Below are 115343 nucleotides of genomic sequence, written 5' to 3'. Positions count from 1 at the left end.
GTGCGTGCTCAATTGATTTCGCGTCTCCAGTCAGGAATTCCTCTTCCAACTCTCGCTGGTTTTCTGCCATGTTTTTCGCCAGCTCACGCACTTGCTCATCACTGAGACTGGAAAGCAGGTTCACCGCGCCAGGTGTTATTTGGTGCATCAAGGGCTGGAGAAGCGAAAGGAGCTGGTTTTGATGACTACTTATTTCCGCCGGGCCTGGCTTGCCTTCTGCCAATTCACTCTGGAGGTTGTGTAACCATGCCTGATAGCGCGGGAGTTCGGTGCTACAGTGCCATTGTTTCAGTTCTTCAATGTCGGCATTCAACTGCCGCTTTTGGGGCTTTGTGAGGGTGATGAAATCCTCAACCCACCACACAATGCCCCAGTCAGCGTAACGATAGGCAAGCCGGGTTGAGCTGCACCCTGTGATGACAAGAATTGTGGCCAAAAGAACTGCTGCCGTTCGAACGTTGCTAACTCTAGACTGATCCATAGGGTGCCTTGCTCGGTATGAGCCTATCGATAAAAGGTTGCAAGCTCATTATAATCTCGCGCTTATGCCTTGACAGTCTACGGTATCCGAAGGCTTTTAGATGTGGCCATTCGAAGACCTTTAATTTAATCAGGAGTGCCCATGAGCCGAATTAAACCCGCCCGCCTGCGCCAGTTGGTATTTGGGTTTTATATGTCGGGAATGATGTCTTTGTTGATGTCTGGAGTGATTACATTTATCAACACAGGTATGGATAGCGCATTTATGTATCGCTGGATGCCGGCTTTTCTGGTGGCATGGGCAGTTGCCTTCCCGCTGGTAACCTTTATTGCACCGGTTGCGGTGAAACTCACTGAAATGACGCTGGGGCGACCCGGCAATGAGAATGAGCACACATCTGTAAACTGAAATGTAAAATTCCGTAATCTGTTTTTATTGCCCTCCCGTAGGTTGTTTTACGTGCATGTGAGTTACTGAACTTGTGCATGTTTAAACTACTTGATCCTGGTTTTTAACTTTGGAATAGAGGGCAAGAGGCAATGAAAACAAAAGTTGCACTGACGATGGCCTTGGCTGCCAGCGCGATGCTGGTGGGCTGCAGTGATAATGACAATGACTCTGTAACACAACAACCTACCTCAAAAGTCAGGGCGGTGCATGCGGTTTCCGATGCGCCGGCGGTGAACGTACTTGTGGACGGGAGCCCGGCTATTTCCGGCGCTGAATTCAAACAGGCGGCTGTGATTTCTCCAACGTTGGGAACCTATGCTCTGGCAGTCGAGGCTATCCTCCCTGGCGGCTCCACGACAACAGTTATTGATCCTACCGACGTTACGCTTGAGGATGGCTTCGATTACGACGTAATCGCAGTTGGTGAAGTTGGCAATATTGACGCGTTAATCTTGGCGGATGATGGTTCTCGCACCGATGCCAATGCAGTTCGTTTGCGCGTTGCCCACCTTTCGCCGGCAGCTCAGGCAGCAGCTGCGGGACCCGTTGACGTGTATGTAACTGCTTTCGGTGCTGAACTTCCTCCTGAAGCCAACTTCAGTTTTTCTTTCAAAGAGAGCATTGGACCACTGGAGTTGCCGGCAAATGATTACCAGATTCGTGTGACCCCCGCGGGTTCAGGCACTGTTGTCTTTGATAGTGGCAAAGTGTCTTTGCAGGCAGGCACCAATCTATTGATTGGCGCTGTTGATAACACCGGCGCCAATGGTGACGCCAGCCCGATTAGCCTCGTTGTGTTGAACGGTGGTGATGTCGCAGAAATCTACGACACAGACCAGGCAGCCGGTGTGCGCGTTGTTCATGCTTCCTCTGATGCGCCAAACGTTGACGTGTATGTTGATGGACAATCAACTCCATTGGCAGACATTGCATTTGGCAGTGTTGCTCCGTTCGCCTTCCTGGATGGTTATGCTGCCTTGCCAGCCGGGGATGCTCGCATTCAGGTTGCGGCCGCTGGAACTGGCCTCGGTGGTGGGCTGGTCGTGATTGATGAGACGCTGCCACTTGTTAATGGTCAGGGCTACACGGCGCTGGCAGTTGGTCAACTGGCTGGTATTGAGGCTCTGGTAGTTGAAGATCAGGTGCGCAGCATTGCGACCCAGGCTTCTTTGAGAATCATTCATGCTTCTACTCAGGCAGGTAACGTCGATATTTACCTGGTACCCGGGACTCAGAGCGGCATTGGTAACTTTGCCCCAGCTCTGTCAAACGTGCCCTTCAAGGCCGTGACAGATTATCTTGCCGTGGCAGACGGAACTTACAACGTCTACATTACTCCGACCGGCACGGGTACCGTGGCGATTAGTGCTGAGGGCGTCGAGTTGAATGCGGGCGATGTTTACACGGCGGTTGCCCGGGATGCCGATCCTGGGGAGCAGGCTCCACTCAACAACCAGCTCGGACTGATCCTGTTTGATAATTTTGTGGTGCCACAACCCTGATAGGGCGCGCCGCAGTTTCAGCAAAAGCCAAGGCCCCGGATCTCCGGGGTCTTTTTTACTGAATAGTGGTTGCAGACGTTTCGGGAGAGGCTTGTGATAGAGCCGTACCAACAGGCGGCCGGTAATGCAGAGAGTAAAGAATCCGGTCAAGAACGGCTTGGCCATTCCAGGCCGGATCATTATTCACCATGCCCACAACAGCCCAGGTTGTATTGTTCTCATCCCGTGTAAAGCCAGCAATGGACCTCACGTTTTCCAGATAGCCGGTTTTAATGCGGCCTTCGCCATCCATGCCAGTATTACGAAGGCGGCGAGCCATGGTTCCGTCCATAGCAATAATCGGCATGGAGGCCATAAGGTCTGAAGAGTAGGGGCTGTTCCAAGCGTGCTGGAGAATTTTGGCGCCTTGTCTGGCAGTAATTCTGCCATGGCGAGTAAGCCCTGCACCGTTATCGATTACCATTCCGGTGGTATCTATGCCCTTCTTTCCCAGCCAGTCATAAATAACGCGAATGCCGGCAACCCGGTCGTCGTTTTCACTATCCAGCCGGTTTTGAGCGCCTATGGTCAGCAGCAGTTGCCGAGCCATCACGTTGCTGCTCCACTTATTGATGTCCCGCACCATGGTAACCAGATCTGGCGATGTGGTTTTCATAACCAGCCGCGCAGTTTCCGGAGTTAGCCCTGTCTGGCTTCCGCCAGTTACGATGATGCCCATTTCCGAAAAGAGGCTGCGGATCATCGAAGCACTGTATTGCTCATGGGGAAGCAACGACAGATAAGTTGTGGTGCGACATCCTTGTGGCAGTTCTCCCGTTACCCGCACAGTTACCTTTCCGCCTGCCTGGGCCATCGGTTCCCAATCGAAACTGCGACGTGATGGGCAGGGCCCTTCGGCTACTGCTGTTACCCTGTTGTCGATAACAACTTCGCCAAGAGCGGGTGTGCTCCAGGCTTGAGTGCCACGCTCGTCAGCCCGAATCTGGAAGTGTATTAGGTTGAGGTTGGTCAGGTAAGCAGAAGGCTCAACCAAAAACGGCGCGTGCGGGTTGTCACCATTATCTATAAAGGCAGGGAAGCCGCCGTCAATTTTAAAATAGCTGCCATCCAATATCAGGTTGCCATCAATGCGGTTAATCCCCATATCGCGGAGTTCCCGCAGGGCTGTCCAGAGTCGTTCAAAGGTGAGTTTGGGATCACCTCCAAAGCGCACGTAGAGATTGCCCGCGAGAGTATCGCCAACCATCTGCCCGTCAGTCAGAAAATCCGTATCCCAGTGGTGCGTGGGGCCAAGGATCTCCAGGGCAGCGTAGGTTGTGATCACCTTCATGATAGAGCCCGGGCTCATGGGCACGTCGGCGTTAATGTTTTGATCAAGCCCGGGGCCGTTCAAGGGAATTGCGGCCATGCTCAGGGCTTCGTCACTGTTGAGGGATTTCATGGCGAAATCCCTCATCTGGCTGGCCCACAGACGGTTGTCGCTGTAGTTGGCATCGCCACTGTCGGCAGCCAGTGCTGATGGCAGGTTTGCCAAGACTGGAGTCAAAGCAAGCGCCACGGCCAGAACCAAGGCAGGGCGCTTTGGCCGGCGAGTGGCTGTTCCTGCGCTGTTTGTTTGCGGCATACCCAAAATCATCCTAATGGCCACGCGATAAAATGTGCGGAGAGGTTCGCTGATTAAACAATAGCCCATCTTTGGTAAATGTACTATGCAGAAAACCTCTACATGACGTTAAAAAATGCCAGTAGACAGCTTGTTTGTATTGGGGTTTGTCACAGGGTGTAAGTTGCGTTGCGGCCAATATCCGGTGGTATTGTTGGCCAATGAAAAAACGGGATATCTGATGATAATAACGGTGCTTTCAACAAAAGGATTCAATTATGGCTAATGTGCTGACTCACCATGCAAGGGTGCTGGGTTCCGTGGGTACCTCCTCGCTGACAGCCTGGCGTGGGTGCCTCGTAGTAAAAGCGGTACCTCAGCCCGAGCAGCCCCTGATACTTTACGACATGGAGGGATGCCCATACTGCCGGCGAGTTCGCGAAGCACTGACAGCCCTCAATCTTGATGTGGAAATTCGGCCTTGTCCCAAAGGTGGCCGCGTATTCCGCAAGCATGCAGAAGCGACCGGTGGGAAGCAGCAGTTCCCTTTGCTGGTTGACGAGAACACCGGTGCTGTAATGTATGAATCGGAAGCCATCATCGAGTACCTGTTTCGGCAATATGCTGGTTGTAAGGTTCCCGGCTACTACCGTGAACGAGTCTGGCAGCCGATTCTGGGGTCGATGGCGTCTGTTGCCAGCGCCATGCGAGGCCTGCGTGCCAGTGCAGGAAACCAGCCGGAGCAACCGCTGCATTTGTGGAGTTTTGAGGGCAGTCCCTTCTCCCGGCTGGTGCGAGAGAAGTTGTGTGAGCTGGAAGTTCCCTACACTCTGCATAATCTCGGCAAAGAGCACTGGACGGAAATAGGTCCGGCAGCACAGCGAATCAAGCCAGGGCCATACACACCAATTCCGGGTGGTAAGAGAGATGCCTTTTTCAAGGCTCACGGCCGGGTACAGGTACCTTACCTTGAAGATCCGAATACCGGGGAAGGGCTGTTTGAATCTGCTCGCATACTGGCCTATCTGCAAACGCAGTATGGATAGCAGCTCCAGTGGGGATCTCTGTACGGCAACTCTGTTTCATGGGCTGTAAGGCAGGTATTATAATCATCCATTAATGTGCTCATGAAACGATTGTCAGGATGCCTATGTATACCGGCCAGTGCCTGTGTGGTGATGTTACGTTTGAATACGACGGCCCTTTGGGGCCGCTGTCCCTGTGCCATTGCAGTCAATGCCGGCGGGCCCATGGCAGTGCGTTTTCGGCCAGCTCCCCGCTACAGAAAGTGCGCTTCCAGTTTTTGTCCGGAGAAGCACAACTCACTGAATACGAGTCACGTCCCGGAAAATATCGGGCGTTTTGCAGCCGATGTGGCAGCCATTTGTACAGTCGCGTAGATGCAATTCCGGGCATTCTTCGACTTCGAGTGGGCGCTATCAATGAACCCATAGAAAAGGGGCGGGTGCAGCATGTCTACACAGGCTCGAAGTCGGGTTGGTTTGAAATTACCGATGCGCTGCCCCAGTTTGAGAAAACCGAACGCACCGGCGACCCTCACTGAGCAGGCACCACCCGGTAGACTTTCCCTTTTGACGAATCTGTCAGTAACCAAAGACTGCCATCTGGCCCTGCTCGAACGTCGCGAATACGTTCGTTCAGGCTGGTGAGCAAATCTTCTTCCTCCATTACTTGCCCATTTTCGATTTCCAGTCGTACCAGTTTGCGCAGCTTGAGTGCGCCTACGAACAGGCTACCTTGCCATTGGGGGAATTCAGAGCCGGTGTAAAACGCCATGCCTGAGGGCGCAATGGATGGGTCCCAGTAGTGCAGGGGCTGAGCCATGCCTTCTTTTTCAGTATGTAAGGTTATCGGAAGCCCGGAGTAGCCAATGCCATAGGTGATTTCAGGCCAGCCGTAATTGGTGCCGGAGCTCAGAATGTTTATTTCATCGCCACCGCGCGGGCCGTGCTCGTGAGTCCAGAGCTCTCCGGTCTCAGGATGCAGGGTCATGCCCTGAATATTGCGGTTTCCCCAGGTGAAAAAAGTATCATTTATGCTTGGGTCATCAAGCCCCGGGTTGCCGGGAGCCGGTTCGCCATTCAGTGTAATGCGATGAACGCCGCCGGCATCGTCCCGGGTGTCCTGAGCGCGATCCATCTCACCGCGGTCACCAACGGATATGTAGAGGTAGCCGGATGCGTCGAATGCCATGCGCCCACCAAAGTGGCGGGACGTACTGGAGCGAGGGAGCGCTTCGAAGATGGTGCTGACATCTTTCAGGCGCTCTCCTTCAAAAATCCCGCGGGCTACGCGAGTAGTCATTCCCTGGCTGGAGCGATGTGCATAGCTGAGGAAGAGTGTTTTGTTGTCTGCAAACTCCGGGTGCGGAACCACATCTAGCAATCCGCCCTGGCCAGACACAGCGAGTGATGGAAGCCCCTCAATGGCTTGGGGCAGAAGCCTTCCGCTCTTGATGACTCGCAGGCGGCCCGCTCTCTCCGTAACAAGCATGGATCCATCGGGGAGAAAGGCCAGGCTCCAAGGGTGTTCGAGCCCACCAGCAACGGTTTCCAGGCTGAAGCGCGTGTTATGGCTGCTAAATGTCTGGGCTGCTATAGCGAAGGGGATGCTTAGAAGTAGCATGCCGCTCAACGGCATCAAGAATTGAATAAGGCGCATGAGTCGTCCTTTAAGTATTGCAAATGATAATCAATATCATTAATATATTTTTGTGCTTGTTCATACAACACAAATAATCTTCACAGAATCTGTTTACACCATAAGCACAGGGAGATACAGCCATGACGGCAGAACAGGAAATGATGGAAGGGCTAAAATTGCGGCGGGTGCTGGCCTTTTTGCGGCGTTAGTTGTTATCGGGCTTGCGGTTGCGCTGTAACCAGCTGTCCAGTTTGTCAGCGAACTCTTTTCGGTCAGTCTGATTGAATGGTGCCGCACCCCCGGTAACCTGTCCGGCATTACGCATCTCTTCCATGAAGTTCCGCATAGCCAGGCGCTGGCGGATGTTTTCCTTGGTGAAGGCCTGGCCTCTTGGGTTAAACACATCCGCACCCTTCTCAATAGCTTCAGCCGCTAACGGGATGTCCTGGGTAATCACCAGGTCACCAGCGCTGAGCTGATCCATAATCTCGTTATCCGCCACATCGAAACCCTGCATTACCTGCCTGGCTTTGATGTAAGGGCTGGGCGGCAGGTTGATCATATGGTTGGCAATAAATGTTGTCTGAACCTGCCAGCGGGTGGCCGCGCGGCAGAGTATTTCCCGAATGGGTACGGGGCAGGCGTCGGCGTCGACCCAGATTGCCATGGCGTATTCCTTTAAGCGGTTTTTTAGCGGTTGAATGATGAAGGGGAGTTTACCTGTTGTGGCAACAGGTGTGGAAGTGGGCGCCAATTTACACCGCCAGAACAGAAACGTTCCAGGTGGTATAATCCCTGTAAATTCAACTAACAGGAAAATCCAATGTCTCAACTTCCTCCTTGCCCCCAGTGTGCTTCTGAATACACCTATGAAGATGGCATTCAGTTCGTTTGCCCCGAGTGCGCCCATGAGTGGACAGAGGCCGAATCGGCAGCTGCAGCAGAAGGTAAAGTAGTACGTGATGCTCACGGTAATGAACTTCAGGATGGTGACGCGGTGACCGTCATCAAGGATCTGAAGGTTAAGGGGTCCAGCTCAGTCGTAAAAGTGGGCACCAAGGTGAAGAGTATTCGTCTTGTTGAAGGGGATCACGATATCGATTGTAAAATTGATGGTATTGGCGCCATGAAGCTGAAATCCGAGTTTGTCAAGAAAGCTTGATACCTGAAGCCGGGTTTAATCTCGCTCGCTGCGACCATTCGACGCACCTTAATTCTTGCGTCGGGTTGAGCTGAAAGCAACACTGTGGACATTGTTACCTTCACTTCTGACATTAGTCATTTTCAGATCAATAGTAGCGACGCGAGATTTCATGAAAAAACTAAACATTTTGCTGTTTGCCATTAGCGCATCTCTTACCTCGGTTTTTGCCAGTGTTGCCATGGCCCATGAATATTCTGTGGGAGATATTGAAATAGGACATCCATGGAGCCGGCCAACGCCGCCGGGCACGCCTATGGGTGTGGGTTATCTGGTTATTAAAAATCACAGTGATAAGACTGTGACCTTGGTTGGTGCAACTACACCCAAAGCTGAACATGTTTCAATTCATGAAACAGTCATGGTGGATGGTGTTATGCGTATGCAGTCGGTTAAGGGGGGGCTGGCCATCTCAGCAGGTGGTGTAGTAGAACTCAAGCCCCTCAGCTATCACCTGATGCTGGAAAAGCTGGCGGAGCCTATCAAGGAAGGGGAGAGCATTCCTCTGACGCTGGAATTTGAAGGCGCAGAAGCAGTTAATGTAGAGCTAAGTGTGCAGTCGCTCGACGCTGACACTAAAGAGGTGGAAATGGATCATTCAGGGCACGGAATGGAGCATTGAGCCTTTTCCCGCGAGAACCCCGGTGGCGTTTCCTGCAAATAGCAGATGCAGTAGAAGCGCCACCGGTGCCAATTCTATTTGCTGCGCGCTTACGAGCAGCCACCGCAGCAAACGCCCGGATCCCCGTGCTTGCCTTTCTTTTCTGTGTTTTTCTCTGTGCTTTCGGCTGCGTTAGCAGTTTGTTGAACGGCACCGTCTGTGGGTTGATCTGCGCTCGCTTTGGCGCCTTCGTTTGAGCTGGTCACTTCTTTAAATAGTTGTGTCATTTGATGTTTCCTGCTGGGTGAACAATAAGATTCATTTTGTATGGATGTTATGGCGAGTTTGCGAAAGTGTCAATGCATGTTTTTACGGAGGCAGCCTGCTGAAGAGGCTGCTTAGACGCACATCCAAAAAACTGAGTGGGGATTCATTTATGTGCTAAAGTCATGGGCTACAAGGTCATAGCCAGGCTCAAAGCTTTGAGTGCGCTTGCTGCAGCTTTAACGGCAAAATCTGGGGCCGGACAGATTGTTTAATAGTTAGGGATTTTGCAGTTTATGGCTGACCACAGTGGTGCTGTCACGTCCGCATCGCGGCGTGAGCGAGGGGTGAAGTTCTGGCGAGTTACACGCCGGGTATGTCAGCTTGCCGCGACCATCGATATATCTTTTTTCTTCCTGTTTCTTTTTCTCGGGTCACCTATCCTGGCGTGGATAAACGTTGCCAGCGTGGCTATGTATACGGCTGCGTATTATGCGATCAATCGCAGGCAGAACCGCCTTGCGATTGCGCTTATCTGGTCAGAGGTCATTATCCACTCCGCACTTGGAACCCTGATGATCGGATGGGAGAGTGGCTTTCACTACTATTTGCTAATGTTTATCCCTACCGTGTGTATCAGCTCGGTGCGCCCGGGTACTATTATTTCCTTGATAGTCGTGTTGTGGGGTTACTACATAGGGCTCGATATTCTTATGTGGTTCATGGAGCCCTTCCAGCCAATACCTTCAGGCGCTTTGCTCGGCGTTCACTTGTTCAATCTTAGTGTTGTATTTGCGATGTTTGCTTACCTGTCATTCTTTTATATGAGGATGGTGGTTTCAGCACAGCGCAAACTCCAGAGGCTGGCCACGGTTGATTCGCTAACTGGGCTTTTAAATCGTCGCCATGGAAGCGACCTGGCTGAAAATGAAATCGCACGCTTTCGCAGGGTGGGGCACCCTGTCGCATTCATGCTGCTTGATGTGGATCACTTCAAGTCATTCAACGATCAGTTTGGCCATGGGACGGGTGACGCGATTCTGACTGAAATCGGGCGGTTAATCCCGGCACAGCTGAGAGTCCAGGATATTGCTGCACGCTGGGGAGGCGAGGAATTTCTGGTTATTCTTCCGGATACCAAAATTGAAAGTGCACTGGCTAGTGCCGAGAGGATCAGAGTTGCACTCCGCAGTAATGACTGGAAGCAGGCTACAGGTGAGTCGATTGATGTAACTATCAGCGTTGGTGTGAGCGAGGTCTGTGCAAATGACGATCTGGCATCTGTGATAAGCCGTGCAGATCGGGCGTTATATCGCGGCAAGGCTGGAGGACGAAATCGTGTAGAGCAGGAGGGAGAGCTGCAGCGGTAAAAAAATTCGGGCAACAAAAAAGGCAGCCGAAGCCGCCTTTTTTTAACGCTGACTGTTAATTAAACAGCAACAACGTTCTCAGCCTGAGGACCTTTCTGGCCCTGAGTCACGGTGAAGTCAACTTGCTGGCCTTCAGCCAGAGTCTTGAAGCCGCCGCCCTGAATAGCGCTGTAGTGAACAAATACGTCGGGGCCGCCTTCACGAGTGATAAAGCCAAAACCTTTTGCTTCGTTGAAAAACTTAACAGTACCGGTAACAGTAGACATAATATAATCCTGATTTCAATCTTTTAAAGTGCCGCCAGATCATCATTTTGATGGCTGGTCAGCGGTATGCGGAAACAAACAACGGGCGTGATCAAAAACAGGACGTACAACTACTGGAATGCGTCATATTGATGAAGTGCTTTGCTAAATCTTTCCAACGAGGGCCACTGTACCTGCTGGTCGATGAAAAGCAAAGGACTTTCTTGTACGCATAAACCCGACATTTTCAGCAACATGAGGTATGTTTGCCTCAGCAATTTGAAATATCAATCAATTAACAAAGGAGTTTCCGCCTTGTCTGAGCTATCTACCTACGAAAGTTTTTCTGTCAGTGTCGAAAACAAGATTGCCCATGTGCAGTTCAGTCGCCCCGAAGCACTGAACTCCATGAACAAGGCCTTTTGGCTTGAGCTGCCCAAGTGCATGCAGGACATCGAAGCGAACACTGATGCCCGGGTAATTGTAGTGTCGTCCACGGGGAAGCACTTTTCAGCCGGCATGGATCTTGGTGTTTTTACAGACTCCAAGGCAGTGCCTATGAGCGGTGATCCTGGCCGAATGGCAGAGAATCTGCGCCGGGTTGTTATGCAGCTTCAGGATACTCTCACGTCGCTGGAAAATGTTCGTTTACCAGTGCTTGCCGCTATTCATGGAGGCTGTATCGGTGGTGCTCTGGATTTGGTATGTGCGGCAGATAGCCGTTACTGCACGGAAGATGCATATTTCACTATCAAGGAAACCGAACTGGGGATGACCGCCGATGTGGGCACTCTGCAGCGGTTGCCCAAATTGATGCCGGAAGGCGTTGTGCGTGAACTGGCCTACACCGGTCGCAAGTTTACCGCGCAGGAAGCCAAAGGGCTGGGGTTTGTGAATGCTGTTTTCACTGATCAGGAAGCACTGATTGCAGGCGTTATGGATATTGCTTCTCAAATTGCGGCTAATTCACCGCTGGCGGTTACCGGCTGTAAAGAAATGCTGAACTACAGCCGTGACCATACGGTCGCTGATAGCCTGAAGTACATGGCAACCTGGCAGGCAGGAATGTTCAGACCCACCGATATGATGAAAACCTTCCAGGCTAAGGCCCAGAAGCAGGCGCCACAATACGATGACCTGTTCCCGGTGAAGGGGCTTTTTGAAAAGTAATCGGCGGTGACGAAACACAATCGCGCGAAAGTTTCTCCTGTTTCCGCCCTGATGTTTCAGGGTGGGATAGGGGTTGCTGGGTTGTTGGTGATTCTGGTCGCCGATATCCCGATTCAGACGTTTGGTACCGGGATTCTGCCAAGCGTATTTTATGGAGTACTGGGTGCGCTTTGCACCTACGGCGCATTGTTGCTGGTCAGTCAGATTCCAGGTCTGTTCCCGGGCAATTTCGAACGCCAAATGCACGGCTTGCACCGGTTTGCGTCAGGGTATTCATGGTTCGTTCTGTTTCTGCTTTCGGTGTTTGCCGGGGTGGGGGAGGAACTCTTGTTCAGGGGAGCCTTGCAAGGCTGGCTCGCCACAAGCGCAGGCGCTATACCTGCCGTGCTGATAGCGTCAGTACTCTTTGGCCTGGTCCACTACATATCCTTCACTTACTTTATTGTGGCTACCGTCCTTGGGCTGGTTTTGGGCCTGGCTTATGCGATGACGGACAGCATCCTTTTGGTTATGATCTGGCACGGCGTTTACGACATGGTAGCGCTGTTCTGTCTGCTTCGGTTTCCTGAGTGGTTTGGCATAAGCCTGCACTCGAGAGATTAAGAGCGTGCCGCTTTCAATGCTGCCGTCAGCCGCTCGATAACACCCCCGCTATGACGCCAGAAGTGCCAGTACAAGGTTACTTCCAGTGATTGACCGGGAGCAATACTGATAAGGCGCCCTGCCTCGATGTCAGGCTTTGCCTGAATCTCCGGAATCATGCCGTAACCCATGCCTGCCAGAGCCAGTTTCACAAAACCTTCTGAAGACGGGCATAAATGATAGGGGAAGGCGCCATGGTAGCCACTCTGAGCCAAAAACCGATGCTGTAGCTGATCGTTTGGCCCGAATACAATTGCCGGTGCTGATTGAAGGCTCTGCTCATTAAAGCCCTGACTGAAATGCTGTGCTTTATATGAAGGTGTTGCCAGAGGCAGATAGGACATTTTGCCAAGCGGAACGCAGCGAGCCCCGGGTACGGGTTGTGAATTGCTGCACAGGCATGCGACCACATCACCTTCACGCATGCGGCGCAGTGCTATGTCCTGATCTTCAATGACCATATCCAGCAACAATGCTTCGCCCCGACAGAATTCGCCGATGGCGCTGGCCCACCAGGTTGCGAGGCTGTCAGCATTCAGGGCGATGCGTAATCGAGCTGTCGGTTCGGGAAGCGATGGAAGGGATTTTGCCAGATCCCTTTCAAGTAGTTGAACCTGCTGAACGTGATTTAGCAGCCGCTGCCCGGCAGGCGTGGCTCTTGGAACAGGGCTGCGTAATAGAACCGGTTGTCCGATCCGGATCTCCAGAGTTCGGATGCGCTGTGAAATAGCGGACTGGCTCAGGCCAAGCACGACACCTGCCCGTTCAAAACCGCCTGTTTCGATAACTGTTGCGAGGGCATCCAGTAATTTGTAATCGATCATAAGAGAAATTAATGCAGCATTATGAATATGAATTTCAAGTATACGGAGAAGCGGCTATTCTTGCGGCATAAAATTTGGAGTGAAAACCTGTGGTTGAAAGTTATCTTACGGGCTTAATAGTCGGTGGCGGGCTTATTGTTGCGATCGGTGCACAGAATGCCTATGTGCTAAGTCAGGCTATCCGGCGAGAGCACCATTGGTGGGCGGCCGGTGTGTGCATGACCGCAGATATCACCCTTTTCACCCTTGGTATGTTCGGAGTTAGTGCTGCCTTAATGGCCATGCCTCAGGCGCTGGAGGTTCTGCGCTGGTTTGGCGTGGTTTTTCTTGGCTGGCTTGCGGTACAAGCCTTTGTTCGCGCCAGTCGGGGCAGGGCAACGCTTGAGGCCAGAGAGGTTTCGCGCCGAAGTGTGAAAGGCGTGTTGCTCACCACCCTGGCGGTTACCCTGCTTAACCCTCATGTATATCTTGATACTTTACTGTTAGTGCCCGCAGTGGGTGCCCAGCAGCCAAGCGCAGCCGCTTTTTTAGCGGGCGCCAGCAGTGCGTCTGTTCTTTGGTTCGGCTTGTTGGCTTGGGGTGGGTCAGCAATGGCGCCTGTCCTCTCTCGCCCACTGGTTTGGCGAGTTATTGATGGCGTTATTGGTGTGATGATGGCTGCCATTGCTCTTCAACTGGCTCTCAATGGCAGCCTGGAGCCATAATCAGGAAGTCCTAGTCAAACCGCCGAGCGCCTGAGAAGCGATCTTTCCAGTAATACCCATTCAGATTCGACATGATGACGCCGGACGACGTTGATGCATGGATGAAGCGGTTATCGCCCATATAAATGCCAGCGTGCTGGTCTTTCCCCGCGATTCTGAAGAACACGATATCACCAGGTTCAACGTCTCCCGGATGAACGACATCGCCATAGCTCAGCATTTTCGAGGTTGTGCGCGGCAGGGTTTGCCCCAAACTCTCACGATAGGCCGTTGTTATAAAACCTGAACAGTCGAACCCTTGCGCAGTGGTGCCGCCGTATTGATACGGCGCTCCCTGGTAGCGTTCGAAGGCTTGCCACAGCTTTTCAGCTTTCGCATTACCCGGTATGAACTCGGGTGATGAGTATTGTGCTGAAGCATTGCCGGATTGCAGAGCCTGGTTGCTGGCGCAACCACCAAGAAACAGGGAGGAAAGAAAAATAATAAAGCCAAACCTGAAAACCTGAGACATACAAATACCTGAGCAATCGTTCTTTGAACCTACTTTATTACCGAACTGCAGTTATGTCAGGTTACGGTTTGCACGATTTGGTATCCTTGCGGCATGTTGAAACTATCAAATGCTGTCGAAATTGCTGAATGGGAAATTGAGATTACCCAGATTCGGTCTCAGGGTCCCGGTGGGCAGAATGTAAATAAAGTGGCTTCGGCGGTGCACCTGCGCTTTGATGTGCCGAACTCTGCACTGCCGCCGTTTTACAAGGAGCGCCTCATGGCGCTGCAGGACCAGCGCATCAGCAAGGAAGGTGTGATCATTATTAAAGCCCAGTCGTTTCGTACACTGGAGCTGAATAAGGAAGATGCGCTTGAGCGCCTGAAAGAGCTGATTCAGGAGGCAGTCAAGGTACAGAAAGTGCGCCGTGCTACCCGGCCATCCAAATCTGCCCAGCGCAAACGAGTGGATAAAAAAACTCAAAAAGGCAAAACCAAAGCACTGCGCGGCAAGGTTCAGGTGTGAGTCATCTCTGATTCGCGGTTGACGGCTTCAATCTTCTTGATAAAGGCCTCTACGTCTGCAAAGGCCTCTTCAGCCTCTGGTAGCACGGGTGTAAAAATCTGCCATACGTGAACCATGTCCGACCAGGTGTGCAGTTCCACCTGTGAGCCTGCAGCGTTTGCTTTGGCGGCGTATCGCCGGGCGTTGTCCAGTAGCATCTCGGACGTACTGGCCTGGATCAGTATAGGGGGCAAATCAGCAAGATTACCCAGCAGGGGTGATGCAACAGGACTGGTTGGTGAAATACGGAAAGCCGCCAGTGTTGCCCACCAGATAACCGGCTTTGGAATCTTCGACAGACCGCCAAAAACAGGCCCCAGCATAGGATCTGTAGAGATATTGTTACGGTTGCTCGGTGCTGAAAGAGTGAGATCTGTGGACGGTGAAAACGCCACGGCGCCGTTTGCCTGGCGCAGGCCGCTGTCACGAATCCAGGCCAGCAGGCCAAGTGTATGGCTGCCACCCGCAGAGTCTCCCGCCACCAGAATGAATGATGCCTCCCCAGCACCCTCCGGGCCGTTATCGACCAGCCAGGTGTAGGCTTCACGACAATCACGCACACCATCCATAAAACGATGCTCTGGCATCAGGCGGTAATCCACGGCAAAGACGGCTGCATTGGCTATGTGGGACAGCCGATTGGTAATGGCCCTGTGGCTTCGGGAGCTCCCGGCTGCCCATGCACCGCCATGGATGTAGAGAATGCGCCTGCGGGTATCACAACCCGGCGCGATCACCCATTCGCCGCGAGGGTTATCGCATCGCCGAAATTCTGATGTAAGTTCAAGGCCATCACTCAGGCTGTCCAGATGTTTACGAAGTGCCATGAGTCTTGCTTTGCCGCGAAGCCCGATACCAGCTCTGCGCATCTCCTTCAATCGCTCCAAAACATTCTGGTTCTCTGCACTGGGGCTTGTTGCCCTTACTGAATAGGTTTCCTTGTCCAGGTGGGAAAGGTCCTCTATGCGGAAAAGAAGAAAGGTCAGTGCAACAATAAACAGAACGACAGTGGCGATAATCCAGAACATGAGTAGCCCGTATCCTGAGAGTTGGCCCGGATGGGCCGGGCACACTATGCTTTGAGTATAAAGCATCGCAGATTTTTGCGGTTGATGCCCCCAAATTTCACAGAAGGAGAAGGGCGATGCAAATAGCCTATCGTGCCAAGGACATCACAGAAGCGCATATCGTTGCCGGGTTACTGAACGCCAGCGGCATTAAAACCCATGTGGGCGGGCTTTATCTGCAGGGTGCAATGGGTGAGATTGGTGCAGCGGGTTTTAGCAATGTGCATGTAGATGATGAGGATCTTTATCCGGCCCGGCAGGTGATTGCAGAGTATGAAGCAAATGGTCAGGCCGTTCCTGCCACGGAAACCGTTGAGGGTAAGCCGGACTCTTATGCCCGCTGGTTTTTGCTGACAATGGCTGTCCTGGCATTGATTTGGTTAAATCTTCGCTGATGCAGCCGCCATTTCGTGCTTGGCGATCATCGCTTAACACTGCGCTGCCGTGGCTTTCCGGCTTTGGGGCGCTTTGACGACACAGGTTTTTTTCCTGCAGAGGGCCTTGTGTTCGAAGGCCCGGTTTTTTTTCTGCCTGTATTGCTATCCCGCTGGCCAGTTTTTGGCCCGGGTGCAGGCGGGCGCGGGGAACCCTTGGGTTTGCCAGTCGCCTTTTTCCTGGCGGCGGGCTTGGCTGGCGCGCCATCAGACGAAGAATCCCGTATGGCATCGTATAGGCCCGACAGTTCTTTCTCTGTAAGATCCCGCCACTGACCCACTGCCAACCCCTTGAGATTGACGTTCATAATACGAACACGTTCAAGCCGGGTTACTTCAAACCCGAAATGTTCACTCATTCTTCGAATCTGCCGGTTCAGCCCCTGCACCAGTATGATGCGAAATACAAAACGGCTTTCTTGAACCACTTTGCACTTTTTGGTCATAGTGCCGAGGATGGGTACACCTCCGGACATGCCTTTTATGAACGCCGCGGTGATGGGTTTATCAACGGTGACTACATACTCTTTTTCGTGATTGTTGCCGGCGCGGAGGATTTTGTTAACCAGATCCCCGTTGCTGGTCATGAAAATCAGCCCCTGTGAATCTTTGTCGAGGCGTCCGATTGGAAAAATGCGCGTACTGTGACCAACAAAGCGCTGGATGTTGTGTTTTTCCGCATCATCGGTTGTGCTGACGATCCCCACCGGCTTATTGAGAGCGATGAATACCAGATCTTCTTCCGCCCGAGGCTCAATCACCTGGCCATTAACTCTTACCGTGTCGCCGGGTGATACTTGGTCGCCCACGCTGGCGCGCTTGCCATTGATGTAGACATTGCCCTGTTCAATGTAACGATCCGCTTCCCGGCGTGAACACATGCCGCTTTCGCTGATGTATTTATTAAGGCGCGTGGAATGATTGCTGGTCATTTATTGTCCGGTTGTGAGGCTGAGACGGGGCATCATAGCAGGCGGCTGGCTGTCTCGCAGCCCACCGGTTGGCGCTTTATAGTTCAGTCTGTCATTATTTTTACACGTATTTATCAGCCCTGAGGGCGTAGGCATCAATGAATCATACCCAGTATTTTCTCTTGCCGTGGGCAGTGCGCCTGCGAAAAGCTTTCGCAGGTCTGGTTCTGCTGCTTGCTCTTCCAGCCTCCGCGCAGACGATTCACCTGGTAACGGAGGAATGGCCTGGATTGATTGATGATACTCCACAGGGGCCAAGCGGTGTGCTCTGGGACATATCGAGGGATGTGCTTGAAAGCATGGGATATGATGTAAAGCTGGATTTCGTTCCCTGGAAACGGGCTCAGCGCCTGGTATCAGAAAATTCGCGTGACGGTATTATTGGTATAGGCATAACGGATGAGCGGGAGAAAATCTTTCGTTTTCCGGAAGAAGCTCTTCTGGTTAGTGAAACGGCGGTATACACGCTGAAGGAAAGAGGTTTTGAGTATGAGGGTCTGGATTCCCTGAGAGGTATGAATGTTGGTGTGTCTCCCGGCTATGTTTATTCATCTGAAGTCAGGGCCGCCACTCATTTTGAGCAAGTGGATATGCCAACTATTGAGTCTGGGCTCAAGATGCTTTTGCTAGGACGTATTGATGCAATGCTGGCAAATCGGAATGTTGTTCGGGGGCAGGGGGAGCGACTGGGCATTACGCATCAGATCAGGGCGTCGGAGAAGCCCGTCAGTGGAGGGCCGGTTTACCTGGTTTTCAGTCCGGGAACATCATCAGAGTTTCTGGAGGCATTTTCTCAATCACTGAAACGCTATAAGAACTCCGGGGCATACGCAGTTGATGGCCTCCGGTAAACCGGAGGCCATTTTTTCAGTGCCCGTATATCCGCATGGATGTGTTCTGGATTGCGAGGTTGTCCAGAGCAACTGAACCTATCGAGGTGCCGCCTACGAGCACCTGCCCGATGGTTATGTCAGCCTCAAAGGTATTCAGATCAATTGCCAAAGCTGAACTGCCGTTGGCCCGTGCACCGTTGTAGATATCCAAATCCACTTTCGCGCCAAGACGGGTGATAAGCGGGTTGTTTGGATCGAAATCAGCGCCGGTCACGCGCATATCACGAATGCCAAGAGCCAGAAACGGGATATCGACATCCAGGTCGTCTATGGCAAACATGGTTTGCACGTTCATCTTGTCGGTTGCTGTGTCGATGCGAATTCTCAGCTCCGTCAGGATGCCGTCCATGGCAAAGTTGTTGGCCAGCAGGGTGGAATCAGTGTGTCCCTGTAGTGACCATTCGCCAGTGGTTACAGAGAAATCGATCGGCGCAGCAACCAATGGGAATACGTTGATGAGCGCGTCACCATCATCTGCAATGTCAATTTCTACCTTGATGTTGTCAATCAGGGTGCTGGACTGGCCAAACAACAGATTCCGGATTCCGGGATCTGTAAATTCAGCAAACATGTCTGTGCGATCAGCACCGCCAATGAAAATGTCTTTTACGGACAGTGAGCCTTCATCCGTATAGCGGAACTCTCCAATATTGACCTGGGTTTCCAGCTCAATGGTGACACCGGCCTGGCCGGTGATGTTACCCATGTGGGTGTCTTCAAGGGGCTTTAATTCCGCGTGCGCCGCGAGCGACAGACTTGAAATTGCCAGCACCAGTACTGATTTCTTCAGGCTTTTCATAATTATTCCTTTTTTGCTTTTGTTATGTAGGTCAGCCGGTTTTTATGCCGGCTGACCTGTTGGGGCTTTGTTCAATCAGCCCTCTTTTCCTTACAGTTCCGGAGTCAACGTCAAGACGATGGTGTTGCCGGAACCAGTCAGGAACTGGTTAAGAACGCTTGTCAGAAGACCACAGTTTTCCAGTGGTGGCAGGTCATAAACGCCGCTTACTTCACCGCCAGTTGCAGGCGAGAAGTTAGAGCCATCTTTGGACGTCAAGGTGATATCCACAGGCTGGATTGACTGGCACTGATCGCCGCCACCAACTTTGATGGGAAGGCCGAACAGTTTGAGTTGAACCTTGGGCACCTTGATAAACAGGTGGGAGTTGGCGGTCAGCTTGCCGTTTACCAGGCTGCCAGTGGTCATTTCAGACTGCTGGAACTCTACGTTGGCTGTCGCTTTCAGGCGACTGAACAGAAGTTTGATTGAGAAGTGACCAACAGTGGGGTCAACGTTAAGATCGGCTTCGAAGGTACCGCTAGCCAATTCCAGAAGTGTTGCGATGCTGCCGGTCAAAGGCAGGCTGCTGTCTGAGGATTTAATGTAGGTAGAACCTGCAAGGCTCAATAACAGCTCGAGTTCATTCGTAGGTGCTTCATAGCCTTCAGCGGTCAGGGCCACTGAGACCTCCGCGTTTTCAGGATCGCTGGAAGAAATCACCAGCTGTGCATTGCGCACGCCTGCGGAAGCGGCTGTGAAGCCAACATCGATGGCGCAGGTCTGTGCAGGTGCGACCGTGGTGCAGTTATTGGTCTGCAGGAACTCGCTAGCGTCTTGGCCTGCAACGTTGATGCTGTTGATAAGGAGGGTGTCGGTGCCGTTGTTGGAGATGGTGACCTGAGCAGATTTGCTCTGGCCCAGCTGAATCCGGCCAAGATCTACAGAACCGGGTGTTACAGCAATTTCAGGAACCGGTGCAAGAACACTGCGGCCAGTCAGTGCAACGTCGACAGAACTGTTGTCCGCGTCGGTTGAGTTAATGGTCAGAGTTGCACTCTGTGGGCCTTCGCCGTCTGGAATATAGGTAACGTTTACGTTACAGCTTGCACCGGCTGCGATGGTATTACAGCTGTTGCTTTGCATGAATGCACTGGCGTTTGTACCAGCAATCGAGATGCTGTTGATGCCCAGTGCGGCATTACCAGTATTGCTCAGTGTAACGGTTTCATCTTTTGTAAGACCCGCCTGCACGTTGCCAAAGGCTACGTCGGTGCGATTTACGGCAAGGCGTGGTGTTTCGACAGTGTCATTTTCCACGGTCACTGTTTGCAGCAGGTTGTCCTGACCTGCCAGCAGGGTACAGTTTGTTGTGATTTCGCCAATTGGAGCCGGTGCAATGTCACCGCTGGCGGTGCGAGCCACCAGATTCAGCGTGAGGCCGCCAACGCGGATTTCCGCGTTACCAACGTCCTGGTCGGTAAAGGTGAATTCCGGAGCTTGGCCATTGGCCGGAACAGTGAATGGGCCGGATGCTGACGGGATGGGGCTTGGGGGAATTGTCAGAGTGACAGTTTGCTCGACCGTGCGACCAGCGGTAATAATCTGATTGGTATTTACCGCTGTGCCTTCAACGGTTTCTGAACCAACCAGTTTGAGACCGGTGCGGGAATCTTCGTTTACCAGTGTCATTGCCGTTACCGCAAAGGCGGGCAAAGGAGTGCCCACGACTGCGTTTGTTGGAATATCGGCGGTGATTTCGGCACTGATGGGCTGTTCGCCTATGAGTGGAAATGGGCAGCTGAATTGGAGATTTGTGGAGACCGGGGCAGCGATAGCGCTCCCGGCGCCGGACATTAATGCCGCAGCCGCCAGGGCGGGTGCAAGCACGCGACCGCGGGGGATGGAGTTCCTGAGTTTCATGAGTTCGTCCTCTGTAAAGCATCGTTGTTATAGGAGGGCGCGCAGACTGCACCGACTAAGGACTGCTCGATCGGACATGCAAAATACCCTTTTGCCACGCGTTTAAACGCAAGTGTGCCCGAGCATTAGGCCTTTGAAGGTGGCCAGGGGTCATTGCCGTTCCCGGCATGGTCTTTGTTCAAAGCGGAGAGAAGGTGCGGAGAATGTTGAAACCGTGACCGGCTTCAAATTGCTCCGGTCACGTCTTTTTTGTCAGGGGTCAGGTTGTTTTACGGGATTGTTTTCGCACGTCGCCGGGAGTCTTGCCAGTCCAGGCGCGGTAGGCCTTGGTAAAACTTGCCTGATCGCTGAACCCGAGTTTTTCGGCAATGGATTCCAATGGCACATTGGTGTCGTTCAGATAAAGAGTTGCGAAGTTTTCACGAATTTCATTTCTGACTTCACGAAATGACGTACCTGCACTGGCAAGATGTTGGCGCAAGGTGCGAGTGCTGATATCCAGGCGCCGGGCAATGTTTGCGGTGGTGCAGGATCGGCCTGGCTGGCTCATAACCATGTCTCGAACCTGCATCAGTGTTTCATCAGCCAGCCCGGCTTTTTCTTTTTTGGCGTTGCGACTGCGAGCAAGCAGAAACCTCAGGCTGACAGTGTCCTTTTGGGTAGGCTGTCCCTTCAGCGCCATGGAAATCTGGTTATATGGCGCATCAAAGTGGAACTCGCAGTCTGGCGCGAGTGATTGCCATGAGCTGGTGTCGCGGTTAGAGGAAAAAGCAAACTGGAAATTGAAATGATCGCAGACTTCTGCAGATACGCGATGAATGCTGCCCATGTACATTTTCGTGACGCAGGGAGCCAGCTCACCAAGCCCCCAGGTATCGAGCAGTCGGATGTGGAAGGTTGATCCGGTAGAGTGCAGCTCCATGTCCATAAGTGGGAGCCCTACCCGGAGATATTGCACGATCATACTGATGAGCTGCCGGGGGTTGTCTTGGCCAAGCACTGCAAAGCCCAGCAGACCATGGCTTGGTAGATCCAACTGTTGCCCAAACTGGAAAGCCGCCCGTTCATCGTTCATCAGCCAGTCGGCTTTTTGCAGTGCTGACGTTATCTGCTGCATGCTTATGCTTGCGTCCGGATCATTGAGCATGGAGTCGGTTATGCTGGTGTCGCTGAGAAGGACCGCCCGCTTTACCCCTCGTCGCTCCATGAATTCCATGAAACGACGAGCATAGCGTGCAGAAATCAGTGGCACCTGAAGAGCCATACTATTTGAAATGTCCATATTCCTGTCCCTGGGGCGAGCATAGCCCTTAACATCGTCATGATTTACGATTGTTATTAGTTTCGAAAATCCGTTACTGCAGGGTTTCCTTGGCTGGCAGTATAGGCGTGCGGCGCTGGCGGTATTTTGGGGGTCTGTCACGAAATGGCCATCATGGCCGGAAATGACAATGAAACATTTGTCAGGTTTGAGCTTACTGAGTTGGGGTGCATTTGCAGAAAATGACGGTGGTATCCGAGGGAAATTCGAAAGTCAGTCCGGGCGTAAATGCTACATGCACGGTTTGTGAGAAGGCCTTGTTGGCGCGGTTCAGGGTTGTGGCGGGCAAGGAATATCTGCGTTGTCCATATTGCAAGGCAACCCTTATGGCCCAGGTAAACTGGCTTACGCCGGAAGAAGAGCGTGCCGTTTATAACCTTCACAACAACGATCCGGATGACACAGGGTACCGGTCTTTTCTTGAAAAACTTGCCCTGCCCATGCTTGCTTGCATCCAGCCAGGGGCTTGCGGTTTGGATTTCGGCTGTGGTCCGGGCCCTGCGCTTGCAGAAATGATGCGGGAGGCGGGTATGGGTGTGGAGCTCTACGATCCATTTTTCTACCCAGCCGAATCAGCCCTCAGCCGTCAGTATGATTTCATTACCTGCACAGAGGTTGTGGAGCATTTACATTACCCCGCCAAGGTGTTCAGCCAACTGAATGGATTGTTAAAGCCTGGGGGCTGGTTGGGCATAATGACCTGCTTTCAGACCAGTGATGACCAATTTGACCGGTGGCATTATCGGAGGGACCCCACGCACGTTGTATTCTATCGGGAAGCCACCTTAAACGTTATTGCTCAGCGTATGGGGTGGGCTATGACGGTGCCGTGCAAGGATGTGGCGCTATTCTATAAACCGCTATAGATACCGGGGGCACCTTGCCCCCGGTGGGTTTTCTGTTTTTAAAGCCATGTAAGCCCCACGCTGATGATCACGCCCGTGATGACCAGTAACATCAGGCAATATCCCATGATGTCTTTCGCCTTGAGCCCGAAAATTGCCAGTACAGGCAGAGCCCGGAAGGGTTGCAGGAGGTTGGTCCAGGCATCGCCCCAGGCATCCGCCGGAGGGAACAAAAAATGTTCACCAGACCGGCGCTGATTTGGCCTTCAAACACCATGGCAGCTCTGTTGAGAATGCTGTATCTCCTTGTTATTGTGGATTTTGATATGCACCAGCTTAGATGGAGGCCAGATAAAAACCAAACCTGATGGCATAAGCAGAAGGCATAGGGAGACATTCGGTAACGAAGGTGCCGGGCAGAGAGGTTGATTTAAAAAGTAGACAGCCCGGTGGCTTCCATCAAGCGGTAGCGCCAGTAGCGTAGGCGGGAGTTATCAGCCCAGCGCTCATAGGGCAGACTAAGTACCGGATCACTACCTGGGCCCGATTGCCACTGAGTTTCAAAGAAGCCAGCGGCTTTCGTAGCCACTTCCGAATCTGCTGGTACGGCTACCCAGGCATTGGTTTCCAGGTTTAGGTCATCAAGATTGCGCCGGGTAAAGTTGGCGGAACCCAGAAGAAGTTCGGTGGAGCCTGCCAAGGGGCGGAGCATTAACAATTTGCTGTGACACTGCTCCCCAAAGGTGTTGCACCAGCGCACAGGGATGCCGGCTTTGTGAAGTTCCAGGGCAACCTGGCGGTTCGGTATGCCACTCTTCTGATGGCCGAATGCTTCGTTATTGGCATCGAGAAGCACCCGCACCTGTACACCACGATCATGCGCGTCAAGCAGGGCAGTGACTACTCCGCGATGCGAGAGGTAGAAGAAGGCGAGGTCCAGGCGGCTGCCGCTTTGGGCCTTGGCGATCATTTCGAGCGCGGTATCCCGAATGGCCGATTCTGTTTTGATTGCAACGGAGCCAGTCGCACTATCAGCCGACTCAGCCGTCGATAGTTGTGAACTTGTCCGGCTAATCAGTGCGTCCAGTACTGGGTTGTACTGAGATGCCATGGCCAGAACCGCCTGCTCACTTTTCAGAACATCAGCAACCGCAGGGCCAGTAAAGCTAATGGCAATGTTGCTGTGCCGGCTACTGCCATCATGAGGGTTGGCAGATGTTATCAGGGCGCGTAGCTTATCCCCTTCATCAGTAACCAGAACCTTGCGGTGGTTTGCTTTGAAGTTGGGCAAGGCAAGGTAGCTGCGAACAGTAACTGGCTGTGTGCCCAAGGCATTTGGCAGCCAGCCACCTTCAGAGTTGTTGCCAAACCACTGACAGCAGACCCGCCAGATGGCAGACCATGCTGGATTGCTGTCGCGAAGCGGGCGCAAGTTGGTTTCTGTTACGGAAATGCCAGCCTGCCGAAGCGCCTGAAACCAGGGTGACTCTGAGCCACCGTAAAGGGTGTTCAGGGGGTCAGAGATAACAATAATCTCCAGCTCCGGCAGTTTTGTCTTCCGGTTGATCAGGGCATGGGTTAGCTGCTCGGAAAGGTGACGGTGCTCCACGCCTTCAGGACTGCTGCTGTTGAAAAGAAACATGTCGACCAGAATGAAGGACTGGGCCTGGCCGATGAGGCGCAGGATTTCGTCGAATATTTCGTGGTCGCGGGTTTCTGAGCCATTGTTGTGATGATTGGTCGAATCCTTTAGCAGGATTGCGTCATTGAGAGGGTGTGTGTCGCCATTATGGCTGATACCGGGAGGCAGGGGTTTGTAAGAATGAAACAAACCCACACCCACCAGTGTCAGAACTACGAATGCGAGCAATACCTTCAATGCCATAAGCAGCCCGGTGCAGATTTAACCTGCGTGGTTGTGTTTTACCAATCTAGAGAAGCGCTCCAGCAGCCCAGAGGCTTCCGGTGCATCTTCAACCGAGTTAATCATGGCTTGTGGGTCAAGCCCTTCCTGCTCCAAAGCGGGCGCTTGAACGGTGAGGTAGGCTTTCATCACAGCGCTGGAAAACTCCGGATGAAACTGCACGCCCCAGGCGCGCTCGCCAAACCGAAAAGCCTGATGCGGCTCAAACTCATTGCGGCCCAGTAAAACAGCGCCTGGGGGCAGGCTCAGTACCGACTGCATGTGAGTGAGTTGTGCACTGAATACTCTTGGCATGTCGCGGAACAGAGGATCATCCTGGGCGCTGGCAAGCAGTTCGACCCTTCTGGTTCCACTTTCGCGGCCTTCTGGGTGGTAGCCTACTTCACCGCCCAGGGCATGGGCGAGTAGCTGGTGCCCGTAGCATACGCCGAGCATGGGGATGTTCATATCAACCACCCGTAACACCCATTGAGCAGCTCGTTCGCTCCAGGGTTCGCGATCGCTGACCATGGCGGGAGAGCCTGTTACTACAACACCATCCCAGTCGGCTGGATCGCTCGGTAGCTCATCAGCCTGAGCATTAAATACGGTAACGTCAAGATCAGGCGATAACCCGCGCAGGAACCATTGCTCAAAGTCACCGAACTGTTCTTCGATGGATGGGTAGGTGCTACCGGTTTTGAGAATGGCCACTCGTGGCTTTGGCTGGCTCACTGTTCTGGCAATTCTGCGTTGTGGAATATGTTTTGCACGTCATCCAGTTCGTTCAGCATGTCGCAAAACTTCTCGAACAACGGGATATCATCGCCTTCCACTGGTGTGGTGGTTTTAGGCAGGAACTGAATTTCGTCAACTTCAAAGTCGATATCGGCAAAGGCTTCTGTCAGCGCCTGGCGAGCTTTGGCGTATTCCGTGTTTGGTGTGAATACTGTGATCTGGCCTTCTTCGTTTTCAATGTCGGTAACGTCGACATCGGCTTCCATCAGCGCCTCGAGCACGGCGTCTTCGTCTTCACCTTTGAAAACGAAAATGGCGCAGTGATCGAACATGTGAGCGACGGTGCCGGGCGTACCGATCTTGCATTTGGTTTTGGTGAAGGCCAGTCGAACATCACCAAAAGTGCGGTTCGGGTTGTCGGTCAGGCAGTCAACGATGACCATGCAGTTGCCAGGGCCGTAGCCTTCATAGCGAGCGGTTGAGTAGTCTTCGCCTGCGCCGCCCTTGGCTTTATCAATCGCCTTTTCAATAACATGGGAAGGAACCTGATCTTTCTTCGCGCGCTCAATCAGCCCTCGCAGAGACAGGTTGGCCTGGGGGTCTATACCGCCAGACTTGGCCGACATGTAAATTTCGCGCCCGTACTTGCTATACACCTTGGTTTTGGCCGCCGCCGTTTTGGCCATGGATTCTTTGCGGTTTTGATAGGCTCTGCCCATTTTTTGCGCTGCCTCATACTTGCTGGGGAAAAGGTGGGATTTTACGCAAGAATAGCAGTTTGGGACAGGTCTATTTGACGGACCTGTCCCTCAGGTTACCCGTTTGGCGCTTAGATGTAGTCAACAGGGGCACGATAGTTGTCCTGCACCATCAGGTCGATACCACATTCAACATTGCTTACCCAGGTCAGGAAGCGGTCAATCATCGCAGGCCCTTCGAAGCGCTTTCCATGCTGAGGTACGATCATTTCAACGTCCATATCCCGGATCATATTGGCCCAAAGTCGGCAGACCTTGTTTGAAGCAATATAGCGCCGATGGAATCCCATCATGTGAGGAATATGTTGGTCGAAATCCTTTACGGGCAGATGGTCATCGTCTGCGCCCATGGACGCTCCGAGATCGCCTGAAAACAGAATTTTCGAGACGGGATCATAAAACTGCAGGTTCCCTACCGAGTGCATGAAGTGGGCTGGCAGGCACTGCAGGTAGGAATCCCCGAACCTTACGTTGGCGCCCGAATCCGGAATGCTGACAATGCGATCATAAACGCTTCCGCTCAGCTGGTTGGTGACATAGCTGGACACCAGGTGAGGGAGGAACCTTGCCCACAGTTTGGATGTCACAATTTTCGCATTGGTATGGACTATCCAGCGGTCGATGGCGCCAATTATGTCTGGGTCCTGGTGAGATGCGAACACAAAATCCATGTCCTTTATGTTCATAAACTTGGAGGCCGCGACCGCAAGGGGTGTGTAGGTAAGGTCGCCGCCCGGATCAATCAGGGCCTCGTGTTTGCCATCGACTAGCAGGAACTGATTGGACTGGACACCTTCTCCGGTGACCAGGGAATCAAACATCAGGCACTTATGATGCCCGTTATCGAACAGGACAATCGGCTCGTTCGCCATCTTGATCTCCGCAGTAAAGGAAGGCCGGCTATATCGCCGGATATTGCAAGTTGCGCGGAGAGTACAAAATTGATGGATAACAACAATTGCCTCAGGTCAATTATCTGATATCCATCAAGTAACGATTTGTTTCGCTTGAATAAAGCGGCTCAGGCCAGCCTTGGTACCTTCTTCATGCCGCGGCGTATGGCATTCTCCAGACCAGCGCTAAGCAGTTTGCCTGTGTAGGGAACGCGGTCTTCAAAGGTAATCCGGTAGCGCACGCGGGTGTAACCTTCCGGCGTATCCTCAAAGCGAATCCGGCCCAGGTGATTGCGAATCGGGCTCATGCTGGTGATTGTGTATTCAATCAGTATGTCCGGTTCGAAGCTGGTGACGGTTTCTTCCAGGCCAAAAGGGCCAATGCCAACCTTACGCACAGAACCCAAGCCGTTAGGGTCGGCCTGGCCGCTGTTTTTGATGCGCTTTACGGGTGCGCCCAGTAGCTTTCCGAAGCTTTGGTGGTCGGCAAACAGGGCAAACACCCTGCTGCGGGGTACATTGAAGGTTTCATCAATTTCAAATGTATGCGTAGCCATTTCGTGTGCTCTTTATTGTGTCTTTGTTCCGAAGACTAGCGGTTTCGTTACTCCAACAAAAGTCGTAGATGGCGGCAAGGCAGTAACTGGCCTGTTGTGCCGTGCCAATTCATTGTTAGTGCCTTGGTGTATGCCTGTAGTCTCTGGGCGATTGCCCCATTACTTTCTTGAACAGTCGGGAGAAATAATAAGCGTCGTCATAGCCCAGGCGATGGCTTATTTCGGCAAAACTCAGGTTTGTGGTGTCCAGCATCTGGCAGGCGCGTTCTACCTTGAGGTGCAAAAAGTGCTGAATGGGAGAGGTTCCGGTCTGCTCTTTGTAGCGAGTGGCGAAGTGCGTGGGAGATAGCCCGGCAAGATCCGCTAGTTGCTCCAGGGTGATGCGCTTGTCCAGATGCTCGTGCATATAGTTGTTGATGGTATCCAGTTCGCTTTTTCGTTCATGGCTTGTTTCATCGATGCTGATGGGGATTGCAGCAAGCAGTTGCCTTAGTCGATTGGCAGCATGAATCAGCCCCTGTGCACGGAAGCCAGTCTGCCGAACGGAGAGCAAGCCATTAAAATCCACTAAGAGCCTGGGTTGGCGCCCCAGATGACGGACAGGTGTTGAATCATCAAACCCCATGTACTTATGGAACTCGTTTGACAGCGGCCCGGTGTAGTGAACCCAGTGGATCGTCCAGGGATTATCCGGATCTGTTGTGTAGCGATGGCTGGCGCCCGCAGGCAGCAAGAGAAGGTCTCCTGCCTCCAGTGTGTAGGGCACACCTTTTACGTTCAGGAATGCCCGGCCATCGGTACAGTAAATCAAAAGATTGTCGCGGTGATTCTCCCGGTGCATGTGGTGTCCCGTGGCTCGGCGGTAATGGCCGAAGGCCAACGGGTAGAGATCACGCGTAAGTGGGTGCTCAGACAAAAGACTGATAATAGAGGCAGGCACCACATAGCGAATGCTGTCTTTGGGCACTGGCCACTGGGAGGTTTGAATCATGATTGTTACTGCTGCTCACCATCTTGTAATCGAAAGATAGTCCATCAAGGTCGAAATTTAGTCAATCACCAAGTGCTGATGGGCGTGCTAAGGTCTATCCATACATAGCCAAAGTGATCCTGATTTTGGCCAGCCTCTCGCACAACAACAAACAGGGATACCGACATGAAAAACGTTCCACTGTACCTTGCTGGTGAATTTGTTCAGAGCCAGACCAACGAATGGATTGATGTGACCAATCCGGCCAATAACGAAGTGATCGCCCGGGTTCCATGCGCAACCGATGCTGAAATGCGTAAGGCAATCGATACGGCTGGCGAGATGTTCAAAACCTGGAAAGAGGTTCCGGTCTCTGAGCGTGCCCGCGTGATGATGCGTTACCAGGCTCTGCTGAAAGAACATCACGACGAAATTGCAGAAATTCTTTCTCAGGAAACCGGTAAAACCTTCGATGATGCCAAAGGTGATGTGTGGCGCGGTATTGAAGTGGTTGAGCATGCGGCCAACATCCCTTCCATGATGATGGGTGAGACGGTTGAAAACGTAGCGCGTACAGTCGATACCCACTCCTGGATCCAGCCACTGGGTGTTTGTGCAGGTATTACGCCGTTCAACTTTCCAGCGATGATCCCACTTTGGATGTTCCCCCTCGCTATCGCCTGCGGCAACACATTTATTCTCAAGCCTTCCGAGCAGGATCCGCTGACTCCGATGCGACTTGCTGAGCTGTTTGAAGAGGCTGGTGCCCCCAAGGGCGTGTTGCAGGTTGTTCATGGCGGCAAGGAACAGGTGGATGTTCTGCTTACTGACCCTGCCATTAAAGCCATATCGTTTGTGGGCTCTGTGCCTGTGGGCCGTTATATCTACGAAACCGGTACCCGCCACATGAAGCGCGTTCAGAGCTTTGCTGGCGCCAAAAATCACATGGTGATCATGCCGGATGCTGATAAACAGCAGGTAATCAATGCTCTGGTTGGCGCCTCTGTAGGTGCAGCTGGTCAGCGTTGCATGGCTATCTCCGTGGCCGTGTTTGTGGGTGAAGCCCAATCCTGGATTCCTGAATTGAAAGAAGCCATGGCGAAGATTCGCCCGGGTGCCTGGAACGACTCCGGTGCCAGCTATGGACCAGTCATTTCCCCCAAGGCGAAAGAGCGTGTTGAAGCACTTATTGCCACGGGTGAGGCCCAGGGTGCGAACCTGCTTCTGGATGGTCGTGGCTGCACTGTAGACGGACTGCCCGATGGCAACTGGGTTGGCCCTACACTGTTTACCGGCGTGACCACCGAAATGGACATCTACAACGAAGAAATCTTCGGCCCTGTGTTGGCCTGCATGGAAGAGGACAGCCTGGAAGACGCCATCGAGCTGATTAACAAGAGCCCATACGGTAATGGTGTATCGATCTTTACTGCCTCCGGCGGCGCGGCCCGTAAGTTTCAGCATGAAATTGAAGTGGGGCAGGTGGGTGTAAATATTCCCATTCCTGTGCCCCTGCCGTTCTTCTCATTCACCGGCTGGAAAGGCTCTTTCTACGGTGATCAGCACGCATACGGCAAGCAGGCCATTCGCTTCTACACTGAGACTAAAACGGTTACCTCCCGTTGGTTCTCCAGTGAGGCAACATCATCTGAGGCGAACTTCTCTATCCAGCTGCGTTAACTGTTTTGAAGGTGGGTTGGTTTGGGTCGGAACGTGTTTCCGGCCCCTTTTTTTATCCCGAGTGAACAAGCACACTTGAGCCAGGTTAATCTGGAGAACGTGCAGAACGCGCAGAACTTGGAGAGAAACGATGAATTTTAACCTCACTGAAGACCAGTTGGCGTTCCGCGAGGCCGCTCGAGCCTTTGCTGAAAAAGCCATGGCACCCCACGCAGCCAAGTGGGATGACGAGCATATTTTCCCGGTAAGCGTTCTGAAAGAAGCTGGCGAAATGGGCTTTATGGGCATTTATACCCCGGAGGCGCTTGGCGGCATGGGCCTTTCCCGGCTGGATACCTCTGTGATTGTTGAAGAACTGGCCTCTGCCTGCCCTTCAACGGCTGCATTTATCACGATTCATAATATGGCGACCTGGATGGTTGCGAGCTTCGCGCCCGATGACCTTAAACAGGAATTGGTGCCGAAACTGGCCAGCGGGGAGCTGCTGGCATCTTACTGCCTGACGGAACCCGGTGCGGGTTCTGACGCGGCCAGTTTGCGCACTAAAGCTGTGCGAGATGGCGATGATTATGTGATCAATGGCAGCAAGATGTTTATCTCCGGTGCCGGTGAGACGGACATTCTTGTGTTGATGGCGCGCACGGGTGCGGCAGATTCAGGCGCCAAGGGTATTTCCACCTTTGTGATCCCGGCCAACGCGGAAGGTATCACCTACGGCAAGAACGAAGAGAAAATGGGCTGGCACAGCCAGCCAACTCGTACCGTTAACCTTGAAAATGTACGTGTTCCGGTCACCAATCGTGTGGGTGAAGAAGGCGACGGGTTCGCCATTGCCATGAAGGGCCTTGATGGTGGGCGCCTTAACATTGCCACTTGTTCTTTGGGTGGTGCCCAAGCTGCGCTGGTGAGAGCCCGCAACTATATGCACGAACGGCAACAGTTCGGAAAGCCTTTGGCCGCTTTCCAGGCGTTGCAATTCAAACTGGCAGATATGGCAACCAATCTGGTGGCAGCCCGGCAGATGGTTCGTCTTGGTGCCTATAAACTGGATACCGGCGATTCTGAAGCTACATTGCACTGCGCCATGGCGAAGCGTTTCGCAACTGATGCCTGCTTTGAAGTGGTGAATGATGCACTGCAGTTGCACGGAGGCTACGGTTATATACGGGAGTACCCTCTGGAGCGCTTCCTGCGCGACCTGCGTGTGCACCAGATTCTGGAAGGTACCAACGAAATTATGCGTCTGATTATTGCCCGTCGCTTGTTGGATGACGGTGTGGCCGAGGCCATTCAATAAATCGCAAAAATAACAGGAGAAGGATGATGAGCGATCTGATTCAGCTCGAGAAACGCGAACACATTGCAATACTGACCATCAACAATCCACCGGCCAATACCTGGACAGTGGATTCTTTGGCTGCGCTGACAAACATCGTCCGTGAGCTTAATGAGGACAAGAATATTTTTGCATTGGTTCTGACCGGGCAAGGCGAGAAGTTTTTCTCCGCCGGTGCTGACCTGAAAACCTTTGCCGATGGCGATAAGGCCCGTGCCAATGAAATGGCTCAGCTCTTTGGTGAGGCATTTGCGGTATTGACCGCGTTCCGTGGTGTATCCATCGCTGCGATTAACGGCTACGCCATGGGCGGCGGGCTTGAGTGCGCCCTAGCCTGCGATATCCGTATTGCCGAAGAGCATGCGCAGATGGCTTTGCCAGAAGCGACGGTTGGCTTGCTGCCCTGTGCTGGCGGAACCCAGAACCTGCCCTGGATTGTGGGCGAAGGCTGGGCCAAGCGCATGATTCTGTGTGGCGAGAGAGTGAAGGCCGACAAGGCTTTGCAGATCGGCCTGGTTGAGGAAGTGGTCCCCAGTGGCAAAGGCCTGGAAAAGGCCCTGGAATTGGCTGAAATGGCCTGCAAGCAGAGCCCGTCTTCCGTTGCCCGCTGCAAAACGCTGGTGATGAGCTCCCGCGATGGCCGCAGCCATTCCGACAGCTGGCGCATGGAGCGTGAACTTTTTGTTGAGCTGTTTTCCACCGAAGACCAGAAAGAAGGCGTGAATGCCTTCCTGGAAAAACGTAAGCCGGGATGGAAAAACCGCTAAAAGCCTTTTAATCCCTGAGGCATAGGGTTCAAGGAATTGTTATGAGTCATCAACAATCTGTAGAAAGTAACCAGCCGGTTGTCTTTGAAGAGCGGAAGGCCGCCGACGGCGCAGTAATTGCTGTGGCCAGGCTGAATACGCCAAAAGCGCTGAACGCACTGTCTCTTGAGATGATCCGGATGCTGACGCCTCAGCTCAAAAGCTGGGCTGAGGACGATCGCGTTCGCGCTGTCTGGATTGAAGCCGAAGGCGACAAGGCGTTTTGTGCTGGCGGTGACATTGTGGCGCTCTACCGGAGCATGACCGAGCCCAAGAGTGGCGGCGGTGCCAGCGCGGGAGAGACCTTCTTTACGGAAGAGTATGAGCTGGACTATATGATCCACTCCTATCCCAAGCCGGTTGTATGTTGGGGCCACGGGATCGTTATGGGTGGCGGTATCGGCATCATGGCCGGCGCATCCCATCGGATTGTTACGGAAGCCTCTATGCTGGCAATGCCAGAGAGTAGTATAGGGCTCTACCCGGATGTAGCCGCAGGCTGGTTCCTGAACCGCACACCAGGGCGCACCGGCCTGTTTTTGGGGTTGACCGGCGCTCGCATGAATGCCGCTGACGCCATCTTTGTGGGCCTTGCCGATCGCTTTATCAGGCATGAAGTTAAAGCAGCCGTGGTCGCGGATTTAACGGCGCACAACTGGCAGGGCGAAGATGCATTTGCTGTCGTGGGTAGTGTGCTTAGAAAGCATGAAGACCAAAGTGCTGATGCCTTGCCGGAATCTCAGGTGCGGGCTCACTTCGATGAGATCAATCGTGTAACCGATGCCGACAATCTGGCCAAAATGGTTGCACAGATGAAAGAACTGGCCGGCGGTGACGGCTGGTTGGCCAAATCAACCAAGCCTCTGGCGTTTGCATCGCCAACGTCTTTGGCTCTGTGCTGGCAGCACCTGCAAAACTGCCGCCTGGATAGCCTTCGGGAAGTGCTTGATAAGGAGCTCATACTTTCTAAAAACTGCCTGATTAAAGGCGAGTTTGCCGAGGGTGTCCGTGCGCTATTGATCGACAAGGACAGACAGCCCCGCTGGCGTTACGCGTCGCTGGAAGAAATGGACAGCGAGTGGATTGACAGCTTTTTCCAAAAATAGCCTGACCGGCCGCCTGAGTAGTGGCGGCCGACTCAACCGAACACAAAAACAAGGGGATGATTATGGCAACGATTACCTTCATAGGCTTGGGCAACATGGGTGGCCCCATGGCCAGCAACCTTGTGAAAGCCGGGCACGAAGTAACCGTTTTTGATCTGTCAAAAGATGCGGTAGCCGCGCTGGTATCAGAAGGTGCCAAAACGGCAGACACAGCCCACGAAGCGGCCAAAGGAGTTGAGTGCGTGATCACCATGCTACCGGCAGGCAAGCACGTTGAGGCTGTGTATCTGGGTGAAGATGGGTTGCTGGCGGCTCTACCCGAGGGCACGATGGTTATCGACTCATCCACCATCTCGCCAGAAACGGCTCGCAGTGTCGCGGAACAGGCTGAGACCAAGCGTATTCCATTCCTCGATGCGCCTGTTTCCGGTGGTGTAGGTGGTGCGACAGCGGGCACACTGACCTTCATTTGTGGCGGCGATGAAGAGACCTTTACTAAAGCAAAGCCGATTCTGGAAGCCATGGGCAAGAACATCTTCCATGCTGGCGATCATGGTGCTGGTCAGGTCGCGAAAATTTGCAATAACATGCTGCTTGCCATTTTGATGGCAGGCACCAGTGAAGCATTGGCGCTGGGTGTGAAAAACGGCCTGGACCCTGCGGTTCTCTCCGAAGTTATGAAGCAGAGTTCGGGCGGAAACTGGGCGTTGAATGTTTACAACCCCTGGCCAGGCGTGATGGATGGTGTACCTGCATCCCGTGACTACCAAGGAGGCTTTTTGGTCAACCTGATGAACAAGGATCTTGGCTTGGCCTTCGATAACGCCGTAAAGAATCAGGCGGCTATCCCCATGGGTTCTCTTGCCCGTAATCTGTTTTCCATTCATGCAGAACAGGGCAATGGAACACTGGATTTCTCCAGTATTCAGCGTCTTTACAAGCCCGAGTAACACCTGCCGGGGCTCGATGTTTCGTGCCCCGAAACCTCTCCTGATGTGATTCCTTCCCCGGGTTTTTGCCTCTATACATTGGTATAAAACTGTTGAGCAAGATAACTATAAGTAGGACAATGAGTTCGCTCAATTGTGGATCGGTGGCGAGTAAGGCGTAGCCGGTTTCTGATCACGGCTGAAGGCTGCTTTACCTATGCTGACGAACACTTTTGTACTCTATTTGTCGACCGTGTTGATCTGGGGCTCGACGTTTATAGCGATCCCTCTGCAATTGGGTGAAGTACCGGGCGATGTGTCCATTGCCTATCGATTTGGGCTGTCTGCGCTGGTGCTGATGCTTTGGTGCAGCCTGACCCGACGAAATATGCGATTTGGTTTCCGGCAGCATCTCTGGATGGCAGGTCAGGGGCTGATGCTATTTGGCTTCAATTACATGCTGGTTTATCAGGCGGCTGCAGATATCACCAGCGGATTAATTGCCGTGGTGTTTTCCACAATTATTGTGATGAATATCATCAACGGCGCTCTGTTCTTCGGCAATCGAATGCCCCGTGCAGTGATTGGGGGCGCGGCGCTTGGGCTTGTGGGGATTATCCTGGTGTTTTTGCCGGAGGTTCGCGCGCTGGACGCCGATGGTGCCACCTTACGTGCCATCATTCTCAGCTTGGCAGGAACCTTCATCACATCCTTCGGCAACATGCTCTCTGCCCGCAACCAGGCATCGAAACTACCTGTTATGCAAACCAACGCCTACAGTATGGCTTACGGCGCTCTTTTGCTGGCGCTCATTGCCTGGGGCAGGGGTGAGGCATTCGTTTTTGAGGCCACTTGGAGCTACACCGGCTCTTTGGTCTACCTGGCTTTGATCGGCTCTGTTCTTGGTTTTGGCAGTTTCCTTACGTTGCTCGGGCGGATAGGGCCGGAGCGTGCGGCCTACTGCATGGTGCTCTTCCCAATTGTAGCGCTTGCGCTGTCAACGGTTTTTGAGAATTACATCTGGACGGTTGAGGCAATTGCGGGCGTATCCCTGGTGCTTGCCGGTAACTTGTTGGTGATCCTGCCCAAAGAAAAGTTGCAGCGGGTGTGGCGGATTTTTCGGCCACCAGCTGTCAGGCCTACAGAGTAAGTACGTTGTAGAGGTAGTGATTGGTACGAGGTATGAGTGGCGTAGCGTTACGTCTATAATGGCCGGCCTGAATGGCCCGCACTTTATGGTCAAGGCGCGCCGAAATCTCTAAATTGAGTACCCTCGCAATGGAAATCAACGTCAATTACCTCGACAATCTCCGGGTTGAAGCCAAGTTTGATGACTTCTCGGTGATTGCCGACCAGCCCGTTCGCTACAAAGGCGACGGCTCGGCCCCCGGCCCTTTTGACTACTTTCTGGCTTCATCCGCCCTGTGCGCCGCTTATTTTGTGAAGGTGTACTGCCTGGCGAGGGATATTCCAACCGATAACATCCGCCTTTCCCAGAACAACATTGTTGATCCGGAAAACCGCTACAAACAGATTTTCAAGATTCAGGTTGAGCTGCCGGACGACCTGCCCGAGAAACACCGCCAGGGAATCGTGCGCTCCATCGACCGGTGCACGGTCAAGAAGGTTGTGCAAACCGGCCCGGACTTCCAGATTGAAATCGTTGATAACCTCGATGAAGATGCTCAGGCATTATTGACGATCAAGCCAGAGGGGGGCTCCGATACCTATATTGAGGGTAAAGATCTGCCGCTGGAGCAAACCATTGCCAACATGAGCGGCATTCTTGCCGGTCTCGGCATGAAGATTGAAATTGCCTCCTGGCGCAACATCGTGCCCCACGTGTGGTCACTGCACATGCGTGATGCGGCTTCGCCAATGTGCTTCACCAACGGCAAGGGTTCCACCAAAGAAAGCGCTCTGTGCTCAGCGCTGGGCGAATTTGTTGAGCGCCTGAACTGCAACTTCTTCTACAACGATCAGTTTTTTGGTGAGGAAATAGCCAACAGCGAGTTCGTGCATTACCCGAGAGAGCGCTGGTTCAAGCCTGGGCCTGACGACGAATTACCAGAAGGCATTCTGGACGAGCATTGCCTCGCCATTTATAACCCGGATGGCGAACTGCGTGGTTCCAATCTGATCGATACAAACTCTGGCAATGTGGAGCGGGGAATATGTGCTCTGCCATACGTGCGCCACTCCGACGGCGTCCCCGTCTACTTCCCGAGTAACCTCATTGAAAATCTGTTTCTGAGCAATGGCATGAGTGCCGGGAACACCTTGGCAGAGGCGCAGGTGCAGTGCTTGTCGGAAATCCTTGAGCGGGCAGTGAAAAAGCAGATCATCCAGGAAGAAATTGCACTGCCGGATGTGCCGATGCACGTTCTGGAAAAGTACCCGGATATTCTTGAAGGCGTGCGGGCGCTGGAAGCCCAGGGCTTTCCCATACTGGTGAAAGACGCCTCCCTTGGCGGGCAGTTCCCTGTGGCCTGCGTAACCCTCATGAACCCGAAAACCGGTGGTGTGTTTGCCTCGTTTGGCGCGCACCCCACCATGAAGGTTGCGCTGGAGCGCAGCCTGACCGAGTTGATGCAGGGCCGCAGCTTTGAAGGGTTGAACGATTTCCTTCCTCCAACCTTCAACAGCTTGGCCATCACTGAACCCAACAATTACGTTGAACACTTTATCGATTCAAGTGGTGTAGTGTCCTGGCGATTCTTTAGTGCCAAAGCGGATGTTGAGTTTCATGAGTGGGACTTCTCCGGCACCACCGAAGAAGAAGCCGACTGCCTGTTTGGCATCATCGAAGACATGGGTCACGAAGTGTACACCGCCATTTTTGACGAACTGGGCGCCCCGGTTTGCAGAATGCTCGTACCCGGCTACTCCGAGGTTTACCAGGTGGAAGACCTGATCTGGGACAACACCAACCGGGCCCTGGACTACCGCGAAGACATCCTCAATCTTCATATCTTGAGTGATGAGCAGTTGGCCGCGTTGGTGGAGCGTCTGGAAGACAGCCAGATTGATGATTACACAGACATCATTACTCTGATCGGCATAGAGTTTGATGAAAATACCGTGTGGGGCCAGCTCACCATTCTGGAATTGAAGCTGCTGATCAATCTGGCGCTTAAGCAATACGAAGACGCCCTTGAAAGGGTGGAGATGTTCCTGCAATACAACGACAACACTGTGGAGCGTGGGCTGTTCTATCAAGCCATGTGCGCAGTGCTGGAAGTCACTCTGGATGAAGAGCTTGAGCTAAGCGATTACCTGTTTAACTTCCGACGTATGTTTGGGGAAGAGACCATGGACGCCGTAGTTGGCTCAGTGGATGGCAGCGTTCGCTTCTATGGCCTGACCCCGACCAATATGCAGTTGGAAGGTCTGGATAGGCACCTGCGGCTGATCGAAAGCTACAAGAAGCTGCACGCAGCACGGGCTGCCAAGGCAGGTATCGAGTTGTCGTATAAGAGCGCTTGACGTTCATAATACCTGTAGTCACAACTCTTTCAGTTCTTGGGGCTCGTTACGGCTTACGTGATGAGCTTCCCACGCAAATTTTCAAACGGTACAGGATTAGTAAACATGGCAGACAAGATTAGAGTAGCCATTGCCGGGTACGGCAATCTGGGTAGGGGAGTGGAAGCTGCGTTGGTGCAGAATCCGGATATGCAGTTGGTGGGTGTGTTCAGCCGCCGTGACCCTGCCAGTGTGGCTCTTCTGGACAGCAAAGTGCCGGTTTATGCCATGGCAGATATTGAGCAGTACCAGAACGACGTTGATGTAATGATCCTTTGCGGTGGCTCGAAAACTGATCTGCCGGAGCAAGGCCCTTATCTGGCACAGTTCTTCAATACCGTCGACAGCTTTGATACCCACGCCAAAGTGAACGAATACCACGCGGCATTGGATGAACCTGCACGCAAAGCCGGTAAGGTTGCATTGATGTCTGTGGGTTGGGACCCCGGCCTGTTCTCACTCAATCGCCTGTTCGGTGAAACCATATTGCCGGAAGGCGAGACCTATACCTTCTGGGGCAAAGGCTTGAGTCAGGGACATTCCGACGCAGTGCGCCGTGTGGATGGGGTGAAAAAAGGTGTGCAATACACCCTTCCATCTCAGGACGCCATTGCGCGGGTTCGCAACGGTGAACAGCCTGAACTGACCACCCGGGAAAAACATGTGCGCGAGTGCTTTATTGTTCTGGAAGAGGGTGCAGATGCAGACACAGTGCGAAACAGCATTGTGACCATGCCGGACTATTTCGAGCCTTTCGATACCACGGTTAACTTCATTGATGAGGCGACCTTCGCGGCGGAACACAGTGCCATGCCTCACGGGGGCTTCGTGATTCGCAGTGGCGAAACCGGTACCCAGAGCAAGCAAACCATCGAGTATTCACTGGCGCTTGGTAGCAACCCTGAGTTCACAGCCAGTGTGTTGGTAGCCTACACCCGAGCTGTTCATAAAATGGCCAGCGCCGGCGAAGTGGGTGCCAGATCGGTATTGGATGTTGCTCCGGGTTTGCTGTCACCCAAGAGCCCATCACAGCTACGCAAAGACTTGCTCTGATAGAGTAGCGCCAACAACTTGTGGGAATAACTGCAATGTCTGATCCTGGTATTAGCTGCTCAAATTGCCAGGCCTGCTGTTGTCGCCTGGAAGTGATGCTGATTACCGAGACAGGTGTGCCAGAGCGCTTTATTGAAACCGATCAGTGGGGCGGTAGAACCATGGCGCGGTTGGATGACGGCTGGTGCGCGGCGTTGGATCGCACCACCATGTCGTGTTCGATATACGAGAAACGACCGTTTATTTGCAGAGAATTTGAAATGGGCGGCTACGAGTGTATCGAGGAACGCGCCGCCAATGAACCAGTAGGACAGAGTCTCAGTCTTTAGTGTCTGGCTGGGGCTCTTTATCCTGGGCGACTCTCACCCGTATTTTGTTCGACCCAAGGCGGGTTTCATCCAGGCGCGCCTTGGCCATCTTGGCTTCTTTCGCATGGGGCATTTCCACAAAGCCAAAGCCTTTTGATTTTCCAGTCTCTTTATCTAATACCAGGGTGCATTCAGTAACAGTGCCATGAGCAGAAAACAGCTCGTGGATTTCCTGTTCTGTGGTTGTGCGGGCGAGGTTACGAACTAAAAGTTTCATGATGGGCCATTCGAAAAGTAGGTATGAGCGGGATGTATCCGTAGGCGGCTCAGAGTACTTGGTGTATGCAGTACAGTTTCAAGCCGTGAGCCGTAGAACCCAGTATAGCCTTTAATATGTACAAGCGGATAATGGCGTTCTTGTTTAAACACACGTTTTCCAGGATTTGTAACTATGTATTATGCGTTTCCGCTGCTCGCAGTTATTTTTTGGGCGGGAAATACCGTAGTTAACAAACTGGCTGTGGGGGTGATTTTCCCTGCAGAAATTGGCTTTTATCGCTGGCTGTTCGCCGCCGTCATCCTAACGCCTTTGTTGTTGAGGCCAACGCTGCGATCCTGGCCGGTTGTGAAGGAAAACCTGGGCAAAATTTTTGTGTTGGGTGTTTTAGGTATGGCGATTTATCAAAGCCTTGCCTATTTTGCCGCGCCTAAAACCTCTGCGACCAATATGGGCATTGTATTGGCACTCATGCCTTTGATGTCCCTTATTCTGGCTATCCTCGCATTGGGCCACCGCCTTACATTGGGAGCCGTGGTCGGGTCGCTGTTGTCTTTTTTTGGCGTATTGATTGTAATCACCTCCGGGGATTTGACAGCGATTGCCCAGCAGGGGATCAATGGCGGCGACGGAATGATGCTGGTAGCCGTAGCTGCCTACGCCATATACAGCACTTTGCTGAAAAAATGGCAGATACCCCTGCCTGCAATGCAGCTGTTGTATGCACAGGTGCTAGTGGCGGTGGTGGTTCTGTTTCCGCTGTTTGCGGTGCTGCCACAAACCGGGCTGAACAGTGATAACTTGCCACTGGTCTTGTTCGCCTGTGTGTTTGCATCTATTGGTGCACCCTTGGCATGGATGACCGGCATCAAGCACCTGGGCCCCAGCCGGACTTCCGTGTTCTTCAACCTCATTCCCATTTTAACAGCGCTGATTGCCTCGGTGATGCTGAGCGAAACACTGGGTTCGCACCACTTTATTGGTGGTGGGCTGACCTTGTTCGGCGTGCTCATGTCTGAGTGGTGGACCCGGCCTTTCCGGGCGAAAGCACAGGCGCACGGCTCGGCCTGATCCTTTGCTTGATTAGAACTGGTGCGCTTTTGAAGCAGCGAGAGTTTGATTAACCGCCGCTTTTACGACAGAATCCCTGCCCGGACTCATACAGAACCATACCTTCAAGGATTGAAGATATGCCCCAGGCAAGCGGACTGCAGTTTACCGCCCGTGTTGGCGAACTCCCCTCTGATCTATTTTCCGTTGTTGGCTTCACGCTGACGGAACGACTATCCGAGCTATTTCATGGCTGCCTTGAACTGGCCAGTACCGACCCGGACATAGATGCATCCGAAGTTTTGGAGCAGCAAGTGGATCTGGTGGTATGGCAGGACGGCATACCCCTTCGCCGCTTCACCGGCGTGGTCAACGAATTTGCTCGAGGCGATTCTGGCCACCGCCGCACCCGCTATGAGATTGTTATCGAGCCGCCTTTGTGGCGCTTGGGTCTGATGCACAACAGCCGTATCTTCCAGACCCAAACTACAGACACCATCGTGCGTACCCTGCTGGAAGAACGGGGCATTGTGGATTCAGTGTTTGACCTCAAACGTGCGCCCCAGGAACGGGAATACTGCGTACAGCACCGGGAAAGCGACCTGGCCTTTATCGGGCGACTGGCTGCCGAAGAAGGTTGGCACTACCGCTACCAGCACGGCAGCGTGGATGGAAACGAACAACCCCGTTTGATTATTGCCGACCACCACGGCGATGCACCAAAACTTGAAGCCGCCGAATACAACGGTAAAGCTGGCGGAAGTACCAAACAACCTGTGGTATTCCGCTTTCGCTACGAAGAGCGGGTTCGCGCCGCGTCCGTAGCCACCAAAGACTACACCTTCAAAAACCCCGCCTACGCTCTGATGCACGAACACAGTGCCGCCAGTGCCAACCAACGGCAGGATTACCAGCACTTTGACTACCCGGGCCGCTTCAAAGCCGACGCCAGCGGCCAGCCGTTTACCGAAGCCAGGCTGGATGCCCTCAGAAACGATGCAAGCACAGCTCAAGGCGAAAGCAACCGCGCAGACTTCACCTGCGGTGCCAAAACCGAACTCACCGAGCACGACAACCCCAAACTGAATCGGGACTGGCTGTTGACCGCGGTGACCCACACCGGCAAACAGCCCCAGGCCATGGAAGAAGAGGGCGGTTCTGGCCCGACGACATACCACAACACGTTCAGTGCCGTACCCGCCGACAAAACCTGGCGGCCGAACAATGCTCATCGCCCTCTGATGGACGGCCCGCAAATCGCCCTAGTGACCGGCCCCGAAGGGGAAGAAATCCACTGCGACGAATTTGGCCGGGTAAAAGTACGCTTCCCCTGGGACAGATACAGCAAGAACGACGAACACAGCAGCGCCTGGTTGCGCGTAAGCCAGGGCTGGGCTGGCGGCCAGTATGGCTTCATGGCCCTGCCCAGAATCGGCAACGAAGTCATCGTCTCCTTCCTTGATGGCGACCCGGACCAGCCCATCATCACCGGCCGAACCTATCACGCTACCAACACACCGCCTTACCCGCTGCCGGAACACAAAACCCGCACCACCCTGAAAACCCAGACCCATAAAGGTGAGGGCAGCAACGAACTGCGGTTTGAAGATGAGGCAGACAAAGAACAAATCTACATCCACGCCCAGAAAGACCTGGACCTGCTCACGGAAAACAACCGCACCGAAGTCATCAAAAACGACAGCCATCTCACCGTTGAAAATGACCGCTTCAGCCACGTAAAAGGCAGCAAACACCAAACCATCGACGGCGAAAAACGCGAACAAACCGGCAAAGACCACAGCTTCAGCGTAACCGGCTCCTTGCACCTGAAAGCGGGCACCGCCTGGCTCAGTGACTCCGGCACAGAACTGCACATCAAAGCCGGGCAGAAAGCGGTGATTGAAGCGGGTGCCGAGATCACCCTCAAAGCGGGTGGCAGCTTTTTGAAGATTGATCCCAGTGGTGTTGCTATCGGTGGGGCTTCTATAAAAATGAACGCCGGCGGTGCGGCGGGTAAGGGGAGCGGGCAGAAGGTTCAGGTGGCGGAGATGCCGGGGGTGGTGAATAAAGCTGGTATTCAAAGTCCAGCCCCTGAAGCCTTACCTGAATTACCGGTCCGTCCGATTGCGAAAGCCGACCAGATCAGAGCAATCAAGAACGCTGCGGTTCAGGGTAAGGGTATTTGCCAGGTGTGTGAGTCCGGCAATGAAGGAGGCGCTTGATGATGCCCAAAGGTTTCCTGGATTCTGGTCGGACATTCCTCCTCATAGATGGTGCAAAGGTTGAGAATCTGGCAGAAGCAATCTACAGGGTAAGTCCCGGCGCACCTTGTGATTCGCTTTATCGTGGGACTGAACTGGCTGATATGTCCGAGATTTCTCCTTGGCTTGTGGAGGCGCAATCAGACAGTTCATTGGGTATAAAGTGTTTTGATCATTATATGCATCGCGGAGTTGCGATTGCTTTTCAGACGAATGCCAGTTTGGATGAACTCGTGGCTCATCTTCGAGGTTTGTTAATCGCAAAGCTGGCTACCGGCGATGACGTGGTCTTTCGGTTTTACGATCCGGAAATTGCTCGACAACTGCTTTCTCAGGACCCTCTTGGAGAGAATGTGAAGCGTATTCTGGGACCATGCCATGCTATTGCTGTTCAGGATCGCCGTACGGGAGAATGGGAGCGCTTTCAGAACAACAAGCCATCTCAGGAGCCAATTTGCGACCCCTTTGTCATTCAGGAAGGACACCTGGTTGCGATGGAACACGCTGCGCACCAAACGGCACTTAGAATGCTTGAGCTGCACACGGCTCAGTATTTTCCTCAACTATTGCATTCGCCCAGTACAGTTGAAAGCAACTGGGCCAAGGTCGCCGACCTCATGTCTGAGGCGAGGCAATACGGGCTCTCCAGCACACGTGATATTGCACTCTACATAAATACAATCGGCTGGCTAGGTTGCCATGCGTTTGAAGATGAGGGGGTGCAAACCCTCTGGCAGGGCCGGGGGGATCAGCCAGAAAGAGCCATGATGCGCATTGCAGAGTACGCGGAGAAACATTCCAGGGAGGAACAAGTAAATGGGTAGTGCGAACAGCTCGGCCTTTCTGCACGGAACAGCGGATATCGACTCTGCAGCGCAGATGTGTCCGCTTCCACAGAAAACGGTTGCGTTATACCCAGTGCGCTGGGCGATCAGTCAGGAAGACGCTGTAATACCTGCCAACTTCCGTCCTCCCAGTGTTTCTTTGGAAAAAACACATTACTGCCTTAGAACGCTTACGCCGGGCTGGGTGTATATGTACTCGGAATGTTACGGAACACTCCACGAATATCGTGTTGATGAAAGTGGCGTCATTTGCGAAGTGCAGCCAGGGGTGAATTCTGTCCTCCTTCCGGAGGCGGATGCTGAAAGTGCTCTACCTTGTATTCACCATCCTGAAAAAGGCACGATTTTTCTCAAATTTGTGCCCCACCGATGGACCGTCCGTCTGCAGGAACTTGCAAGGACAGATGCAGAAGTTCGAAGCAAGCATATGCAGGCATTTGCTCTGGATGGGCTGGTTTCCAAGGGACATAGCGAAAACATTGCGCCAACGGAAGCGGTCAATCAGTTTGTTGAAGATTTTCGAAAGCAACGGGCGGACTTTGAGTGGAGTTTGGCAGATTTTATCAGTGGTTTTTCTGAACAGGATTTGCAGGGCCAGAGTAAAAAGCAAACTGAATTTTCCTATTGTGTGGCCTTGGATGATGAGATTGGAATCACATCCGAGCTAGGACAACTGCATGCGCTCTACGTCAACTTGATCCTGAATCATGCGGAAGAGAATGCTTATCCATATACCACGGCAAACCTCGTCGATGCCTTGATCGAACTTGAAGTGAATAAAAAAAGCGATGCAGATGATCAGGAAGGTGTCAGAGAGGAATTAAAAGAGCGGATTCGCATTGCAGATAAAGAGGCTTTTGTCGCTAACTATCATAAGCAGATCGAAGAGTATGACCGGGAACGTGGTCGCGTGTTCGATGATTGGAAACACTGGATCGATTCGGACCTTTTGGCCAGGAAGCTTGAATTCAATGATGTGTGTATGGCTTTAGGCTTTGAGACTGCAGAGAAAGAGTTGGCAGACATACTGGATGGCTATGTGTCTGCAGAAAAAGGCCGAGAGGATGCCAAGAAATGGATGGAATCGGAGGATGGGGAGGGCAGTATTGTTGGTGATATCGTTAAAACAGTCCTTTTCCTCGTCCCCGCTACAAACAAGATTACCGAGAAGCTTAGAGACCTGCCGGGTTTCGACTATGGCAGCCTGAAGATTGTCGAGAGCATGTATGACCTTCCAGCGTATGTGAGTGTGAGCACTGCAACAGACACATTGATGTTGGAATTCGCGACACCTGCTGCAGAAATGGGCGAATGGGCGAAAAGTCGTCAGACCAGGCCTCAGTGGAAAAAATGGATCAAGAGAGTAAGTCGACGTTATAAAATTACCGTGCATGAGCAAGCGATGTCGTTAGATAAGGCAACCGACCTGCTCTTTGAGGCACATCAAAAAGCCCTGATTGCCTCTTCGGGTTATGACTTGTCGGGCGCTACCTTATCACCGGTCGCTGCAGGTTTGCTGGAAGTCAATATTCGAAATCGACTGAGAGGAAGTATGATTGATACCTTCCACCTGACTCCAGACTTCAAAGACAACCCATTTGGATGGTTGCACACGCGCCTCGATCCCGTGGTCAAGTCCATCAAAGAGAGTCGTGGAAAATTCATCGGGGCGGTAGCATTTTTTCATGCCGTTAACATGGTTAGCTTGATGTCTTCTCTCAAGGAAACCCAGAGGGATGTGATGTTGGGTGATCGGTCAGCCATTGAGAAGTGGGGGCCTTTTGCAGACAACCTTTGGAGCCTAATTGAAGGGGTGGTTAACTTCAGTGGAATGCTGATCCGAACGGAGTATGGAAGTGCTCTTGGAAAGAATCTGTCGTTGGTTGGGACTAAGGTTTTTATAACTCTAAATGGCAATCGTGGTTTGAAAATTGTAACTGAGCTCGCAAAAGGCTTAGCGAGAGGTGCAGTCAAATTCCTACCATTTGTTGGAAGTCTGTTAGCTATAGGCATTGAGGGAAATACTGTACGTCGAACCTGGCACACTGGTCATTATGCTGCGACAGGGTTGGCGATTGTTCAGATTGGACTGGCTGGTGGCCTCGGGTATCTCACATATCTTGCGCTAATGGGGACTGGTGTGGGTGCTGGAGTTGTAATCATCGGTGCGGTTCTATTGGTAATCACGGTGGCAGTTTCTGCTTTACAGATATATATCGCTCGTTCAAGGATTGAAGATTTTTTATCAACATCCTTCTGGGGCGGCGCCCGTACTCTCCGATACTGGGATGGTCAAATACGTCCGGCGAATGACGAGCTATTAGAGATTAGCAGATCAATTGTGCTGCGTGAGGATGGCTCTGATGTTCGGCGGTATTTCGAGGGGGAGTTAGATGCTTTTTGTTATCTTTTGTTTTCGCCAATAGTCGAGATAACTGAGCATATGTCTAAACATCCAGTCATTACTCAGCAGGGCGAATATAAGGTTTTGTCAGAATTTACTAGGTTTTCTATTAGTTTTCCCGGGTTTGATCAGGCTTCATGTGCCGCCTCAATTAGGATTTTTGAGGTAGAAAGAAATTTAATTTTTAAAGACGAGTTTAAAGAAATCACAAATCTGTTTGATGGTGGGAAAAAGCATAGCCGCTCAGGCGGCCAAGAGGTTTTTGAATACACCCATTATAACCATAATAGGTGTGATCAGCTTGAGTTGTTGATCGAGTACGTAAAAGACGGTCGTAAGATAACAGGGGATGAGGGGGTGCGCATCATCTTTGATGGTAGTGATGTAGAGGAGTTAGGGGCTAATGAGCGACTCACGTTTGAACTGTGAATTTCCTGAGACCGACATCCAACAACAATTGGAAAAACGGTTTTACAGAACCTTTGGTGAGCGGTTGGCAAGCCCACCCGCAAGGAAAGTTGGGGGCGTGTCAGATAGCTCCGTTGATATGGGGCACAGCATAGCTAATTTTAATGACCGTTTCATTGATGTTCGAACTGATTTTTTGACGAAGCGACTAGGTCTATTGCCTGTTATTAATATTTTTATGGTTGTTGTTTTGTTGCTTATGTGGATTGCCGACCAATTTTATAGTGGAGCTCTTTTGGCAACTGCGCTTCTTCTTTTGCCTCTATGGACAGGGTTTATTGTCTATGAAATTTTTTGCCCGTACACATTGCCTGTTCGAATAGATCGAAGTGAAGATTTTGTTTATGTAGCGCACCGAGGTACGTTCTATAGAGTACCGTGGGATGAGCTTGAAGTAACCTTCTCATACAACTTTCAATATATGGGGTCTGGTGTGGCGTGGAGTCGACAGTATTATTCTCATGTTTTTCTTAGGCAGAAATATTATTTCTGTGGCAAACCCCCAAAAAGTTCTATTCAGAGAAAAAGGCTTTCCTCATATTTTGATGAAAATAAAATTTATAGAAAGTGGAATTTTATTGTGAGGTTCTATCAAGAAGGATTAAATAAAGAAGATTGCTCGAATTTAGAAACTGCCAATTATGATTTATATGTTGAAACTCTTAATAATAGTTCGTTTTTGGCATACATTTTAGACTATTTGAGTTTGATACTTTTCGTTCCAACAATGATTTGGGCAAAATTTTCACCCTTTAAGTATAAGTGGCCTTCAGAAATCGAAGAGGTTTTTGGGAAGGCAAACTATTACTGATCCCGGATTAGGCATTTCGGAATCCCGGCGCAAGAATCTGCACGGCAGTTATAAACGCTGGCTCGAGGAAACAAACTTCACCCACAGTTTTATTCTGGATGCTCACATAGAGGGCCGAGGGCGGCCACCGCCGGATAATCCGGAAGGTGTTTTACTGGATTGGATCCCAGCAATTGGAGGACAGTGCGCCAGCAACAAACTGGCCGTCAAACGATATGCAAGCCGATAGCGAGGCAACAACGAGGTGATATTCTGGGTGCCCACGGCAGCGCCACTATGTGTTACGCCTACTGGGCCCCGAAAGCGCTTCGACAGTAAGCGTCCGGTAATCCCATCTTGAACCAAGCGCTGCCGCCGTCAGGATAGTGTCCACTTATTTTCTAGTGGACACTTAACATGAACGAATTAAGCGTAACCAAGCCCTACCAACGCCGTCGCCGCTTTTCCCGGGAATTCAAAGCCGATATCATCCGCCAGTGCCAAGAACCCGGTGCATCCGTTTCTCGAATCTCACTGGATAACGGTCTCAACGCCAACATGGTCCGGCGCTGGATCAGCGAGGCGCGGCGAGCGAATAAAGCAACGTCGAAAACGCCAGGGTTCGTGCCGGTCAATCTGCCAACAGTGGACTCTGCACAGAGCAATCAATCAGTCCCAAACAAGCGTAGCACCATCCGTATCGAGATTCCCCGCGCCGGTGGTGCGGTTGTGGTGGAGTGGCCTGCGGAGCAGGCTCATCAGTGCGCCGCTCTATTGCGGGATTTGTTGGGATGATCCGTGTTGACGAGATCTGGCTGGCCACAGAACCGCTGGATATGCGAGCCGGGCCTGACAAGGCACTGGCTCGGGTGATTCAGGTGTTCGGTTCAGCCAGACCGCATTGCGCCTACCTGTTCGCCAACAAACGGGGTAACCGGATGAAGGTGCTGATCCACGATGGTCTCGGCGTCTGGCTATGTGCTCGCCGGCTGAATCGGGGCAAATTCCACTGGGGCGAAACCTGGCGTGGTGACCAACTGCGCCTGACCGAGGAGCAGTTATCCGCCCTGGTTCAGGGCTTGCCATGGCAACGCCTTGGCGCGGAAGGCGTCATCGGAGTCTGTCAACGTAGATGTCGCGTTTAAGTCATCAGCTCTTTAACAATTTACCGCCTTTTCCGGATTCAGGGTGACTGACTCCGGCAAGCTGAAGTTTCGGATATCACCAGACCAGCGACGCGGGTTCTCGGCTTTCGCCGCTTCAATAACCTGCTTTCGCTGGGCGAGGATCTGATCAGCTTCGCCCGTATGGCGTTGCTGGGGTGTTACGTAGTTCAAGGCGCTGTGCCGGTGCTCGGTGTTGTACCAACGTACGAACGCCAGTACCCATTTGCGGGCCTCCTCGATGGTTCTGAAGCCGTTTGTCGGGAACCCCGGACGGAACTTCAGGGTTTTTAACAACGACTCCGAGTAGGCATTGTCGTTACTAACCCGGGGCCGACTGTTCGAGGGTGTAATGCCCAGATCGTACAGTTTCTCTAGGAAGGTCGAGGCCTTCATGGGGCTGCCGTTGTCGGAGTGCAGTACCAGAGGCTTCTCCTTCGTCGCCAGGTGCTCACGCCAGTAGGCTTTTTCGATGAACTCGCTGGCAAGCTCACCGGTTTCACCGTGATAGACCTCGTGTCCCACGATCTTGCGGCTGTATACGTCCAGCATCAGGTACAGATAGAGCCAGGTGCCTTTTGCTGGCCCCGGTAGCCAGGAGATGTCCCACGACCACAGCTGGTTCGGTTCTGTGGCCTTGTGTGTGGTTGCCCTGCGCTTGCTCTGGGGCGCTTTTTGCCGACCTCTGGGATGTACTTGATCCTTCTCCCGCAATACTCGGTAGAAGGTGGATTCTGAGGCCAGGTAGCGGCCCTGATCCAGCTGATCCGCAACGATGAAGGCCGGCGGACAGCTTCGATATTCCTTCTGGTTGCACAGTGAGACCACGGCCTGACGCTCCTCCTCCGAGAGTTTGTTGGTGGGTGCTGGTCTGGGCACCACCGGTCGTTGATCGGCGTTGACAGCCTTGTCTGCCGTCCAGCGCTGATAGGTGCGTATACTCAGGTTCAGCAAGGCGCAGGCCTTGACCAGCCGGGCTCCGTTACCCTGAGCCTCTTGGATCAGGGTAACCGCCTGCTGGCGATCCGGGAGGCTGGTCATTCGTCCTCGTCTTTGGGGCCCCAGATCGCCTCGGCTTTTTTTGACAGCGTCAGCAGTGCAGCCGTTTCTGCCAGAGCTTTTTCTTTGCGTCGCAACTCGGCTTCGAGTTTTTTGACTCGCTTTTTCTCAGCCTTGGCTGCTTGGCGATTCTGCTTGGCCTGCTCATCAGACAAGGCATTGGCACCCATGCAGGCGGCTTTCCAGGCTTCGATCTGTTCCGGGTACAGACCGTGCTTGCGACAATATTCACTGAGTTCCGCCTCCGTCATCGGGGCGGTTTCCAGAACAATGCGGAACTTCTCTTCGCTACTCCACTTGTCGGGATGAGCTGAATTCGATGGCAAAACGGCACCTCGTCCTCTGGCGGCTTTACGCCAATTGTACAAGGTTGCGGTACTGATGCCTTCCTGGCTGGCCAACTCGGCAACCGTCAGGCTGTGAGGTGGAGCCATCTTCTGGAGAATGGCTTCTTTACGTTCCGGTGAGTAATGGGGCATGGTTGTCCTCTGAAATATTCAGGCGACAACAACGCTGACACATAGGGATGCTGCTATAGCCAGAACCGCGAATCGCTTGCCGCACAGGGACTTGGCATACTGGCGGCATGACTCAGCGCCCCGATCTCGACCAACTCTCTGCCGATCAGCTCCGTGCTCTTGCCACGGAACTGTTCGATCGAGTCGAGAACAAGGAGCGCGCTCTGGTGCACCGTGATGCGGTCATCGAGAAGCTGACTCACGAAGTAGCCATCCTTAAACGTCACAAGTACGCCCGACGCAGTGAGCAACTGGACGCAGTCCAGGGAAAACTGCTGGACGAGTTGATCGACAGCGACCTGGCGGCCATCGAAGCCGAGCTTGAACAGGTGATGACCGAGGAGCAGAAAGCTGCCCGGCCAAAGCAAAAGCCCAAGCGCACCCCGCTACCACCGGAACTGCCCCGCACCCTGATCCACCACGAACCGGACAATACCCAATGCCAGTGTGGCTGCCAGCTCAAGCGTATTGGTGAGGACATCAGCGAGAAGCTCGACTACGTACCAGGCGAGTTCACCGTGGAGCGCCACATCCGGGGCAAATGGGCCTGTGACAAATGCGAAACCCTGATCCAGACACCGGTACCACCGCAGGTGATCGACAAGGGCATCCCCACCGCTGGCCTGCTGGCGCAGGTGCTGGTCGCCAAGTACGCCGATCATCTTCCGCTGTACCGTCAGGAACGCATCTTCGGTCGCGCTGGCCTCGAAATCCCGCGCTCCACCCTGGCCGAATGGGTGGGTGCCTGCGGTTTACAGTTGCAACCGCTGGTGGATGCGCTGAGAAACGCTCTGTTGAAGCACAGCGTTCTGCATGCCGATGAAACCCCGGTCAGCATGCTGGCCCCGGGCAAGAAGAAAACTCACAAGGCCTACGTCTGGGCCTACTGCACTACACCGTTCTCGGACCTGAAAGCCACTGTTTATGACTTCGCGCCCAGCCGGGCGGGTGAACACGCCCGGACCTTCCTGGGAGACTGGCAAGGCAAGCTGGTCTGTGACGATTACGCCGGCTACAAGGCCGGGTTCGGCAACGGCATCATCGAAATCGGCTGCATGGCCCACGCCCGACGCAAGTTCTACGATCTGCACGAAGCCAATAAGAGCGAACTGGCGGCCAAAGCGCTGGAATATATCGGCGGGCTCTACGAGATCGATCGGGAAACCAAAGACCTGCCGCCGGATAAGCGGCGGGAAATCCGGCAAACCAGAGCCAAACCGCTCGCCGATGCACTGCATCAGTGGATGTTGGCGCATCGCCAGAAAGTGCCGGATGGTTCCGGCACGGCAAAAGCATTGGATTACAGCCTCAAACGCTGGGAAGCGCTGACGCGCTACCTGGACGATGGTGCTGTGCCCATCGACAACAACTGGGTGGAAAACCAGATCCGACCCTGGGCGCTGGGGCGCAGCAACTGGCTGTTCGCGGGCTCACTACGGAGCGGTCAGCGTGCTGCTGCGGTCATGACTCTGATCCAGTCAGCCAAGCTGAACGGGCATGATCCCTATGCCTACCTCAAAGATGTGCTGACCCGGCTGCCGACGCAGAAGAACAACGCCATCGATGAGTTATTGCCCCACAACTGGAAGCCGGCTATACCTGACAAGGTGTGATAGCCGGGCGCTTACGGTTAATACAGGCTTTACCAATGCTTTTCTGGCAAACAGCCTCGCGCCACAAAGGAGCAGAAGCCCCTCAGTTGAGTGGCTGTTTGATCGTCCGGAAAAGTACCTCCTTGATCTCAAGGGTGAGTATGCAGAGTCGTCTGACCACTTGGCTGTTCAAGTGCACCAGCGGCAGGAAGACCCGGATCCAGATGATCCAGTACATGAGGACGAACGCCCGGAGATGACGGCGTTAGCAAAATGCCTTAGTAAAACTCTGAAAGAATTAGAAACTGCCTCTAAGGAAACGAAGGATAGTGGAGGGAGCGGTACCTTTGATTGGCCGGACAATACGCCAGCCGTTGAAGACTGTGTTAAGGATGCTCGTGATCGTTTAATTGGGGCTATCCAGCTGGATGATCCGATTGGAAGGCTTCGCTACCTGCAGCAGCGTCGTTTAGTGGCGACTTGGTTTACCAATGCTGCGGTGAGACGGGCAAAGGCACGTCCCTATTTTGAGTCCGCTTTGCTAATAAATGCTGCGGTTGTTCCGAGCAGTATTGGTGGTCAACGAAATCCACTGCATCAGCATATATCGGAGATAAGTGGTGAGGGCCGAAAGGAGTTGGAACGCTCCATTGCGGTTTCCGAGAGAAAGCTGGCAGTGGAGTATGGGAATAACCTGCAGGAGGATCTTTTGGGTCTGTTGCAGCGTAGTTGGGTGCAGCACAGTCTGGTGGACCTTTTCACCCACAGTGGGTATGACTACGCAGGTGCTTTCCATTTTGTTGGTTCGCTGATTAAGGAAGTGATAAGTGAGCCAGAAGAATGTGATGTATTGGCCGCTAGAGTGGAAGACACAAAGGTGGGAAAGGGTAAAAGTTGGCTCCTTGACTTTTGTAGCGCAGGGCACAGTCAATTGTTGTACTCATTACTTTTCCCTAAATTCCGCATCGAGGAACTGGCACGTCCCTATGAGCCTCCAGCCGAGCCGGATGAAAACTCTGGCGATGGTAGCTTCCGGGCCAGTGAACTAGCCTCTCTCGAAAACGAAGACCTTCCGGAGTTGGATCTTGTCGTGACGCGGGACGGTCTGGAACTTGCCGCAGCTGCCGAGGCCGGCGTCTTCTCAACGGCATTTGCTTCAAGCTTGAGGACAGGTGCCCAGTCGTTATTGAGTATTCATGGCAATTTATGGGGCGCGATTCAGAGTGCTAGCCAGCCCTTGGTCAGCGGCAATCAAAAGCTCAAAGATATCGATGCCCAACTCAAAGCGATGGAAGCGGACATGGATCGCTTGAGTCGTGAAAGAGCTAATGCCGAGAGGGCAAAAGTGGATGCTCAAGCCAAGGTTTTTGATGAATCTCGCTCACAGCGGCAGCAGGCTGAGTCGGCAGGCCGGAAGGCGGAAGAGAGCCTTAAGCACATAGCGGCAAAGGAATCGGAAATTAATCTGCGTGCAGAGAAACTGGTTCAACAGAAGCAGCAGCTATTTGCAAAGGCAACTACTGCTCAAATGAAGCTGTACGCAGGTTCGGTTCAGCAGCTTCGGGCTTCAATGCCGTTCTTGACAGGCAATGTCCGGCTGGAGCGTCTTTCAAAGGCTAAGCAAAAAGGTTACTACGTGATTGGCATATCTGGCATCGAGGAGCTTCCCGAAGAGGGCCGAGCCATCCGGATGTTTGGCGATATCACTGAGCTAAAAGAAGCGAACCTCCACCCCCGGGCTTCCACCAGCCGAGCGCGAGCCACGGAACAGGGGTTGCCCTCCGGTAAAGCGTCGGAGGCGCTGGTACTGACCGTGCCAGAAAACGAGAAAATGGCAAAAATACTTAGACACTTGGGCGCGGCAGAAAAGCAGTACACAAATGCTCTGAAGGAATTGGGCATCTGGGAGCGCTATGCTGCACAATCCTCGAATCTGTCGGCAGCAGCAACAGCCTTGGCAGTCCAAAGGATAGCGGATGCCGAGTTGAAACTGGAAAAGGCTTTAGCGAACTTCGAGAGGGTGGATGGCAGCTTGCAAGCTGCCAATGACGCCTTCGATGACCTGGAAACAAATAGAGCGTCCCTGGGTGCCGAAGTACGCGGATTTGAGGACGCAGCTAGGAAGACGGAAAACAGGCGTCTTTACCGGGTTCTCAATTCGCCACTTTTGCCTGCGGCAGTTATGTTGATGGAGCTGCATAATGTGTCGAGTGTAGCAGCGTCCGTTAAGAGAGAGTGGCGAGCTAAAGGACAACTCACTGCTGTAAGCGGCGGGTTAAGCGCAGCGTTTGATATCGGTATTGCAACGGTCACAGTTATAGAGCGGTTTCTTCAGAATGTCGCACTTGTGGAAAGGATCTCCAGGCAGTTTTTGTCGCGGGAATGGGTCGGACCATTTGCGATGAGGCTAGGTGAGCGCCTTGGAGGTCCCCTTACTTGGGTCAAAGTATTTGGTGCAGTGGGCGGAATCCTGATGGCTGTAGACTATTCTCTGGATGCCAATTACTTGTATCGCATGGGAAATACTGGTGGATCGATTGGCGCGGGAATAGTGGCCGCGGGGGGGGTGGCATTAACGTTTTCCAGTTTGGCTGGGTCGGCGGGTTTATTGTTTCTGGGGCCTGCGGGCTGGCTTGCCCTTGGTGTGGTACTAGCGATCTCGGGCACGGCTATGATGGCATGGTTCAACGAAGAGTCTATAGAAATCTGGATGCGCCATGGTCCCTTTGGTTCAATGGCCGAGAAACCCTTCCTTAAGGAACCGCGGGAGGCCTACTACCGTCTTGTTAGTTTGCTAATGGGTATCAGTGTTTTGGTCGAGCCCAACCCACTGCGCGGCCAGGTACTGCGGGGTGAGTTGAACGAGAAGGACGAAGATAGACTGGCAGTGCTTCGCGAAGCAAACACCCGTCTACGAGTAGAAAGCGCCATCCCTGGCTTATTTAAGGATGCCGAGATGGTAGATGTGAAGCCATATCTGCGATTGGTAGAGACAAAATCCGAGCGGGGGTATTTGCTGGGATTGAGTGATATGTCCAACTCTAAAGTTACACTAGTCGAAGAAGAAAAGCTGAAAAGCTACGTATTGCGAGAGGAAGAATTTTATGGTGGAACCTACGTGTACCTGAAAACACCGCTTACACGCAGTACCAAATCACAGCGCTGGCTAGGTGCGGTCGAATTGAGTGAGACCTGGTCTTACCACTGGAATGTCCGGGTTCAGTTGCAGGTTAAGATGAAAGAAGATGAGGAGCCCCTGGTGTTTCCAGCCCCTGATCCGGAGGATCCTTTGGTATTTAACAAAGCCAATCAGGAGCATTCCCAGCCGGATTTCGGTGAAAAAGGGCGCCCTTTCTGGTATGACGAACAAGTCCGCTTTTATGGAAAGCTCAATGACTGAGGCATGTAGCTATTATGGCACCGAAGCATATAGATCTGATTCGTTTCCAGACCAACCTGTCCAGAAACAGGATTTCAACCACTCGAAACTGAGACGCTCAGCCGGTTATCGACTGCCTTGGGGTGGCACTAAGCATGTAATCCCGCCCATAGTAATGGAGCGCACGCCACCGAAAGCACTTCGCTACATCGAAAAAAATGGAGATCTGCTCGAGGGTAAAGGGTTTCAAGGTGAGTTCAGTCATGAATGCATTCGTTTTGCACGGCTTGCCTTACGGTCAAGGGTTGTCAATTTTCTCGAGGTAGGTGGAAAAATGACAGCCGTTTTGTTGACACCTTTTGTTTTGATTACCTATTTCATGTTTGTGTATTTACTTGGTCCAACCGAAACATGGCTTTCGGTATTTCAGGGGTTTTTACCAGCGATTTTTGGGGCCATCGTTTTGCCAGCTTTTGTGTGGCTGATTGCAAGGCTATCTTTCAAACTCTTCCCTCGATGGTTTGTGAAGAACGGCAGGGGGCCTGAGTGGGAACTTAATCGACGAACCGGGATGGTCACTTTGTGGCTGTATCCGCGCAAGTGGGCGTTCAGGAAACAAGGATCGCCTCAGATCATACAAGCTCCCTTTTATGAGTTTGACGGTTGGGTCATGGGCGGGGCTGATCGTTTTGGGACACGGTTCGACTTTGTATTGTGTCATCGTTACCAAAAGTTGAGTGTGCATATTGGTAACGACTTACTAAGCTGGCATCGCTTTCCCGACATGTGTTACGCATTTTGGGATTTTATCCAGAACTACATGGATGTGACGCGACCTTTACCTGACATGCCGGCCTTGGAGGCCTATCGCCATCTTGATCCAGTTACTGCTGAGCATGATCGAAGAAATAGAAGGGTCGCGCGTTACTGGAGGGACATGGACGACCGGTCTTTTGATCAGAAGGTGCGTCAAATGTTTGATGAGGTTAAACGAATCAACCCTGAGCAACGCCCAAACCTGATGGCAAAGAAGGTGCGCTATGCACACATGACGCCAGAGGACATGCTCGCCTACGGTCGTGGCTCAAGGAAGCCTCGCCAAGGCCGCTCTGGAACCAGAATAACCAGGCAGTCAGTTGAAAATACTTGAAGATATTAAAGGGAGCTTCTTTCCTGACAGGCTGTGGCGGGTACTTGGGCATGCGCTGGGTTCATGGCTTTTATATTTTTCCTCATGTTCCTCTACGGAATGTGAGTCAGCAACAAGTTCATGAAAATGTTGAGTAGTCAGTTTGGCGGCGTCAACGCCATTGAATACTATGGGCCCTTTGCCTACCGTTCAGAGTCCATTCCTCCGCAGAAAAATCAAACGGAAGAACTAAATCGCACTGGCTTGGATCGATCTGCCAGTCTCCGGTTGCCCTGGGGTAATACCCGTGAGGTGATGCCACCCTACTTTTTGTCCGGAAATCCGCCCAAAAAACTGCGAAGGTTGGAGAAGAAGGAAGACCTAGCGGATAAGCACGGCCTTTACGTTGAGAACAGTCACGAATGTTTTAGACATGCCCCCCTAGGGTTCCAGGCGCGCTTTTTTAACATGATAGGCGTTCTGGGAAGAATTTGGACTTATCTCGTTTCACCAATGTATGTGTTAGTTTTGATATTGACCTCCCCGCTGGTTGGAAATAGGGGCGAGAGTTGGTCTGAGTACATTCAAGGCTTAGTGGCGTTGCCAAATTTGGTTCTCCTGGGGGGGGGCGGGGTGATGATACTTGTATCCACATTGGCGTTCCGCCTCTTCCCCAAATGGCTTCACCAAAACGGCCGCGGCCCCGAGTGGGAGTTCAACCGACGCACCGGCATGATCAAGGTCTGGCAATATGCCCGGAAGCTCCCATTCCTGCCCCGAAAACCCCCAGTCGTCATCGAAAAACCTTTCTACGAGTTCGACGCCTGGTGCTGTGCTCGCGTAGACCGGTTTGGCACCTTGTTTGATCTGGTGCTGTCTCATCGCTATAGCAAGCTGGACGTAACGGTTGGCGATATTCTGGGCGCTCACGGCAGTGCCACCATGTGTTACGCCTACTGGGACTTTATCCAGAATTATATGGACGTGACCCGTCCGCTGCCAGAGATGCCCATGCTGGAGAAGTACCGCCCGCTGGATCCGGTCACTGCGGAGCATGACCTGCTAACCGGCCGTCTTCCTCGCTACTGGCGGGATATGGACGACCAGACCTTCAAGAAACAAGTGGATCGGATGTTTACAGATGTCACCATCATCAACACAGCGCAGCGGCCGAACTTGATGGAAGAGAAATTGAGTTACGCCTCGTGAGCCTAACAAACATCCGAATTACGATTTGGATGATTAGTATTTATGTTTTTTGAAAACCAAGCTCACGGCGAAAAGAATGGCCATAAACTAGAGAGCAAAAACTAAGAATCATGGAAGATTCATTCACACCAACAGAGCGCGCCTTCACCGACCTTATCGCTAGTGAAGACCACATTGGTCTGATAAGGGGCTGGCGAGACGTTATTTTTCATACGCTATTTGTAAGGAAACGGCACGATCTGGGGTTGCCTGTCTTGCTACCCATCGAAGACGGGCGATGCTTCATCGCTAGCCCAGACCCGGTGGCGGCCCGGGCCGCGATCAAAGACTTCAGATTCGACGAAGAGCTGGATGTTTTTGTCAAACCGGTTCCCTTGGGAGAGCTCGCAAGGAATGCGTTCCTTTTAGGCGCGTGGCTCTGCTGGACCGGGTCGAACGTAATCATGAACACGTCACTGATGCATTTAATTGGAATGAAGGCTCTCAAGCAGGAGCCTTCAGGTCAGGAGCGTTTGTATCAGGCGAAAATCCATGAACTTCAAAACCCGGGCGGGCTCGTCGAAATAATCAAGGCGCAAAGCTGGGTGATCAGCACTGTATCTGGAAATTCGGTTACAGAAGTGGCTCGCGAGAATCTTATCTTCGATGATCGCGGGCTTGTGGTGTTTGGGCCTGGCCTTGGCCCAAAAGGTGGTGCTAAGAATCGCAGCGACCTGTCGGCTGAAGAGCAGGCGCTGTTTGATTGGTGGGCTGAACCTTTGTACGACTATGCCGCGTTGAAGGAGGGGGGTGAAGGAGAGAACGGAGCGGATGAAAATGCCAAAAGCGTAGACACTTACGTCCCGGTTCCTGCCATCGTTGACGAAGAAAATCTTCGTTCCTTCTATGATCTGGAGCGTGCTGTTCATAATCAAATCATGCCGGATGCCACCAAGCTGCAATTGGAAGTTATTGAAGACCAGGTGATTCCTGAAGTAGAAGAGCAGGATAGCGATGAACTTTTGAGAGTGGATGGGCGGCGGTTCCGTATCTTGTTTGCCGACCATCCTGAGTGGAGCTTGCCCTTGGGCGGGGATGGGCTCGCCATGACGGATTACACTGGGGAGGTTTGGCTGCCCCAGGAGCCTGGTGTCCATGAAGTGCCGGAACACTTGAGGTTGCGACTTACCCGGGCAATTGCCTGGGTGTTGTTCTGGCACGGGCGTGACCCGGGCAAGCCTGCGCATCTGGTGTTAGGTCAGTTCGAAGGCGTTAAGCCGTTTTGTCCTGATAACATGAATCGCCTCTTCGTTCCGGATGCGACCGACGGACGTTTTCCTGCCCTGGCTTGCATGCCGTGTGGTGCGCAGCAGGTTCCCGTGCTTGTTCACGGTGAAGTACCTGAGGGTTACGTTTGTGAAGTTCTAGAAGAGTGCCGGGTTCCCGCTTCGGATCTTCCCCGCGGATTAGTCGGGCGGGATTCTCTGTTGGTTAACGGCTCAGTGCCCTTCGTTTCCATGTGTGCGTTTCTGGTGGTACCTGTTGCCGCAATCGAGTTTCCCAAAGATTGGTATGCCGGCATCCGGACGTCCAACACTCAGCTAATCTCGGACTTTGAATACTATCTTGCGAAACAGGGCCTGAGTGATCAGGCCAAGCTGGATGTGCAAGGTAGCAAAGACCCCGGCGGCGTTGCTGGTGTCTTCTGGGCATGCGCTGGGTTTATGGCTTTTATATTTTTGCTCATGGTCCTTTACGGAATATGAGTCGGCGCCACAAGCGGGAGTCTGATCCGCTCTGGCCCAAGGGATCGAGTTTTTCATAAGCGATGGAAGCGCATGATCATGGAAGAAAAATCAGTTGCCTGTATTGAAGAGTTCGGCAGGCTTGTTGTCGCCAGAGACTACGTTTCACTGGTGCGTGAGTGGCAAGCTCACACTTTTTATGCCGTGTTTGTAAACAATGGCTGTGAGGGAGAGCTACCTGCCTTGGTGGAGGTGCACGATCATTTGGCCTTCCTCGCTGGCACAGCTCCTTGAACTGCCGGCGAATTAAACACCGCAACCAACGCGATCTTTCTCGGCATATATTCCGTTCCGAGGTCTGGCGAAACTGGCTGTCACTCAGATTCGGTCAGATAATTACGGGCAAACACCTGTAAATCCTCCGAGACACGCTGGCGGATAATCGCCCGATCTTGCGGGTCAAGGCCGTACTTGCGGGCCAGCAACTCGAAGTCTTCATCTTTCAGGGTAATGGTCAAACGCGGCCTTGCCCGGGTCTTCTGATAGGGCAGTTCCAGAACTTTGCGCACCATGTCGGAGGTGCTCATGTTCTGTATTGCTGCAGAGACCCGAAAAGCGCGCTGAATGTCATTGGAGAGGTCGAAGGCCATTTGTACGGCCTGAACGGCCTGTTCCTCTTTAGACCAATCCGGTTTGTTTGCCATGGAGGTAACCTGAAGAATTACGCCCCCGGAGTTCGGGGGCGCTGGGCTTACTGTGCAGGGTTGTCTTTGAGTCGAGCCAGCACGTTGTCGATTGCATCTTGTTCGCCGTCAATACCGGCGGCTTTCAGTTTTTCATCCAGATCGGCGCCTGTCAGCTCTTTTTCCAGAGTAGCGCTGGCGGTCTGGCGGTCTTCTTCCCGGGCCTGGCGCTCGCGAATGCGTTCAAGGGTTTCCTTGGCGGTGTTCAGCGAGGATTTCTGGCTGTTGATGTTTGTATCAATCTGGGCAGTGGTGCGAAGCACCCGCTCATTGGTTTTCACCACTTGCAGTTCCCGGCGGTAGTCGGCCAGTTGCTTCTCTGCCCGCTGAACCCGCTCTTTCAGGCCAGCAATGCGCTGCTGCAGCAGTTCGCGGGTCTGGGTCAGTTCTGCGCCGCGGCGCTCGTGGCCAACAATGCGTTCTGCTACTTCTCTGGCCAGATCTTCTTCGCCAGCGGCAATGGCTTTGCGGGCATCCTGTTCGCGTTTGCTGGCGTTGTCCTGTTCAGAGCGAATTTGCCGGGCCAAAGAGGCAGATTCGGCCATCAGTGCAGCCAGTTCCTGTTTAGCCTGCTTTAGTTCCTGCTCGGAGTCTCGCAGTTCCTGTTCCAGAATGCGGTTGCCCTGGCCGTCGACTACGGCTTCGCCCAGTTCATTAACGCCACCGCGCATGGCGGTCAGAAGTTTGTTCAGTATGGATCTCATGTCTCAGCCCTCAGTTAAGCCAGGTAGTCTTCAAATGTCTGTAACAGGTCGATGGCATTCTCTGCCAGCGTCACCAGTTCCTGCATGATTTCGGCTGCGCCGGAGGTGGGGCTGAGAGCGCCATATACCACGTAGTGATCACCGGTTTTGCCCAGTGAGCTCAGGGGCATGGGTACACTGAGTCGCAGCATGTTTTCATGCAGTTCATTCAGGCGCTCAGGGTTCAGTTCCTGCTCATCAAAAAGATACGCAAGGCACAGAATTTGAGTGTCGGTTACGGTAAGGTACACCGGCGTTTCTTCTGCACCGGAAACCGTTACCTGAAGCACCGGTTCGTCCCCGGTTATGGGCATAACATCGAAGCGTCGGCCGGCATGGGTAGAATCACCCAGGGCCAGGGTGAGAGTTTGAATATCCACAAATAGCTCCTTCCTGTGGCGGTGAATCGGTTCGGCCGATTCGGACGAACCTTGTCCTGTCGCTTGACATTTTATGTCAATAATTAGAGTCTATACTTCGCAATTAAACATTTGCAAGGATTAGTTTGTTTGCGTTATAACGGCGCTCTGGTTTGACACAAACTGTCAATTATTGGATTTACCAGAAAGGATAATCTGGTCGCGTATGGAAACGTTCTTCGCTGTAGCCTTCTCCTTTCCAACGGTAGTTTTCTCCGTTCTGTTGTGTGTGGCCATTCTTTATTGGCTGATATCCCTGCTTGGTATGGGCGATATAGACGCAGATGGCGACATTGATGCCGTTGGCGATTTCAGTGGTCTGATGGTTACCCTCGGGCTGCAAGGTGTTCCCCTGCCTTTGGTGCTCACGCTGTTGTTCCTGTTTGGCTGGCTGGCCAGCTACTTTGTTGATCTTGTTTTTGGCTCTCTTGTTCCGGCTGGCGTGTTGAACTGGCTATACGGAGCAGCTGTTATTTTTTCGGCGCTTGTCGCCTCAGTGCTAGTAACGTCGATCGTGGTACGCCCACTTCGCCCCCTGTTTCGCCGTGCATTTTTGCAACCCCTTCAAAAGCGGATTGTTGGCACCCCTTGTGTGGTGATCTCTTCACGGGTTACTGAAACCTCAGGCCGCGGTGAAACGGTTCTTGATGGTGCTCATCTTGTTCTTCAAATACGCAGTCATTCGCCGCTTTCCCGTCGGGAGAGGGCCGTCATTATTGAACATATTCCGGATAAAAATGCTTGGTGGGTTGTTCCGGAATCCGAATTCCATTCCGGTGGCACCACCGGATAACCCCGCACTCACTCATTTAAAACCAGCTCAGGAGAATGACTAAATGGACTTATCGTGGATGATGCCGGTACTGACGACCATCGGCGTTGTGGTCTTGCTGATATTGGGCGTGTTGACCCTGTTCAAGGCGTTTTATCGCAAGGTAGACCAGGGCCAGGCCCTGATAGTGAACGACCTGTCGCCTACGCCGAAGGTGTACTTCACTGGCGCCATGGTGCTGCCGGTTATTCACCGCGCCGAGACCATGAAAATCTCGGTCATTACCCTGGAGCTGAACCGCACCGGTAAAGAAGGGCTGATCTGTAAAGACAACCTGCGTGCCGATATTACCGTTGCTTTTTACCTGCGGGTAAACGAAACCTCGGAAGATGTGTTGCGGGTAGCCAAGTCTGTGGGTGTTGGCCGTGCTTCTGACCGCAATGCGGTAAACGAATTGTTCAATGCCAAGTTCAGCGAGGCGCTGAAAACAGTCGGTAAAAAGCTGGAGTTCATGCAGCTTTTTGAAGAGCGCCAGCACTTCCGCGATTCCATCATAGAAACCATTGGCGAAGATCTTAACGGCTACATCCTTGAAGACGTTGCCATCGATTATCTGGAACAAACGCCGAAAACCTCTCTGGATCCCAACAATATTCTGGATTCCGAAGGTATCAAGCGGATTACCGAAATCACGGCCTTCCACAATGTAGAAACCAACCGCCTGGAGCGTGATCAGGAGCTGGAAATCCAGCGCAAGAACGTTTCAGCACGTGAGGCCTCACTGGAACTGGAGCGCAGCCAGGCGGATGCCGAAGCGCGTCAGCGTCGTGAGATTGAAACCCTGCAAGCTCGCGAAACATCTGAGACTGAGCAGGTGCGCGAACAAGAACGCGCCCGTGCCGAAGCTGCCCGTATCAAGACAGACGAAGAGCTGGCCATTGCGGAAGAGAACAAGCAGCGCCAGATTGAGATGGCGATGAAAGCCCGCGAGCGTGCGGTTCAGATTGAAGAAGTGCGCATTCGCCAGGCTCGGGAGCTGGAAGATGTAAACCGTGAACGAGCGGTAGAAATCGAGCGCATTGGTATGGAAAAGGCTCTTGAGGGCGAGCGCAAGGAAATTGCGGATATCACCAGCCAGCGCATTGCAGTTGAGCGCAACGTGGCGGAAGAGGAAGAGAACATCAAGGATGTTCGCAACCGTTCTCAGGCTGAGCGCCTGAAGGTTACAAAAGTGGTGGCGGCTGAGGCCGACGCGGATGAGCTCAAGCTCAAGGATGTGAAGGCGGCGGAAGCTGCGTTTGAACGCTCCAAGCTGGAAGCGGAGCAGATTCGTGTTACTGCCCAGGCCGAGATGGATGCTGCCGAGAAAGAAGCCATTGCCGATGAAAAACGAGCTCGCGGCCGTCAGTTTTTGGCTGCAGCCGATGGGCTGGCGGAAGCTCAGGTCAAGGAAGCCCAGGCGTCAGCCATCCGGGCCGATGGTATTGCCCGTGCCGATGTGAAATCAGCAACAGCCAAAGCCGATGAAGAAGCCGGTATGGCAGAGGTTCGGGTTCTTGAACAGCGCCTCGAAACAGAAGCCATGGGTGAAGAAAAGCTGGGTCTGGCGAAAGCAGATGCCCGTAAGGCCATGGTTCTGGCTGAAGCTGACGGTGAGGCCAGGATGGGTCACGCCAAGGCAGATGCCCGCAAGGCTCTGGTGCTGGCAGAGGCAGAAGGTGAAGATCGCATGGGTCACGCCAAGGCTGGTGCCCGCGAGGCCATGGCCAAGGCAGAAGCGTCTGGCCTGGTAGAGAAACTCAAAGCCTATAACAACATGTCTGAAGAGGCCCGCCACTTCGAAGAATTCCGCATGAACCTGGAAGTTCATGAGAAGGAAGTGTTGGCGAAGATTGAGGCCCAGCAGACAGGCATTCTGGAAAATGGCCGGGTAATGGCCGCCGCTCTGAAGGACGCCAAGTTTGAAATGATCGGCGGCGACGGCGGTATCTTCGACAAGTTTGCTCAGGGCCTTGGTTATGGCAAGAGCGTACAGGGCGTGCTGGATAATGCCCCGTCACTGCAGGCGGCTTTGGCAGGTATCGCCGGGCGTATTGCAGCGGACAAGCCCAGTAAAGCCTCTGAAACTGCATAAAACCCCGGGCACCACCTGCGCCTGAATCGGCGTAGGTGGTGCCTATCTCGTTCAGATTTTCCCCCTTTGTTCAGGATGATTTGGTATGTCGACGGATCGCACCGGCCTCGAGAGCATTGTTCAGGAAGGTTCTGCCTTCGAAACCATTCAGCGTCGCCTGAAAGAGCAGGGCGGTCAGCTTCGCGAGCAGGTGTCGGGGCTGAATCAGGCCCGGGAAGATATTTTCGGAAGCGCTGGCATGAACTTGCTGGGGCGTGCCCGGGTCAGAACTGAAAACAACGCCATAGCCCGGGATTTAGTGCGCCTTGGTGACAAGCTGTTGTTCGGTTTTAACCTGCAACTGGGGTTGCGCAAAACCCTGGAGCTTGAGGACGTCTTCTGCCTGTATCACCTGAGCGATGGTGACGGCGGCTTTGAAATGACAGAGGCCGCGATTGAGGGCACTTTCCTGAAAGATGGCCGCTTTGCCACCGACTTCCGGGAACTTCAGCAATATTACAACACCGCCACTCTGTCTCAGCTGACGATCCTTAAAGGCATGCTGCTGATGGTATTTCGCATCGGTGACAAGCTCAGTGATCTTCGGGTATTTCGCTGGGAGCTGAAGCCGAATGGTGAGGTTAACCGCTACATAGACAACCGGGGCGAGCGGGATCTTACCTTCCCTGACAGGTTCAGTTTTCCCTGGAAAACCGTCGGTCGTGACTGCCAGGTGCAGGGGCGGTCTCCGCATCTGAACATCGCCGACACCCTGTTCGTGGATAACCTCCGGGGCGAGATTACCTTCAAGGTGGAGAACAACACGGCTACCGGCGAGGGCATTTATGCAGATCCGGTAGAGTCTGATTCCCAGTCCCTGGACGACGCTACCTTTGAGTACGCCGATCTGGGTGAAATTCTTCTGGTACGAATTCTTCCCTTCAACGAAAAGCACTGGCGCTACTACCTGTTCAATCGCACCCAGCGGAAAGTTGAGCGGGTCGATAGCATGGCCGGCTCTGTGGTGCCGCTTCCGGATAACCACGGTCTCATCTTCCCGTCAGGGTATTACCTCACCACAGGCGAGCTGAAAACCTTCCAGATTCCGGAAGGGGATTTTCGCCTCAAGCGTTCATTGAGAGCGCCCAACGGTGAGGATGTGCTTTACGTGTTTTTCGAGCAACTTACCGGGCAGGTGATTCTGTTCCCCTACAACCTGATCCGCAAACAGGCCGATGTACCGCTGATTGGTCATGGTTTTGCGCTCTTTGAAAATGGCCATCTGGTGGTTTTCAGCGCCGACAAGGAGCCCACTCTCGTTCATCCGCTGCAGGTTTGGGAAACGCCGTTTACCTCCGAGAACTTCCATGCACAGGCCAGCGTTGCCAACGACTCGGAACTGGCCCGCATCGGCAACCCGGATTTGGTTCGCGGCATCGCCGAGCTGAACACGGTGATTACTCTGGTGGAAGCCAAGGGCGCCAGTGAGCGTCATTTCACCTCTTTGATTCGCACAGTAGACCGCGTTCTCGACCAGTTTTACTGGCTGGCTGCGAGGCAGGATGAAGCCTTGTTTTCGGGCCTGCATGAGCAGCTCTTCACCATTCGCAACACGGCCGAACTGGTGCTGGATGAGTATGAGAAAGTCCAGAGCATCCGGGCACAGACGGAAGCTGCAATCAGTGAAGTGGCAGATGTCCAGGGTGCCTTGATGCGGGATCTGAAACCGGACAGCTGGAAAGCGCCGGATCAGTTCGTGGGGTATCTGGCCAGGCTTCGGGAACACCGGGGCCGGGTGCGAACGCTCAAGGATCGCCGTTACGCAGACGAAGCACGAATCGATGGTCTGGAGCAGGAGCTGGCGGAGGCAGAGGAGCGCCTGACCGAGCGCACCTTCCGCTTTCTGGCCTCCCCCGAAGCGCTGGAGGGCTACCGCAATACTCTGGCAGAACTGCAAGCGGAGCTGGTCAGTGCAGAAAGCCGGGATGTCCTGAAAAAGATTGTGGAGCGCTACCGGGAATTGACCACCGGGCTGGATATGATTCAGGGAATGCTGGCCTCTATGGCAGGTGATGATGCTGCGCTGGAAACTGCCATTACCGACAATATCTCCGGCATATATGCCAGCATCAACCAACAACGCTCGGAAGCGGAAATCCGCCTGAAAGAGCAGGGCAGTACCGAAGCCCGCGCCCAGTTTGCGGCTCGTATCCGGTTGTTTGAACAAAGCCTGGCTAACGGTGTCAGCGCGCTTTCTGATGTGCGGGAATGCGATGGTCTGATGACCCGAATGCTCGATCAGTTGCAGGAGCTGGAAAGCCAGTTTGGCGAGTACGATGAGTTCCTGGCCGCGGTTCTGGAACAGCGTGAAAATGCCCATGAAAGCATTGAAGCCCGGCGCCAGCAGTTGCAGGACCAACGGCAGCGCCGGGTAACCACACTCACGGACGCCGCTGAGCGCATACTGAAAAACGTCAACCGCCGTACCGAACGCTTTACCACAGTGGAAGAACTGCATGCCTTCTTTGCGTCCGATGCCATGGTGGCGCGCCTGCGCAGCATGGCAAAGGAGTTGCGGGATCTGGGCGCGGCCATGGAAGCCGATGATTGCCTGGGGCAGTTGAAAGCCGCCCAGGACACGGCCCTCAGAAGTGTGCGGGACAAAGCCGATATCTTTGAGGATGGCGGTGCGGTTATCCGGCTTGGGAAACACAAGTTCAGCGTCAACCAGCAGGAGCTGGATCTCACCCTGATCCCGCGAGATGACCATGTGCTGTTGCACCTGACCGGTACCCAGTATTACGAGCGGCTGGACGAACCGGAACTCGATCGCCTTCGGGGCTACTGGAACATGAGCCAGCCGTCGGAATCTGCCAAGGTTTACCGGGGAGAGTACCTGGCGGCTCTGGTAATTGAAAAGTTCCGGAAAACACAGAATTTACCGGTTAACGTCGCTCATATTGAAGAACTTACCGGCTATATCCGCACATTTGCATCGCCACGTTACCGCGAAGGCTATGAAAAGGGCATACACGATCACGATGCCGCGCTGATTGTCAGCACCCTTTGGCCCGCCATTCAGAATGCCGGGCTGCTGCGGTTCAGCCCCAATGCACGGGCACTGGCCATGCTGTTCTGGGCGGATCTGGGCAAACAGCAGGTTCATGCCCAACAATTGCGTTCCCGGTGCTTGTCGGCGGGCATACTCAGCCGCATGATGCAGTCTGGCGAGTTGTTGCAGGCACTGGAGCAGGAGGTGGGGCCGAAGCTATCAGAGTTTGTTGAGACTAATGATCTCACCTTGACCGAAAAAGGCAGTGCCGAACGCACACTGTTGAAATCAGCCGCCGAGTATCTGGTTTTGCAGCTGGCAGAAGAATCGGAAACCTTCGAGATCACCCGCTATGCCGGTGAACTGGCGGAAGGCTTTACCGAAGCCCTGAAGCGGGATAACCAGTTTGCCCAGTATCAGAACGCCCTGAATGTTGTTGCCGACCAGCCGGCCGCACGCTGGAGCATCACCAGCCACTGGCTGAAAGCCTGGATGGGGACAACAGACCGGCAACACCTGTTGCATTACCTGCCGGAAGTGGTGGCGGTACTTAATGCCGGGGAGGCGATCACCACGGCGGTACGCAGTGTGGAACTGGCGTTTGAGGTTGATGGGCTGCTGGGCCAGCATGCCAATATCAGCGAACGTTCCCTGAGCCTGCAACTGGATGAATACGAAGAACGCCTGCGGTATCACCGACAGGAGATCATTCCCGGCTGGCAACAGCTGCAAGATGTTCGCCATAGCGTGCTGGAAAAATGGCGCGAACAATTGCGTCTGGACGAATACCGGCCCCGTCCGCTCTCTTCATTTGTCCGCAACAAACTGATTAGCGAAAGCTACCTGCCCATCATTGGCGATAACCTGGCCAAGCAGATGGGTACCGCTGGCGAAGATCGGCGCACCGATCAGTCCGGCCTGTTAATGATGATCTCGCCGCCGGGTTACGGTAAAACCACCTTGATGGAATACGTGGCCAACCGGCTGGGTCTGATCTTTATGAAGATCAACTGCCCAAGTCTGGGCCACGAAGTCACCTCTCTGGATCCGGAGAAGGCACCGCACTCCACAGCGAAGGCAGAGCTGATCAAGCTCAACCTGGCTCTGGAAATGGGTAATAACGTGATGCTGTATCTGGATGACATCCAGCATACGCACCCGGAGTTCCTGCAGAAATTCATCTCCCTGTGTGACGGCACACGACGTATCGAAGGCGTATGGCGTGGCCGCACCAGCACCTACGACATGCGGGGCAAGCGCTTCTGCGTAGTCATGGCCGGTAACCCCTACACGGAAAGCGGCGAAGTGTTCAAAGTGCCGGACATGCTGGCAAACCGTGCGGACATCTACAACCTGGGCGATGTGTTGTCGGGTATGGAGTACGCTTTCGAATTGTCCTATATCGAGAACAGCCTCAGTGCCAACCGGGTGCTGGCACCCCTGGCCACCCGCGGCATGGCAGACTTCTACCGGTTTGCGGATCTGGCGGAAGGCAAGACTGTGGCAGATTCAGACTTCGAGCACGATTACAGCGCCGCTGAACGGGATGAAATCGTATCCCTACTGCAGAAAATGATGCGCGTGCGGGAAACCGTGCTGCGGGTGAACCAGGCATACATTGCTTCCAGCGCCCAAGCCGAGGCCTATCGCACGGAGCCCACGTTCAAGTTGCAGGGCAGCTATCGGAACATGAACAAGCTGGCGGAAAAACTGTCGCCGGTGATGAGTGATAAAGAGCTGGAAGCCCTGATTGACGATCATTACCAGGGTGAATCTCAACTGCTGACCCAGGGCGCAGAGGAGAACCTGCTTAAACTCAAGCAAATGCGCGGCACCATGACCGAAGCCGAAGCGGCCCGCTGGCAGGCCATCTGTGAAGAATATCGCCGTCGCCAGCAGGCGGGGGGCGATGAGGAAACCGGCGTTAAAGTTGTACGCCAACTCGGCCTCATAGCGGAACAAATGCAGCAGTTGGGGCAACAACTGGTCGCGGGTATGGCGAGCAGGAAAGACTCGGAACCAGACCTGAATAAGGCACTCGGCGAACTGTCCCGCTCCCTCGAGACCGGTCTGGCCGAAGGCTTGCAGTCCGTGCGGTTGAACCCGGCAGTAACGGTAAACCTCGACAGTCCACCGCAGGTAGGTGAAGCCCTCACAGCCTTCGCCCGAATCTTTGAGGAGTCCATTGTTCCACTGGTAAAACTCATGGACGGCAAGCTGGGCCTGGATCTGAAAACCCAACGGGAAATGGGTAGAGTTTTGAGGGTGATTGGTGAGCTGCAAGAATCCGTAATGGGGCGAGAGTCTGGGAAGTGACGCGAGAAGACCTGATGAGCAAGCGTTTCCCTACAGCAGCTTATGACCAAGAATGCGTCGTTAAATGGGCATGCTCGGGGTTTGTGGCGCTCATGGTTCTCTACGCAGTATGAGTCGGCAACAAGTTCAAGAAAATGTTGAGTAGTCAGTTTGGCGACGTCAACGCCATTGAATACTATGGGCCCTTTGCCTACCGTCCCGATTCCATTCCTCCACAGAAAAATCAGACGGAGGAGTTGAACCGCACCGGCCTGGATCGGTCAGCCAGTTTGCGTCTGCCGTGGGGTAAAACTCGGGATGTTATGCCACCCTGCTTTATGTCCGATGATCCTCCCAAGAAACTGCGTAAGCTGGAGAAGAAGGAAGACCTGGCAGACAAGCACGGCCTATACGTTGAGAACAGTCACGAATGTTTTCGGCATGCGCCTTTGGCGTTCCAAGCCCGTTTTTTCGACATGATGAGTGTATTGGGAAAGCTTTGGGCATGCCTCGTTTCACCAATGTATGTGATAGTTTTGATATTGACGTCTCCGCTGGTTGGAAACAGAAACGAGAGCTGGCCTGAATACATTCAAGGCTTGATGGTGCTGCCAAACTTAGTACTTCTCGGGGGGGGGGATGGCTCGCGCTTTTAGTATCTACATCGGCCTTCCGTTTCTTCCCCAAATGGCTTCACCAAAACGGCCGAGGCCCCGAATGGGAATTCAACCGGCGTACCGGAATGATCAAGGTCTGGCAATATTCCCGGAAGCTCCCATTCCTGTCCCGAAAACCCCCAGTCGTCATCGAAAAACCCTTCTATGAGTTCGACGCCTGGTGCTGTGCTCGCGTAGACAGGTTTGGCACTCTGTTTGATCTGGTGCTGTCCCATCGCTACAGCAAGCTGGACGTAACGGTCGGCGATATTCTGGGTGCCCACGGCAGTGCCACCATGTGTTACGCATACTGGGACTTTATCCAGAACTACATGGACGTGACCCGCCCTCTGCCAGAGATGCCGATGCTGGAGAAGTACCGCCTGCTGGATCCGGCCACTGCGGAACATGACCAGCAGATTGGCCGTCCTCCTCGCTACTGGCGGGATATGGACGACCAGACCTTCAAGAAAAAAGTGGATCGGATGTTTACAGATGTCACCATCATTAATACGGCGCAGCGGCCGAACTTGATGGAAGAAAAATTGGGTATACGGATTTAATGGTTGATGGGGCACCTTCACCCCATCAATCTGATACCACCCTCAGATGGTTGATAGATCGACTCCGTAGTTGAGTTCCTCTGCGAAGTCCGGCAGTCCGTAACCGATGGTTTTCTTGTAGAAAGGAGAGACCTTCGCAGTCGGTGCCTTCTTCTTGTGCTTCGTGGTGTAGAGCATTCGTGCCCGCATCACCTCGAAGGAGTAACCGCGCCCTTCACGGTTCTTGTCCTTGGCCAGTCGGTTGATGGACTCCGTGTAAGCGTTGGTGACGGGCATGTCCGTCTCGAAGTAGGTCATGGTCTCTTCGCGCCAGTTTCCCACTGCCCTGACCAGATCGCTCCAGACTTCCTTTTGGCCCTTCGGGATGGTGGCTATCCACTCGTCCAGGGCGGCTTCTGCCTGGAGCCGTGTGGTGGCGTCCCAGATGCCGTAGAAGCGCTCCTTGTGCTCGTAGGCGGCCAGCAGTTGCGGGAACGCGCCTGTCCAGGTCTCCATGATGAGGCGCTCCCGGTCTGAGACTTCGTGAGCGCGTTTCAGCAGGATTTTCCGGTCTCCCTTGAGAGTCCGGCTCTGGGACGGTTTCAGCTCCTTTCTGAGGCCCTTGCGCACTCTCTCTAGGGCATCGTTGGCCATGCGCACCACATGGAACTTATCGACCACGATACGGGCCTGGGGCAGCACAGCCTTGACCGCTGCCCGGTAGGGGTTCCACATGTCCATGCTGACGATCTCGACCTTCTGCCGGTCTTTCAGCTTCATCAGGTAGTTGGTCACCACGTCCTGGCGGCGGGTGGCCAGCAGGTCGAGCAGGGTTCGCTCCTCAATGTTGGTCAGAATGCAGCGGTAGCGCTTGTTCAGGTATAGCTCGTCAATGCCCAGGATGCGGGGCGTCTCGAAGCGGTGCCAGCGCCCCAGGAACTCGGCGCGGGCGTTGAAGATGTCGCGCACCGTCTTCTCGTCCAGGCCGGTCTGTGCCGCCACAAAGGTGTAGGGGTGGTTGAAGGATTCCTTCTCCACGTACTCATGCAGCCGCAGTGTCATACGGAATCCGTCCACCATCTCCGGTAGCTGGGGCCTGAATGTTGTCTTGCAGGCCCGGCAGGTGTATCGGCGGCGGACCACCCAGAGAGTGACCCGCTTGCCGTGGATGGGCAGATCACGATAGGGAACGTCACGCTTGCCGAACCGTACGAACTCACCCTGCACGCCGCATTCCTCGCAGGCGATGGGATCGGGCACGTCCACCTGGAAGTGCATTTCGTCGTCGGTTGATTTGCAGCCCAGTACTTGGTATTGCGGCAGGTGAAGGATGTTGTCGGGAAGTTCGGTCATGGTGTTGTATAGGCGTAGGTGTCAGTCAGATCCATCCGGCTCGGCATTGGTGTTTGCTTTTTTACCCAACAAGCTGCTGGAAACGAAAAGTAAGGCACCGAGGACAATTGCAATATCAGCCAGGTTGAAGGCCGGCCAATGCCAGTCTCGCCAATAGAAATCAAAGGAATCCACAACATAGCCGCGAAAGACCCGGTCAATCAGGTTGCCCATGGCGCCACCGAGGATAAGACTGTAAGCGATGGCTTCTCCTTTATGACGATTTTCAAGGATCAGGTTGATCAGAAAAATCGAGACCACTACCGCGATTCCGATAAAAAAGTAGCGCTGCCAGCCTCCACCATTCGCAAAAAGACTGAATGCGGCACCGGTGTTCCATAGGTGCACCCAGTTAAAGAACGGGGTCACCGAAACATACTCGCCATAGGCCATTGATTGCTGCACCAGCCACTTTACAGCCTGATCAGACGCTGCCAGCAGGCCCGATATGGACAATAGGGCATACGGCGAGAGCTTTTTGCCAATAATGAGCATTATTTAACCCTTCAACGCCAAAATGCGTCTGGCACCGTTAAGTACAATGCCCCCCGCGATGGTGCCGATAATCAGATCCGGATAATTGGAACCGGTCCACGCGACCAGGGCGCCGGCGGTGATGACCCCCAGGTTGATCACCACGTCGTTGGCCGAGAATATCCAGCTTGCCTTCATGTGCGCCCCGCCTTCCCGATGTTTGGATATGAGCAGCAGACAACTGGTATTGGCAATCAATGCGACGAATGCGATAGCCATCATCACCAGCGATTCAGGCTCACTACCGAATACAAAGCGTCTCACCACCTCTACGAGCACGCCCACAGCCAAGATCAGTTGCAGTACACCAGCAAGATGCGCGGCACGTACCTGCATTTTCACGCTATGTCCAACCGCATAAAGGGCAAGCCCGTACACCGCCGCATCGGCAAAATTGTCCAGGGATTCTCCAATCAGGCCGGTGGACTGGGCGATCAGACCGGCAGTCATTTCCACCACGAACAGAAGTGCATTGATGCCGAGCAACCAGCGCAGGGTCCGGGATTCTTGCTTAGCAGAAGCTGCCGAAAACTCGGCGGCCTTGATGGTCTCCGGATTTGCAGCGACGGTTTCCTGAAGCGAGGCGCCTAGCCCCAAGGTCTTCAGTTTCGAGGTGACGGGCTCGACCTCGCCGTCATGCACGACCTTCAGCCGGCGGTTCGACAAGTCGAAGGACAGCGCCCGAATCTCCTCAAAGCCGTTCAGGGCTAGGCGAATCATTCGTTCTTCTGATGGACAGTCCATCTTCGGCACGGCATAAACACTGACCCATCTCCCTGGCGCCTCGGAGGAGGCCTGTATATCGGTATCCGCTACGGACGTTGCATCACCGCCACAGGCGCCACCACAGGATTTGCTCATGATACGACTCCACTTGAACAATGTTGTGGTACCATTTAAAACTATAAAGCTACTATAAGGTCAATAGAGTAAAGAATCCGTTGGGGAGGAGGCTGATGCGCATTGGTCAGTTGGCGCAGTTGGTAGGGGTCGAAACACAGACGATCCGCTTCTATGAACAGCAGGGCTTGTTGCCGCCGCCTGATCGGCAGGACAACGGTTACCGTGTCTATACCGAGAAGCATGGTGAGGGGCTGGCCTTCATCCGTCGCTGCAGAATCCTGGGCCTGTCACTGGCTGAGATTCACGAACTACAGAGCTATCAGGACGACCCTCATCAGCCTTGTACCGCCGTCAACGCCTTGCTCGATGATCACATCTCTCATGTGCGGTCGCAGATAACCGCTCTGCAAGCGCTTGAGAAACAACTCGTTTCACTGAGAGCGAGTTGCAACGATGACCGGGAAGTTGAGGCGTGTGGGGTTCTTGCTGGAATTAGCGAAGGAAACATGCACCAGCAGTAGGTGAAGCATCAACCAGATAATCCGATGAGATGCCGGTCTGTCTCACTCTCATGCAAAGGTAAGATCAACCATTTAATCCGCTTACCCGAAAAATTGAGCTACGCTTCATAGTAAATAGGCGCAGAACTTTTATTGGGCACGATTCGAGCCAAGAAAACGATCAACAACGAGAACCGTAGCAACCGTAAGAGCTGACTTTATAACGCCCCCAAGCAAGAATGGCAGAACACCTTTCAGGAATGCTTTTTCTGGCCCAATGGTAAATGACAACCATGCCCCGCCAAACCCAAGGCAAACGGTATGGCCCAATAGCATCGCCAGGAAGGCCAGAACAATATTTTTCGTGTTCCAGCCACGCTCAAAAAGCAAACCAACCACGGCAACGGCCAGTGGGAATGCAAACAGGTAGCCAGCGGTTGGGCCAGAGAAGTAATCCAGCCCGCTGGAGCCCCCGGCAAGAACCGGAAGTCCCAGAGCTCCGAGGCTCAGCCACAGGATTGTTGAGGCGGCACCAAGTTTCCAGCCGAGAAGTCCTGCAGCAGTGAGGAGTACATAGGTTTGCGCGGTGATAGGTACCGGCACCATAGGTATCTCGATGTAGGATGCTACAGATAAGCACAGAGCTGTGATTACGATGGCAATCAGTTTCCAGCTTACCGAACGCCCATTTGGATCGAGAGGGCTGAAACTTTGGCTTGGTACAGGTGTCATCATTTTCCCTTGTTTGGAACGATGTTTCTCAATGAGTCATGCATCTCACCGACGCACCACAGCCTCTGGTTGATTCAGCATCGCAATTAGTGGGTTCTTTCTTAGCACATAATCTTTGAGCAAATAGCCTAGCAACAATCCAAGGCCAAACCCGCCCAAATGTGCGACCCAAGCGACACCGCCTTGGCCGGAGACCATACCCGCAATATTGATCAGGCTCCAAATCAGGAAGTACCAATGGGGTGCGAGCTTCTTCTGGTAAATAACAATCATGAAGGTCAGGCTGGCATGGCGGAACCACACAAGATAGAGACCGAACAGCGCTGCAATAGCACCACTGGCGCCAACCAATAACAAAGGACCTTGGCTGGTATTGAACAGTAGCAATTCAGCCAAGGCTGCCATTATGCCGGCAAACAAGTAGATCACCAGAAACGCGCCGTGTCCCAACGCGTCTTCAAGGTTGTCGCCAATAATCCAAAGGAAATACATGTTGCCAACCAGATGCATCAGCCCGCCGTGCACAAACTGGTAGGCCAGAAGTTGCAGCACAAAGTGTGCGGGGTTATGGGTATCCGAGTTCAGAGCCAGGTTGGTAAAGATCCACTCGCTGGCCTCTGGAGACAATACGCCAACACCAAAGATCAGGCTGCACAGAACCACCAGTGTGCGGGTGACCCAGGGCGTGCGCTGTGGCGTTACGTTGTATTCCGCTGGCATGGCTGTCAGAAATTGGAATAGCCAGGATTTCCAGGACACTTTTTGATTCAGATCTGTAAGCGCCTGCTTTAGCTTTGGGGAATGCATTACTTGATCTATTTCATGCTTGTCGAGCCAAACGCCATCGCAAGCCGGACAGCAATCGATCTCGGTGGTGTAATGCACCAACAGCTGATAATTGGTCATGGAAACGCGGCATCTAATGCATAGGCGTTCGCTGACACGAAGAGCAGGGCCCAGATGAAGCTCGTGATCGTATTGGTCTATGCAATCGTGTTCCTGGGCAATGGCGTGGTTTAGTGAGCCATCTTCAAACCACAATCCTTGGCATTGCTTACAGCCTAGTATGTTCGGATTGCTGGTGGGCCTCAGGCCCTGAGTGTTGCATGAGGGGCAGTATTTAGTCCGTGCCTTGGGCATGAAATCCTTTTCCTGATTCAACAGTGTGTGTCACTGGGTTTGTTGGGATGAGTTATTGCTCGTTTGAATCCGTTTGCTTCGAAGCTCCCGCTCCTCGAATCGGTCAATGCCTTTGAGAGCGCTGGTAATTGCTTTGACACCAATAAAAGGAAGCAGGTTGCCAGGTGGCACCGAAATAGCCTTCCTGTTTACAATCCAGAACCGGCTCAGTTCGCTGTCCACTCCGGAAATGAGGTCTGCAATCAGCCGGCCGTTCAGCTGTGTAAGCGATACGCCGTGTCCGATACAGCCAGTTGAATAGATAATATTATGATCCCCGATAAATCCTATTTCAGGAACCATGTCGAAATTGGCCGACACCGCACCGCCCCATTTGTAATAGATTTTTTTATGTTTAAGCGATGGGAACAGCCAGCGAAAGTGCGCTTCCAAATCTTGCCAGACGCCGGGATCATGCCATTTATCCATGGCATCTCCATATTCAAAGCCAATACTTCCACCGCCCATCGTGATGCGACCACATTTGGTGATTCGTAAATAATGAACCAGCTGGCGATTGTCTTCGATCGACATGCGGTCGCGCCAGCCCAATGTTTCCCATTCATCTTTTGTTAGGGGCTCAGATACAATCTGGTAAGTCCAAACTGCCCGCTGCCGGCTTCGTAGCTTGCGAGGCCCAGGCAGTGTGTGGGTCCATGCATTTGTCGCCAGAACCAGCTTCTTCGCATGAATTGTCGCATTCGACGTTTTGACCACTATGCCGTCATCTGATCTGCGAATATCGGCTACAGCCGAATTTTCATAGATCTTTGCTCCAGCCTCTTCGGCCAGAGTCTTTAATGCTCGAACGTGTTTGCACGGGTCCAGAATTCCGGTTTCGGGTTCGTAAATCGCGGCGCGAATATGAGGCGAATTCAGCTTCGATTTCACCTCATCCTGCTGATAAAAGAAGTAACTTCCTTCCTTTGCCAGATCACATAGCAGGCGATAGGTGCTTTTCAGCCGCTTCTCCTGCCGCTCGGTGTAGGCAACTCGCCACATGCCGGTATGTTCATAGTCGGAATCCAGGCCTTCGTTTTCGATCAGTTCGTGAACGTAGGCTACCGCTTTCTGCATGTATTCCTGAGCTTCTCGCGCCTTCTTCTTGCCCCACCTAAAAACGGTAGTTTCCGGCTCCATCCCGAATAAGGACATGCTAAAGCCGCCATTTCGACCCGAAGCGCCAAAGCCGACTTCATTCGCATCCAGCACCATAACGTTTAGCTCGGGCTGATCGCGTTTCACCTCTCTGGCAGCGGTTAAACCAGTGTAGCCGGCCCCGACTATGAGAACGTCGGTGGCATAGCTGCCTGCAGGTAAAGGATCATTCGGGTGATAGGCCCCGTATTTGTGCTGCCAAAATGAATAATTTTTGGCCATGTCGTCCAGGGCGCTGGTTGTCATACAGACTCCGTTTTTTGCCTGAAAATATACACGTCATGCGCCTTTACTCAAGCATTATCCGGATTCGCTTTTAGCAGCCAAGTAAGTTCTCAAAACCAGTGTTAACATGTGTACGTATCATCCGCAGGGAGAGCAAAACTCATGAAGGGACTCATAGCCACACTTACACTGTTAGCAACGTCGATCGCCCAAGCGGGCGCCTACCGCTGGGTTGATGAGAATGGTCAGACTCACTTCGGTGATCGGCCACCTGCTAATGCAGTCACCAAAGAAGTGCGCCTGGAAAAGGCCCAGCCATCTATTGATGCAACAGCTCGTGAGCGTAAGCAGCGGGTAGATGAGTTCCTTCGGCAAAGTGAGAAGGAGCGAGCGGCCCGGAAAGAAGCTGAAGCTCAACAGGAGGCAAAAGCTGAGAAGCTTCGAGTTCATTGTGAGCGCATGGAGGCACGGCTGAAGCATCTGAATACTGTTTCGGGGATTTATCAGTTGAATAAGGACGGCGAACGGGTTTTTGTAAATGATGAGGAGAATGAGCGCATTCGTGAGGAGTTTCGAGCCCGTGTGCACAGAGAATGTAATATTTGAATCTGCCTGGTCGCAGCTTTATTGTGACTTCTGACTGATAGGCTACGGGTATCTTATGGAAAACGAAAAGAAAACGGCTGAGCAGGGCAACACAAAACCTGAAAAGAACTTGGCCGATCTTTCTACCCCTATCTACGGGCTGTTTATCCTGGGTGTGCTTTACACCTTGTACCTCGCCCACCAGATTATCCTTCCGATTGTTTTGGCACTTCTAACAAGTTTGCTGTTGTCTCCACTGGCCACTCGCATGTGTTCAGGCCTGCGTATTCCGCGGGTGGTCAGTTCGCTGATTCTGGTGCTGCTGGTGCTTGCGGGTATTGCTGGTGTTTCGATGGCCGTTGCCACGCCGGCTTTGGAGTGGGCGGGCAAAGCTCCGGAGGGTATTTCACGGTTGTTGGTGGGTGAAAGCGAACTCAAGCGGCAGATCAGCAAGGTCACTGAGTCGGCACAGAAGGTAGAGGACTCCGTAAACGAACTCTCGGACAGTGGCGGTAAAAAGACAACGGCAGAACCAACCACGGTCGTTCTGCAAACGGACTCCTGGCGCGCCCAGCTTATGAATAAAGCCCGTGATGGCATTGCGGGCCTTGCGCTTGCCATGGCGCTTACTTATTTCCTGTTGGTTAGCGGTGACAGGTTAGTGCTTAATTTCGTGCGCCAGTTGCCGAGACACCACCGCAGAACCGTGCTGCGCATTAGCAGGGACTCCCAGCACCAGATTGCACAGTACCTGGCGGTATTGGGCATAAGCAATACATCGGTTGGCGTGGCGACGGGTCTTATGGCCTGGGCTGTTGGCCTGCCAGACCCGGCAGTGTGGGGGCTGGTGGCAGGCCTTGCGCGTTTTATTCCTTATCTGGGTGTTATTCTAACCATCCTGCTGCTGGCAGTTGTTTCCGCGGTGAGCCTGGATACTTTGTGGATGATGGCGATTGCACCCTTGGGATATCTTGCCCTGACCACCATGGTGGGTTTCTTCATCGAGCCGTGGATACACGGTTTTCGCATGGCGATTAACCCCGTTATTATTTTTGTTTCGATCTTCTTCTGGGGCTGGCTCTGGGGGCCTGTAGGCGTATTGCTTGCAGTGCCACTGATGACCGTAATTCAGGTGGTTCTGAAGCAGATTCCCAAGTTGCGGCCTATCTATAAGGTGATTGCCCGTTAGTGTGGCACCAGCTTCTGGTGGGCGCTCTCGTCTCTCCCTGACACATGAGTGAATGTCTCCTATCCTGAAGAGACGGCATACATTCCTCAGGCAGGGACGATCATTCACTTATGATCCCGAATACCATGAAAGCCATGGTTCTTACCGGTCATGGCGATATCGAGAAGCTTGAATATAAAAACGTGCCCATGCCTTCTCCCGCTCGGGGAGAGGTGCTGGTTCAGGTAACTGCGACTGCCAAAAACAATACCGACCGCAAAGCCCGGGAAGGGCTGTATCCCACCAAAAAGGGTGAAACCACCTCGTTTCAGATGGGCGGTAAGCCCACGTTAATTTTCCCCCGTATTCAGGGTGCTGATATTGCTGGCCATGTTGTTGCCGTAGGCGAGGGTGTTGATCCCGGCCGCATTGGCGAGCGAGGTTTGTTGGATTTCAATATCTACGCAAATAGCCGCCCAGACATAAATCTTGCCCCTGACTATTACGGCCATGGTGCAGATGGCGGATACGCAGAGTACGTCGCTGTTCCTTCAGGCCAGTTCCACTGCGTTCCAAATGAAGGCCTGGCAGATGCACAACTCGCCGCAATGGGAATGTGTTCGTATCAGACAGCCATGCATATGCTTACCTGTGCTCGCGTGGCCGCCGGAGAGCGAATTCTGGTCACGGGTGCAAGTGGCGGTGTTGGCACCGCGCTGATACAGCTGTGCCGGATTATGGGAGCCCTGCCTTATGCGCTGAGCACGCCAGATAAAGCTGCAGTGCTTCTGGAACTGGGTGCAGAATCCGTATTCGACCGCTCCGATATGGACAGCTTTGTAGAGCGGGTAAAGGCCCAAACCGGCGGCAAACCCCTTGATGCGGTTATGGATCTCGTGGGTGGCGACATGACCGACCGCTTTATCGACGCCATGATCTTCGATATGAATGCCCGCGAAACCTATCCTCGCCTAAGCATTGCCGGAGCCAGTGGCGGAAACATCAGTGAAATCCTCTGGACGCGAATTTACCTCTACCAGGTGCAGATTTTTGGTGTTTCCCACGGCACCCGGGAGGAAGCAGAGCAGTTAATCGAGTGGATTCGGGGAGGCCAGCTCAAGCCCGTTCTCCACGGCGCTTTCCGGCTTTCTGAACTGCACCAGGCGGAGCGTTACTTTATGAACCGTGGCAGCAATTATCTCGGCAAGATTGTCATAGTTCCAGATTCACAGTGGGAAGCGCACGGCAAACCCTGGTCTCTGGAGGGCGGTGTATGAAACAGGAACTCACTATTCAGCTTATGGACACCCATGCCGGTGGCGATGTCAGCCGCATTGTGACCGGTGGTATTGATACTTTGCCGGGTGACAGTGTGCGGGCCCAAATGGAGTATCTTCGTGACCACGCCGATGGCTTGAGAAAACTGTTGCTGGAAGAGCCCTATGGCATACCCGAAATGTCTGTGGATTTGTTGGTTCCTCCTTCCGACCCACAGGCAGCGGCCGGTTACATCATCATGGAGGTGATGGGCTACCCGATTTACTCCGGTTCCAACACGATCTGCACCGCAACAGCCGTGCTCGAGGCTGGAATCGTGCCAAAGAAGGAAGGCAAACAGAGCTTTATCCTGGAGTCGCCTGCTGGCTTGGTGCGCATCGATGCACTGGTTGAAAACGGCGTGGTTGAAGCGATTACCTGCGAAGGCCTGCCAAGTTACATAGACACCTATCGCGCGACTATTGAAGTGCCATCACTCGGCACGGTCACCTATAGCGTGGCATACAGCGGCGGGTTCTACGCACTGGTGGATGCTGAAGCCCTGGGATTCGATCTCATTCTGAATGAAGAGTGCAAGCTTGCAGACGCTGCTTACGCGATTGTTGAAGCGATACGGGCAGAACGAGTGTTTTTTCATTACACCCTGGGCGATGTGGGCCCTTTGCCATTTCTGCATTTTATGGGGCCGGTACATCAGGTTGCAGATGGCCATTACCACTCCCGCTCAGCGACCTACGTGCATCCAGGCGTTATCTGCAGGAGTACAACCGGCACAGGCACCTCGGCCAGGCTAGCCCTGATGAACCATGAAGGGCTTATCCGCCCAGGCAACGAGCTTGAAACTGTATCTTGCGGGGGACAAGCTTTGTTGGTGACTTCTCTGCTGCAGAGCAAGTAGGTGATTATCAGGTTGTGAAAAACAATATAACCGGGAAGGGGTACGTGATAGCGCATTCAGATATTGTGGTGAATTGCGAGGACTCACTGGTGCAATGCGATGGGCTCCGCCACATTCTCAGCAGCCGTTCTTGTGATTGATCCATACGTACGTAAATGCCTGTTTTAGTGGATTTATCTATTCACTTAGTAAGTTAGCATGCTTATAATATATTAATTCTTTAAACTACCGTGCCATGGGCGCCCGTATCATCTAATCTTAAAAGCCCAGCACGCTTATTAACCAGGGAATATAAATGCTCAGCGTCTCATCACGATTTTCATTAAAGCAAGCCCAGTGGACGTTACTGGCTGCTTTTGCATCTGTAATTTTAGTTGGTTGTTCTGAGCCCGCTGCGCCTGTTAAGGCACCTCCACCCTCGGTCTCTGTTGTTGCGTTGAAAAGCACAGAGGTGCGGCCTTCACGTGATTTTGTGGCGCGCACGGCAGCGTCTGCAAAGGCAGGTCTTACCCCACGTATTGAAGCTGAAATCAAAGAGATACTCTTTCGCGAAGGTTCCCGGGTCAGTAAAGGGGATATCCTGGTTCGATTGGAAGCTACTCGTGCTAATGCGGATATCCAGCAGACCAAAGCTGAATTAACGGCGGCCAGAGCGGAGCTTGAGTCCGCCCGGAGAAACCTCCAGCGAGGAGAAGAAGTCGCGAGCAAGGGATACCTTTCTGATGCCGACCTAGACAAACTCAAAGACCGTTTTAATGCTGCAGAAAGCCGTTTGGAAGCAGCCGGTGCTGCCGTTCAAAGAGCCGAGCTCACTTTGGAATATACAGAAATCAGAGCCCCGTTTGACGGCTGGATAGGCAGGCTGAATTACGACGTGGGTGCTGTTGTCAGTCCCGCGACAGGGCCGATTGCCGACATTCTGGTAACTGACCCGATCTATGTGGAGTTTCAGCTTGATGAATCTGATTATGTCGCGTTTCGTCGCGCAGGCAGCGCCTCAGATGAAGATGTTGCCAGCTCACTATCCCTGCGGTTGACTCTGCCAGATGGCGGGATCTACAACCAGGAAGGCGTAGTGAGCTTTGCAGACGTGCAGACCAATGAAAGTACGGGCACAGTGAATATGCGGGCAGTGTTCCCCAATCCTGATGCAGTTCTGCTTCCCGGATTGTACGTAACGCTTCGCATTGAAGGTCGGGCGGGTGAAGCACAGGTCCTTGTACCGCAGGTAGCGATTCAGGAAACCATAGAGGGCAAGTTTGTATTGGTTGTAGATGAAGAGCAGATGGTTTCCCAGCGCTTCATCCAAACCGGGCCGCGTATTGGAGCCATGCTGACCGCGGAGAGTGGCCTTGAAGTGGGCGAGAGAGTGATTGTTGAAGGGCTCCAGAAAGTTCGCTCAGGGGTAACTGTCAGCCCCGTCCCGAGCCAGATAGACACGGAAACCGGTGTACTGACCAGTGCTGAAGAGCCCGCTAAAGAAGGTGAGGCTGCACAATGATCAGCAGTACTTTTATTCATCGCCCTAAATTTGCCTTTGTTATCTCCATCCTCATAACGATGGCCGGACTTTTGGCGCTGCAGGTGCTGCCCGTCAACATGTATCCGGACATGGCGCCGCCTCAAATTCAGGTAACGGCGGTACTTCCGGGGGGCAGCGCGCAAATTGTAGAGGAGGCGGTTGTTCGCCCGATTGAGCAGCAGCTCAATGGTGTCGAGGGCATGATTTATATAGAGTCGACATCGTCCGACGATGGCACTGCAAGTATTAAACTGACCTTCGAGAGTGGCACAGATACCGATATTGCACAGGTAAACGTGCAGAACCGGGTGGCACTGGCCGAGCCCTTTTTGCCCCAAGAGGTCCGGCGGCAAGGGGTGACTGTCAGCAAACAGAGCGGCAACATGCTGATGGGCGTTAACCTCGTATCGGATCGCCCCGACCTGGACGCTGTGTTCTTGAGTAACTACGCCTCAAGCAACCTGATTGAAGAGCTGGGGCGAGTGCCGGGTGTTGCCTCTGCAGAAGTTATGGGCGCGAAAGACTACAGCATGCGCATATGGCTTGATCCCCGGCGCATGAAATCCTTGCGGGTTACAGTGGCTGAGGTGGTTGCCGCGCTGCAAGAGCAGAACCAGATTGTTGCTGCCGGCAAGCTGGGGCAGGCCCCGGTTCCTGAAGGCCAGCAATTTGTGTACAGCATTCAGAGCAAGGAGCGGTTATCCGACCCTGATGAGTTTGCCCAGATGATTATCCGGGCAAAGCAGGATGGTGGCTTTCTGCGCCTTAACGATGTCGCGCGTATCGAACTGGGCACGCGGTCATACACATCTACGGCCAAGCTGAACAACCAGGATACCGCGTTTATCGTGATCTACCAGCTACCGGACGCCAACGCGCTCGAAGTCGCTGATAAGGTGAAAGCGACAGTCGAAGGCTTCGCTCAGACCTTTCCGGATGGTGTCACCCACAGCGTATTGTTTGATTCTACCAAGTTCATTAGCGCGTCAATCAGAGAGGTTGTGATCACGCTGATTCAGGCTATCGGGCTGGTTATCCTTGTGGTGTTTCTGTTTCTGCAGAACTGGCGCGCTACCTTGGTGCCCGCCATTGCCATACCCGTCTCCCTGATTGGTACCTTTGCGGTCATGGCGGTGATGGGCTACTCGATAAACATCATTACCTTGTTCGGTTTGGTACTTGCCATCGGCATTGTGGTAGATGATGCCATTGTGGTGGTGGAGAACGTCGAGCGCATACTGCAGGAAGAAAAATTGCCCATCAAGGAAGCCGTCTCCAAGGCGATGGAGCAGGTAACCGGGCCAATTGTTGCCACAACTCTCGTACTGTTAGCCGTGTTTGTACCTGTCGCTTTCATGCCTGGAATAACGGGTAAGCTGTACCAGCAGTTCTCCGTAACGATCTCAGTGGCAGTCATCATTTCATCCATCAACGCGCTGACTCTCAGCCCGGCCCTGTGCGCAACCTTGTTGGGTGGCGGCACCAAACCGGTCCGGTGGCTGCAGCCTGTTGAGCAGTTGATTTCAGTCAGTACCAAAGGCTATTCGAGCCTGGTGTCAAGCCTGCTACGCAAAGGGATTGTCGCTGCGATCGTGCTCGCTGCCTTGTTGGTAGGTACTGCGAGCTTGTTCAAGTCTGTGCCGATGGCATTCGTGCCTCCGGAAGACCAGGGCTTCCTGTTTGTAGACGTGCAACTGCCGGTTGCTGCGTCTCTGGAACGCACTGACACAGTGCTCAGTAAAGTAACAGACATGGTTTTGGACGATCCGGCTGCTATCGACTTCATTTCGGTTTCGGGCTTCTCTTTGTTGGGGGGCGCAGGCTCTCATAATGGCTTGGGCATTGTGGTGCTCTCCGATTGGGCCGAACGAGAGACTCCCGAGCTCGGGCTTGGTCAAACGATACCGCGTTTGTATTCACGGCTGGCCACTATTCCCGAAGCCCAGGTGATGGTGTTCAATGCCCCGCCCATTCCCGGGATTGGTGTTTCAGCCGGTTTTGATTATCGCTTGCAGGACAACCTGGGCCGAGACGTTTCAGAGTTGGCTCAGGTAATGAACGGGTTGATTTATGAGGCTAACCAGCAGGAAGGGTTGTCGCGGGTATACAGTACCTATCGGGCCAACATTCCTCAGTATCTGCTTGAGGTGGATCGAAACAAGGCAAAGGCGCTGGGTATTCAGCTGTCTGATATATTCTCTACCTTGCAGGCTCAGTTAGGCTCGTTGTATGTGAATGATTTTACCCGCTTCGGGAAAAACTACCGGGTACAACTACAAGCTGAGGGTGAATTCCGCAAAGGCCCGGAGGATTTGTCCTATTACTCTGTTCGGAACCGGGACGGCGATATGGTGCCGCTATCCACCTTGGCCACGTTGAAGCCGGTTCTTGGGCCTTCCAGCATTGCGCATTTCAACCTGAAGCGGTCGGTGACCATTTCCGGGGAGGCCGCACCCGGCTTTGCCAGCGGTGATGCAATTGCAACCATGACTGAACTTTCAAAGCGCCTGCCCCAAGGCTACGAGTTCAGCTGGTCTGGCCAGAGCTTGCAGGAAATACAGGCGGGCAACCTGGCTATCGTGATCTTCATGTTGGCGATTGTGTTTGTGTATTTGTTTCTGGTTGCACAGTACGAAAGCTGGGCGCTGCCATTTGCAGTTATTGGTGCAGTACCCATCGCCATTTTTGGTGCCATGGCCGGCTTGTGGCTAACCGGGCTTGCCAACAACATATATGCTCAGGTGGGGTTGGTTCTGTTAATCGGTCTGTCAGCGAAAACAGCCATTCTGATTGTTGAGTTTGCCATGCAGTTGCGAAAGTCGGGCATGACCGCCACAGAAGCTGCCAACAAGGCTGCGGTGCTGCGGTTCAGAGCGGTACTGATGACCGCTCTGTCCTTCGTGCTTGGCGTGCTGCCACTTGTGTTAGCCACAGGCGCCGGGGCAGGCAGCCGCGTCAGCCTCGGTGTAACCGTGCTGAGCGGCATGATTGCAGCAACCGTGCTGGGAACGCTTCTGGTGCCCATTTTCTACAAATGGGTTCAGACGGTTCGGGACCGCAAGGAGGCCTGATTTTCCCGATCAGGAAAGGCGCCCACTGCGGCGCCTTTTTTCGTTTCTGCGCATCACGTACCAGGCGATAAACGCCACTAGCGATACGGTGAGAATAATCAGCGTGGCCAGCGCGTTGATCTTTGGGGATACACCCATGCGTACCGACGAGAACACCACCATGGGCAAGGTGGTGGAGCCGGGGCCAGATACGAAGCTGGCAATCACCAGGTCGTCCAGCGACAGGGTGAATGCCAGCAACCAGCCGGATACCAGGGCAGGCGCAATTACCGGCAGGGTGACCACAAAGAATGTCTTCAAGGGTGTGCAGCCCAGATCCATGGCGGCTTCCTCAATGGATCGGTCCACCTCTTGCAATCGTGCACTCACAACCACTGCCACATAGGCGCTACAGAAAGTGGTGTGCGCAATCCATATGGTCACCATTCCACGATCGGCCGGCCAGCCGGTCAGTTCCGCCAGCTGAACAAACAGCAGCAAGAGAGACAAGCCAGTGATCACTTCCGGCATAACCAGAGGTGCGGTAATCATGCCAGACAGCAGGGTTCGGCCCCGCATGCGTTTGAATCGGGTGATCACAAACGCACAGAGGGTGCCCAGGCACATGGCCATGCTGGCGGAGTAGAAGGCGATTTTAAGGCTCATCCACACGGCCGACAGTATCTGCTGGTCTTCAAACAGGGCGCTGTACCAGTGAGTGGAAAAGCCGGCCCACACGGATACCAGCCGCGATGCGTTGAACGAATACACGATCAGCACAAACATGGGCAGGTACAAAAACAGCAGGCCCAGAATCAGCATGACTTTTGAGAAGCTGATACCGCGAGCATTAACCATTCTTCGACATCTCCCGACTCTGGAAGCGGTGGAACAATACAATCGGCACCAACAGCAGTGCCAGCATCACAATGGCCAACGCAGAAGCCACAGGCCAGTCGCGGTTGTTGAAGAACTCTTCCCACAACACCTTGCCGATCATCAGCGTATCCGGGCCACCCAGCAGTTCAGGAATCACAAACTCACCGACAGCGGGAATGAATACCAGCATGCACCCCGCCAAAATGCCGGCCTTGGATAAAGGCAGGGTAATGGCCCAGAAGGTTGTGATGCTGCGGCAGCCCAGGTCAGACGCTGCTTCCAGCAGACGCAGGTCCAGCTTCACCAGGTTGGTAAAAATGGGCAGCACCATAAACGGCAGGTAGGCATAGGTAATGCCGAGGATTACCGCAAAGTTGGTGTTCAGCATTTTCAGCGGTTCGTCGATCAACCCCAGCCAGAGCAAGAAGCTGTTCAGCAAACCCTGATTGCCGAGAATGCCCATCCAGGCGTAAACCCGAATCAGGAACGAGGTCCATGACGGCAGCATCACCAGCAACAGCAACACCAGTTGCCAGTGCTTGGGCGCGCGGGCCATAGCGTAAGCCATTGGGTAGCCGATCAGCAGGCAGGCGATGGTGGAGATGAGTGCGGTTTTCACCGAGCCCCAATAAGCGGCAATGTACAGGCTGTCGGACAGCAGGAATAAATAGTTGCCGAAGTTCACCACCACCGACAGGGTGTTTTCTGCCAGCCGGAACACCGGCTCGTAAGGCGGTATGGCCATCACGGCCGACGTCAGGCTGATTTTCAGGATCAGCGCGAACGGCAGCAGGAAAAACAGCAACAGCCACGCGAACGGAATGCCAAACAGCACCCGGCGGTGGAACAGCAATGTACGCACCCGCGCCGTCAAGGGCGCGGGAGTCGGGTTCACGTTCATGGCATTAATTCCAAAGCAGGATGGGGCTGGAGGCTTCCCAGGAAACGAACACTGTGTCGCCCCAGGTTGGCCGTTCACCGCGGCGTTCCACGTTCGCCATGGTGGCCTGCACACGCTTGCCGCTGGCCAGCTTCACGTAATAGGAGGTGATGTCACCCAGGTACGCGATGTTCTCCACCGTGCCCTTGCTCCAGTTGAACTCACCGTCGGGCTTGTCTGGCGTCAGGTAGATTTTCTCCGGGCGCAGGGCAATCAGCGTGTTGGTGTTTTCTGCCGATGTGGTCACGCCGCGGTCAATGTATACCTGCGAATCCAGCAGGCCACTGGACAGCAGAATGCTGTCGGAGTTGTCTTCCTCGATGCTGGCCTCAAAGATATTCACCGAACCAATAAACTCCGCCGTCATGCGGCTGTTCGGGCTTTCGTAAATATCGATGGGTGAGCCGACCTGGGCAATCTGTCCAAAGGACATAATGGCAATGCGGCTGGCCATGGTCATGGCTTCTTCCTGATCGTGGGTCACCATCAGGCAAGTGGCGCCCACTTTTTCCAGAATATCCACAAGTTCAAGCTGCATTTCTGTGCGCAGCTTTTTATCGAGCGCACCCATAGGCTCATCCAGAAGCAACAGCTTCGGGCGTTTTGCCAGTGAGCGAGCCAGCGCAACCCGCTGCTGTTGGCCACCGGAAAGCTGTTGGGGCCGACGCTTGGCGTAGGGCTCCATTTTTACCAGCTTGAGCATGGCCGCCACGCGATCGCGAATCTCGTCCTTTGGCAGTTTGTCCTGTTTCAAACCCATGGCAATGTTCTGCTCCACGGTCATGTGCGGGAACAGTGCGTAGGACTGAAACATCATGTTCGTTGGGCGCAGGTAGGGAGGCAGGGCAGTTATGTCCTGACCATCCAGCACAATACGACCGCTATCTGGTGTCTCAAAGCCAGCCAGCATGCGTAGCAGTGTGGATTTACCAGAGCCGGAACCGCCCAGAAGCGCGAATATCTCGCCCTTGTGGATGTCCAGGCTTACGTCGTCCACCGCCAGTGTGCTGTCAAAGCTTTTTGATACGCCACGAATGCTGAGTAACACCTCCGCTTTCGCGGAGGTGTTGATTCCGTTAACCACGCCCTTAACGCCCGGACTTAACGCTGGTCCAGGTGCGGGTCATCAGGCGCTGTGTGTCCTGAGGCCGACCTTCCATGATGTAGAGCTTTTTCATCACATCATCCGTAGGGTAAATGCTGGTGTCGTTAAGGATTTCTGCATCCACAAATTCATCGGCTGCCTTGTTGGGGTTGGCGTACCACACATAGTTGGTCACCTCAGCGATGATCTCTGGCTTCATCAAAAAGTTGACCAGCTTGTGGGCATTCTCAACGTTCGGTGCGCCAGCCGGGATGGTCATCATGTCGAACCACAACACCGCGCCCTCTTTGGGAATGGTGTAGCGGATTTCGTTGCCGTTTTTGGCTTCCTCGGCACGAGCAGCCGCCTGCAGGATGTCGCCGGAATAGCCGGCAGCCACGCACAGGTCGCCATTAGCCAGGTCGCCAATGTAGCGGGATGAGTGGAAGTAGGTGATGTTCGGCCGCACGGCCTTGATCACGTCGCCACCCTTTTTGATGTCTTCGGCGTTGTTGCTGTTCGGGTTCAAGCCGGCGTAGGCCATAGCAGCTCGCACCATTTCTTCGCCGGAATCCAGCATGGCAATGCCGCAGCCGCCTTTGGCCAGCTTGGCTGTTACTTCAGGATCAAATACCAGCGCCCAGGAATCTGTGGGTGCAGTATCGCCCAGGATTTTCTGGATGCGGCCAGCGTTGTAGCCATAGCCGTTGGTTCCCCAAAGATAGGGAATGGAGAACTGGCTGCCCGGGTCCACTTTTTCCAGTTGAGCCATCAGATCCGGATTCAGATTGGCCATGTTCGGCAGTTTGTCGTGATCCAGAGCCACAAAAGCCTTGGCAGAGATCTGCTTGGCAACGTAGTGGTTTGACGGTACGACCAGGTCGTAGCCAGAGCGGCCAGACAGTAGCGCGGCTTCAAGAACCTCGTTACTGTCGTAAACGTCGTAAACGACCTTTATGCCGGTTTCTTTGGTGAACTTCGCCAGTGTGTTCTCGGCAATGTAGTCAGACCAGTTATACACACGCACTTCTTCTGCGGCGATTGCAGAAGAGGCGCACAGAGACAGAGCAACGGAGGCGGCCAGCGCCTGTGGCTTACACAACTTGAACATTGGATAACGTCCCTCACTGAAAAGGGATGGATACAAAACGTGCAGGACGCACGCGGTGTTGTGCAGGTCTGCTGAGGGAAGGTCGCGGGTGCGACTCCTTTGAGGCTTGTCCTGGAAAACGGCGGTGGGGCTATAGCTTATGGAACCGACCGAATTCGGGCGATATTTAACACGAGAATGCGTGGCGCGCTACAAATATCTTGTTGGAGTGTGCGGGGGTTGTACCTATGAGAGCTTGCCGGCTTCAGAAACTACTCCCACGGTGCGAGAGTTGATGGCTCTCGGGCACCGTGAAAGAGTGCTTGAATGACCGATGTCATCCCCGCCAATAGTTGTTGGCTGCTGCTACCGTCTGAAAGTTTACAGCGATAACGTGGGAGGCAGCAGTCAAACCTTCGGCAGAGTTCGCGTATTCCGGCCTTAGCTTTTTCAGTGTATCCATATCCGGCTGAGTGTATTTCACGCCGCGACGGCTAAGGGTGATTGCAAGCTCATAGCCTTGCTGGGGAGTATCGGTAATCAACGAGGTTAGCCAAGTATCAGTCATCTTAAATGCCTTTTTATTTGGGTTCGCCGCAAGCATAGCAGACGATATGCGCTTTTGCGTATCACCTAAATCAAGGCAAGTTCCACGGCCTGAGTAGCATGGATCTCTGTTGTATCGTACAGCGCGACGGGCGTATCGGAGCCCTGGATCAGCAGACCGATCTCTGTGCATCCGAGAATTACGGCCTCAGCGCCACGAGCGGCAAGTGAATCGACGACATCAAGGTACGCCGTTTTGGAGTCAGGGCTTATGATGCCCTGGCATAATTCTTCGTAGATTATCCGGTGCACGGTGTCGCGTTCGTGGTCATCCGGAATGACGACATTGATCCCCTGTGCTTCCAGGCGCTCGCGATAGAAAGCTTGCTCCATGGTGAACCGGGTTCCAATCAATCCTACCGATGTAATTCCATCGTGTATGAGCACTTTTGCAGTGGCATCTGCAATGTGGAGGAGCGGCAGACCACTGGCCAGCTCAACTTCCGGGGCGACCTTGTGCATGGTGTTGGTGCAAATCAGGAGAAAATCAGCCCCACCGGCCTTAATGGATTGTGCCGCGGACACCAGCAGTCTTTCCATCCCTTCCCAATCGTCAGCACTCTGGAGTTGTGCAATCTCGGCAAAATCCAGACTGTTGAGAACAACCTTGGCCGAGTGCAGCCCACCGAGCCGTTCCCGCACTTGCTGGTTGATCAGGCGGTAGTAGGTCTGGGTTGATTCCCAACTCATTCCGCCGATTAATCCGATGGTTTTCATGAAGCCTCGAAAGTATCAGTAGGCGTGTCAGTTTTCGGCGCCACCTTTAAATTGGTGGCGCCGAAGTTACTGATAGTTATTAGCCTACAAACATCTTCTTCGCCAGTGGAATGCCCTTAAGGCCACTCACAGCAACGGTTGTCAGCAGGCCGCCGAGCATGGCGCCCACTACTCCGGCGGTCATGATGTCCTGGCCGGTGAGGTACAGGCCGGGTATGCGGGTCTTGGGCTTTAACCAGTCCTGCTCGAAGCGGTCGGGAGTATGGTCCAGGCCATAGATTTCACCTTCGCTGTAGCGGCAGAAATAGTCTGTGGACAGGGGCGTGGATAGCTCGTAGTAATCCACTTTGCCTTCCAGATGCGGGAACTTCTCGTAGAGCTTCGCAAGCAGGCGCTGGGCGTACTCCTCCTTCTTGGCTTCATAGTCGTCACCGCGCTTGCCCCAAGGCTTGTCGGCCCACTCCTCGTACCAACTGAAGGGGCCGGGTGCCACAATCTCAATGGTGGCGCGACCAGGGTAGCGCTCCAGAAAGCTGGGGTCTTTCGCCGAGGGGAAGGAAATATAGGTCAGCGAAATATCGCTGTTATCCGGATCTTCCTCGAAGTCTTTCACATGCTTTTCGTAGTCCGTGCCGGGGTAAATCCAGTAGTTGGTTTTCGGCAGTCCCAGGTTCTCTGCAGTATCTTCCAGGCCGATGTACAGGCAGTTGCTGGCCATGGAACGCTTAACGGTTTTGAGTTTGTCCTGATAGTAGTCCCATTCAGGCGCGTCTTTTGGCAGCAGCTTGTTGAAGGTGTTGAATACGCCTGCGTTGCTGATGACCAGTGGCGAGCGAATCTCTGCACCGTCGGCCATGCGAACGCCCACGGCTTTGCCTTTCTCGATGAGAATCCCGGTCACATCCGCGTAGGTAAAAACTTCACCGCCGCTTTGCTGAACTACCGGGATAATGGTCTTGGCCATTTCAGAGGCGCCACCAATCGGGTAGTAGCCGCCGTGCAGGTAATGGCGGGCAATCAGTGAGTGGACAATGAAGCTGGATTGGGCTGGTGGCAGGCCGTTGTCGCCCCACTGGCCGGTAAGTACCGCAATCAGCTCCTGGTTGCTGGTGATGCCTTCAAGCACTTCGCGGGTAGGCTTGTTAAGGAACTCTGGCGCCTTACGTTTCGCAAGCATGCTTAGTGGTCCGAGAGCCAGGCTTGGCAATACCTTGCTCAGAACAACCGCCGGCATGGCCTTGGATACCTGGCGTAGATAACCCAGGTAGGTATCGATGGCCTTTTCTTCTTCCGGAAAAGCTTTCACCAGCTCGGCACGGAATTCCTCTGGGCCAGCAACCAGATCCACATACTTTTCGCCGATGTAGATACGGTCGTAGTTGGCGTCCATTGGCGCCCACTTCAACTGACTGTCAGTGATGTGGTCAAACAACCGCTTGCCCAGTGTGTGGTCTGCGCCCATGTCACCAATGTAGTGCACGCCCACATCCCATTCGTACCCGTTACGGTCGTAGCTGTGGGTGAATCCGCCGGCAGTGTAGTGTTGTTCAAGAACGAGCACCTTTTTGCCCATCTTGCTCATGCAAGCAGCTGCGGTCAGGCCGCCGATGCCGGAGCCAATGATGATGGCATCGTAGGGGCCGTCCAGGCGTTTTTCACGATAACGTTTGCCGACTCGGAGGGTGCTGGGTTTTGGGCTGCTCATTGAGTTAATCCTGTTGTGTTTGTTGTTGGTCAGACCGGGTGCCGTCCAGCAGTAAACTGAGAACGCCTTCGGTCAACATGGGCTCGGCCTTTGCGCTGGGCAAATGACCATCGATGGTTAGTTGTGACAGGCCATGCACCAGAGACCAGGCGGCGGCTGTCATTAGTGAAACGGGGGAAGGTTTGAGGTAACCCAGATCGCGGGCACGGGCTACGGTGTTTTCCAGAACCTGAAATGCCCCTTTGCCAGCAGCATCCAAGCGTGGGTGCGCCCCCATGGGTAATACGCGACCGCCAAACATAAGACGATATAGATTGGGCTCCTCTTGGGCGAAAGCTACGTACACCAGCCCGATTTCGATCAAAGCCTTGCGCGGCAGCTCCTGGTCTACTGCTTGCAGCCGATCACGCAAGGCCTCGAACCCTTCAATAGCGAGCTCTGCCAACAGCGTTTCGCGGTCTGAGAAGTGCCGGTACAGCGCTGGAGCACTCACGCCGAGCTGCTTGGCCAGGGCGCGCAAGCTGATGGCGGCATCCCCCTGGGTTCTGAGTATGTCCAGCGCCAGCGACTGCGCCTGGGGCTGCAGGTCACCGTGGTGGTAGGCAGGTTTCGCCATGTGTATTCATGCTCGCTAATGTTATCGGTGGTAACAATGTTACTAGTGATAACATCATGAAATTGAGCAGCAGTCAAACAGATTTTGGCGGGTCAAAAAAAGCCCCGGTGCTCAGCTAAGGAGAACCGGGGCTTGCGATTGCCTGGGGCTTTTACTTCAGCCCTAATTCCTCAATGGAAATCTCGCGCATTTTAAACTTCTGAATCTTACCGGTGACGGTCATCGGGAATTCTTCCACGAACTTGTAGTTCCGGGGGATTTTGAAGTGGGCGATCTTGCCTTTGCAGAATGCAATCAAGTCGTCTGCACTTACCGGCTCTGCCTCTGGGCGCAGCTTTACCCAGGCGATCAAATCTTCGCCATAGGTCTCGTGCGGAATGCCCGTTACCTGGACCTCCTCAATGGATGGGTGGCTGTACAGAAATTCCTCAACCTCTTTCGGGTAGATGTTTTCACCACCACGAATCACCATATCCTTGATGCGGCCGACGATTTGTACATAGCCTTCGTCGTCCATGGTGGCCAGATCACCGGTGTGCATCCAGCCGGAGGCGTCGATGGCTTCGCGGGTCTTCTCTTCATTATTCCAGTACTTCAGCATCACGCTGTAACCGCGAGTGCAGAGTTCCCCGATCTCGCCCCGGGGCAAGACGTTACCGGTTCCCGGGTCGACAATCTTGGTTTCCAGATGGGGCTGGGTACGGCCAACGGTGGTTACCTGCTTCTCGAAGGGGTCGAGAGAGCTGGTCTGGGTAGACACAGGGCTGGTCTCAGTCATGCCGTAGGCAATCTGAACCTCCTTCATGTGCATCTTGGTGTTGACCTTCTTCATCACCTCCGCGGGGCAGATGGAGCCGGCCATGATGCCTGTGCGCAGGGTGGACAGGTCGTAGGAATCAAATTCGGGCTCGGCCAGTTCTGCTATGAACATGGTGGGTACGCCGTAGAGCGCTGTGGCCTTCTCCTGATGCACCGCCTGCAGCACGGCTTTTGGGTCAAAGCCTTCGCCCGGGTAAATTATGGTGGAGCCGTGGGTAATGCAGCCAAGGTTGCCCATGACCATGCCAAAGCAGTGGTAGAGGGGGACTGGAATAACCAGTCGATCCTTCTCTGTCAGGCTCTGGCTTTCACCCACAAAGAACCCGTTGTTCAGGATGTTGTGGTGGGTGAGGGTGGCGCCTTTGGGGTTGCCGGTGGTGCCTGAAGTGAACTGGATATTGATGGGGTCGTCGAACTGAAGCTGGCTTTGCGCCTTGTCTACTTCATCTTGACTAACTTCACTGGCAAGGCCCACAAACTCAGCCCAGCTCAACATGCCGGCGTGTTTTTCCGTATCCAGATTGATGACTGCACGAAGATCAGTAACCCGCTGGGCTTTGATTTTGCCCGGGGTGCTCGCCCTCAACTCCGGTGCCAATTCATAAAGTGTTTGGCGGTAGTTTGAGGCTTTAAAACTGTCTGCCGTTACCAGCACGCTGATGCCTGCCAGATTCATGGCGTACTCGAGTTCGTGCAGGCCATAGGCCGGGTTAATGTTAACCAGAATGGCGCCCACTTTGGCAGTGGCGAATTGGGTAAGTGTCCATTCGTAACGGTTGGGTGCCCAGATACCTACGCGATCACCACGTTTGACGCCAATGGCGATAAACGCCCGTGCTGCCTCATTGACCTTGGCAAGGAATTCTTTGTAGGTCCAGCGAATGTCCTGATGCAGGCACACCAGAGCTTCGGTGTCAGGATGTTTGATGGCGGTGCGATCAAGCATCTCGCCGATGGTCATGCCCAACAGCGGTGTGTTGGAGGTACCGCTGGTGTAGCTTGGTAGAGTCTGGTTCATGGTTTGCCTCCGGTTGTTATTGTCGTCGAGGGCTAAAATGTTCAGGGATAATCATCTGCCTTGGCTCGGGCGGGTTTCAGATCCTCAGGTTTGCAGCGCCTGACCCACTTTGGAACCGTTACGCCGGTTGAGCTGGCTGCTGATCCATGTACCGGTAGCCACCAGCTTCTGCAGATCCACGCCAGTGCTGATTCCCAGGCCGTTGAGCATATAGAGAACGTCTTCGGTGGCAACGTTGCCAGAGGCACCCTTGGCATAAGGGCAACCACCCAAGCCAGCGACTGAGGCATCAAAAACAGCCACGCCTTCTTCCAGTACTGCATAGAGGTTTACCAGTGCTTGCCCATAGGTGTCGTGGAAGTGTGCAGCAAGGCGCTCCACGGGCACGTATTTGGCGACGGCCTCAAGCATGTATTTCGCTTTCAGTGGCGTACCTGTGCCAATGGTGTCGCCGAGGGAGATTTCATAACAGCCCATGTCTGCCAAATCCTTGGCCACCTTTGCGACCTGCTCTGGGGCAATCTCCCCTTCGTAGGGGCACCCCAATACGGTGGAGACGTAACCGCGCACGGGGATGTTGTGCTTCTGAGCGGCCTCCATCACCGGTAGAAACCGCTCCAGGCTTTCGGCGATTGAACAGTTGATGTTCTTCTGGCTGAAGGATTCTGATGCTGCAGCGAACACAGCCACTTCATCCACGCCTGCTGCCAGGGCATTTTCAAAGCCTCTGAGGTTGGGGGTAAGCACCGAATAGCGAACGCCAGCCTTGCGCTTGATGCCGGCCATAACCTCAGCGGCGTCGCCCATTTGTGGCACCCACTTGGGTGACACAAAGCTGGCGGATTCAATGTGGGTGAGGCCGCACTCTGCAAGCTGTTCGATCAGCCCGGTTTTTATGTCTGTGGCGATTACCGGGCCGGACTCGTTTTGCAGACCGTCCCGGGGGCTCATTTCAACCAGTCGCGCCTGTTTGGGAAAGGCCATTAGCTCGCCTCCTCGCTGTCTGATTCGTTGAACTCTATGGCAATCAGCTCTGCGCCTTCTGAAACCTGCTCACCTTCGGCGAAGAAGATTTCGCTGACCACGCCGTCTGCCGGAGCCTTGATGGCATGCTCCATCTTCATGGCTTCCATGATGACCAGAGTTTGGCCGGCTGTAACCGCGTCGCCCACTTTGGTCTGTACCGCCACAATGGCGCCGTTCATGGGGGCAGTCAGGCCGCCTTCCGGAGCCATGTCTTCCAGTGCGTGATTTTCCTGGTAGAGGGTGCACTGGAAGGTGTCACCTTCGTAGAAGAGCACGAGCTGGTCGTTGTGCAAGTTGCCGTGAATGCTGATCCTGTGGCCATCTACGACTGCTTGAAGCGAGTCGTCTTCAAGTTTGGCCGTCAGGTTGTATACGCTCTCATCCACGGATACCTGGTAGTGATCATCCTTTTCCAGAATTTTCAGCTCGTGTATCTCGTCGCCTACCTGCAACTGCAGGGGCTGAGCGTATTCCGAGTTCAGGCGCCAGCTGTTGCGGCGGCCGAACGGCGACCAGGGATCTGTGCTCACAGACTCAACGGATTTGCGTTCTTCCAATACAAAGCCAGCGGCCAGTACCAGCGCTTTATGGGTATCGAGCTTGGGTTTCGGGAACAGCAGTTCCCTGTGGCTGTCGATAAAGCCGGTTGTCAGGTCCGCTTCCCGGAAGGGCTGTGAATCCGCCAAGGCGTGCAGGAAGCGGATGTTGGTTTTCACCCCTGCAATCCGGTAGTGCTCCAGAGCCTGAACCATGCGATTGATGGCCTGCTCACGGGTTTCGTCCCACACGATCAGTTTGGCGATCATTGGGTCGTAATGAATGCTGATTTCATCGCCTTCGATCACGCCGGTATCGACACGCACATGGGCGCTTTCATCGGGTGTGCTCAGGTAACGCAGGTTGCCGGTGGCAGGCAGGAAGTCCTGATCCGGGTCTTCGGCATAAATACGGGCTTCCAGAGCGTGGCCGCGGGTTTTCACCTGTGACTGTTCCAGCGGCAGGGGCTCACCCCAGGCCACTTTCAACTGCCACTCCACCAGATCCTGGCCGGTCACCATTTCGGTCACTGGGTGTTCTACCTGCAGGCGGGTGTTCATTTCCATGAAAAAGAAGGAACCGTCCACATCGTAAAGAAACTCTACGGTGCCTGCGCCCACATAGTTGATGGCCTGGGCCGCTTTTACAGCGGCGTCGCCCATGGCTTTGCGGGTTTCTTCGCTCAGGCCGGGTGCCGGGGCTTCTTCCAGAACTTTCTGGTGACGACGCTGAACCGAGCAGTCGCGCTCGGCCAGATACACACCCTGGCCGGTTTCGTCGCAGAAAACCTGAATCTCAACGTGGCGTGGCTGGGTCAGGTAGCGCTCGATCAGCATGTCCGGGTTGCCGAAGGCGTTCTTGGCTTCGCGTTTGGCAGCGGCCAGAGCATCATCAAACTCACCGATGTTCTCAACCACTCGCATGCCTTTACCACCACCACCGGCAACCGCTTTCAACAGCAGCGGAAAGCCGCATTTCTCAGCTTCGGCACGCAGGGTTTCGGGGCTCTGGTCGTCGCCGTGATAGCCGGGCACCAGTGGTACGCCAGCTTTTTCCATGATGGCTTTAGCGGCAGATTTGGAGCCCATGGCTGCAATGGCTGAAGAAGGTGGGCCAATGAAGACAATGCCGTTGGCCTCACAGGCTTCGGCAAACCCGGTGTTCTCGGAAAGAAAGCCGTAGCCTGGGTGGATTGCTTGCGCACCGCTCTGCTTGGCAATCTCAATGATTTTTTCACTGCGCAGATAGCTTTCTGAACTTGGCGCCGGGCCAATGTGGAAGGCTTCGTCTGCCATGGAAACGTGGAGGGCGTTGGCATCTGCATCGGAATAAACAGCGACGCAGCGGATACCCATACGGTGTGCGGTCTGGATAATCCGGCAGGCGATTTCGCCCCGGTTGGCAATGAGGATTTTGCTGAACATGTTAGTTGCTCTCCGGAATCCAGTTGGCGCGGCGTTTATTCAGGAAGGCGTTAAGCCCCTCCTGACCTTCTTCACCTACGCGAATATCAGCAATGCGGTGCGCAGTGTCGTCTATCACAGTGCTATTTATGGGCTTTTGGCTGACAGCAAACACCAGGTCCTTTGCGGCTTTCATAGCTTCCGGGCCATTCTGGGCAAGCTGCTTCAGCATCTCGTCACAGCGGGCGTTCATGGCGTCAATGTCGTCGCAGACAATATGCACAAGGCCGAACTGTTCAGCTTCCCGGGCATTGAACACTTCCGCTGAAATGAAGTAGCGGCGGGCCTGTCGTTCGCCAATAGCACGCACCACATAAGGGCTTATCACTGCGGGAATCAGACCCAGCTTGACCTCACTCAGGCAAAAGCTGGATGTTTCTGTAGCAATAACAATGTCGCAGCAGGCGGCCAGGCCGACGGCGCCACCGTAGGCTGCACCCTGAACAAGGCCGATGACGGGCTTGCTGAGATGATTCAGGCAGTCCATCAGGCGCGCGAGCTGGCGGGAATCATCCAGGTTTTCCTGCTGGCTGTTGTCTGCCATGCGGCGCATCCAGCCAAGATCTGCCCCGGCGGAGAAGTGTTTACCTTCTGAACGCAGGATGACCACTTTGGTTGCGGAGTCGGCATCCACTTCTGTGAATGCGCTGATCAGTTGCTGGATGATCACGTCATCAAAGGCGTTGCGTTTGTCGGGCCGGTTCAGCACGACTTCGGTCACGCCCTGGGCGCGACGGTTGAGTAGAACGGCCGATTCCTGTTCTTTCTGAACGTTGGTGTTTGTCATGGTTCTTCTCCCCGGTTACATCCGGAACACGCCGAAGCGCGTGGGCTTCGCCGGCCGGTTGAGGGTGGCAGAGAGGCTGAGGGCAACCACTTCCCGGGTTTGAGCCGGGTCAATTACGCCGTCGTCCCACAGGCGGGCGCTCGCGAAGTAGGGGTGGCCCTGTTCTTCGTAGGTATCGGTAATCGGCTTTTTGAACGCGGCTTCTTCTTCAGCGCTCCACTCCTGGCCTTTGCGCTCCATACCATCACGACGAACCTGAGCCAGTACGCCAGCGGCTTGTTCACCGCCCATTACTGAGATGCGGGCGTTTGGCCACATCCACAGGAAGTCGGGGCTGTAGGCGCGGCCACACATGCCGTAGTTGCCAGCGCCGTAGCTGCCGCCGATCAGTACGGTAATCTTGGGTACGTTGGCGCAGGCCACGGCCATGACCATTTTGGCACCGTGCTTGGCGATGCCTTCGGCTTCGTACTTCTGGCCGACCATGAAGCCGGTGATGTTCTGCAGGAACAACAGCGGGATGTTGCGTTGGCAGCAGAGTTCAATAAAGTGCGCGCCTTTTTGGGCGGACTCACTGAACAAGATGCCGTTGTTGGCGATGATGCCCACCGGGTAGCCGTGGATGTGGGCAAAGCCGGTGACCAGGGTTTGGCCGTAGTAGCGTTTGAATTCGTCGAATTCGGAGCCGTCTACGGTGCGGGCAATCACATCGCGCACGTCGAAGGGTTTACGCAGGTCGGTGCCGACGATGCCGTAAACTTCGCTGGGATCGTAGAGTGGAGCTTTGGGCTTGCGTATCTCTACCGGAACCGGCTTTTTGCGGTTGAGGTTGGAAACGCAGCGGCGAGCAATTTCCAGCGCGTGGGCGTCATTTTCGGCGTAGTGGTCGGCAACGCCGGATATTTTGCAGTGTACGTCGGCACCGCCGAGTTCTTCTGCGGTAACGACTTCACCTGTTGCAGCTTTTACCAGCGGAGGGCCGGCCAGGAAGATGGTGCCCTGGTTGCGCACGATAATGGATTCGTCGGCCATGGCAGGCACGTATGCGCCACCGGCGGTGCACAGGCCCATTACGACGGCAATCTGGGGGATGTCGTCGGCAGACATGCGGGCCTGGTTGTAGAAGATGCGGCCGAAGTGGTCGCGATCGGGGAATACTTCGTCCTGCCTTGGCAGGTTGGCGCCGCCGGAATCTACCAGGTAGATGCAGGGTAGGCGGTTTTCGAGGGCGATTTCCTGGGCGCGCAGGTGTTTTTTCACCGTGAGTGGGTAGTAGCTGCCGCCTTTAACTGTGGCGTCGTTGGCGATGATCATGCATTCGGTGCCGGAGACGCGGCCTACGCCAGCGATAACGCCGGCGGCGGGGACGTCTTCACCGTAGACGTTGTAGGCGGCGAACTGGCCGATTTCGAGAAAGGGCGAGCCGTCGTCCAGGAGACGGTTGATGCGGTCTCTTGGCAGGAGTTTTCCGCGGGCGATGTGGCGTTCCTGGTAGGAGGGGCCGCCGCCTTGCTGGATGGTAGAGACTTTTTCCCGCAGGTCTGCGACGGCTTCTGCCATGGCTGCCTGTTTGGCCTGAAACTCTTCAGAGCGGGGGTTTATTTTGCTTTGCAGTATCGTCATGGTTTTCTGGCCTCGAGGGTCGGTGCGTCGGGGTTGGTGGGGTGTCTTTCCGGGAAGCGCTACGAGCACATCCATGTGCGCTTGACTGTGGCCATCCTTGGCCACAGACATTCCCGGAAAGACACCCCACCAACCCCTCGTCTTACTTAAGAGCTGGCCGTCCGAAGCTTATGCACTTGGGCGGGTGACTGAATCGAAGCCAACAATTAGTTATTCAGGAACAGTTCCCGACCAATCAGCATGCGGCGGATTTCCGATGTACCTGCGCCGATTTCATAGAGCTTGGCATCCCGCAGCAATCGGCCTGTGGGATAGTCGTTGATGTAGCCGTTACCGCCCAGAAGCTGGATGGCGTCCAAGGCCAGTTTTGTGGCCATTTCGGCGGAGTAGAGGATCGCACCGGCGGAGTCTTTGCGGGTGGTTTCGCCACGGTCGGCAGACTGGGCAACCATGTAAACGTAAGACTTTGCGGTGTTCATGAAGGTGTACATGTCCGCTACTTTGCCCTGTACCAGTTGAAATTCGCCGATGGCTTTTTCGAACTGTTTGCGTTCGCGGATGTAGGGGATCACAACGTCCATAGCGGCTTGCATAAGGCCCAGCGGGCCGCCGGAGAGGACGAGGCGTTCGTAGTCGAGGCCGCTCATGAGGACTCTCGCACCTTTACCTACTTCACCCAGCACGTTTTCTTTGGGCACTTTGCAGTCCTGGAAAACCAGTTCGCAGGTGTTGGAGCCGCGCATGCCGAGTTTGTCGAGTTTCTGGTGGCGGCTGAAGCCTTCGTAGTCCCGCTCTACGATAAAGGCGGTAACGCCTTTGGAGCCGGCTTTCGGGTCGGTTTTTGCGTAGATAACGTAAACGTTGGCGTCTGGGCCGTTGGTGATCCACATTTTGTTGCCGTTGAGCACGTAGTGGTCGCCAGCATCCTGCGCATTAAGCTTCATGGAGATTACGTCGGAGCCTGCGTTGGGCTCAGACATGGCCAGGGCACCGATGTGGTCGCCGCTGACGAGTTTGGGCAGGTATTTCTGCTTTTGCTCTTCGGTTCCGTTCTTGTGTATCTGGTTTACGCACAAGTTAGAGTGAGCGCCGTAAGACAGGCCAACGGATGCAGATGCGCGGCTGATTTCTTCCATGGCGATCACGTGAGCCAGGTAGCCCATATCAGAACCGCCGTAGGCTTCATTTACTGTGATACCAAGCAACCCCATGTCGCCGAATTTTTTCCAGAGGTCCATTGGGAACTCGTTGGTGCGGTCGATCTCTTCAGCGCGGGGTGCGATTTCGGTAGCGGCGAAGCGGTTTACTTGCTCACGCAGGGTGTCAAGGGTTTCACCAAGGCCGAAGTTGAGTTCTGAGTATTGTGATTTCATGTGTTTGCCTTTTTGTTCTGCCAGGTTCGTAATTGGGTGTGGGGCACTGCGCCATGTGTTGATTGATATCAGCTTTGTTCGGCGGTGTGTCCAGATTGCTTGATTGTTGATTCTTGCTGTTGCTTCTTTTTCTGCAGTTCTGCAAGAGCCTCCCTGCAGTGGGCTTCTCTTGTATTGATTTCCAGTTCTGCCATAGCGATATCGGCTTTCTGTTGTTCGATATGTGCTCGTTTTTTGTCCAGTATCGACAGCATTTTCAGGAGCTGCTTTTCGTTGCCGGTGAGGGTTTCATCCCAGAGATCGAATGTTTCTTTGGTTTCAGCAAGTGAAAAGCCCATGCGTTTACCGCGGAGGATCAGTTTCAGGCGCACTTTGTCTTTTGTGCTGAATATCCGTGTTTGCCCGCGCCGCGTAGGCTTTAGCAGTCCCTGATCTTCGTAAAACCGGATGCTGCGGGTGGTCACGTCGAACTCGCTGGCGAGTTCGCTGATGCTGAACGTTTTCTTTTCGGTCATGGCGGTATCCTCTTTCAAACTAGATTAGAGGAAGTTTACGTTAACGTAAAGCGCTTTGGGTGACGAAGACGCTTCACCTTTGTTTGCAGTCAAAACCGGGACGGGTTGTTCAGAAGGCAGCCGGGTTCAACTCGAAGACCTGGAGTGAGCCCGGCTGGTGTGAGAGGGCGTTAGGAGAGGTCTTCTCTGAGTTTTCTTTTCAGCAGTTTGCCTGCCGTGTTTTTGGGCAGCTGATCTACAAAGTGGATGTGCTTCGGCACTTTGAAGCTGGCGAGTTTGGTGCGGGCATGGCTCATCAAGGCGTCTGAATCTTCGGTGTATCCGTCTCTGAGTACTACAACCGCGCAGATGGCTTCTATCCACTTTTCATCGGGTACGCCAATCACAGCAACTTCTGCCACGGATTCATGTTGATAGAGAGCTTCTTCCACATCACGGCTGGCAACCAGAACACCGCCGGTATTCACTACGTCTTTAATGCGGTCAACGATGTAGATGTAACCTTCTTCATCCTGGTAGCCCAGGTCGCCAGAATGGAACCATCCATCCTTGAAGGCTTCTTCGGTTGCTTCGGGTTTGGCCCAGTAGCCCACCATCAGCTGAGGTGACTGGTGCACCAGTTCGCCTTGTTCTCCAGGCTGGCAATCTTTACCGGTTACCGGGTCCACAATGCGGGTCATTACAGTTTGCATAGGGCGGCCGGCAGAGGAAGGCCGTTCCGCATGCTCCTCAGGTAGCAGTACCGTTGCCAATGGCGCAATTTCACTTTGGCCGTAGCAGTTGTAAAGGCCGGCGCCCGGTAGTTTTTCACCCAGTTCCTTTACGACCTGGCCGGGCATGATGGAGGCGCCGTAGTAGAGCTTGTCCATGTGCTGGAGCTTGTCCGGATTGAATCCGGGGTTCTGCAGTAGTGCAATCCAGACAGTCGGTGGCGCGAAAAACGCATTGAGTTGTTCACGGGCCAGCAGCCCGAGAATGGCATCCGGTGTTGGCGTGTTGATCAATCGGCTATAGCCGCCACTAAGTAGCATGGGCATTGAAAATACATGCATTTGCGCAGAGTGGTACAGAGGCAAGGCCGCGAGAGAGCGATCGCTGGCGCGGATGTTCAGATGGTACTGGCAGGCGCTGTAATGGCTCATCAGGGAGCGGTGCGTGTGCATGGCACCTTTTGGGTCGGAGGTTGTGCCTGAGGTATAAAGAATCTGCACAACGTCTGTATCTGAAATCTCAACGTCCGGTGCAGTGTCATCACCGGCTGCAAGCGCGAGCTTCAGAGCATCCGGGGCCTTGTCGTTTTGCCCGCCGTGAAGGGTTCCGTAAACACTAACTTCAACTGTGCTTTTAACTGCATCTACTTGCGGCTGCAGATCTGGATCGAAAAACAGGGCCTTGCAACCAGATTGATTCACTACATAAGTTAGCTCTTTGCCAATTAACGCGTAGTTAACCGGCACATGAATCAGCCCGGCTTTTGTGCAGGCAAGCCAAAGTAACAGGTAGGCATCTGAGTTTTTACCGTAGGCGCCAACACGATCACCTTTGGCCAGCCCAAGTTCAATAAGGTGGTGGGCCAGGCGGTTTGATGCTGTGTGAATGTCGGAATAGGTCCAGGTTCGATCGTCGAATGCCAGGGCGGGGCGCTTGCTCTGAGTGCGCGCAGAGCGGGCGAGCGCATCACCTATGGTGTTGCGCAGTGCCCGGGCAATGCCCGCCGGCAGAGAGCTGGAGGCAGTTGTGCTGTGGTTGTTCATGCAAGTACCTCTATTGGTGTTTTTATATTGGTATGGCTGGCATTAACTCAGAGAAACACCGGCTTCGGGAATGACCTGTCAGGTCGAAAAAATTGACCCAATCAGCCAAGTAGATGTGTTCGCTACATGGTTGTCAGGCGGTCCATTGCGAGGGCGACTTGCCTGTCCAGCGTTTGAAAGCGCGGCAGAATGAGGCGGTTTCCGAAAAGCCAACTCGCTCGCTGATGTCTGCGATGCTGAGGTTTTCTGTGCTCATGAGCTTTATTGCGTACTCCCTCCGCAGGCTGTTTTTGATCAGCCGTAGCGAGGTGCCTTCTTCCTGTAACTTTCGGCCTATGCTTCTTGGAGTCATGTGCAGTAGCTCTGCAATGTCACCCAGGCTGGGCATATTATTCAGGCTCTGGTTTGCGAGCAGGGCGCGAATGCGGTTCCGCAGGCTGTCGTCGTTGTCGGGTCTGTGCAGAATGTAGGCCGGAGCTTCCTTCAGAAAGGTTTCCAGTTCTGCTTCGCTCCGGGTAATGGGCAGTTGCAGGTATTTTTCATGCAGAGTAAAGCCGCATACAGGCTTATCAAACTGCAACTCCGTGGGGAACATAGCGCGATACTCATTAACATGTTTCGGTGCAGGATAACTGAAACAGGTTGTCGCGAATGGGATCTGTTGGTCCACCAGCCAGCATGTGAATCTTTGCCACATAAGAAGCAGGAACTCCTGCAGCATGTGGTCTGTATCCTGGCTGGCGTCTTCGAGGCTAAGGCGGAAAAACACCAGTTTGTTGCTGTCGCTTTCTCCCAAACCTATGTCGACGTTGTTACAGGCAATGCTGTAAACCCGGGCGCTTTTGCGAAACACGGCCCCGAGGGAAGCGGAATCAAGGCAGTAGTCTGCCATCAACGCGAAGGTGCCATTTTTGCAGGGGCCGGTGGATAACCCAAGGAATTCATCACGGGTTGCTCGCCACACGCTCTTGATCAAACGGGTGAGCTGTTGTTCGGTAATCAGTTGCTCGGGCTTATTCAGCCACTCGGTTGCAATCCCTGCGTTGTGCAGCAGGGTATCTTTGCTCACCCCTTGCCTTTCGGCACCGCGGATTGAAGCTTGCAGGTAGTGGTTCGCGATGTGCGGTATGGATTGCGGTTTGGGCATATTTACAATTGATTGAGTGCGTATTGTGTCAATTTTTTCGGCTTGTACAGCCATTCCCGATGAGAAGGATAACCCTTTAAATGGTTGGCTGCCTGAATAATCAGATGACTCATGGGGCTACTTGAGAGGTTACATATGTCCGGACACCACGATGATACCGCGCTGTTTCATGAAATGATCAACCGGGTTCTTGATAGGGAAATTGCGCCAAACTATGACGAGTGGGAGGAGCAATCCGCGATCCCGCGCCAGGTTTGGAATACGCTTGGGCAGGCTGGCATGCTCGGTATCGATATGCCGGAAGAGTACGGAGGCGCTGGTGCCAGCTTCGAAATCTCACAGCTGGCGATCTCCGAAATAGCTCGCAAGGGTTTTGGTGGCCTGGCGGGTGGCTATAACATCCACGCCAATATAGTCATGCCCTATATTTTGCATCTTGGTACGGACGCCCAAAAGCAGCGTTATCTTCCGGCGATGATCCGGGGTGACATTCTAAGTGCAATTGCCATGACCGAGCCGGGCGCTGGCAGTGATCTGGCGGCTATGCGCACCACAGCGCAGCGCACTGACAATGGCTATGTAATCAATGGTGCCAAGGTGTTTATCACCAACGGTTTGCAGGCAGAGCTGGTGATAGTGTGTGCAAAAACCGATCCCCAAGCCGGCGCCAAGGGTGTCTCGCTCTTCCTTGTGGATACCAGCCTGTCCGGGTTCACCCGTGGTAAGGGCATACGTAAAATAGGCCAGCATGCCAGCGACACGGCAGAGCTGTTCTTCTCCGATCTTGTGGTTCCCCATAACGCCCTGCTTGGCGAAGAAGGCAAGGGCTTTGCCTATCTGATGCAGGAGCTGCCCCGCGAACGCCTGGGTGTGGCTGCCCAAGCGGTGGGCGCAACTGAGGGTGTGCTGGCGCTGACTCTGGATTATGTGCAACAGCGCCAGGCGTTTGGTCAGCGGGTTGCCGATTTTCAGAATACCCGGTTCAAGCTGGCCGAAGCCAGGGCGCGACTTGAGGTGGGAAAAGCCTATCTGAATCAGTGCATCGGGAATTACCTGAAAGGCGAAATGGGGCCAACGGAAGCCGCCATTCTCAAATTGATGCTCACGGAAATGCAGTGCGATATCGCTAACGACTGCTTGCAGCTATTTGGCGGCTACGGTTATACCGTGGAGTACCCTGTATCGCGATTTTTTGTGGATGCTCGTGTGCAGACAATCTACGCCGGCACCTCGGAAATTATGAAAGAAGTGATTGCCCGCTCCATGCTGGGCAAATAGATTATGCGCTCTGTGGAATTCCAGTCATCCAAATCTTGAGGAACGATCAATGAAACTTACTGATGTTGTCATTCTCGACGGTGCACGCACCGCAATCGGCGGTTTTGGCGGTAGCCTGAGCTCACTGACCCCGGCTGAGCTTGGAACCTGCGCAGCCAAAGAAGCAATTAGTCGCTCAGGCGTGCCTGCAGAAGACATAGATCATTCAGTGTTCGGCCATATCATCCCTACTGGGCCAGCTGATGCTTATGTGGCTCGCCACATTGGCCTGAACTCAGGCCTGCAGAAAGGTTCTGCGGCATTCAACGTAAACCGCCTCTGTGGTTCTGGCGTTCAGTCAGTGATCAGTGCCGCGCAGATGATTCTGATGGGCGATAGCCAGATCGCACTGGCTGGCGGTGCGGAAAGTATGAGTCAGGGCGCCTATGTGCTGCCTAATGTTCGCAAAGGCCTGCGCATGGGTGACGGGAAAGCGGTTGATATGACCCTGGGAACCCTTACCGACCCGTTTGGCAGCGGCCACATGGGCATGACTGCGGAGCGAATCGCCGAAAAATACGGTTTAACCCGCGAGGATCTGGATGCCTTCTCGGCAGAAAGCCACCGCCGTGCCAGCCACGCCATTGAGAGTGGTTACTTCAAAGAGCAGATTGTGCCGGTAACTGTAAAACAAGGGCGAAAGGAAGTTGTGTTTGAGCAGGATGAGCACGTGCGCCCAGGCACCACAGCCGAAAGCCTTGCGGGCCTGAAGCCGGCCTTCACTAAAGACGGAATAGTCACTCCGGGCAACGCCTCAGGTATCAACGATGGTGCTGCTGCCATGGTGCTGACCAGTGCAGCAGAAGCCGAAAAGCGCGGCCTGAAAGCCCGTGCACGTATTGTCGGTTATGCCTTTGCCGGGGTAGACCCCAGCGTAATGGGCCTCGGCCCCATCCCGGCGGTACGAACTGTATTGGAGAAAACCGGCCTCAGCGTGGCAGATCTGGATGTGATCGAATCCAACGAAGCCTTTGCAGCCCAGGCACTGGCGGTTAGCAAGGAACTTGGATTGCCAGCGGATAAAGTGAACCCGAACGGTGGTGCGGTTGCTCTGGGTCACCCTGTTGGAGCTACCGGCTCCATCCTCATCGTCAAAACCATGGCCGAGCTTGAGCGCACGGGTGGCCGCTACGGCCTGATCACCATGTGCATTGGTGGTGGCCAGGGTATTGCGCTGATTATTGAGCGCATTAACTGATCAAATAATCGGATTTCTTTTTAAGACTGAATTGGGTACAGTTTACGTTAACGTAAAGCGTGGGCTGACCCAGTTCACTCTCCAACCCCCGACGCGAAGGGAGAAGTTGATGGAATTCAAAAATGTACCGGCCATTGTGACAGGTGGGGCTTCAGGGCTTGGCGAGGGCGCAGCCCGTGCACTGGCAGCTGCGGGCTGCAAAGTAGCAATTTTTGACCTGCAAAAAGAGCTGGGCGAGAAAGTGGCTGCAGATATTGGCGGAATTTTTGTGCACTGCGATGTGAGCTCTGCCGAAAGCGCAGAAGCGGCAATAGCAACTGCCTGTGAAGCTCATGGCTTGTGCGGTATTGCAGTGAATTGTGCAGGTATTGGCCCTGCAGCAAGAATTCTGGGTCGCAATGGCGTTATGCCTTTGGAGAACTTCAGCAAGGTTATCCAGATCAACCTGATCGGCACCTTCAATATTTTGAGGCTGGCGGCTGCCGATATGGCTCAGCGCGCCCCTAACGCAGATGGCGAGCGTGGTGTAATCATCAACACCGCATCCGTAGCAGCTTACGAAGGCCAGATAGGGCAAGCAGCTTATAGCGCATCCAAAGGTGGTGTTGTTGGCCTGACGATTCAATCTGCCCGTGAACTGGCTCGCGAAGGTATTCGCGTGAACACCATTGCACCCGGTTTGTTCATGACCCCCATGATGGCTGGCATGCCGCAAGAGGTTCAGGACAGCCTGGCGGCAACTCTGCCGTTCCCACAGCGTCTGGGCAAGCCTGAAGAGTTTGGCATGATGGTGGATCAGATGGTGCGTAACCCAATTCTGAACGGCGAAACCATCCGGCTGGACAGTGCTCTGCGCATGGCACCCAGATAAATCCGATTAAATACAGGAGAGCGCAATGACTAACTCAGTGGATCAGGAAGAACTCGCTCTGTTCAGAGCGTCTGTCATCAAGGCTCTGGAAACAGAAGTTGCGCCCCATTACGAGGCTTGGGAGAAATCCGGCCTTGTGCCCCGTGAACTCTGGAATACCCTCGGCGATGCCGGCATGTTGTGTGTGGATATCCCTGAAGATTGCGGCGGTTGTGGTGCCCCTTTCCAATACTCGGTGGTGGTGGGCGAAGAGCTTGCCCGCATGGGGTATGGTGCGCTCTCCACTAATGTAATGGTGCATTCGGATATTGTCGCCCCCTACATCAGCCATCTGGGCAATGGAGCGCAAAAGCAGCAGTGGCTGCCGAAAATGGTATCGGGTGAGGTGGTTGGTGCTATTGCCATGACCGAACCGGGTGCCGGCAGTGATCTGCAGGCCATGCGCACCAGCGCGGTGCGAGACGGCGACGACTATATCCTCAATGGTTCAAAAACCTTCATCACCAATGGCCAGCATGCCGATATGGTGATTGTTGCGGCGAAGACCGATCCTGCTGCCGGAGCAAAAGGCATCAGCCTGTTCCTGGTAGACACCAGCCTGCCGGGGTTCAGCAAAGGCCGAAACATCGACAAGATCGGCCAGCACAGTGGCGACACCTCCGAGCTGTTCTTTTCTGATATGCGCGTTCCTGCCTCCGCACTGGTCGGACAGGAGGGCAAAGGCTTTGCCTACCTGATGCAGGAATTGCCACGGGAGCGGCTGGTTATCGGCGCGCTGGGTGTGGCTGCAGCCAGAGGTGCTTTGGATCTGACCATTTCCTACGCTCAGGAGCGGGAGTTGTTCGGCCAGAAACTGGCGCAGCTACAGAATACCCGTTTTGAAATTGCCCGTATGGAAACCGATTATCAGGTTAACAAGGCATTCGTGAGCCAGTGCATCAGCCAGTATGAGGCGGGTGAATTGGATGCTGCGACAGCCTCCATGGCGAAATACAGCGCCACGGAAATGCAGTGCCGTGTGGCAGACGGCTGCTTGCAGCTGTTTGGCGGCTATGGCTATACCACGGAATATCCGATTTCCCGCGCATTCATGGATGCCCGGGTACAGCGTATTTACGGCGGTACTTCAGAAGTCATGAAAGAAATCATTGCCCGCTCCGTTCTGGGTAGAGGCTGAAATCAGTGAGGTTTGAATATGAGCGATAACAGCGTTGTGATTGCCGGGTCTGCCCGCACACCTATGGGCGGCATGATGGGTTCGCTGAGTTCCGTACGCTCTCCGGAGTTGGGGGCTACTGCCATCAAAGCTGCCATCGAGCGCAGCGGGCTGCAGCCTGTGGATGTTCAGGAAGTGATCATGGGTTGCGTGTTGCCCGCCGGATTGGGACAGGCTCCCGCGCGCCAGGCTTCCCGTGGTGCAGGGATTCCAGACAGCTCCGGTTGCACCACTGTGAACAAAATGTGCGGCTCCGGTATGCAAGCAGTGATCATGGCCCATGATCAGATTAAAGCGGGCACCAACAATATAATGGTTGCTGGCGGCATGGAGAACATGAGCCAGGCACCGTACCTGTTGCCAAAAGCGCGCGGCGGTATGCGTATGGGCCACGGGCAGGTGATGGACAGCATGTTCCTCGACGGCCTTGAAGATGCCTACGAAGGCGGCCTGATGGGTGTGTTCGCGCAAAAGAGCGCAGACGATTACAAGATCACCCGCGAGCAGATGGACGGCTTCGCCGTTCGGTCGCTGGAACGAGCCAATGCGGCCATCAGCAATGGCTGGTTCGAGCCGGAAATCTGCGCGGTTACCGTATCTGGCCGTGGTGGCGATACCCAGGTGAGCGTTGACGAACAACCCGGCAATGCCCGTCCCGAGAAAATCCCGAACCTGAAACCAGCCTTTAAAAAGGACGGCACAGTCACGGCTGCCAACGCCAGTTCCATCAGTGATGGTGCGTCGGCACTGGTTCTGGCGTCTGCGGAAGAAGCAAACGCTCGCGGCTTGACTGCCCAGGCCAGGATTGTGGCGCACGCCACTCACGCCCAGCTGCCGGCAGAGTTCACGCTGGCACCCATTGGTGCAGTTGAGAAGGTTTTGAAAAAAGCCGGCTGGAGCAAGGACGATGTGGATCTTTACGAGATCAACGAAGCCTTTGCAGTGGTATCTTTGCTGGCCATTAATGAGTTGGGTCTCGATGCAGAGAAAGTGAATGTGTACGGCGGTGCTTGCGCACTTGGGCACCCAATAGGCTCATCAGGCTCACGCATTATTATTACCCTCATCAACGCCCTGAAACAGAAAGGCTTGAAGCGTGGAGTGGCGTCTCTGTGCATAGGCGGCGGTGAGGCCACGGCCGTTGCTGTAGAGCTACTCTGATAGAAAGCCGGTGAAGCGCAAGTGTGGCGCTGCACCGGCTTTCTATGTCAGGCGATACGACTGGCGGCGGCCACCACCGGCGCAGCAAGCTTTACCTCCGCAACCGTATGCAGCTTTTCCAGCTGAGACTGAAGCATGGCAACAGGGCGCGTACCCTGAATCGTCAGGGCGATGTTCAGCGCTCCGTCTGCCGAATCCACCGCCATTTGTGCAATCCTGAAACCACGAACGCGAACCACCTGGCACAGACGCTCGAGCGCGGCTGCTTCGTGGCTCATTCTGCAAGTAATGTCGTAACTGGGCGTTTCACAGTTGCTCTCAGTGGTCATGCGATCTTCTCCTTTTTGTCCGCGGCAGTGCGGCGGGTTTCATCAATCATTTCCTTGTTGCTTCCACCGGGCTTTACGATCGGCCAAACGTTTTCTTCCCGGGCAATGGCTACGTGCAGCAGCATGGGCCCGTTATAAGCCAGTATGGTTTCAATGCCGCGCCGAACCTGGTCTGTGCGATCAATCTTCAGGGCAGGGATGTCGAAGGCGCGAGCCATGGCCACAAAATCCGGGTTGTCGTCCAGGTTGATGTGGCTTTCCCGGTTGTTATAAAACAGCTCCTGCTGCTGGCGCACCATGCCCAGGCATTGGTTATCCATAATGATCAGCTTAACGGGCAGGTTGTAACGGCGAATGGTTGCCAGCTCCTGAGCATTCATCATGAACGAGCCGTCGCCGGTTACATTGATGACGGTGCTGTTGCGGTTCGCAAACTGCGCGCCAATCGCCGCGGGCAAGCCAAAACCCATTGTGCCGAGACCGCCGCTAGTCAGATGGTGCCTTGGGTGATCAAACTGATAATGCTGGGCAACCCACATTTGGTGCTGGCCAACGTCGCAGGCAATGACCGTGTCGTCCGGTGCAGTACGGGAAAGTTGACTGATGAAAGCAGGGCCGGTTATGGGTGCCAGCGGCTCCTCGTTATCTGCCGCTTGAAACCCGCCCGTAGTGCGCCATGTCTGGCACTGTTTACGCCAGTCATTGATCGCCAGAGGTGTGTCCCTGATTGTCTGGGTCAGCTCCTTGAGAATGGTGTTCAGGTCTCCGCGAATGGCTATATCTGCATTGCGAAGCTTGTTGAATTCCGAGGCGTCGGCGTCAATGTGTATCGTTTTTGCGTTAGGAGCGAACCCGTCAAGTTTGCCAGTGGCCCGATCATCCATGCGGGCTCCGATAACCAACAAAAGGTCGCACTCGTCTACAGCCCGATTGGCTGCTCGGGAACCGTGCATACCCAGCATGCCCAAATTGTGAGCACTGTGTTTGCCGGCATTACCTATTCCCTTTAGCGTTACTACCGCTGGCAGCTCTGAGCACTTGGCAAATTCCCTGAAGCTGTCTTCTGCATGGGCCAGGCTGATGCCTCCACCACTGTAAAGCAAAGGTTTGCGAGCATCGCGAAGCATGGCGATGGCGCAGGTGAGCTCCGGGCGGGTTGCCTTTGGCTGAGCAGGTGCGTAGGCAGGCGCAGCAGATGTCTCGGCCAGCAATACATCTTTCGGGATATCAATCCAAACAGGCCCGGGTCGCCCGCTTTGCGCCAACTCTATGGCTTCTTCAAGAATCCCGGGCAATTCGTCTGCGCTCTCTGCCAGGTAACTGTGCTTTACGATACCAAGGGTCATTCCCAGAACATCGGTTTCCTGAAAGGCATCCGTTCCGATCAGCGCTGAGGGCACCTGGCCGGTGATAACCAACATGGGGATTGAATCCTGGTATGCGTTGGCAACGCCGGTTATCAGGTTGGTAGCACCGGGGCCGGATGTGGCAATGCACACCCCCAGCTTGCCGCTGGCCCGGGCATAGCCGTCGGCAGCCAAAGCGCAGCCTTGTTCATGGCGGCAAAGCACATGCTCAACGCTCACATCATCCACTAGTGCATCGTATAGCGGCATGATGCAGCCACCTGGGTAACCAAAAACGGTTTCGATGTTGTGGTGGTGGAACGCTTGAAGAATATGCTGTGCGCCGTTCATCGTTATATTTCCTGTTTTTTCTTCCGTAAAAAAGAAACCCCCGGGACCTTGCGGTGCCGGGGGTTTCTGGTGTTTTTGTCAGGTTTGTCGCTATCTCACCCGCTTATCCACGCAAAATCCCCCGGAAGGTATCACCACCACCAGGACGAGCTTTGCAAGAATAATTACTGAGTTGATGTTCATAAAACGACAATCTGGCCTGAATTAGCAAAAGGAATCTGTGTAGAATCTACCCCACGATTTGATCAGGTTGCAACCGTTTCGACCTTTTATTTTCAGGCTAGTGTCGCTTTCGGGCCATGGTTCACCCAATACAGGCTGTGTAGGTACTTAATGAGCAAAGTAAAATGGAGTTCGCTGGGTCTGTCTGTGATCATTGTAATTGCCCTGATTGTCTGGATGGCGACAGGTGAAGTCAAAGAGGCAAGCACCGATGCCCCCGCAGAGCCTGAAACTGCGCAACATGCACTTACAAGGGTTGAGGTTACAACACTTAACGCGCAGGTATATGAGCCAGGGCTTTTGCTTCAAGGGCAACTGGAACCCTGGAGTTCGGTAATGTTGAGTGCCCGGGTAGCGGGCACAGTAGAAAGCATTGCGGCTGAGCTTGGCGATTCGGTAAAGACTGGAGATGTACTCTTGACCTTATCCGAAGATGGCCGCGGTGCGGGGGTTCAACGCTGGCAGGCGCGGGTGAAGAAACTTGAGGCGGATCTGGCTGCGGTGCAGAGGCTGGGCTCAAGAAATCTCGCTTCGCAGTCGGAGGCTCTTGGTGTGGAAAGCGATCTGGCGGCTGCCCGGGCAGAGTTGGAGAGCGCTCAGCTTGAGGTTTCCCACCTCAGGCCCAGGGCCCCGTTTGATGGGGTGATAAACCGCAAAGAGGTTGAAACTGGCAGCTTGGTTCAGGTTGGCTCGCCCTTGTATGAGTTGGTGCGTACCGACCGGCTCAAAGCCAAAGGGCAGGTGCCCCAGCAGTCTGCTGCCCAAGTGGCACCTGGCCAGAAGGTGCGGGTGCGCCCCCTGGATGGAGACGCGCTCGATGGCGTGGTTACCTTTGTAGCGAGCGCTGCAAACCCTGAGACCCGGAGTTTTGCAGTAGAGATTTCCGTTGAAAATCCGGACCAAAAACGCATAGCGGGCGGTAGCGCCAACCTCCGTGTTGCACTACCGGATGTTCAGGCCACGTTTATCTCTCCGGCCTACCTTTCCCTCGGAGACGATGGGCGCCCGGGTGTGAAATATGTTGATGATCAAAACCAGGTGGTTTTTCGCACGGTGACATTGCTCAGTGTGTCCACAGAGGGCGCTTGGGTTACCGGTTTGCCGGACGAGACTCGCCTGATTACTCGTGGTGGAGGCTTTGTTAAAGAGGGCGAGCGAGTCGAGCCTGTAGACGCTTCCGAAGAGCGGGGCTAAGCCGTATGCACGCACTCATATATGCGGCCATAGATCGCAGTCGCACTACTCTGCTTACGCTATTTTTCCTGACACTTGGCGGCATTGCTGCGTTCCAGATTATCCCCCGGGAGGCTAATCCCGACGTTACCATTCCCATGATTTATATCTCCATGGCACTGGAAGGTATAAGCCCGGAAGATGCAGAAAGACTGCTGATTCGCCCCATGGAACAGGAGTTGCGCTCTTTGGAGGGCGTAAAGGAAATGCGTGGTACCGCCTCTGAAGGGCACGCCTCGGTAATGCTGGAGTTCGATGCCGGGTTTGACCCCGATACAGCTCTTCAGGACGTTCGGGAGGCCGTGGATACGGCCCGTAGCAAACTCCCCCGGGAAGCTGACGAGCCAAGCGTCAATGAAATAAACGTCTCGTTGTTTCCTGTGCTTTCCATCGGTCTTTCCGGGCCGCTGTCTGAACGAGAGCTGATTACAGTTGCCCGCGGGCTACAAGATGCCATCGAGGCGATTCCAGAGGTGCTCGAAGTTGATATTGGAGGCGACCGGGAAGATTTGCTGGAAATTGTAGTAGACCCTCAGGTGCTGGAAGGCTACGGCGTCGATT

The 115343-nt window shown here is 53.9% G+C and carries 103 protein-coding genes and 2 pseudogenes (2 of these 105 only partly in view); 55 read left to right on the top strand and 50 right to left on the bottom strand.

From position 1 onward, the window contains the following. Positions 1–436: the 5' portion of a DUF6279 family lipoprotein gene (locus RKA07_RS16730; RefSeq protein WP_310966882.1), read on the bottom strand. The gene continues 413 nt to the left of window position 1, outside the view; 436 of the gene's 849 nt are visible here — the first part of the coding sequence; it begins with the start codon at positions 434–436; its stop codon lies beyond the left edge, outside the window. A 186-nt stretch (positions 437–622) separates the two neighbouring features. On the opposite strand from RKA07_RS16730, the gene RKA07_RS16725 reads away from it, so the two are divergent. Beyond that, positions 623–889 (top strand): DUF2798 domain-containing protein, encoded by a 267-nt coding sequence (locus tag RKA07_RS16725; RefSeq protein WP_200201856.1) that lies wholly within the window; start codon positions 623–625, stop codon positions 887–889. 131 nt (positions 890–1020) lie between these two features. Beyond that, positions 1021–2433: a DUF4397 domain-containing protein gene (locus tag RKA07_RS16720; RefSeq protein ID WP_310966881.1), complete on the top strand. Its 1413-nt coding sequence runs from the start codon at positions 1021–1023 to the stop codon at positions 2431–2433. A 55-nt stretch (positions 2434–2488) separates the two neighbouring features. Here RKA07_RS16720 and dacB read toward each other — a convergent pair whose 3' ends face one another. Continuing rightward, entirely contained in the window at positions 2489–4057 is a 1569-nt protein-coding gene (gene dacB / locus RKA07_RS16715; protein ID WP_310966880.1) for a D-alanyl-D-alanine carboxypeptidase/D-alanyl-D-alanine endopeptidase, read from the bottom strand. A 257-nt stretch (positions 4058–4314) separates the two neighbouring features. Between dacB and RKA07_RS16710 the strand changes: the two genes are divergently transcribed. Together RKA07_RS16710 and RKA07_RS16705 are read left to right on the top strand one after the other, a co-directional pair. Beyond that, complete coding sequence (locus tag RKA07_RS16710; protein WP_310966879.1) at positions 4315–5082, top strand: glutathione S-transferase N-terminal domain-containing protein; 768 nt, start codon at positions 4315–4317, stop codon at positions 5080–5082. Between the two features lie 104 nt (positions 5083–5186). Continuing rightward, entirely contained in the window at positions 5187–5600 is a 414-nt protein-coding gene (locus tag RKA07_RS16705; RefSeq protein ID WP_310966990.1) for a GFA family protein, read from the top strand. Here RKA07_RS16705 and RKA07_RS16700 read toward each other — a convergent pair. Then, the gene (locus RKA07_RS16700) at positions 5594–6718 is read right to left on the bottom strand and encodes a PQQ-dependent sugar dehydrogenase (protein WP_310966878.1); all 1125 of its coding nucleotides are present in this window, start codon (positions 6716–6718) and stop codon (positions 5594–5596) included. The two genes, RKA07_RS16705 and RKA07_RS16700, sit on opposite strands and share 7 nt — an antisense overlap. Positions 6719–6905: 187 nt before the next feature. Next, positions 6906–7367: a YaiI/YqxD family protein gene (locus tag RKA07_RS16695; RefSeq protein ID WP_200201851.1), complete on the bottom strand. Its 462-nt coding sequence runs from the start codon at positions 7365–7367 to the stop codon at positions 6906–6908. 156 nt (positions 7368–7523) lie between these two features. Here RKA07_RS16695 and RKA07_RS16690 point away from each other — a divergent pair, with 156 nt between their 5' ends. Together RKA07_RS16690 and RKA07_RS16685 are read left to right on the top strand one after the other, a co-directional pair. Further along, the gene (locus RKA07_RS16690) at positions 7524–7862 is read left to right on the top strand and encodes a zinc ribbon domain-containing protein YjdM (protein WP_200201850.1); all 339 of its coding nucleotides are present in this window, start codon (positions 7524–7526) and stop codon (positions 7860–7862) included. 151 nt (positions 7863–8013) lie between these two features. Next, on the top strand, positions 8014–8523 hold the full coding sequence (locus RKA07_RS16685) for a copper chaperone PCu(A)C (RefSeq protein ID WP_200370105.1): 510 nt from the start codon (positions 8014–8016) through the stop codon (positions 8521–8523). 89 nt (positions 8524–8612) lie between these two features. On the opposite strand, the gene RKA07_RS16680 is transcribed toward RKA07_RS16685, so the two are convergent. Beyond that, positions 8613–8789, bottom strand: a complete 177-nt coding sequence (locus tag RKA07_RS16680; RefSeq protein ID WP_200370104.1) for a CCGSCS motif protein — start codon at positions 8787–8789, stop codon at positions 8613–8615. A gap of 273 nt (positions 8790–9062) precedes the next feature. On the opposite strand from RKA07_RS16680, the gene RKA07_RS16675 reads away from it, so the two are divergent. Further along, positions 9063–10136: a GGDEF domain-containing protein gene (locus RKA07_RS16675; RefSeq protein ID WP_200370103.1), complete on the top strand. Its 1074-nt coding sequence runs from the start codon at positions 9063–9065 to the stop codon at positions 10134–10136. A 59-nt stretch (positions 10137–10195) separates the two neighbouring features. Here RKA07_RS16675 and RKA07_RS16670 read toward each other — a convergent pair whose 3' ends face one another. Beyond that, entirely contained in the window at positions 10196–10402 is a 207-nt protein-coding gene (locus tag RKA07_RS16670) for a cold-shock protein (RefSeq protein ID WP_071266268.1), read from the bottom strand. A gap of 294 nt (positions 10403–10696) precedes the next feature. On the opposite strand from RKA07_RS16670, the gene RKA07_RS16665 reads away from it, so the two are divergent. Together RKA07_RS16665 and RKA07_RS16660 are read left to right on the top strand one after the other, a co-directional pair. Further along, positions 10697–11551 carry a crotonase/enoyl-CoA hydratase family protein gene (locus RKA07_RS16665; protein ID WP_310966877.1) on the top strand — a complete coding sequence of 285 codons (855 nt, stop codon included), beginning with the start codon at positions 10697–10699 and terminating at the stop codon, positions 11549–11551. 6 nt (positions 11552–11557) lie between these two features. Then, positions 11558–12154: a CPBP family intramembrane glutamic endopeptidase gene (locus tag RKA07_RS16660; RefSeq protein ID WP_310966876.1), complete on the top strand. Its 597-nt coding sequence runs from the start codon at positions 11558–11560 to the stop codon at positions 12152–12154. Here the strand turns inward: RKA07_RS16660 and RKA07_RS16655 are convergent. Next, positions 12151–13017 (bottom strand): LysR family transcriptional regulator ArgP, encoded by an 867-nt coding sequence (locus RKA07_RS16655; protein WP_310966875.1) that lies wholly within the window; start codon positions 13015–13017, stop codon positions 12151–12153. The two genes, RKA07_RS16660 and RKA07_RS16655, sit on opposite strands and share 4 nt — an antisense overlap. A gap of 89 nt (positions 13018–13106) precedes the next feature. On the opposite strand from RKA07_RS16655, the gene RKA07_RS16650 reads away from it, so the two are divergent. Continuing rightward, positions 13107–13721 (top strand): LysE/ArgO family amino acid transporter, encoded by a 615-nt coding sequence (locus RKA07_RS16650; RefSeq protein ID WP_310966874.1) that lies wholly within the window; start codon positions 13107–13109, stop codon positions 13719–13721. A gap of 10 nt (positions 13722–13731) precedes the next feature. On the opposite strand, the gene RKA07_RS16645 is transcribed toward RKA07_RS16650, so the two are convergent. Next, positions 13732–14232 (bottom strand): C40 family peptidase, encoded by a 501-nt coding sequence (locus RKA07_RS16645; RefSeq protein ID WP_200201843.1) that lies wholly within the window; start codon positions 14230–14232, stop codon positions 13732–13734. A gap of 93 nt (positions 14233–14325) precedes the next feature. On the opposite strand from RKA07_RS16645, the gene arfB reads away from it, so the two are divergent. Then, positions 14326–14739, top strand: a complete 414-nt coding sequence (gene arfB, locus RKA07_RS16640) for an alternative ribosome rescue aminoacyl-tRNA hydrolase ArfB (RefSeq protein WP_200370100.1) — start codon at positions 14326–14328, stop codon at positions 14737–14739. Here arfB and RKA07_RS16635 read toward each other — a convergent pair. Further along, entirely contained in the window at positions 14730–15806 is a 1077-nt protein-coding gene (locus RKA07_RS16635) for an alpha/beta hydrolase (RefSeq protein ID WP_200370099.1), read from the bottom strand. The genes arfB and RKA07_RS16635 overlap by 10 nt on opposite strands. A 116-nt stretch (positions 15807–15922) precedes the next feature. Here RKA07_RS16635 and RKA07_RS16630 point away from each other — a divergent pair, with 116 nt between their 5' ends. Then, positions 15923–16240, top strand: coding sequence for a putative signal transducing protein (locus RKA07_RS16630; protein ID WP_200370098.1), 318 nt, complete (start codon positions 15923–15925; stop codon positions 16238–16240). 26 nt (positions 16241–16266) lie between these two features. On the opposite strand, the gene rluF is transcribed toward RKA07_RS16630, so the two are convergent. Continuing rightward, the gene (rluF, locus tag RKA07_RS16625) at positions 16267–17211 is read right to left on the bottom strand and encodes a 23S rRNA pseudouridine(2604) synthase RluF (protein ID WP_310966873.1); all 945 of its coding nucleotides are present in this window, start codon (positions 17209–17211) and stop codon (positions 16267–16269) included. 137 nt (positions 17212–17348) lie between these two features. Here rluF and RKA07_RS16620 point away from each other — a divergent pair, with 137 nt between their 5' ends. Then, a complete protein-coding gene (locus RKA07_RS16620) occupies positions 17349–18101 on the top strand; it encodes a substrate-binding periplasmic protein (protein WP_310966872.1) in 753 nt (250 codons plus the stop codon). Between the two features lie 16 nt (positions 18102–18117). Here RKA07_RS16620 and RKA07_RS16615 read toward each other — a convergent pair whose 3' ends face one another. The 3 genes from RKA07_RS16615 to RKA07_RS16605 all read right to left on the bottom strand — a co-directional run bounded on the left by RKA07_RS16615 (position 18118) and on the right by RKA07_RS16605 (position 22126). Then, positions 18118–18942, bottom strand: coding sequence for a DUF6160 family protein (locus tag RKA07_RS16615; RefSeq protein WP_200201837.1), 825 nt, complete (start codon positions 18940–18942; stop codon positions 18118–18120). Between the two features lie 90 nt (positions 18943–19032). After that, a complete protein-coding gene (locus RKA07_RS16610) occupies positions 19033–20844 on the bottom strand; it encodes a choice-of-anchor D domain-containing protein (protein WP_310966871.1) in 1812 nt (603 codons plus the stop codon). 259 nt (positions 20845–21103) lie between these two features. Next, positions 21104–22126 carry an AraC family transcriptional regulator gene (locus tag RKA07_RS16605; RefSeq protein WP_310966870.1) on the bottom strand — a complete coding sequence of 341 codons (1023 nt, stop codon included), beginning with the start codon at positions 22124–22126 and terminating at the stop codon, positions 21104–21106. A 365-nt stretch (positions 22127–22491) separates the two neighbouring features. Between RKA07_RS16605 and RKA07_RS16600 the strand changes: the two genes are divergently transcribed. Beyond that, positions 22492–23031, top strand: a complete 540-nt coding sequence (locus RKA07_RS16600; RefSeq protein WP_310966869.1) for a class I SAM-dependent methyltransferase — start codon at positions 22492–22494, stop codon at positions 23029–23031. Positions 23032–23069: 38 nt separating this feature from the next. Here RKA07_RS16600 and RKA07_RS16595 read toward each other — a convergent pair. The 7 genes and pseudogenes from RKA07_RS16595 to RKA07_RS16565 all read right to left on the bottom strand — a co-directional run. After that, a pseudogene (locus RKA07_RS16595) lies at positions 23070–23231 on the bottom strand (TIGR00366 family protein); the annotation flags it as partial. Between the two features lie 209 nt (positions 23232–23440). Continuing rightward, on the bottom strand, positions 23441–24895 hold the full coding sequence (locus RKA07_RS16590; protein WP_310966868.1) for a phospholipase D family protein: 1455 nt from the start codon (positions 24893–24895) through the stop codon (positions 23441–23443). An 18-nt stretch (positions 24896–24913) separates the two neighbouring features. Continuing rightward, entirely contained in the window at positions 24914–25648 is a 735-nt protein-coding gene (locus RKA07_RS16585) for a glutamine amidotransferase (RefSeq protein WP_310966867.1), read from the bottom strand. Beyond that, a complete protein-coding gene (locus tag RKA07_RS16580; RefSeq protein ID WP_200201832.1) occupies positions 25645–26370 on the bottom strand; it encodes a YebC/PmpR family DNA-binding transcriptional regulator in 726 nt (241 codons plus the stop codon). Before RKA07_RS16580 ends, RKA07_RS16585 begins: the two co-directional genes overlap by 4 nt. A gap of 110 nt (positions 26371–26480) precedes the next feature. Beyond that, complete coding sequence (locus RKA07_RS16575; protein ID WP_200201831.1) at positions 26481–27281, bottom strand: oxygen-binding di-iron domain-containing protein; 801 nt, start codon at positions 27279–27281, stop codon at positions 26481–26483. 149 nt (positions 27282–27430) lie between these two features. Then, entirely contained in the window at positions 27431–27859 is a 429-nt protein-coding gene (locus tag RKA07_RS16570; protein ID WP_200370092.1) for an SRPBCC family protein, read from the bottom strand. A gap of 115 nt (positions 27860–27974) precedes the next feature. Beyond that, a complete protein-coding gene (locus RKA07_RS16565) occupies positions 27975–28850 on the bottom strand; it encodes an AraC family transcriptional regulator (protein ID WP_200201829.1) in 876 nt (291 codons plus the stop codon). 165 nt (positions 28851–29015) lie between these two features. Here RKA07_RS16565 and RKA07_RS16560 point away from each other — a divergent pair, with 165 nt between their 5' ends. From RKA07_RS16560 to RKA07_RS16520, 9 genes are all read left to right on the top strand, one after another. Further along, positions 29016–30509 carry a CoA-acylating methylmalonate-semialdehyde dehydrogenase gene (locus RKA07_RS16560; protein ID WP_200370090.1) on the top strand — a complete coding sequence of 498 codons (1494 nt, stop codon included), beginning with the start codon at positions 29016–29018 and terminating at the stop codon, positions 30507–30509. Positions 30510–30639: 130 nt separating this feature from the next. Next, positions 30640–31806, top strand: a complete 1167-nt coding sequence (locus RKA07_RS16555; RefSeq protein WP_200370089.1) for an acyl-CoA dehydrogenase family protein — start codon at positions 30640–30642, stop codon at positions 31804–31806. A gap of 26 nt (positions 31807–31832) precedes the next feature. Then, positions 31833–32612 carry an enoyl-CoA hydratase gene (locus tag RKA07_RS16550; protein WP_310966866.1) on the top strand — a complete coding sequence of 260 codons (780 nt, stop codon included), beginning with the start codon at positions 31833–31835 and terminating at the stop codon, positions 32610–32612. Between the two features lie 41 nt (positions 32613–32653). Then, a complete protein-coding gene (locus tag RKA07_RS16545) occupies positions 32654–33757 on the top strand; it encodes an enoyl-CoA hydratase/isomerase family protein (RefSeq protein WP_310966865.1) in 1104 nt (367 codons plus the stop codon). Between the two features lie 62 nt (positions 33758–33819). Further along, on the top strand, positions 33820–34707 hold the full coding sequence (gene mmsB, locus RKA07_RS16540; RefSeq protein ID WP_310966864.1) for a 3-hydroxyisobutyrate dehydrogenase: 888 nt from the start codon (positions 33820–33822) through the stop codon (positions 34705–34707). A gap of 196 nt (positions 34708–34903) precedes the next feature. Next, positions 34904–35836: a DMT family transporter gene (locus RKA07_RS16535; RefSeq protein WP_310966863.1), complete on the top strand. Its 933-nt coding sequence runs from the start codon at positions 34904–34906 to the stop codon at positions 35834–35836. Between the two features lie 128 nt (positions 35837–35964). After that, a complete protein-coding gene (locus tag RKA07_RS16530) occupies positions 35965–38172 on the top strand; it encodes an OsmC domain/YcaO domain-containing protein (protein WP_310966862.1) in 2208 nt (735 codons plus the stop codon). A 105-nt stretch (positions 38173–38277) separates the two neighbouring features. Next, the gene (locus RKA07_RS16525) at positions 38278–39264 is read left to right on the top strand and encodes a diaminopimelate dehydrogenase (protein ID WP_310966861.1); all 987 of its coding nucleotides are present in this window, start codon (positions 38278–38280) and stop codon (positions 39262–39264) included. Positions 39265–39299: 35 nt separating this feature from the next. Further along, positions 39300–39593 (top strand): YkgJ family cysteine cluster protein, encoded by a 294-nt coding sequence (locus RKA07_RS16520; protein WP_200201820.1) that lies wholly within the window; start codon positions 39300–39302, stop codon positions 39591–39593. Here RKA07_RS16520 and RKA07_RS16515 read toward each other — a convergent pair. Further along, positions 39583–39849 (bottom strand): RNA recognition motif domain-containing protein, encoded by a 267-nt coding sequence (locus tag RKA07_RS16515; protein WP_200201819.1) that lies wholly within the window; start codon positions 39847–39849, stop codon positions 39583–39585. The genes RKA07_RS16520 and RKA07_RS16515 overlap by 11 nt on opposite strands. A 174-nt stretch (positions 39850–40023) precedes the next feature. On the opposite strand from RKA07_RS16515, the gene RKA07_RS16510 reads away from it, so the two are divergent. From RKA07_RS16510 to tnpB, 7 genes are all read left to right on the top strand, one after another. Beyond that, positions 40024–40920 (top strand): DMT family transporter, encoded by an 897-nt coding sequence (locus RKA07_RS16510; protein WP_310966860.1) that lies wholly within the window; start codon positions 40024–40026, stop codon positions 40918–40920. Between the two features lie 119 nt (positions 40921–41039). After that, positions 41040–43121 carry a type VI secretion system Vgr family protein gene (locus RKA07_RS16505; RefSeq protein WP_310966859.1) on the top strand — a complete coding sequence of 694 codons (2082 nt, stop codon included), beginning with the start codon at positions 41040–41042 and terminating at the stop codon, positions 43119–43121. Further along, positions 43121–43984, top strand: a complete 864-nt coding sequence (locus RKA07_RS16500) for a DUF4123 domain-containing protein (protein WP_310966858.1) — start codon at positions 43121–43123, stop codon at positions 43982–43984. Before RKA07_RS16505 ends, RKA07_RS16500 begins: the two co-directional genes overlap by 1 nt. Next, positions 43977–46838 (top strand): toxin VasX, encoded by a 2862-nt coding sequence (locus RKA07_RS16495; RefSeq protein ID WP_310966857.1) that lies wholly within the window; start codon positions 43977–43979, stop codon positions 46836–46838. Before RKA07_RS16500 ends, RKA07_RS16495 begins: the two co-directional genes overlap by 8 nt. Continuing rightward, positions 46813–47688 (top strand): hypothetical protein, encoded by an 876-nt coding sequence (locus tag RKA07_RS16490; RefSeq protein ID WP_310966856.1) that lies wholly within the window; start codon positions 46813–46815, stop codon positions 47686–47688. The genes RKA07_RS16495 and RKA07_RS16490 overlap by 26 nt, the downstream gene beginning before the upstream one ends. Before the next feature lie 396 nt (positions 47689–48084). Beyond that, positions 48085–48462: an IS66-like element accessory protein TnpA gene (gene tnpA, locus RKA07_RS16485; RefSeq protein WP_310966855.1), complete on the top strand. Its 378-nt coding sequence runs from the start codon at positions 48085–48087 to the stop codon at positions 48460–48462. Further along, positions 48459–48812 carry an IS66 family insertion sequence element accessory protein TnpB gene (tnpB, locus tag RKA07_RS16480; RefSeq protein ID WP_310966854.1) on the top strand — a complete coding sequence of 118 codons (354 nt, stop codon included), beginning with the start codon at positions 48459–48461 and terminating at the stop codon, positions 48810–48812. Before tnpA ends, tnpB begins: the two co-directional genes overlap by 4 nt. Positions 48813–48824: 12 nt before the next feature. Here the strand turns inward: tnpB and RKA07_RS16475 are convergent. Then, a protein-coding gene (locus RKA07_RS16475) for an IS3 family transposase (protein WP_310966853.1) occupies positions 48825–50368 on the bottom strand; the annotation gives its coding sequence in 2 pieces (ribosomal slippage) (positions 48825–49897 and positions 49897–50368; 1545 coding nt in all). A gap of 107 nt (positions 50369–50475) precedes the next feature. Between RKA07_RS16475 and tnpC the strand changes: the two genes are divergently transcribed. The 6 genes from tnpC (at position 50476) to RKA07_RS16445 (ending at position 59734) form a co-directional block, all read left to right on the top strand. Further along, on the top strand, positions 50476–52020 hold the full coding sequence (gene tnpC / locus RKA07_RS16470) for an IS66 family transposase (RefSeq protein WP_310966852.1): 1545 nt from the start codon (positions 50476–50478) through the stop codon (positions 52018–52020). Positions 52021–52180: 160 nt separating this feature from the next. Beyond that, positions 52181–55399 carry a hypothetical protein gene (locus tag RKA07_RS16465; protein ID WP_310966851.1) on the top strand — a complete coding sequence of 1073 codons (3219 nt, stop codon included), beginning with the start codon at positions 52181–52183 and terminating at the stop codon, positions 55397–55399. Next, positions 55392–56528 (top strand): hypothetical protein, encoded by a 1137-nt coding sequence (locus RKA07_RS16460; RefSeq protein WP_309045226.1) that lies wholly within the window; start codon positions 55392–55394, stop codon positions 56526–56528. The genes RKA07_RS16465 and RKA07_RS16460 overlap by 8 nt, the downstream gene beginning before the upstream one ends. A 615-nt stretch (positions 56529–57143) precedes the next feature. Beyond that, on the top strand, positions 57144–57716 hold the full coding sequence (locus tag RKA07_RS16455; protein ID WP_310966850.1) for a hypothetical protein: 573 nt from the start codon (positions 57144–57146) through the stop codon (positions 57714–57716). Positions 57717–57826: 110 nt separating this feature from the next. After that, a complete protein-coding gene (locus RKA07_RS16450; protein WP_310966849.1) occupies positions 57827–59461 on the top strand; it encodes a hypothetical protein in 1635 nt (544 codons plus the stop codon). Between the two features lie 78 nt (positions 59462–59539). Then, positions 59540–59734, top strand: coding sequence for a hypothetical protein (locus RKA07_RS16445; RefSeq protein ID WP_309045229.1), 195 nt, complete (start codon positions 59540–59542; stop codon positions 59732–59734). An 80-nt stretch (positions 59735–59814) separates the two neighbouring features. On the opposite strand, the gene RKA07_RS16440 is transcribed toward RKA07_RS16445, so the two are convergent. Genes RKA07_RS16440 through RKA07_RS16430 form a run of 3 tightly spaced genes read right to left on the bottom strand, consistent with a single transcriptional unit; the run spans position 59815 to position 61306 of the window. Further along, entirely contained in the window at positions 59815–60144 is a 330-nt protein-coding gene (locus RKA07_RS16440; protein ID WP_200370073.1) for a hypothetical protein, read from the bottom strand. 47 nt (positions 60145–60191) lie between these two features. Next, positions 60192–60887 carry a PspA/IM30 family protein gene (locus tag RKA07_RS16435; protein ID WP_310966848.1) on the bottom strand — a complete coding sequence of 232 codons (696 nt, stop codon included), beginning with the start codon at positions 60885–60887 and terminating at the stop codon, positions 60192–60194. A 14-nt stretch (positions 60888–60901) separates the two neighbouring features. After that, positions 60902–61306 (bottom strand): YjfI family protein, encoded by a 405-nt coding sequence (locus tag RKA07_RS16430; protein ID WP_200370071.1) that lies wholly within the window; start codon positions 61304–61306, stop codon positions 60902–60904. A gap of 205 nt (positions 61307–61511) precedes the next feature. Between RKA07_RS16430 and RKA07_RS16425 the strand changes: the two genes are divergently transcribed. The 5 genes from RKA07_RS16425 (at position 61512) to RKA07_RS16405 (ending at position 70796) form a co-directional block, all read left to right on the top strand. Continuing rightward, entirely contained in the window at positions 61512–62138 is a 627-nt protein-coding gene (locus RKA07_RS16425; RefSeq protein WP_310966847.1) for a hypothetical protein, read from the top strand. Between the two features lie 43 nt (positions 62139–62181). Beyond that, positions 62182–64251 carry a flotillin family protein gene (locus tag RKA07_RS16420; protein ID WP_310966846.1) on the top strand — a complete coding sequence of 690 codons (2070 nt, stop codon included), beginning with the start codon at positions 62182–62184 and terminating at the stop codon, positions 64249–64251. 85 nt (positions 64252–64336) lie between these two features. Then, complete coding sequence (locus tag RKA07_RS16415; protein ID WP_310966845.1) at positions 64337–69598, top strand: DNA repair ATPase; 5262 nt, start codon at positions 64337–64339, stop codon at positions 69596–69598. A gap of 134 nt (positions 69599–69732) precedes the next feature. Beyond that, positions 69733–70233: a hypothetical protein gene (locus RKA07_RS16410; protein ID WP_310966844.1), complete on the top strand. Its 501-nt coding sequence runs from the start codon at positions 69733–69735 to the stop codon at positions 70231–70233. A gap of 86 nt (positions 70234–70319) precedes the next feature. Next, positions 70320–70796, top strand: coding sequence for a hypothetical protein (locus RKA07_RS16405; protein WP_310966843.1), 477 nt, complete (start codon positions 70320–70322; stop codon positions 70794–70796). A gap of 42 nt (positions 70797–70838) precedes the next feature. Here RKA07_RS16405 and RKA07_RS16400 read toward each other — a convergent pair whose 3' ends face one another. Genes RKA07_RS16400 through RKA07_RS16390 form a run of 3 tightly spaced genes read right to left on the bottom strand, consistent with a single transcriptional unit; the run spans position 70839 to position 73562 of the window. Then, a complete protein-coding gene (locus RKA07_RS16400) occupies positions 70839–72128 on the bottom strand; it encodes an ISL3-like element ISPpu12 family transposase (RefSeq protein WP_004574636.1) in 1290 nt (429 codons plus the stop codon). A 21-nt stretch (positions 72129–72149) separates the two neighbouring features. Beyond that, positions 72150–72662, bottom strand: a complete 513-nt coding sequence (lspA, locus tag RKA07_RS16395; protein WP_089140475.1) for a signal peptidase II — start codon at positions 72660–72662, stop codon at positions 72150–72152. A 3-nt stretch (positions 72663–72665) separates the two neighbouring features. Further along, complete coding sequence (locus tag RKA07_RS16390) at positions 72666–73562, bottom strand: cation efflux transmembrane domain-containing protein (RefSeq protein ID WP_310966842.1); 897 nt, start codon at positions 73560–73562, stop codon at positions 72666–72668. Positions 73563–73657: 95 nt separating this feature from the next. Here RKA07_RS16390 and cadR point away from each other — a divergent pair, with 95 nt between their 5' ends. After that, a complete protein-coding gene (gene cadR, locus RKA07_RS16385; RefSeq protein WP_004364961.1) occupies positions 73658–74065 on the top strand; it encodes a Cd(II)/Pb(II)-responsive transcriptional regulator in 408 nt (135 codons plus the stop codon). Positions 74066–74194: 129 nt separating this feature from the next. Here cadR and RKA07_RS16380 read toward each other — a convergent pair whose 3' ends face one another. Genes RKA07_RS16380 through RKA07_RS16370 form a run of 3 tightly spaced genes read right to left on the bottom strand, consistent with a single transcriptional unit; the run spans position 74195 to position 77335 of the window. Further along, the gene (locus RKA07_RS16380; protein WP_310966841.1) at positions 74195–74776 is read right to left on the bottom strand and encodes a biotin transporter BioY; all 582 of its coding nucleotides are present in this window, start codon (positions 74774–74776) and stop codon (positions 74195–74197) included. A 45-nt stretch (positions 74777–74821) separates the two neighbouring features. Further along, positions 74822–75916, bottom strand: a complete 1095-nt coding sequence (locus RKA07_RS16375) for a rhomboid family intramembrane serine protease (RefSeq protein WP_310966840.1) — start codon at positions 75914–75916, stop codon at positions 74822–74824. A gap of 30 nt (positions 75917–75946) precedes the next feature. Continuing rightward, positions 75947–77335 (bottom strand): NAD(P)/FAD-dependent oxidoreductase, encoded by a 1389-nt coding sequence (locus RKA07_RS16370; protein ID WP_310966839.1) that lies wholly within the window; start codon positions 77333–77335, stop codon positions 75947–75949. Positions 77336–77500: 165 nt separating this feature from the next. Here RKA07_RS16370 and RKA07_RS16365 point away from each other — a divergent pair, with 165 nt between their 5' ends. The 6 genes and pseudogenes from RKA07_RS16365 to RKA07_RS16340 all read left to right on the top strand — a co-directional run bounded on the left by RKA07_RS16365 (position 77501) and on the right by RKA07_RS16340 (position 85860). Beyond that, on the top strand, positions 77501–77944 hold the full coding sequence (locus RKA07_RS16365; protein WP_200201800.1) for a DUF4124 domain-containing protein: 444 nt from the start codon (positions 77501–77503) through the stop codon (positions 77942–77944). Between the two features lie 55 nt (positions 77945–77999). Next, on the top strand, positions 78000–79112 hold the full coding sequence (locus tag RKA07_RS16360; RefSeq protein ID WP_200201799.1) for an AI-2E family transporter: 1113 nt from the start codon (positions 78000–78002) through the stop codon (positions 79110–79112). Positions 79113–79222: 110 nt separating this feature from the next. After that, on the top strand, positions 79223–80368 hold the full coding sequence (locus RKA07_RS16355; RefSeq protein WP_310966838.1) for a zinc-binding dehydrogenase: 1146 nt from the start codon (positions 79223–79225) through the stop codon (positions 80366–80368). Continuing rightward, positions 80365–81407, top strand: a pseudogene (locus tag RKA07_RS16350) (proline racemase family protein). The gene RKA07_RS16355 and the pseudogene RKA07_RS16350 overlap by 4 nt, the downstream one beginning before the upstream one ends. Before the next feature lie 155 nt (positions 81408–81562). Then, the gene (locus RKA07_RS16345) at positions 81563–82768 is read left to right on the top strand and encodes an efflux RND transporter periplasmic adaptor subunit (protein WP_310966837.1); all 1206 of its coding nucleotides are present in this window, start codon (positions 81563–81565) and stop codon (positions 82766–82768) included. Next, a complete protein-coding gene (locus tag RKA07_RS16340) occupies positions 82765–85860 on the top strand; it encodes an efflux RND transporter permease subunit (protein WP_310966836.1) in 3096 nt (1031 codons plus the stop codon). Before RKA07_RS16345 ends, RKA07_RS16340 begins: the two co-directional genes overlap by 4 nt. A gap of 9 nt (positions 85861–85869) precedes the next feature. Here RKA07_RS16340 and RKA07_RS16335 read toward each other — a convergent pair whose 3' ends face one another. The 17 genes from RKA07_RS16335 to RKA07_RS16255 form a co-directional block, all read right to left on the bottom strand. Beyond that, positions 85870–86697 carry an ABC transporter permease subunit gene (locus tag RKA07_RS16335; RefSeq protein WP_310966835.1) on the bottom strand — a complete coding sequence of 276 codons (828 nt, stop codon included), beginning with the start codon at positions 86695–86697 and terminating at the stop codon, positions 85870–85872. Next, positions 86690–87619 carry an ABC transporter permease subunit gene (locus RKA07_RS16330; protein WP_310966834.1) on the bottom strand — a complete coding sequence of 310 codons (930 nt, stop codon included), beginning with the start codon at positions 87617–87619 and terminating at the stop codon, positions 86690–86692. The genes RKA07_RS16335 and RKA07_RS16330 overlap by 8 nt, the downstream gene beginning before the upstream one ends. 4 nt (positions 87620–87623) lie before the next feature. After that, positions 87624–88742, bottom strand: coding sequence for a polyamine ABC transporter ATP-binding protein (gene potA, locus RKA07_RS16325; protein ID WP_200370057.1), 1119 nt, complete (start codon positions 88740–88742; stop codon positions 87624–87626). Positions 88743–88746: 4 nt separating this feature from the next. After that, entirely contained in the window at positions 88747–89853 is a 1107-nt protein-coding gene (locus RKA07_RS16320; protein WP_200370056.1) for a polyamine ABC transporter substrate-binding protein, read from the bottom strand. Between the two features lie 316 nt (positions 89854–90169). Then, a complete protein-coding gene (locus tag RKA07_RS16315; RefSeq protein ID WP_310966833.1) occupies positions 90170–90400 on the bottom strand; it encodes a hexameric tyrosine-coordinated heme protein in 231 nt (76 codons plus the stop codon). Positions 90401–90465: 65 nt separating this feature from the next. Further along, positions 90466–91155 (bottom strand): aspartate/glutamate racemase family protein, encoded by a 690-nt coding sequence (locus RKA07_RS16310; RefSeq protein WP_310966832.1) that lies wholly within the window; start codon positions 91153–91155, stop codon positions 90466–90468. Between the two features lie 79 nt (positions 91156–91234). Continuing rightward, on the bottom strand, positions 91235–92860 hold the full coding sequence (locus tag RKA07_RS16305; RefSeq protein ID WP_310966831.1) for a phytoene desaturase family protein: 1626 nt from the start codon (positions 92858–92860) through the stop codon (positions 91235–91237). 4 nt (positions 92861–92864) lie between these two features. Beyond that, the gene (locus RKA07_RS16300) at positions 92865–93476 is read right to left on the bottom strand and encodes a TetR/AcrR family transcriptional regulator (protein WP_310966830.1); all 612 of its coding nucleotides are present in this window, start codon (positions 93474–93476) and stop codon (positions 92865–92867) included. Between the two features lie 151 nt (positions 93477–93627). After that, a complete protein-coding gene (locus RKA07_RS16295) occupies positions 93628–95313 on the bottom strand; it encodes an AMP-binding protein (RefSeq protein WP_310966829.1) in 1686 nt (561 codons plus the stop codon). Between the two features lie 84 nt (positions 95314–95397). After that, the gene (locus tag RKA07_RS16290) at positions 95398–96297 is read right to left on the bottom strand and encodes a hydroxymethylglutaryl-CoA lyase (RefSeq protein ID WP_310966828.1); all 900 of its coding nucleotides are present in this window, start codon (positions 96295–96297) and stop codon (positions 95398–95400) included. Beyond that, on the bottom strand, positions 96297–98300 hold the full coding sequence (locus tag RKA07_RS16285; protein ID WP_310966827.1) for an acetyl/propionyl/methylcrotonyl-CoA carboxylase subunit alpha: 2004 nt from the start codon (positions 98298–98300) through the stop codon (positions 96297–96299). Before RKA07_RS16285 ends, RKA07_RS16290 begins: the two co-directional genes overlap by 1 nt. 1 nt (position 98301) lies before the next feature. Next, positions 98302–99126, bottom strand: a complete 825-nt coding sequence (locus tag RKA07_RS16280) for an enoyl-CoA hydratase/isomerase family protein (protein ID WP_310966826.1) — start codon at positions 99124–99126, stop codon at positions 98302–98304. Between the two features lie 15 nt (positions 99127–99141). Further along, on the bottom strand, positions 99142–100749 hold the full coding sequence (locus tag RKA07_RS16275) for a carboxyl transferase domain-containing protein (protein WP_310966989.1): 1608 nt from the start codon (positions 100747–100749) through the stop codon (positions 99142–99144). A gap of 206 nt (positions 100750–100955) precedes the next feature. Next, positions 100956–102122 carry an isovaleryl-CoA dehydrogenase gene (locus RKA07_RS16270; RefSeq protein ID WP_310966825.1) on the bottom strand — a complete coding sequence of 389 codons (1167 nt, stop codon included), beginning with the start codon at positions 102120–102122 and terminating at the stop codon, positions 100956–100958. 68 nt (positions 102123–102190) lie between these two features. After that, positions 102191–102637 carry a MerR family transcriptional regulator gene (locus RKA07_RS16265; RefSeq protein ID WP_310966824.1) on the bottom strand — a complete coding sequence of 149 codons (447 nt, stop codon included), beginning with the start codon at positions 102635–102637 and terminating at the stop codon, positions 102191–102193. Between the two features lie 170 nt (positions 102638–102807). Beyond that, positions 102808–104391: a fatty acyl-CoA synthetase gene (locus tag RKA07_RS16260; protein WP_310966823.1), complete on the bottom strand. Its 1584-nt coding sequence runs from the start codon at positions 104389–104391 to the stop codon at positions 102808–102810. Between the two features lie 133 nt (positions 104392–104524). Then, entirely contained in the window at positions 104525–105538 is a 1014-nt protein-coding gene (locus RKA07_RS16255) for an AraC family transcriptional regulator (protein ID WP_200201781.1), read from the bottom strand. A gap of 135 nt (positions 105539–105673) precedes the next feature. Here RKA07_RS16255 and RKA07_RS16250 point away from each other — a divergent pair, with 135 nt between their 5' ends. The 5 genes from RKA07_RS16250 (at position 105674) to RKA07_RS16230 (ending at position 111301) form a co-directional block, all read left to right on the top strand. Further along, positions 105674–106816: an acyl-CoA dehydrogenase family protein gene (locus tag RKA07_RS16250; RefSeq protein ID WP_310966822.1), complete on the top strand. Its 1143-nt coding sequence runs from the start codon at positions 105674–105676 to the stop codon at positions 106814–106816. Between the two features lie 49 nt (positions 106817–106865). Then, complete coding sequence (gene bktB, locus RKA07_RS16245; protein ID WP_200201779.1) at positions 106866–108053, top strand: beta-ketothiolase BktB; 1188 nt, start codon at positions 106866–106868, stop codon at positions 108051–108053. Positions 108054–108162: 109 nt separating this feature from the next. After that, a complete protein-coding gene (locus RKA07_RS16240; protein ID WP_310966821.1) occupies positions 108163–108924 on the top strand; it encodes an SDR family NAD(P)-dependent oxidoreductase in 762 nt (253 codons plus the stop codon). A 25-nt stretch (positions 108925–108949) separates the two neighbouring features. Next, the gene (locus RKA07_RS16235) at positions 108950–110101 is read left to right on the top strand and encodes an acyl-CoA dehydrogenase family protein (protein ID WP_310966820.1); all 1152 of its coding nucleotides are present in this window, start codon (positions 108950–108952) and stop codon (positions 110099–110101) included. A gap of 18 nt (positions 110102–110119) precedes the next feature. Next, complete coding sequence (locus RKA07_RS16230; protein WP_310966819.1) at positions 110120–111301, top strand: thiolase family protein; 1182 nt, start codon at positions 110120–110122, stop codon at positions 111299–111301. A 47-nt stretch (positions 111302–111348) separates the two neighbouring features. Here RKA07_RS16230 and RKA07_RS16225 read toward each other — a convergent pair whose 3' ends face one another. Beyond that, a complete protein-coding gene (locus tag RKA07_RS16225; protein WP_310966818.1) occupies positions 111349–111630 on the bottom strand; it encodes an ACT domain-containing protein in 282 nt (93 codons plus the stop codon). Further along, positions 111627–113327, bottom strand: coding sequence for an acetolactate synthase 2 catalytic subunit (gene ilvG / locus RKA07_RS16220; protein ID WP_200201775.1), 1701 nt, complete (start codon positions 113325–113327; stop codon positions 111627–111629). The genes RKA07_RS16225 and ilvG overlap by 4 nt, the downstream gene beginning before the upstream one ends. A gap of 333 nt (positions 113328–113660) precedes the next feature. Between ilvG and RKA07_RS16215 the strand changes: the two genes are divergently transcribed. Together RKA07_RS16215 and RKA07_RS16210 are read left to right on the top strand one after the other, a co-directional pair. Next, entirely contained in the window at positions 113661–114743 is a 1083-nt protein-coding gene (locus tag RKA07_RS16215; protein ID WP_310966817.1) for an efflux RND transporter periplasmic adaptor subunit, read from the top strand. A gap of 5 nt (positions 114744–114748) precedes the next feature. Further along, a protein-coding gene (locus RKA07_RS16210) for an efflux RND transporter permease subunit (RefSeq protein WP_310966816.1) crosses the window boundary here: on the top strand, positions 114749–115343 show its start. 2492 nt of this gene lie beyond the right edge of the window; only the first 595 of its 3087 coding nucleotides appear in the window; the start codon lies at positions 114749–114751; the stop codon falls past the right edge of the window.

It is taken from the genome of Marinobacter xiaoshiensis (assembly GCF_031631795.1).
Taxonomy (GTDB): domain Bacteria; phylum Pseudomonadota; class Gammaproteobacteria; order Pseudomonadales; family Oleiphilaceae; genus Marinobacter; species Marinobacter xiaoshiensis.
The sequence above is the reverse complement of the archived record's forward strand: the minus strand, read 5'-3'. Positions and strand labels throughout refer to the sequence as shown.

Excerpts from the sequence above, each read along its gene's own strand:
- RKA07_RS16725 (WP_200201856.1), top strand. The coding sequence starts at position 623 with ATGAGCCGAATTAAACCCGCCCGCCTGCGCCAGTTGGTATTTGGGTTT.
- RKA07_RS16720 (WP_310966881.1), top strand. The coding sequence starts at position 1,021 with ATGAAAACAAAAGTTGCACTGACGATGGCCTTGGCTGCCAGCGCGATG.
- dacB (WP_310966880.1), bottom strand. The coding sequence starts at position 4,057 with ATGCCGCAAACAAACAGCGCAGGAACAGCCACTCGCCGGCCAAAGCGC.
- RKA07_RS16710 (WP_310966879.1), top strand. The coding sequence starts at position 4,315 with ATGGCTAATGTGCTGACTCACCATGCAAGGGTGCTGGGTTCCGTGGGT.
- RKA07_RS16705 (WP_310966990.1), top strand. The coding sequence starts at position 5,187 with ATGTATACCGGCCAGTGCCTGTGTGGTGATGTTACGTTTGAATACGAC.
- RKA07_RS16700 (WP_310966878.1), bottom strand. The coding sequence starts at position 6,718 with ATGCGCCTTATTCAATTCTTGATGCCGTTGAGCGGCATGCTACTTCTA.
- RKA07_RS16695 (WP_200201851.1), bottom strand. The coding sequence starts at position 7,367 with ATGGCAATCTGGGTCGACGCCGACGCCTGCCCCGTACCCATTCGGGAA.
- RKA07_RS16690 (WP_200201850.1), top strand. The coding sequence starts at position 7,524 with ATGTCTCAACTTCCTCCTTGCCCCCAGTGTGCTTCTGAATACACCTAT.
- RKA07_RS16685 (WP_200370105.1), top strand. The coding sequence starts at position 8,014 with ATGAAAAAACTAAACATTTTGCTGTTTGCCATTAGCGCATCTCTTACC.
- RKA07_RS16680 (WP_200370104.1), bottom strand. The coding sequence starts at position 8,789 with ATGACACAACTATTTAAAGAAGTGACCAGCTCAAACGAAGGCGCCAAA.
- RKA07_RS16675 (WP_200370103.1), top strand. The coding sequence starts at position 9,063 with ATGGCTGACCACAGTGGTGCTGTCACGTCCGCATCGCGGCGTGAGCGA.
- RKA07_RS16670 (WP_071266268.1), bottom strand. The coding sequence starts at position 10,402 with ATGTCTACTGTTACCGGTACTGTTAAGTTTTTCAACGAAGCAAAAGGT.
- RKA07_RS16655 (WP_310966875.1), bottom strand. The coding sequence starts at position 13,017 with ATGATCGATTACAAATTACTGGATGCCCTCGCAACAGTTATCGAAACA.
- RKA07_RS16645 (WP_200201843.1), bottom strand. The coding sequence starts at position 14,232 with ATGTCTCAGGTTTTCAGGTTTGGCTTTATTATTTTTCTTTCCTCCCTG.
- arfB (WP_200370100.1), top strand. The coding sequence starts at position 14,326 with ATGTTGAAACTATCAAATGCTGTCGAAATTGCTGAATGGGAAATTGAG.
- RKA07_RS16635 (WP_200370099.1), bottom strand. The coding sequence starts at position 15,806 with ATGTTCTGGATTATCGCCACTGTCGTTCTGTTTATTGTTGCACTGACC.
- RKA07_RS16630 (WP_200370098.1), top strand. The coding sequence starts at position 15,923 with ATGCAAATAGCCTATCGTGCCAAGGACATCACAGAAGCGCATATCGTT.
- rluF (WP_310966873.1), bottom strand. The coding sequence starts at position 17,211 with ATGACCAGCAATCATTCCACGCGCCTTAATAAATACATCAGCGAAAGC.
- RKA07_RS16620 (WP_310966872.1), top strand. The coding sequence starts at position 17,349 with ATGAATCATACCCAGTATTTTCTCTTGCCGTGGGCAGTGCGCCTGCGA.
- RKA07_RS16615 (WP_200201837.1), bottom strand. The coding sequence starts at position 18,942 with ATGAAAAGCCTGAAGAAATCAGTACTGGTGCTGGCAATTTCAAGTCTG.
- RKA07_RS16610 (WP_310966871.1), bottom strand. The coding sequence starts at position 20,844 with ATGAAACTCAGGAACTCCATCCCCCGCGGTCGCGTGCTTGCACCCGCC.
- RKA07_RS16605 (WP_310966870.1), bottom strand. The coding sequence starts at position 22,126 with ATGGACATTTCAAATAGTATGGCTCTTCAGGTGCCACTGATTTCTGCA.
- RKA07_RS16600 (WP_310966869.1), top strand. The coding sequence starts at position 22,492 with ATGGCCCAGGTAAACTGGCTTACGCCGGAAGAAGAGCGTGCCGTTTAT.
- RKA07_RS16590 (WP_310966868.1), bottom strand. The coding sequence starts at position 24,895 with ATGGCATTGAAGGTATTGCTCGCATTCGTAGTTCTGACACTGGTGGGT.
- RKA07_RS16580 (WP_200201832.1), bottom strand. The coding sequence starts at position 26,370 with ATGGGCAGAGCCTATCAAAACCGCAAAGAATCCATGGCCAAAACGGCG.
- RKA07_RS16575 (WP_200201831.1), bottom strand. The coding sequence starts at position 27,281 with ATGGCGAACGAGCCGATTGTCCTGTTCGATAACGGGCATCATAAGTGC.
- RKA07_RS16570 (WP_200370092.1), bottom strand. The coding sequence starts at position 27,859 with ATGGCTACGCATACATTTGAAATTGATGAAACCTTCAATGTACCCCGC.
- RKA07_RS16565 (WP_200201829.1), bottom strand. The coding sequence starts at position 28,850 with ATGATTCAAACCTCCCAGTGGCCAGTGCCCAAAGACAGCATTCGCTAT.
- RKA07_RS16560 (WP_200370090.1), top strand. The coding sequence starts at position 29,016 with ATGAAAAACGTTCCACTGTACCTTGCTGGTGAATTTGTTCAGAGCCAG.
- RKA07_RS16555 (WP_200370089.1), top strand. The coding sequence starts at position 30,640 with ATGAATTTTAACCTCACTGAAGACCAGTTGGCGTTCCGCGAGGCCGCT.
- RKA07_RS16550 (WP_310966866.1), top strand. The coding sequence starts at position 31,833 with ATGAGCGATCTGATTCAGCTCGAGAAACGCGAACACATTGCAATACTG.
- RKA07_RS16545 (WP_310966865.1), top strand. The coding sequence starts at position 32,654 with ATGAGTCATCAACAATCTGTAGAAAGTAACCAGCCGGTTGTCTTTGAA.
- mmsB (WP_310966864.1), top strand. The coding sequence starts at position 33,820 with ATGGCAACGATTACCTTCATAGGCTTGGGCAACATGGGTGGCCCCATG.
- RKA07_RS16535 (WP_310966863.1), top strand. The coding sequence starts at position 34,904 with ATGCTGACGAACACTTTTGTACTCTATTTGTCGACCGTGTTGATCTGG.
- RKA07_RS16530 (WP_310966862.1), top strand. The coding sequence starts at position 35,965 with ATGGAAATCAACGTCAATTACCTCGACAATCTCCGGGTTGAAGCCAAG.
- RKA07_RS16525 (WP_310966861.1), top strand. The coding sequence starts at position 38,278 with ATGGCAGACAAGATTAGAGTAGCCATTGCCGGGTACGGCAATCTGGGT.
- RKA07_RS16520 (WP_200201820.1), top strand. The coding sequence starts at position 39,300 with ATGTCTGATCCTGGTATTAGCTGCTCAAATTGCCAGGCCTGCTGTTGT.
- RKA07_RS16515 (WP_200201819.1), bottom strand. The coding sequence starts at position 39,849 with ATGAAACTTTTAGTTCGTAACCTCGCCCGCACAACCACAGAACAGGAA.
- RKA07_RS16510 (WP_310966860.1), top strand. The coding sequence starts at position 40,024 with ATGTATTATGCGTTTCCGCTGCTCGCAGTTATTTTTTGGGCGGGAAAT.
- RKA07_RS16505 (WP_310966859.1), top strand. The coding sequence starts at position 41,040 with ATGCCCCAGGCAAGCGGACTGCAGTTTACCGCCCGTGTTGGCGAACTC.
- RKA07_RS16500 (WP_310966858.1), top strand. The coding sequence starts at position 43,121 with ATGATGCCCAAAGGTTTCCTGGATTCTGGTCGGACATTCCTCCTCATA.
- RKA07_RS16495 (WP_310966857.1), top strand. The coding sequence starts at position 43,977 with ATGGGTAGTGCGAACAGCTCGGCCTTTCTGCACGGAACAGCGGATATC.
- RKA07_RS16490 (WP_310966856.1), top strand. The coding sequence starts at position 46,813 with ATGAGCGACTCACGTTTGAACTGTGAATTTCCTGAGACCGACATCCAA.
- tnpA (WP_310966855.1), top strand. The coding sequence starts at position 48,085 with ATGAACGAATTAAGCGTAACCAAGCCCTACCAACGCCGTCGCCGCTTT.
- tnpB (WP_310966854.1), top strand. The coding sequence starts at position 48,459 with ATGATCCGTGTTGACGAGATCTGGCTGGCCACAGAACCGCTGGATATG.
- tnpC (WP_310966852.1), top strand. The coding sequence starts at position 50,476 with ATGACTCAGCGCCCCGATCTCGACCAACTCTCTGCCGATCAGCTCCGT.
- RKA07_RS16460 (WP_309045226.1), top strand. The coding sequence starts at position 55,392 with ATGACTGAGGCATGTAGCTATTATGGCACCGAAGCATATAGATCTGAT.
- RKA07_RS16455 (WP_310966850.1), top strand. The coding sequence starts at position 57,144 with ATGATACTTGTATCCACATTGGCGTTCCGCCTCTTCCCCAAATGGCTT.
- RKA07_RS16450 (WP_310966849.1), top strand. The coding sequence starts at position 57,827 with ATGGAAGATTCATTCACACCAACAGAGCGCGCCTTCACCGACCTTATC.
- RKA07_RS16445 (WP_309045229.1), top strand. The coding sequence starts at position 59,540 with ATGGAAGAAAAATCAGTTGCCTGTATTGAAGAGTTCGGCAGGCTTGTT.
- RKA07_RS16440 (WP_200370073.1), bottom strand. The coding sequence starts at position 60,144 with ATGGCAAACAAACCGGATTGGTCTAAAGAGGAACAGGCCGTTCAGGCC.
- RKA07_RS16435 (WP_310966848.1), bottom strand. The coding sequence starts at position 60,887 with ATGAGATCCATACTGAACAAACTTCTGACCGCCATGCGCGGTGGCGTT.
- RKA07_RS16425 (WP_310966847.1), top strand. The coding sequence starts at position 61,512 with ATGGAAACGTTCTTCGCTGTAGCCTTCTCCTTTCCAACGGTAGTTTTC.
- RKA07_RS16420 (WP_310966846.1), top strand. The coding sequence starts at position 62,182 with ATGGACTTATCGTGGATGATGCCGGTACTGACGACCATCGGCGTTGTG.
- RKA07_RS16415 (WP_310966845.1), top strand. The coding sequence starts at position 64,337 with ATGTCGACGGATCGCACCGGCCTCGAGAGCATTGTTCAGGAAGGTTCT.
- RKA07_RS16410 (WP_310966844.1), top strand. The coding sequence starts at position 69,733 with ATGTTGAGTAGTCAGTTTGGCGACGTCAACGCCATTGAATACTATGGG.
- RKA07_RS16405 (WP_310966843.1), top strand. The coding sequence starts at position 70,320 with ATGATCAAGGTCTGGCAATATTCCCGGAAGCTCCCATTCCTGTCCCGA.
- RKA07_RS16400 (WP_004574636.1), bottom strand. The coding sequence starts at position 72,128 with ATGACCGAACTTCCCGACAACATCCTTCACCTGCCGCAATACCAAGTA.
- lspA (WP_089140475.1), bottom strand. The coding sequence starts at position 72,662 with ATGCTCATTATTGGCAAAAAGCTCTCGCCGTATGCCCTATTGTCCATA.
- RKA07_RS16390 (WP_310966842.1), bottom strand. The coding sequence starts at position 73,562 with ATGAGCAAATCCTGTGGTGGCGCCTGTGGCGGTGATGCAACGTCCGTA.
- cadR (WP_004364961.1), top strand. The coding sequence starts at position 73,658 with ATGCGCATTGGTCAGTTGGCGCAGTTGGTAGGGGTCGAAACACAGACG.
- RKA07_RS16380 (WP_310966841.1), bottom strand. The coding sequence starts at position 74,776 with ATGACACCTGTACCAAGCCAAAGTTTCAGCCCTCTCGATCCAAATGGG.
- RKA07_RS16375 (WP_310966840.1), bottom strand. The coding sequence starts at position 75,916 with ATGCCCAAGGCACGGACTAAATACTGCCCCTCATGCAACACTCAGGGC.
- RKA07_RS16370 (WP_310966839.1), bottom strand. The coding sequence starts at position 77,335 with ATGGCCAAAAATTATTCATTTTGGCAGCACAAATACGGGGCCTATCAC.
- RKA07_RS16365 (WP_200201800.1), top strand. The coding sequence starts at position 77,501 with ATGAAGGGACTCATAGCCACACTTACACTGTTAGCAACGTCGATCGCC.
- RKA07_RS16360 (WP_200201799.1), top strand. The coding sequence starts at position 78,000 with ATGGAAAACGAAAAGAAAACGGCTGAGCAGGGCAACACAAAACCTGAA.
- RKA07_RS16355 (WP_310966838.1), top strand. The coding sequence starts at position 79,223 with ATGATCCCGAATACCATGAAAGCCATGGTTCTTACCGGTCATGGCGAT.
- RKA07_RS16345 (WP_310966837.1), top strand. The coding sequence starts at position 81,563 with ATGCTCAGCGTCTCATCACGATTTTCATTAAAGCAAGCCCAGTGGACG.
- RKA07_RS16340 (WP_310966836.1), top strand. The coding sequence starts at position 82,765 with ATGATCAGCAGTACTTTTATTCATCGCCCTAAATTTGCCTTTGTTATC.
- RKA07_RS16335 (WP_310966835.1), bottom strand. The coding sequence starts at position 86,697 with ATGGTTAATGCTCGCGGTATCAGCTTCTCAAAAGTCATGCTGATTCTG.
- RKA07_RS16330 (WP_310966834.1), bottom strand. The coding sequence starts at position 87,619 with ATGAACGTGAACCCGACTCCCGCGCCCTTGACGGCGCGGGTGCGTACA.
- RKA07_RS16320 (WP_200370056.1), bottom strand. The coding sequence starts at position 89,853 with ATGTTCAAGTTGTGTAAGCCACAGGCGCTGGCCGCCTCCGTTGCTCTG.
- RKA07_RS16315 (WP_310966833.1), bottom strand. The coding sequence starts at position 90,400 with ATGACTGATACTTGGCTAACCTCGTTGATTACCGATACTCCCCAGCAA.
- RKA07_RS16310 (WP_310966832.1), bottom strand. The coding sequence starts at position 91,155 with ATGAAAACCATCGGATTAATCGGCGGAATGAGTTGGGAATCAACCCAG.
- RKA07_RS16305 (WP_310966831.1), bottom strand. The coding sequence starts at position 92,860 with ATGAGCAGCCCAAAACCCAGCACCCTCCGAGTCGGCAAACGTTATCGT.
- RKA07_RS16300 (WP_310966830.1), bottom strand. The coding sequence starts at position 93,476 with ATGGCGAAACCTGCCTACCACCACGGTGACCTGCAGCCCCAGGCGCAG.
- RKA07_RS16295 (WP_310966829.1), bottom strand. The coding sequence starts at position 95,313 with ATGAACCAGACTCTACCAAGCTACACCAGCGGTACCTCCAACACACCG.
- RKA07_RS16290 (WP_310966828.1), bottom strand. The coding sequence starts at position 96,297 with ATGGCCTTTCCCAAACAGGCGCGACTGGTTGAAATGAGCCCCCGGGAC.
- RKA07_RS16285 (WP_310966827.1), bottom strand. The coding sequence starts at position 98,300 with ATGTTCAGCAAAATCCTCATTGCCAACCGGGGCGAAATCGCCTGCCGG.
- RKA07_RS16280 (WP_310966826.1), bottom strand. The coding sequence starts at position 99,126 with ATGACAAACACCAACGTTCAGAAAGAACAGGAATCGGCCGTTCTACTC.
- RKA07_RS16275 (WP_310966989.1), bottom strand. The coding sequence starts at position 100,749 with ATGACGATACTGCAAAGCAAAATAAACCCCCGCTCTGAAGAGTTTCAG.
- RKA07_RS16270 (WP_310966825.1), bottom strand. The coding sequence starts at position 102,122 with ATGAAATCACAATACTCAGAACTCAACTTCGGCCTTGGTGAAACCCTT.
- RKA07_RS16265 (WP_310966824.1), bottom strand. The coding sequence starts at position 102,637 with ATGACCGAAAAGAAAACGTTCAGCATCAGCGAACTCGCCAGCGAGTTC.
- RKA07_RS16260 (WP_310966823.1), bottom strand. The coding sequence starts at position 104,391 with ATGAACAACCACAGCACAACTGCCTCCAGCTCTCTGCCGGCGGGCATT.
- RKA07_RS16255 (WP_200201781.1), bottom strand. The coding sequence starts at position 105,538 with ATGCCCAAACCGCAATCCATACCGCACATCGCGAACCACTACCTGCAA.
- RKA07_RS16250 (WP_310966822.1), top strand. The coding sequence starts at position 105,674 with ATGTCCGGACACCACGATGATACCGCGCTGTTTCATGAAATGATCAAC.
- bktB (WP_200201779.1), top strand. The coding sequence starts at position 106,866 with ATGAAACTTACTGATGTTGTCATTCTCGACGGTGCACGCACCGCAATC.
- RKA07_RS16240 (WP_310966821.1), top strand. The coding sequence starts at position 108,163 with ATGGAATTCAAAAATGTACCGGCCATTGTGACAGGTGGGGCTTCAGGG.
- RKA07_RS16235 (WP_310966820.1), top strand. The coding sequence starts at position 108,950 with ATGACTAACTCAGTGGATCAGGAAGAACTCGCTCTGTTCAGAGCGTCT.
- RKA07_RS16230 (WP_310966819.1), top strand. The coding sequence starts at position 110,120 with ATGAGCGATAACAGCGTTGTGATTGCCGGGTCTGCCCGCACACCTATG.
- RKA07_RS16225 (WP_310966818.1), bottom strand. The coding sequence starts at position 111,630 with ATGACCACTGAGAGCAACTGTGAAACGCCCAGTTACGACATTACTTGC.
- ilvG (WP_200201775.1), bottom strand. The coding sequence starts at position 113,327 with ATGAACGGCGCACAGCATATTCTTCAAGCGTTCCACCACCACAACATC.
- RKA07_RS16215 (WP_310966817.1), top strand. The coding sequence starts at position 113,661 with ATGAGCAAAGTAAAATGGAGTTCGCTGGGTCTGTCTGTGATCATTGTA.